Annotated in this window: 103 protein-coding genes, 13 tRNA genes, 9 rRNA genes, 1 other RNA gene, 2 pseudogenes and 3 other annotated features (2 of these 131 only partly in view); of the genes and pseudogenes, 4 read left to right on the forward strand and 124 right to left on the reverse strand. The window is 43.7% G+C overall.

Annotated elements, in window-relative coordinates; translation table 11 throughout:
* The 99 genes and pseudogenes from rpsC to metG all read right to left on the reverse strand — a co-directional run.
* A protein-coding gene (rpsC, locus tag FNL97_RS17140) for a 30S ribosomal protein S3 (protein WP_012748889.1) crosses the window boundary here: on the reverse strand, positions 1-429 show its 5' portion. Its footprint begins 228 nt before the window's first position; the window shows 429 of its 657 coding nt (coding positions 1-429); it begins with the start codon at positions 427-429; the stop codon falls past the left edge of the window.
* Between the two features lie 3 nt (positions 430-432).
* The gene (rplV, locus tag FNL97_RS17145) at positions 433-774 is read right to left on the reverse strand and encodes a 50S ribosomal protein L22 (protein ID WP_012748888.1); all 342 of its coding nucleotides are present in this window, start codon (positions 772-774) and stop codon (positions 433-435) included.
* A gap of 18 nt (positions 775-792) precedes the next feature.
* A complete protein-coding gene (gene rpsS, locus FNL97_RS17150; protein WP_003247570.1) occupies positions 793-1,071 on the reverse strand; it encodes a 30S ribosomal protein S19 in 279 nt (92 codons plus the stop codon).
* Positions 1,072-1,128: 57 nt separating this feature from the next.
* A complete protein-coding gene (rplB, locus tag FNL97_RS17155; protein ID WP_062677092.1) occupies positions 1,129-1,959 on the reverse strand; it encodes a 50S ribosomal protein L2 in 831 nt (276 codons plus the stop codon).
* A 26-nt stretch (positions 1,960-1,985) separates the two neighbouring features.
* On the reverse strand, positions 1,986-2,273 hold the full coding sequence (gene rplW / locus FNL97_RS17160; protein ID WP_062677091.1) for a 50S ribosomal protein L23: 288 nt from the start codon (positions 2,271-2,273) through the stop codon (positions 1,986-1,988).
* Positions 2,273-2,896 (reverse strand): 50S ribosomal protein L4, encoded by a 624-nt coding sequence (gene rplD / locus FNL97_RS17165; protein WP_143416238.1) that lies wholly within the window; start codon positions 2,894-2,896, stop codon positions 2,273-2,275. The genes rplW and rplD overlap by 1 nt, the downstream gene beginning before the upstream one ends.
* A gap of 29 nt (positions 2,897-2,925) precedes the next feature.
* Complete coding sequence (rplC, locus tag FNL97_RS17170) at positions 2,926-3,561, reverse strand: 50S ribosomal protein L3 (RefSeq protein ID WP_012748884.1); 636 nt, start codon at positions 3,559-3,561, stop codon at positions 2,926-2,928.
* Between the two features lie 20 nt (positions 3,562-3,581).
* Positions 3,582-3,890, reverse strand: coding sequence for a 30S ribosomal protein S10 (rpsJ, locus tag FNL97_RS17175; RefSeq protein ID WP_003247558.1), 309 nt, complete (start codon positions 3,888-3,890; stop codon positions 3,582-3,584).
* 296 nt (positions 3,891-4,186) lie between these two features.
* The gene (tuf, locus tag FNL97_RS17180; RefSeq protein WP_143416239.1) at positions 4,187-5,374 is read right to left on the reverse strand and encodes an elongation factor Tu; all 1,188 of its coding nucleotides are present in this window, start codon (positions 5,372-5,374) and stop codon (positions 4,187-4,189) included.
* 146 nt (positions 5,375-5,520) lie between these two features.
* Positions 5,521-7,599, reverse strand: coding sequence for an elongation factor G (fusA, locus tag FNL97_RS17185; protein WP_143416240.1), 2,079 nt, complete (start codon positions 7,597-7,599; stop codon positions 5,521-5,523).
* A gap of 150 nt (positions 7,600-7,749) precedes the next feature.
* Positions 7,750-8,220 carry a 30S ribosomal protein S7 gene (gene rpsG / locus FNL97_RS17190; RefSeq protein ID WP_012748881.1) on the reverse strand — a complete coding sequence of 157 codons (471 nt, stop codon included), beginning with the start codon at positions 8,218-8,220 and terminating at the stop codon, positions 7,750-7,752.
* 37 nt (positions 8,221-8,257) lie between these two features.
* A complete protein-coding gene (gene rpsL / locus FNL97_RS17195; protein WP_062677087.1) occupies positions 8,258-8,680 on the reverse strand; it encodes a 30S ribosomal protein S12 in 423 nt (140 codons plus the stop codon).
* Positions 8,681-8,784: 104 nt separating this feature from the next.
* Positions 8,785-9,033, reverse strand: a complete 249-nt coding sequence (locus FNL97_RS17200) for a 50S ribosomal protein L7ae-like protein (protein WP_062677086.1) — start codon at positions 9,031-9,033, stop codon at positions 8,785-8,787.
* Positions 9,034-9,165: 132 nt separating this feature from the next.
* Positions 9,166-12,765, reverse strand: a complete 3,600-nt coding sequence (rpoC, locus tag FNL97_RS17205; RefSeq protein ID WP_062677085.1) for a DNA-directed RNA polymerase subunit beta' — start codon at positions 12,763-12,765, stop codon at positions 9,166-9,168.
* 139 nt (positions 12,766-12,904) lie between these two features.
* On the reverse strand, positions 12,905-16,462 hold the full coding sequence (gene rpoB, locus FNL97_RS17210) for a DNA-directed RNA polymerase subunit beta (protein WP_062756067.1): 3,558 nt from the start codon (positions 16,460-16,462) through the stop codon (positions 12,905-12,907).
* Positions 16,463-16,683: 221 nt separating this feature from the next.
* Complete coding sequence (locus FNL97_RS17215; RefSeq protein WP_012748876.1) at positions 16,684-17,286, reverse strand: class I SAM-dependent methyltransferase; 603 nt, start codon at positions 17,284-17,286, stop codon at positions 16,684-16,686.
* A 102-nt stretch (positions 17,287-17,388) separates the two neighbouring features.
* A complete protein-coding gene (rplL, locus tag FNL97_RS17220) occupies positions 17,389-17,754 on the reverse strand; it encodes a 50S ribosomal protein L7/L12 (RefSeq protein WP_041269549.1) in 366 nt (121 codons plus the stop codon).
* Between the two features lie 53 nt (positions 17,755-17,807).
* Positions 17,808-18,308 carry a 50S ribosomal protein L10 gene (rplJ, locus tag FNL97_RS17225; RefSeq protein ID WP_012748874.1) on the reverse strand — a complete coding sequence of 167 codons (501 nt, stop codon included), beginning with the start codon at positions 18,306-18,308 and terminating at the stop codon, positions 17,808-17,810.
* A 44-nt stretch (positions 18,309-18,352) separates the two neighbouring features.
* Positions 18,353-18,506, reverse strand: a sequence feature (ribosomal protein L10 leader region).
* A gap of 47 nt (positions 18,507-18,553) precedes the next feature.
* The gene (rplA, locus tag FNL97_RS17230) at positions 18,554-19,255 is read right to left on the reverse strand and encodes a 50S ribosomal protein L1 (RefSeq protein WP_012748873.1); all 702 of its coding nucleotides are present in this window, start codon (positions 19,253-19,255) and stop codon (positions 18,554-18,556) included.
* Between the two features lie 108 nt (positions 19,256-19,363).
* The gene (gene rplK / locus FNL97_RS17235; RefSeq protein WP_012748872.1) at positions 19,364-19,789 is read right to left on the reverse strand and encodes a 50S ribosomal protein L11; all 426 of its coding nucleotides are present in this window, start codon (positions 19,787-19,789) and stop codon (positions 19,364-19,366) included.
* Between the two features lie 247 nt (positions 19,790-20,036).
* Entirely contained in the window at positions 20,037-20,570 is a 534-nt protein-coding gene (nusG, locus tag FNL97_RS17240; RefSeq protein ID WP_012748871.1) for a transcription termination/antitermination protein NusG, read from the reverse strand.
* A 128-nt stretch (positions 20,571-20,698) separates the two neighbouring features.
* Complete coding sequence (secE, locus tag FNL97_RS17245; protein WP_012748870.1) at positions 20,699-20,881, reverse strand: preprotein translocase subunit SecE; 183 nt, start codon at positions 20,879-20,881, stop codon at positions 20,699-20,701.
* A gap of 42 nt (positions 20,882-20,923) precedes the next feature.
* Complete coding sequence (gene rpmG / locus FNL97_RS17250; RefSeq protein WP_012748869.1) at positions 20,924-21,073, reverse strand: 50S ribosomal protein L33; 150 nt, start codon at positions 21,071-21,073, stop codon at positions 20,924-20,926.
* Between the two features lie 89 nt (positions 21,074-21,162).
* Positions 21,163-21,813: an RNA polymerase sporulation sigma factor SigH gene (gene sigH / locus FNL97_RS17255; RefSeq protein WP_062677080.1), complete on the reverse strand. Its 651-nt coding sequence runs from the start codon at positions 21,811-21,813 to the stop codon at positions 21,163-21,165.
* Positions 21,814-21,882: 69 nt separating this feature from the next.
* On the reverse strand, positions 21,883-22,395 hold the full coding sequence (locus tag FNL97_RS17260) for an NYN domain-containing protein (protein ID WP_062677079.1): 513 nt from the start codon (positions 22,393-22,395) through the stop codon (positions 21,883-21,885).
* 4 nt (positions 22,396-22,399) lie between these two features.
* Entirely contained in the window at positions 22,400-23,137 is a 738-nt protein-coding gene (rlmB, locus tag FNL97_RS17265; RefSeq protein WP_143416241.1) for a 23S rRNA (guanosine(2251)-2'-O)-methyltransferase RlmB, read from the reverse strand.
* Between the two features lie 2 nt (positions 23,138-23,139).
* The gene (locus FNL97_RS17270) at positions 23,140-23,559 is read right to left on the reverse strand and encodes a Mini-ribonuclease 3 (RefSeq protein ID WP_012748865.1); all 420 of its coding nucleotides are present in this window, start codon (positions 23,557-23,559) and stop codon (positions 23,140-23,142) included.
* A gap of 6 nt (positions 23,560-23,565) precedes the next feature.
* Positions 23,566-24,966: a cysteine--tRNA ligase gene (gene cysS / locus FNL97_RS17275; protein ID WP_012748864.1), complete on the reverse strand. Its 1,401-nt coding sequence runs from the start codon at positions 24,964-24,966 to the stop codon at positions 23,566-23,568.
* Positions 24,944-25,615, reverse strand: coding sequence for a serine O-acetyltransferase (gene cysE / locus FNL97_RS17280; RefSeq protein ID WP_143416242.1), 672 nt, complete (start codon positions 25,613-25,615; stop codon positions 24,944-24,946). Before cysE ends, cysS begins: the two co-directional genes overlap by 23 nt.
* Before the next feature lie 71 nt (positions 25,616-25,686).
* Positions 25,687-25,919, reverse strand: a binding site (T-box leader).
* A 39-nt stretch (positions 25,920-25,958) separates the two neighbouring features.
* Positions 25,959-27,419 (reverse strand): glutamate--tRNA ligase, encoded by a 1,461-nt coding sequence (gltX, locus tag FNL97_RS17285; RefSeq protein WP_062677078.1) that lies wholly within the window; start codon positions 27,417-27,419, stop codon positions 25,959-25,961.
* Positions 27,420-27,533: 114 nt separating this feature from the next.
* Positions 27,534-28,010 carry a 2-C-methyl-D-erythritol 2,4-cyclodiphosphate synthase gene (ispF, locus tag FNL97_RS17290; RefSeq protein ID WP_062677077.1) on the reverse strand — a complete coding sequence of 159 codons (477 nt, stop codon included), beginning with the start codon at positions 28,008-28,010 and terminating at the stop codon, positions 27,534-27,536.
* A 16-nt stretch (positions 28,011-28,026) separates the two neighbouring features.
* Positions 28,027-28,713 (reverse strand): 2-C-methyl-D-erythritol 4-phosphate cytidylyltransferase, encoded by a 687-nt coding sequence (gene ispD / locus FNL97_RS17295; protein ID WP_012748860.1) that lies wholly within the window; start codon positions 28,711-28,713, stop codon positions 28,027-28,029.
* Between the two features lie 23 nt (positions 28,714-28,736).
* The gene (locus FNL97_RS17300) at positions 28,737-29,831 is read right to left on the reverse strand and encodes a PIN/TRAM domain-containing protein (RefSeq protein WP_012748859.1); all 1,095 of its coding nucleotides are present in this window, start codon (positions 29,829-29,831) and stop codon (positions 28,737-28,739) included.
* Between the two features lie 111 nt (positions 29,832-29,942).
* Positions 29,943-31,316: a DNA repair protein RadA gene (gene radA / locus FNL97_RS17305; RefSeq protein ID WP_012748858.1), complete on the reverse strand. Its 1,374-nt coding sequence runs from the start codon at positions 31,314-31,316 to the stop codon at positions 29,943-29,945.
* A gap of 86 nt (positions 31,317-31,402) precedes the next feature.
* Complete coding sequence (clpC, locus tag FNL97_RS17310) at positions 31,403-33,838, reverse strand: ATP-dependent protease ATP-binding subunit ClpC (RefSeq protein WP_143416243.1); 2,436 nt, start codon at positions 33,836-33,838, stop codon at positions 31,403-31,405.
* Positions 33,838-34,926, reverse strand: a complete 1,089-nt coding sequence (mcsB, locus tag FNL97_RS17315) for a protein-arginine kinase McsB (RefSeq protein ID WP_143416244.1) — start codon at positions 34,924-34,926, stop codon at positions 33,838-33,840. The genes clpC and mcsB overlap by 1 nt, the downstream gene beginning before the upstream one ends.
* A gap of 4 nt (positions 34,927-34,930) precedes the next feature.
* Complete coding sequence (mcsA, locus tag FNL97_RS17320) at positions 34,931-35,479, reverse strand: protein-arginine kinase activator protein McsA (protein WP_012748855.1); 549 nt, start codon at positions 35,477-35,479, stop codon at positions 34,931-34,933.
* Positions 35,480-35,492: 13 nt separating this feature from the next.
* Entirely contained in the window at positions 35,493-35,954 is a 462-nt protein-coding gene (locus FNL97_RS17325; RefSeq protein ID WP_143416245.1) for a CtsR family transcriptional regulator, read from the reverse strand.
* 226 nt (positions 35,955-36,180) lie between these two features.
* Positions 36,181-36,297, reverse strand: a 5S ribosomal RNA gene (gene rrf / locus FNL97_RS17330).
* 253 nt (positions 36,298-36,550) lie between these two features.
* Positions 36,551-39,485 (reverse strand): 23S ribosomal RNA (locus FNL97_RS17335).
* Between the two features lie 632 nt (positions 39,486-40,117).
* Positions 40,118-41,675: ribosomal RNA gene (locus FNL97_RS17340) — 16S ribosomal RNA — on the reverse strand.
* A 358-nt stretch (positions 41,676-42,033) separates the two neighbouring features.
* Positions 42,034-42,106 (reverse strand) — tRNA-Ala (locus FNL97_RS17345).
* Positions 42,107-42,118: 12 nt separating this feature from the next.
* A tRNA-Pro gene (locus tag FNL97_RS17350) sits at positions 42,119-42,192 on the reverse strand.
* Positions 42,193-42,195: 3 nt separating this feature from the next.
* Positions 42,196-42,272: transfer RNA gene (locus tag FNL97_RS17355), tRNA-Arg, on the reverse strand.
* Positions 42,273-42,275: 3 nt separating this feature from the next.
* Positions 42,276-42,361, reverse strand: a tRNA-Leu gene (locus tag FNL97_RS17360).
* A gap of 6 nt (positions 42,362-42,367) precedes the next feature.
* A tRNA-Gly gene (locus FNL97_RS17365) sits at positions 42,368-42,442 on the reverse strand.
* A gap of 23 nt (positions 42,443-42,465) precedes the next feature.
* Positions 42,466-42,550: transfer RNA gene (locus tag FNL97_RS17370), tRNA-Leu, on the reverse strand.
* Between the two features lie 10 nt (positions 42,551-42,560).
* Positions 42,561-42,633, reverse strand: a tRNA-Lys gene (locus FNL97_RS17375).
* Between the two features lie 181 nt (positions 42,634-42,814).
* A tRNA-Val gene (locus FNL97_RS17380) sits at positions 42,815-42,890 on the reverse strand.
* Between the two features lie 9 nt (positions 42,891-42,899).
* Positions 42,900-43,016, reverse strand: a 5S ribosomal RNA gene (gene rrf / locus FNL97_RS17385).
* Positions 43,017-43,255: 239 nt separating this feature from the next.
* A 23S ribosomal RNA gene (locus FNL97_RS17390) occupies positions 43,256-46,191 on the reverse strand.
* An 898-nt stretch (positions 46,192-47,089) separates the two neighbouring features.
* A 16S ribosomal RNA gene (locus FNL97_RS17395) occupies positions 47,090-48,645 on the reverse strand.
* The 16S, 23S and 5S rRNA genes sit together here with 8 tRNA genes alongside, the layout of an rRNA operon.
* A 529-nt stretch (positions 48,646-49,174) precedes the next feature.
* Positions 49,175-50,659, reverse strand: a complete 1,485-nt coding sequence (gene lysS / locus FNL97_RS17400) for a lysine--tRNA ligase (protein WP_143416246.1) — start codon at positions 50,657-50,659, stop codon at positions 49,175-49,177.
* 89 nt (positions 50,660-50,748) lie between these two features.
* Positions 50,749-51,750, reverse strand: coding sequence for a tRNA dihydrouridine synthase DusB (gene dusB / locus FNL97_RS17405; RefSeq protein WP_062677399.1), 1,002 nt, complete (start codon positions 51,748-51,750; stop codon positions 50,749-50,751).
* Between the two features lie 17 nt (positions 51,751-51,767).
* Positions 51,768-51,989 carry a helix-turn-helix domain-containing protein gene (locus FNL97_RS17410; protein ID WP_143416247.1) on the reverse strand — a complete coding sequence of 74 codons (222 nt, stop codon included), beginning with the start codon at positions 51,987-51,989 and terminating at the stop codon, positions 51,768-51,770.
* Positions 51,941-52,468, reverse strand: a complete 528-nt coding sequence (folK, locus tag FNL97_RS17415) for a 2-amino-4-hydroxy-6-hydroxymethyldihydropteridine diphosphokinase (protein WP_012748850.1) — start codon at positions 52,466-52,468, stop codon at positions 51,941-51,943. Before folK ends, FNL97_RS17410 begins: the two co-directional genes overlap by 49 nt.
* A complete protein-coding gene (folB, locus tag FNL97_RS17420; protein ID WP_143416248.1) occupies positions 52,469-52,849 on the reverse strand; it encodes a dihydroneopterin aldolase in 381 nt (126 codons plus the stop codon).
* Entirely contained in the window at positions 52,821-53,675 is an 855-nt protein-coding gene (folP, locus tag FNL97_RS17425; RefSeq protein ID WP_143416362.1) for a dihydropteroate synthase, read from the reverse strand. Before folP ends, folB begins: the two co-directional genes overlap by 29 nt.
* Before the next feature lie 183 nt (positions 53,676-53,858).
* Positions 53,859-53,963, reverse strand: a pseudogene (locus tag FNL97_RS18950) (4-amino-4-deoxychorismate lyase); the annotation flags it as partial.
* Positions 53,964-53,967: 4 nt separating this feature from the next.
* On the reverse strand, positions 53,968-54,546 hold the full coding sequence (pabA, locus tag FNL97_RS17435; protein WP_143416249.1) for an aminodeoxychorismate/anthranilate synthase component II: 579 nt from the start codon (positions 54,544-54,546) through the stop codon (positions 53,968-53,970).
* Between the two features lie 10 nt (positions 54,547-54,556).
* Positions 54,557-55,063 (reverse strand): annotated as a pseudogene (locus tag FNL97_RS17440) (anthranilate synthase component I family protein); the annotation flags it as partial.
* Positions 55,045-55,239, reverse strand: coding sequence for a hypothetical protein (locus FNL97_RS18635; protein ID WP_286173421.1), 195 nt, complete (start codon positions 55,237-55,239; stop codon positions 55,045-55,047). The gene FNL97_RS18635 and the pseudogene FNL97_RS17440, both read right to left, overlap by 19 nt.
* Before the next feature lie 112 nt (positions 55,240-55,351).
* Positions 55,352-56,278: a cysteine synthase A gene (gene cysK / locus FNL97_RS17445; RefSeq protein ID WP_012748844.1), complete on the reverse strand. Its 927-nt coding sequence runs from the start codon at positions 56,276-56,278 to the stop codon at positions 55,352-55,354.
* 77 nt (positions 56,279-56,355) lie between these two features.
* Complete coding sequence (hslO, locus tag FNL97_RS17450; RefSeq protein WP_012748843.1) at positions 56,356-57,243, reverse strand: Hsp33 family molecular chaperone HslO; 888 nt, start codon at positions 57,241-57,243, stop codon at positions 56,356-56,358.
* A gap of 14 nt (positions 57,244-57,257) precedes the next feature.
* Entirely contained in the window at positions 57,258-58,034 is a 777-nt protein-coding gene (locus FNL97_RS17455) for a type III pantothenate kinase (protein ID WP_012748842.1), read from the reverse strand.
* A 97-nt stretch (positions 58,035-58,131) separates the two neighbouring features.
* Complete coding sequence (gene ftsH, locus FNL97_RS17460; protein WP_143416250.1) at positions 58,132-60,039, reverse strand: ATP-dependent zinc metalloprotease FtsH; 1,908 nt, start codon at positions 60,037-60,039, stop codon at positions 58,132-58,134.
* Positions 60,040-60,133: 94 nt separating this feature from the next.
* A complete protein-coding gene (gene hpt, locus FNL97_RS18640; protein ID WP_012748840.1) occupies positions 60,134-60,679 on the reverse strand; it encodes a hypoxanthine phosphoribosyltransferase in 546 nt (181 codons plus the stop codon).
* 21 nt (positions 60,680-60,700) lie between these two features.
* Positions 60,701-62,089 (reverse strand): tRNA lysidine(34) synthetase TilS, encoded by a 1,389-nt coding sequence (tilS, locus tag FNL97_RS17465; protein WP_286173422.1) that lies wholly within the window; start codon positions 62,087-62,089, stop codon positions 60,701-60,703.
* Between the two features lie 122 nt (positions 62,090-62,211).
* Entirely contained in the window at positions 62,212-63,189 is a 978-nt protein-coding gene (prkT, locus tag FNL97_RS17470) for a serine/threonine protein kinase PrkT (RefSeq protein ID WP_143416251.1), read from the reverse strand.
* Positions 63,158-63,892 (reverse strand): VWA domain-containing protein, encoded by a 735-nt coding sequence (locus FNL97_RS17475; protein WP_143416252.1) that lies wholly within the window; start codon positions 63,890-63,892, stop codon positions 63,158-63,160. The genes prkT and FNL97_RS17475 overlap by 32 nt, the downstream gene beginning before the upstream one ends.
* 63 nt (positions 63,893-63,955) lie before the next feature.
* A complete protein-coding gene (gene spoIIE, locus FNL97_RS17480; RefSeq protein ID WP_143416253.1) occupies positions 63,956-66,436 on the reverse strand; it encodes a stage II sporulation protein E in 2,481 nt (826 codons plus the stop codon).
* Between the two features lie 407 nt (positions 66,437-66,843).
* Positions 66,844-66,915 (reverse strand) — tRNA-Glu (locus FNL97_RS17485).
* A 5-nt stretch (positions 66,916-66,920) separates the two neighbouring features.
* A tRNA-Met gene (locus FNL97_RS17490) sits at positions 66,921-66,997 on the reverse strand.
* 233 nt (positions 66,998-67,230) lie between these two features.
* The gene (locus FNL97_RS17495; RefSeq protein WP_012748835.1) at positions 67,231-67,629 is read right to left on the reverse strand and encodes a S1 domain-containing RNA-binding protein; all 399 of its coding nucleotides are present in this window, start codon (positions 67,627-67,629) and stop codon (positions 67,231-67,233) included.
* 118 nt (positions 67,630-67,747) lie between these two features.
* A complete protein-coding gene (locus FNL97_RS17500) occupies positions 67,748-68,119 on the reverse strand; it encodes an FtsB family cell division protein (protein WP_012748834.1) in 372 nt (123 codons plus the stop codon).
* Positions 68,120-68,138: 19 nt separating this feature from the next.
* Positions 68,139-68,747, reverse strand: coding sequence for a spore cortex biosynthesis protein YabQ (yabQ, locus tag FNL97_RS17505; RefSeq protein WP_012748833.1), 609 nt, complete (start codon positions 68,745-68,747; stop codon positions 68,139-68,141).
* On the reverse strand, positions 68,744-69,049 hold the full coding sequence (yabP, locus tag FNL97_RS17510) for a sporulation protein YabP (RefSeq protein WP_003247459.1): 306 nt from the start codon (positions 69,047-69,049) through the stop codon (positions 68,744-68,746). The genes yabQ and yabP overlap by 4 nt, the downstream gene beginning before the upstream one ends.
* Before the next feature lie 128 nt (positions 69,050-69,177).
* Entirely contained in the window at positions 69,178-69,450 is a 273-nt protein-coding gene (locus tag FNL97_RS17515) for an RNA-binding S4 domain-containing protein (protein ID WP_143416254.1), read from the reverse strand.
* 15 nt (positions 69,451-69,465) lie between these two features.
* Positions 69,466-70,929, reverse strand: coding sequence for a bifunctional methyltransferase/pyrophosphohydrolase YabN (gene yabN / locus FNL97_RS17520; RefSeq protein WP_062677409.1), 1,464 nt, complete (start codon positions 70,927-70,929; stop codon positions 69,466-69,468).
* Positions 70,926-72,518, reverse strand: a complete 1,593-nt coding sequence (locus FNL97_RS17525; RefSeq protein ID WP_062677410.1) for a putative polysaccharide biosynthesis protein — start codon at positions 72,516-72,518, stop codon at positions 70,926-70,928. The genes yabN and FNL97_RS17525 overlap by 4 nt, the downstream gene beginning before the upstream one ends.
* 162 nt (positions 72,519-72,680) lie before the next feature.
* Complete coding sequence (gene spoVT, locus FNL97_RS17530; RefSeq protein ID WP_012748829.1) at positions 72,681-73,217, reverse strand: stage V sporulation protein T; 537 nt, start codon at positions 73,215-73,217, stop codon at positions 72,681-72,683.
* A 187-nt stretch (positions 73,218-73,404) separates the two neighbouring features.
* Positions 73,405-76,938, reverse strand: coding sequence for a transcription-repair coupling factor (mfd, locus tag FNL97_RS17535; protein ID WP_062677411.1), 3,534 nt, complete (start codon positions 76,936-76,938; stop codon positions 73,405-73,407).
* A 193-nt stretch (positions 76,939-77,131) separates the two neighbouring features.
* Positions 77,132-77,362 (reverse strand): anti-sigma-F factor Fin, encoded by a 231-nt coding sequence (fin, locus tag FNL97_RS17540; protein WP_012748827.1) that lies wholly within the window; start codon positions 77,360-77,362, stop codon positions 77,132-77,134.
* A gap of 64 nt (positions 77,363-77,426) precedes the next feature.
* Complete coding sequence (gene pth, locus FNL97_RS17545; RefSeq protein ID WP_012748826.1) at positions 77,427-77,987, reverse strand: aminoacyl-tRNA hydrolase; 561 nt, start codon at positions 77,985-77,987, stop codon at positions 77,427-77,429.
* 65 nt (positions 77,988-78,052) lie between these two features.
* Positions 78,053-78,685, reverse strand: coding sequence for a 50S ribosomal protein L25/general stress protein Ctc (locus tag FNL97_RS17550; RefSeq protein WP_143416255.1), 633 nt, complete (start codon positions 78,683-78,685; stop codon positions 78,053-78,055).
* A gap of 93 nt (positions 78,686-78,778) precedes the next feature.
* Positions 78,779-79,726, reverse strand: a complete 948-nt coding sequence (locus FNL97_RS17555) for a ribose-phosphate diphosphokinase (protein ID WP_062677413.1) — start codon at positions 79,724-79,726, stop codon at positions 78,779-78,781.
* A 13-nt stretch (positions 79,727-79,739) separates the two neighbouring features.
* The gene (glmU, locus tag FNL97_RS17560; RefSeq protein WP_062677414.1) at positions 79,740-81,119 is read right to left on the reverse strand and encodes a bifunctional UDP-N-acetylglucosamine diphosphorylase/glucosamine-1-phosphate N-acetyltransferase GlmU; all 1,380 of its coding nucleotides are present in this window, start codon (positions 81,117-81,119) and stop codon (positions 79,740-79,742) included.
* A 127-nt stretch (positions 81,120-81,246) separates the two neighbouring features.
* Positions 81,247-81,537: a septation regulator SpoVG gene (gene spoVG / locus FNL97_RS17565; protein WP_003247437.1), complete on the reverse strand. Its 291-nt coding sequence runs from the start codon at positions 81,535-81,537 to the stop codon at positions 81,247-81,249.
* 156 nt (positions 81,538-81,693) lie between these two features.
* Positions 81,694-82,068, reverse strand: coding sequence for a RidA family protein (locus tag FNL97_RS17570; protein WP_062677415.1), 375 nt, complete (start codon positions 82,066-82,068; stop codon positions 81,694-81,696).
* 26 nt (positions 82,069-82,094) lie between these two features.
* Complete coding sequence (gene purR, locus FNL97_RS17575) at positions 82,095-82,919, reverse strand: pur operon repressor (protein ID WP_012748821.1); 825 nt, start codon at positions 82,917-82,919, stop codon at positions 82,095-82,097.
* Between the two features lie 54 nt (positions 82,920-82,973).
* Entirely contained in the window at positions 82,974-83,843 is an 870-nt protein-coding gene (ispE, locus tag FNL97_RS17580; protein WP_012748820.1) for a 4-(cytidine 5'-diphospho)-2-C-methyl-D-erythritol kinase, read from the reverse strand.
* A gap of 195 nt (positions 83,844-84,038) precedes the next feature.
* Complete coding sequence (locus tag FNL97_RS17585) at positions 84,039-84,218, reverse strand: small, acid-soluble spore protein, alpha/beta type (protein ID WP_041269542.1); 180 nt, start codon at positions 84,216-84,218, stop codon at positions 84,039-84,041.
* A 104-nt stretch (positions 84,219-84,322) separates the two neighbouring features.
* A complete protein-coding gene (veg, locus tag FNL97_RS17590) occupies positions 84,323-84,580 on the reverse strand; it encodes a biofilm formation stimulator Veg (protein WP_012748818.1) in 258 nt (85 codons plus the stop codon).
* Positions 84,581-84,787: 207 nt separating this feature from the next.
* The gene (yabG, locus tag FNL97_RS17595; RefSeq protein ID WP_097353950.1) at positions 84,788-85,672 is read right to left on the reverse strand and encodes a sporulation peptidase YabG; all 885 of its coding nucleotides are present in this window, start codon (positions 85,670-85,672) and stop codon (positions 84,788-84,790) included.
* Between the two features lie 116 nt (positions 85,673-85,788).
* A complete protein-coding gene (gene rsmA / locus FNL97_RS17600) occupies positions 85,789-86,664 on the reverse strand; it encodes a 16S rRNA (adenine(1518)-N(6)/adenine(1519)-N(6))-dimethyltransferase RsmA (RefSeq protein WP_089097451.1) in 876 nt (291 codons plus the stop codon).
* Complete coding sequence (gene rnmV / locus FNL97_RS17605) at positions 86,657-87,220, reverse strand: ribonuclease M5 (RefSeq protein ID WP_062677425.1); 564 nt, start codon at positions 87,218-87,220, stop codon at positions 86,657-86,659. Before rnmV ends, rsmA begins: the two co-directional genes overlap by 8 nt.
* A 240-nt stretch (positions 87,221-87,460) precedes the next feature.
* A complete protein-coding gene (locus FNL97_RS17610; protein WP_172713589.1) occupies positions 87,461-88,681 on the reverse strand; it encodes a G5 and 3D domain-containing protein in 1,221 nt (406 codons plus the stop codon).
* A gap of 200 nt (positions 88,682-88,881) precedes the next feature.
* Entirely contained in the window at positions 88,882-89,652 is a 771-nt protein-coding gene (locus FNL97_RS17615) for a TatD family hydrolase (RefSeq protein WP_012748813.1), read from the reverse strand.
* A 141-nt stretch (positions 89,653-89,793) separates the two neighbouring features.
* Complete coding sequence (gene metG / locus FNL97_RS17620; protein ID WP_143416257.1) at positions 89,794-91,740, reverse strand: methionine--tRNA ligase; 1,947 nt, start codon at positions 91,738-91,740, stop codon at positions 89,794-89,796.
* 343 nt (positions 91,741-92,083) lie between these two features.
* On the opposite strand from metG, the gene abrB reads away from it, so the two are divergent.
* Positions 92,084-92,383 carry a transition state genes transcriptional regulator AbrB gene (gene abrB / locus FNL97_RS17625; RefSeq protein WP_012748811.1) on the forward strand — a complete coding sequence of 100 codons (300 nt, stop codon included), beginning with the start codon at positions 92,084-92,086 and terminating at the stop codon, positions 92,381-92,383.
* A gap of 38 nt (positions 92,384-92,421) precedes the next feature.
* Here the strand turns inward: abrB and rsmI are convergent, their stop codons facing one another.
* The 21 genes from rsmI to tadA all read right to left on the reverse strand — a co-directional run bounded on the left by rsmI (position 92,422) and on the right by tadA (position 109,565).
* Positions 92,422-93,294 (reverse strand): 16S rRNA (cytidine(1402)-2'-O)-methyltransferase, encoded by an 873-nt coding sequence (gene rsmI, locus FNL97_RS17630; protein WP_143416258.1) that lies wholly within the window; start codon positions 93,292-93,294, stop codon positions 92,422-92,424.
* Between the two features lie 13 nt (positions 93,295-93,307).
* Positions 93,308-94,057 (reverse strand): tRNA1(Val) (adenine(37)-N6)-methyltransferase, encoded by a 750-nt coding sequence (locus tag FNL97_RS17635; protein ID WP_012748809.1) that lies wholly within the window; start codon positions 94,055-94,057, stop codon positions 93,308-93,310.
* A 63-nt stretch (positions 94,058-94,120) separates the two neighbouring features.
* Positions 94,121-94,486 carry a DNA replication initiation control protein YabA gene (gene yabA / locus FNL97_RS17640; RefSeq protein WP_012748808.1) on the reverse strand — a complete coding sequence of 122 codons (366 nt, stop codon included), beginning with the start codon at positions 94,484-94,486 and terminating at the stop codon, positions 94,121-94,123.
* Positions 94,487-94,501: 15 nt separating this feature from the next.
* Complete coding sequence (locus FNL97_RS17645; RefSeq protein ID WP_012748807.1) at positions 94,502-95,329, reverse strand: PSP1 domain-containing protein; 828 nt, start codon at positions 95,327-95,329, stop codon at positions 94,502-94,504.
* On the reverse strand, positions 95,322-96,329 hold the full coding sequence (holB, locus tag FNL97_RS17650) for a DNA polymerase III subunit delta' (protein ID WP_041269541.1): 1,008 nt from the start codon (positions 96,327-96,329) through the stop codon (positions 95,322-95,324). Before holB ends, FNL97_RS17645 begins: the two co-directional genes overlap by 8 nt.
* 78 nt (positions 96,330-96,407) lie before the next feature.
* Entirely contained in the window at positions 96,408-97,040 is a 633-nt protein-coding gene (gene tmk / locus FNL97_RS17655) for a dTMP kinase (RefSeq protein WP_062677421.1), read from the reverse strand.
* 13 nt (positions 97,041-97,053) lie between these two features.
* A complete protein-coding gene (locus FNL97_RS17660) occupies positions 97,054-98,490 on the reverse strand; it encodes an aminotransferase class I/II-fold pyridoxal phosphate-dependent enzyme (RefSeq protein ID WP_012748804.1) in 1,437 nt (478 codons plus the stop codon).
* A 211-nt stretch (positions 98,491-98,701) separates the two neighbouring features.
* A complete protein-coding gene (locus FNL97_RS17665; RefSeq protein ID WP_012748803.1) occupies positions 98,702-98,908 on the reverse strand; it encodes a sigma factor G inhibitor Gin in 207 nt (68 codons plus the stop codon).
* Positions 98,909-99,191: 283 nt separating this feature from the next.
* Positions 99,192-99,308, reverse strand: a 5S ribosomal RNA gene (gene rrf, locus FNL97_RS17670).
* A gap of 26 nt (positions 99,309-99,334) precedes the next feature.
* Entirely contained in the window at positions 99,335-99,478 is a 144-nt protein-coding gene (locus FNL97_RS18100; protein ID WP_172713590.1) for a hypothetical protein, read from the reverse strand.
* 97 nt (positions 99,479-99,575) lie between these two features.
* Positions 99,576-102,509 (reverse strand): 23S ribosomal RNA (locus FNL97_RS17675).
* Between the two features lie 508 nt (positions 102,510-103,017).
* A tRNA-Ala gene (locus FNL97_RS17680) sits at positions 103,018-103,093 on the reverse strand.
* Positions 103,094-103,106: 13 nt separating this feature from the next.
* Positions 103,107-103,180, reverse strand: a tRNA-Ile gene (locus tag FNL97_RS17685).
* 264 nt (positions 103,181-103,444) lie between these two features.
* Positions 103,445-105,000: ribosomal RNA gene (locus FNL97_RS17690) — 16S ribosomal RNA — on the reverse strand.
* A 412-nt stretch (positions 105,001-105,412) separates the two neighbouring features.
* Positions 105,413-105,679 (reverse strand): pro-sigmaK processing inhibitor BofA family protein, encoded by a 267-nt coding sequence (locus tag FNL97_RS17695; RefSeq protein ID WP_012748802.1) that lies wholly within the window; start codon positions 105,677-105,679, stop codon positions 105,413-105,415.
* 77 nt (positions 105,680-105,756) lie between these two features.
* Entirely contained in the window at positions 105,757-105,981 is a 225-nt protein-coding gene (locus tag FNL97_RS17700) for a YaaL family protein (protein ID WP_012748801.1), read from the reverse strand.
* A 23-nt stretch (positions 105,982-106,004) separates the two neighbouring features.
* Positions 106,005-106,601 (reverse strand): recombination mediator RecR, encoded by a 597-nt coding sequence (recR, locus tag FNL97_RS17705; RefSeq protein ID WP_143416259.1) that lies wholly within the window; start codon positions 106,599-106,601, stop codon positions 106,005-106,007.
* Positions 106,602-106,611: 10 nt separating this feature from the next.
* Positions 106,612-106,935 carry a YbaB/EbfC family nucleoid-associated protein gene (locus FNL97_RS17710; protein WP_003247376.1) on the reverse strand — a complete coding sequence of 108 codons (324 nt, stop codon included), beginning with the start codon at positions 106,933-106,935 and terminating at the stop codon, positions 106,612-106,614.
* Between the two features lie 25 nt (positions 106,936-106,960).
* Positions 106,961-108,646 (reverse strand): DNA polymerase III subunit gamma/tau, encoded by a 1,686-nt coding sequence (gene dnaX / locus FNL97_RS17715; RefSeq protein ID WP_081189751.1) that lies wholly within the window; start codon positions 108,644-108,646, stop codon positions 106,961-106,963.
* 118 nt (positions 108,647-108,764) lie between these two features.
* Positions 108,765-109,029, reverse strand: an RNA gene (gene ffs, locus FNL97_RS17720) — signal recognition particle sRNA large type.
* Between the two features lie 53 nt (positions 109,030-109,082).
* Positions 109,083-109,565, reverse strand: coding sequence for a tRNA adenosine(34) deaminase TadA (gene tadA / locus FNL97_RS17725; protein ID WP_211278825.1), 483 nt, complete (start codon positions 109,563-109,565; stop codon positions 109,083-109,085).
* Between the two features lie 85 nt (positions 109,566-109,650).
* Between tadA and FNL97_RS17730 the strand changes: the two genes are divergently transcribed.
* The 3 genes from FNL97_RS17730 (at position 109,651) to FNL97_RS17740 (ending at position 112,344) form a co-directional block, all read left to right on the forward strand.
* Positions 109,651-110,937, forward strand: a complete 1,287-nt coding sequence (locus FNL97_RS17730) for a glycoside hydrolase family 18 protein (RefSeq protein ID WP_062677741.1) — start codon at positions 109,651-109,653, stop codon at positions 110,935-110,937.
* Between the two features lie 103 nt (positions 110,938-111,040).
* Positions 111,041-111,679 (forward strand): deoxynucleoside kinase, encoded by a 639-nt coding sequence (locus tag FNL97_RS17735; protein ID WP_143416260.1) that lies wholly within the window; start codon positions 111,041-111,043, stop codon positions 111,677-111,679.
* On the forward strand, positions 111,676-112,344 hold the full coding sequence (locus tag FNL97_RS17740) for a deoxynucleoside kinase (protein WP_097353955.1): 669 nt from the start codon (positions 111,676-111,678) through the stop codon (positions 112,342-112,344). The genes FNL97_RS17735 and FNL97_RS17740 overlap by 4 nt, the downstream gene beginning before the upstream one ends.
* Positions 112,345-112,462: 118 nt before the next feature.
* On the opposite strand, the gene FNL97_RS17745 is transcribed toward FNL97_RS17740, so the two are convergent.
* From FNL97_RS17745 to pdxS, 4 genes are all read right to left on the reverse strand, one after another.
* Positions 112,463-112,555, reverse strand: a tRNA-Ser gene (locus FNL97_RS17745).
* Positions 112,556-112,644: 89 nt separating this feature from the next.
* Positions 112,645-113,919, reverse strand: a complete 1,275-nt coding sequence (gene serS / locus FNL97_RS17750; protein ID WP_062677744.1) for a serine--tRNA ligase — start codon at positions 113,917-113,919, stop codon at positions 112,645-112,647.
* Between the two features lie 52 nt (positions 113,920-113,971).
* Positions 113,972-114,188 (reverse strand) — a binding site (T-box leader).
* 69 nt (positions 114,189-114,257) lie between these two features.
* Positions 114,258-114,836: a pyridoxal 5'-phosphate synthase glutaminase subunit PdxT gene (gene pdxT, locus FNL97_RS17755; protein WP_012748791.1), complete on the reverse strand. Its 579-nt coding sequence runs from the start codon at positions 114,834-114,836 to the stop codon at positions 114,258-114,260.
* 17 nt (positions 114,837-114,853) lie between these two features.
* Positions 114,854-115,343, reverse strand: partial view of a pyridoxal 5'-phosphate synthase lyase subunit PdxS gene (gene pdxS, locus FNL97_RS17760; RefSeq protein ID WP_062756475.1) — the 3' portion only. 395 nt of this gene lie beyond the right edge of the window; 490 of the gene's 885 nt are visible here — the last part of the coding sequence; its start codon lies beyond the right edge, outside the window — the gene reads right to left on this strand; its stop codon occupies positions 114,854-114,856.

Genomic DNA, 115,343 nt, shown 5'->3' on the forward strand with positions numbered 1-115,343 from the left:
TGCGCGCATTGCACGTTGAATCGCTTGTTTTTGCGCACGACGGAACGAAACGCGGTTTTCAAGTTGGCGAGCAATGTTTTCGGCAACTAGTTTCGCATCTAAATCTGGCTTTTTGATTTCAACAATGTTAATGTGAACACGTTTGCCAGTTAATTGCGTTAATGCCTTGCGAAGCGCCTCTACTTCTGAACCACCTTTTCCGATCACCATGCCTGGTTTCGCTGTGTGAATCGTAATGTTAACGCGGTTTGCTGCACGTTCAATTTCAATGCGAGATACTGCAGCGTCTTGTAAACGTTTATTAATATACTCACGGATTTTTAGATCCTCATGTAAAAGGTCCGCATAATCTTTTTCAGCGTACCATCTAGAGTCCCAGTCACGAATAATGCCGATGCGGAGACCGACCGGATTCACCTTTTGACCCACTGATTATCCCTCCTTCTTTTCTGAAACAACGATGGTGATATGGCTTGTGCGTTTATTAATTGCGCTAGCACGACCCATTGCGCGCGGACGGAAACGTTTCAATGTTGGTCCTTCGTCAACGTATGCTTCCGTAATCACTAATTTGTTGACATCCATATCGTAGTTATGTTCAGCGTTTGCTACTGCAGATTTTAAAACTTTTTCAATAATCGGAGAAGCAGCTTTTGGTGTGTGGCGAAGAATTGCGACTGCCTCACCAACTTCTTTTCCTCGAATTAAGTCAATCACTAAACGTGCCTTACGAGGAGCAATACGGACTGTTCGTGCAACAGCTTTAGCTTGCATGTGTTGAACCTCCTCTCATTAACGTTTTGTTTTCTTATCGTCGCCAGCGTGTCCTCTGAACGTACGTGTTGGTGCGAACTCACCAAGTTTATGTCCTACCATATCTTCTGTGATATAAACCGGTACGTGTTTGCGTCCATCGTATACGGCGATCGTGTGACCAACAAATTGTGGGAAAATAGTGGAACGACGAGACCATGTTTTAATCACTTGTTTTTGTCCTGTTTCATTTAATTTTTCGATTTTTTTCATTAAATGCTCATCACAGAATGGACCTTTTTTTAAGCTGCGACCCATAAATGAACCTCCCTTCGTGATTGCTCTACGGTTCTTAAGAACCGTAGTTCAACCCCGTTATTTTTTACGACGACGTATAATGAATTTATCCGATTTGTTTTTCTTTTTTCGTGTTTTAAAGCCAAGTGTTGGTTTACCCCAAGGAGTCATTGGAGATTTGCGTCCGATTGGTGCTTTACCTTCACCACCACCGTGTGGGTGATCAACAGGGTTCATAACCGAACCGCGAACTGTCGGGCGAATACCTAACCAACGAGCGCGACCTGCCTTACCGATCTTCACAAGCTCATGCTGCTCATTGCCTACTTCCCCAACTGTTGCACGGCAAGCACCTAAAATCATGCGGACCTCGCCAGATGCAAGACGAACAATAACGTATTTTCCTTCTTTACCAAGCACTTGCGCAGATGTACCAGCAGCGCGGACCAATTGTCCACCTTTTCCTGGTTTTAGTTCGATATTGTGCACAAACGTACCAACTGGAATATTTTCAAGCGGCAATGCGTTACCCACTTTAATATCTGCATCTGGTCCGGACATAATTTCCATGCCTACTTTTAGGTTTTTCGGCGCAATGATATAACGTTTTTCACCATCTGCATAGTGAATTAACGCAATGTTTGCAGAACGGTTTGGATCATACTCGATTGTAGCAACGCGGCCTGGAATTCCATCTTTATCACGTTTAAAGTCAATAATACGATATTGACGTTTATGACCGCCACCTTGATGACGTACCGTAATTTTTCCTTGGTTGTTGCGGCCAGCTTTTTTCTTTAATGGCGCAAGCAACGATTTTTCCGGCTGATCTGTTGTGATTTCTGAGAAGTCAAGAACTGTCATACCACGACGACCATTTGACGTCGGTTTATATTTTTTAATCGCCATGTTTGTTTCCCTCCTTCGCTTTTAAACTATACTTCGAACAATTGGATATCCTTGCTGTCTGGCGTTAACGTTACAATCGCTTTGCGGCGACGGTTTGTATAACCGCTGTAACGACCAACGCGTTTGAATTTTCCTTTATAGTTCATGATGTTTACTTTTTCTACTTTAACACCAAAAATTTTTTCTACTGCTTCTTTCACTTCTGTTTTATTCGCTTTTACATCTACTTCAAACGTATATTTTTTTTGAGCCGTTAAATTCATCGTGTTTTCCGTGATGATGGGGCGCTTAATAATATCACGAGGATCTTTCATTATGCAAGCACCTCCTCTACTTTCTCCACGGCCGCTTTCGTGATTACAAGTTTATCATGATTTAATACATCAAGAACGTTAATGCCGTTCGCTGTAACCACGGTAACGCCAGGAATATTGCGTACGGATAATGTGAGATTTTCGTTCACATCATCAGTTACAATTAACGCTTTGCGATCAACAGAAAGGTTATTTAAGATTTTCACCATTTCTTTTGTTTTTGGAGCTTCTAATGTTAAGTTATCTAAAACAACAATGTTGTTTTCAAGAACTTTAGAAGATAACGCTGACTTAATTGCTAAGCGACGAACTTTTTTCGGCAACTTATAGCTGTAGCTACGCGGAACAGGACCAAATACCGTACCACCACCACGCCATTGTGGAGCGCGAATAGAACCTTGACGAGCACGTCCTGTACCTTTTTGACGCCATGGTTTGCGGCCGCCGCCACTTACTTCAGCGCGATTTTTTGTTTTGTGCGTTCCTTGACGCAAAGAAGCACGTTGCATAATAACCGCTTCAAATAACACATGTTTATTTGGCTCAATGCCAAATACGGAATCGTTCAGTTCGATTTCTCCGATTGTTTCTCCGCTCTGGTTATACAATGCTACTTTTGGCATTGGATAGTTCCTCCTTTCCTAGCAAAGTATTATTTTGCTTTTGCTTTCACTGCGCTTTTAACGATGACTAATCCTTTTCTTGGACCAGGTACGTTTCCTTTAATAAGAAGAAGGTTGCGTTCTGGATCCACTTTGACAATTTTTAAGTTTTGGATTGTTACACGTTGGCCACCCATGCGACCTGGCAATTCTTTTGATTTAAATACACGGTTTGGAGCAATCGCACCCATTGAACCAGGACGACGATGATAGCGAGAACCGTGTGCCATTGGCCCGCGAGATTGTCCATGACGTTTGATTGCGCCTTGGAATCCTTTCCCTTTTGAAATTCCAGTAACATCAACAATATCGCCTTCAGCGAAAATATCTACTTTGACTTCCTGACCAACTTCATATTCATCAATATTTGCGCCGCGAATTTCACGGATGAAGCGCTTAGGTGCAGTATTCGCTTTCGCAGCATGACCGATTTGCGGTTTATTGGCGCGTTTTTCGCTTATATCTTCAAAACCTAATTGAATCGCTTCGTAACCGTCTTTTTCAATTGTTTTCTTTTGCAATACCACGTTTGGAGTCGCTTCGATGACGGTTACAGGAATTAAGTCGCCGTTTTCCGCGAATACTTGCGTCATACCAATTTTTCTCCCTAAGATTCCCTTGGTCATTCGTCACACCTCCTGCTAAATTAAAGTTTAATTTCAATATCAACACCAGACGGTAAGTCAAGACGCATTAATGAATCTACCGTTTGTGGAGTAGGATTTACGATATCGATCAAACGTTTATGTGTACGCATTTCGAATTGTTCACGAGAGTCTTTATACTTGTGAACAGCACGCAAAATCGTATAAACAGTTCTTTCCGTTGGCAACGGAATCGGACCGGACACTTTTGCCCCGGAACGTTTCGCTGTTTCTACGATTTTCTCAGCAGATTGATCAAGAATTCGATGATCGTAAGCTTTTAAACGGATACGAATTTTTTCCTTTGCCATTGTTTTCCCTCCTTCTTCGCCTATTTTGAAAATAGACATTCTCCATGGAAATTTCCTGCACACTCGCCATGGCAAAGCGACCGGGTGTGTCAGCAACCTTCCACTTCATCGCAGTCAAAGACCAACATTTGATATTATACAGATATGTAAACGAGATTGCAAGCAATTTCTTTGTTTTTTCTACACACTTATTATATTATACATAGCTAATGAGCATTTTCAACTTGTCAAAAAATTGCGCAAACAAAATAAAAGCAGGTTTGCAAACGCAAACCTGCTTTTTAGTAGGGCTGTTATTATTCAATAATTTCAGATACAGAACCAGCGCCTACTGTACGTCCGCCTTCACGGATCGAGAATTTTGTACCTTCTTCGATCGCGATTGGCGCGATTAATTCTACTGTCATTTCAACGTTGTCGCCAGGCATAACCATTTCAACGCCTTCTGGAAGCGTGATGATGCCTGTTACGTCTGTTGTACGGAAGTAGAATTGTGGACGGTAGTTAGAGAAGAATGGAGTATGACGTCCACCTTCTTCTTTCGTTAAAACGTAAACTTGTGCTTTAAATTTTGTGTGTGGTGTGATAGAGCCTGGTTTTGCCAATACTTGACCGCGTTCTACTTCATCACGAGATACCCCGCGAAGAAGTGCACCGATGTTGTCACCAGCTTCTGCTTGGTCAAGAAGTTTCCGGAACATTTCTACACCAGTAACCGTTGTAGATTTTGGCTCGTCAGAAAGACCAACGATTTCTACAGCGTCACCAACTTTTAACGTACCGCGTTCAACACGGCCAGTTGCAACTGTACCACGACCAGTGATCGAGAATACGTCTTCGATTGGCATCATAAATGGTTTGTCAATTTCACGTTGTGGAGTTGGAATGTATTCATCAACTGCATTCATAAGTTCAATAATTTTTTCTTCCCATTGTGGATCGCCTTCAAGTGCTTTTAACGCAGAACCTTTGATAACAGGTACTTCATCGCCAGGGAAGTCATATTCAGATAATAGATCGCGAACTTCCATTTCAACTAGTTCTAACAATTCTTCGTCGTCTACCATATCGCATTTGTTCAAGAATACAACGATGTATGGTACACCTACTTGGCGAGAAAGAAGAATGTGTTCGCGAGTTTGTGGCATTGGACCGTCAGCTGCAGACACAACAAGAATTGCGCCGTCCATTTGCGCTGCGCCTGTGATCATGTTTTTCACGTAGTCAGCGTGACCAGGGCAGTCAACGTGAGCGTAGTGGCGTTTATCAGTTTCATACTCAACGTGTGCAGTAGAGATTGTGATACCGCGTTCGCGTTCTTCTGGAGCAGCATCGATTTGATCGTATGCTTTAGCTTGTGCTTTACCTTGTTTTGCAAGAACTGTTGTAATTGCAGCAGTTAACGTAGTTTTACCATGGTCAACGTGGCCGATAGTACCAATATTGACGTGTGGTTTCGTACGTTCGAATTTCTCTTTAGCCATTATAGTATCCTCCTTAAAATTAGAATAATTAATTTTTAAATTAAAAATTAAATTTATAATTATAGAATGCCCGGGAGCAAACACTTGTCATATTTGCTCCCAAGTCTTACATAAGTATTTATAGCGAAACTGCAGACAGAAATCAATTATTCACCCTTATTTTTTTTGATGATTTCATCTGCAATGTTTTTCGGAACTTCTTCATAATGGTCAAATACCATCGTGAATGTTCCACGTCCTTGTGTGTTAGAGCGTAGCGAAGTAGCGTATCCAAACATTTCCGCTAGTGGAACCATCGCGCGAACGACTTGCGCGTTGCCGCGAGCTTCCATACCTTCTACGCGTCCACGGCGGGAAGTGATATCACCCATAATATCGCCAAGATATTCTTCTGGAATAATTACTTCGACTTTCATGATTGGCTCAAGCAACACAGGGTCACATTTAGTCGCAGCGTTTTTCAATGCTAAAGAAGCTGCGATTTTGAACGCCATTTCGCTGGAGTCGACATCATGGTAAGAACCATCAAATAGTTTCGCTTTGATGTCGACCACTGGATATCCGGCAAGAACCCCGTTTTGCATTGCTTCTTCAAGACCTGCTTGGACTGCCGGTATATATTCTTTCGGAACAACCCCACCGACAATCGCGTTTTCGAATTCGAACCCTTTTCCGCGTTCGTTTGGCGAGAATTCAATCCAAACGTGACCGTATTGACCGCGACCACCAGATTGACGGATGAATTTCCCTTCCACTTGCGCCGATTTGCGGAATGTTTCGCGGTATGCAACTTGTGGAGCGCCAACATTCGCTTCCACTTTAAATTCACGGCGCATACGGTCAACGATGATGTCAAGATGGAGCTCACCCATACCAGCAATGATCGTTTGGCCAGTTTCCGGATCTGTCCAAGCACGGAATGTTGGGTCTTCTTCTTGTAACTTTTGCAATGCTTGGCTCATTTTATCTTGGTCTGCTTTTGATTTTGGCTCAATGGCTACGTTAATAACTGGTTCAGGGAATTCCATTGATTCTAATACAACAAGGTTCTTTTCATCACATAGAGTATCGCCTGTTGTTGTATCTTTTAAACCTACAGCTGCCGCGATGTCACCGGCATATACTTTCGAAATTTCCTGACGGTGGTTCGCATGCATTTGTAGGATACGACCGATACGTTCGCGTTTGCGTTTTGTCGAGTTCATGACATATGAACCAGAATCAAGCGTACCAGAGTACACGCGGAAGAACGTTAATTTACCAACGTAAGGGTCAGTCATGATTTTGAACGCTAATGCTGCGAACGGAGCGTCATCGTCTGCTTCACGAACTACTTCTTCTTCTGTATCCGGAACGACCCCTTTAATTGGAGGGATGTCCACAGGAGAAGGCAGATAGTCTACAACTCCGTCAAGCAATAACTGAACCCCTTTGTTTTTAAATGCGGAGCCGCAGAATACAGGGAAGAATTCCACGCTAATCGTCGCTTTACGAATCGCAGCTTTCAATTCTTCTTTTGTAATTTCTTCCCCTTCTAAATATTTCATCATAAGCTCTTCATCTAATTCCGCAACTGCTTCAATGAGCTTGTTGCGATATTCTTCCGCCATATCGCGGTAATCTTCTGGAATTTCAATGCGCTCAATATTTTTGCCAAGCTCATCATGATAATGGTACGCGCACATTTCCACAAGGTCAATAATGCCGGAGAATTGGTCCTCCGCGCCGATTGGCAATTGCACAGGATGCGCGTTTGCTTGCAAGCGGTCATGAAGCGTTTTTACGGAATACAAAAAGTCCGCGCCAATTTTATCCATTTTGTTAACGAATACGATACGTGGAACCCCGTATGTAGTCGCTTGGCGCCATACTGTTTCTGTTTGCGGTTCTACACCAGATTGCGCGTCAAGAACAGTGATCGCACCGTCAAGTACACGAAGAGAACGTTCAACTTCTACCGTAAAGTCTACGTGCCCTGGTGTATCGATGATATTGATGCGATGCCCTTTCCATTGTGCTGTTGTCGCAGCAGATGTAATCGTAATCCCGCGCTCTTGTTCTTGTTCCATCCAGTCCATTTGGGAAGCACCTTCATGAGTTTCCCCAATTTTATGAATACGGCCAGTATAGAACAAGATGCGCTCTGTTGTTGTCGTCTTACCAGCGTCAATATGCGCCATAATCCCAATGTTTCGAGTGTTTTCTAAGGAGAACTCTCTTGCCATGGTGGTTATTTTCTCCTTCCTTCAAATAAGTATCATGTGATATTCGCTAATACAAAATCATAATAATATAGGAATATAGGTGAATTGGCGGCAAGTTTCCCGGCCACCATCACCTATTCTCCCTTGTAGATTATCAATAAAGAACCGTAATTACCAACGATAATGTGCAAACGCTTTGTTTGCTTCTGCCATTTTGTGTGTATCTTCGCGTTTTTTCACAGCTGCGCCAGTGTTGTTTGCAGCGTCCATAATTTCATTCGCAAGACGCTCTTCCATCGTTCTTTCACCGCGGAGACGAGCATACTGCACTAACCAGCGAAGACCTAATGTAACGCGACGATCTGGGCGAACCTCAACAGGAACTTGATAGTTTGCACCACCAACACGACGTGCACGAACTTCAAGCACAGGCATTACGTTTTTCAACGCTTGCTCAAATACTTCCATTGGATCTTTACCCGTACGCTCGCGAATAATATCAAATGCCGTATAAAGAATTTTTTGCGCTTTTCCTTTTTTACCGTCAATCATAATTTTATTGATAAGACGGGTCACTAGTTTTGAATTGTAAATTGGATCTGGTAGTACGTCTCGTTTTGGAACTGGACCTCTACGTGGCATATTTTTTCCTCCTTTCAACAAAAAATCCTATTTCATATTATTTTTTCGATTCTTTTGGTTTTTTCGCGCCGTATTTTGAACGACCTTGCATACGGTTCGCTACACCTGCTGTATCTAGGGCACCACGAATAATGTGATAACGCACCCCTGGCAAGTCTTTTACACGTCCGCCGCGAATTAACACGACACTGTGTTCTTGCAAGTTATGACCGATACCAGGGATATAAGCCGTTACCTCAATACCGTTCGTTAAACGAACACGCGCGTATTTACGAAGCGCAGAGTTTGGCTTTTTCGGAGTCATCGTGCCAACACGTGTACAAACACCGCGTTTTTGCGGAGAAGGCACGTTTGTTTGTATTTTTTTGAAGCTGTTGTACCCTTTATTTAATGCAGGCGATTTTGATTTTACCACTTTTTTCTCGCGACCTTTGCGAACTAGTTGGTTAATTGTAGGCATATTAAATTTCCTCCCTTCACATACAAACTCAAGCCCACATATCCAGGCGGTTCATTATTTATGCAAAAACAAAGTTTTTGTAGTAAAAACCACAAAAACGGTTTTTAACGAATGATCGCTACAGCAGCTGCTCCTACTTGAATTTTGCATGCTTTCCCAAGTTTCTTCATGGAATCCACTTTCGCAACTGGAACGTTCGCTTCTTTTGCCGCTTCCATCACTTTATCGATAATGGATGGATCAGCATCTTCCGCAACGATAACTTCCAGCGCCTTTCCTTCTTTCAGAGCTCTTACTGTTTGCTTTGTTCCTACAACAATTTTTCCAGCCTGCAATACTTTTTCATAAGACATGTAACATATCCTCCAAAGTACCAGGTTTTCGGAACACCTTTATTAGACTATCATTTTCATAAGACATTGTCAACTATATTTTTAAACAATTTGTTACCAGCAAAGGAATCGTCCTTTGCTGGTAACAACCAATTATTTAGAAGTAACCGCGTCCTCATTTGCTTCTTTCTTAATTACCGGTTTTACTTTACGATAGCGCGCCATTCCAGTTCCTGCTGGAACAAGCTTGCCGATAATAACATTTTCTTTTAAGCCGAGCAACTCATCCCGTTTTCCTTTGATCGCCGCATCGGTTAAAACGCGTGTCGTTTCTTGGAACGATGCCGCTGATAAGAACGAATCAGTTTCTAGCGATGCTTTTGTAATACCAAGCAATACTGGGCGAGCCGTTGCTGGACGTTTTCCTTCAAGAAGCGCTTTTTCGTTCACGTCCGTAAATTGATGCACATCTAATAACGTTCCAGGCAGGACGTCTGTATCCCCCGCATCAATGACGCGCACTTTACGAAGCATTTGACGAACCATTACTTCGATATGTTTATCGCTAATTTCTACCCCTTGCATTCTATATACCTTTTGTACTTCACGCAATAAATATTCTTGAACGGACGTAACGTCCCTTACTTTTAATAATTGTTTTGGATCAATGGATCCTTCGGTAAGTTCTTGACCACGCTCTACTTGTTGCCCTTCCTCTACTTTTAATCTTGCGTTATAAGGAGCAATGTAAGAGCGTGTCTCGACCTCGCCTTTTACGACAATTTCATATTGACGATCACGCGTTTGGTTAATCGAAGTGACGATTCCGTCAATTTCTGAAATAACCGCTTGCCCTTTCGGATTACGTGCTTCAAACAGCTCTTGAACACGCGGCAAACCTTGGGTAATATCGTCGCCGGCAACACCGCCTGTGTGGAACGTACGCATCGTTAACTGCGTACCAGGTTCACCGATCGATTGTGCAGCGATAATACCGACCGCTTCGCCAACTTCCACATCCGCACCTGTCGCCAAGTTACGACCGTAACATTTTTTACATACACCGTGTCTTGTATTACATGTAAAGGCAGAGCGGATCCATACTTCTTTAATGCCTGCTTTAATAATCGCGTTCGCAATATCTTCGGTGATCATTTCGTCTTTGCGAACGAGTATTTCGCCTGTTTCCGGATGTTTCACCGTTTTTTGCGCATAGCGACCGACAAGACGCTCTTCTAGTTTGACAATGACTTCTGCACCGTCCGTTAATGCTCTTGCAAGAATACCACGGTCCGTACCGCAATCCTCTTCACGAACAATGACATCTTGCGCCACATCGACAAGACGTCTTGTGAGATAACCGGAGTCTGCTGTTTTTAGTGCGGTATCAGCAAGCCCTTTACGCGCTCCGTGTGTAGAAATAAAGTATTCCAATACCGTTAATCCTTCACGGAACGAAGATTTGATCGGCAATTCGATGATGCGTCCCGCTGGGTTTGCCATGAGACCGCGCATTCCGGCAAGCTGCGTAAAGTTTGATGCGTTACCGCGAGCTCCAGAATCGCTCATCATAAAGATTGGGTTGCGTTTATCGAGCGATTTCATCAGTCTGTCTTGAATTTTGTCTTTCGCTTCGCTCCAAATCGAAATGACACGTTCATAGCGCTCTTCGTCAGTAATTAAACCGCGTCGGAATTGTTTTAAGACCGTGTCGACTTTTGCTTGTGCTTCTTCAAGAATTTCTTGTTTTTCCGGTAATACGACAATGTCGGCAACCCCAATCGTAATGCCGGCTTTTGTTGAATATTGGAACCCTAAATCTTTCATGCGGTCAAGCATCTTCGATGTTTCTGTAATTTTGAACCGCTTAAATACCTCAGCGATAATTTGTCCGAGCACTTTTTTCTTAAACGGTGGAACAAGTTCGCGCTTGCGAATTTCTTCTTTTACATTTGCACCTTTATCGAGGAAGTATTTATCCGGTGTCCGCCCTTCGATATTTTCAGTTGTCGGCTCGTTAATATAAGGGAATGAGTTTGGTAAAATTTCGTTGAAAATAAGTTTTCCAACTGTTGTAATAAGCAGTTTGTTATTTTGCTCTTCCGTAAACGTTTCATTTTTCAATGAACCGGCATGAACGGCGATTCGTGAATGTAAATGGACATAACCATTATGATACGCAAGCAACGCTTCATCCGTATCTTTAAATACCATTCCTTCACCGATTGCTCCTTCACGTTCCATCGTTAAATAATAGTTACCTAAAACCATGTCTTGCGAAGGAGTAACAACTGGTTTTCCGTCTTTCGGGTTCAAAATATTTTGCGCGGCCAGCATGAGCAATCGCGCTTCTGCCTGAGCTTCCGCGGATAGCGGAACGTGCACGGCCATTTGGTCTCCGTCAAAGTCAGCGTTATATGCTGTACATACAAGCGGATGCAAGCGAATCGCGCGACCTTCAACAAGCGTTGGCTCGAACGCTTGAATACCTAATCGGTGAAGAGTTGGGGCACGGTTAAGTAATACCGGATGCTCTTTAATCACATCTTCTAACACATCCCATACTTCCGGATGGACGCGCTCAATTTTCCGTTTTGCACTTTTAATGTTGTGCGCTAATCCACGTTCGACAAGCTCTTTCATCACAAACGGTTTAAAGAGCTCAAGCGCCATTTCTTTCGGCAAGCCGCATTGATACATTTTCAAGTTCGGACCGACGACAATAACCGAACGGCCTGAATAGTCTACACGCTTACCAAGCAAGTTTTGACGGAAACGACCTTGTTTCCCTTTTAACATATGAGAGAGCGATTTTAGCGGACGGTTCCCAGGTCCTGTTACCGGACGTCCCCGTCGACCGTTATCGATTAACGCATCGACCGCTTCTTGAAGCATCCGTTTTTCGTTTTGCACAATAATGTTTGGTGCACCAAGATCTAATAAACGTTTTAAGCGGTTGTTTCGGTTAATGACACGGCGATATAAATCATTGAGGTCTGATGTCGCAAAGCGTCCACCGTCTAATTGCACCATCGGCCGCAATTCAGGAGGAATAACAGGAAGCACATCAAGCACCATCCAAGCAGGATCGTTGCCTGAATTCCGGAACGCCTCTAACACTTCCAATCGCTTAATAATGCGGGCGCGTCGCTGCCCCTGTGCTGTTTTTAACTCCTCTTTTAACGTTGCCACTTCTTTTTCTAAGTCGATATCTTGAAGAAGTTTTTTAATTGCCTCTGCACCCATGGAGGCTTGGAACGATTGCCCGTATTTTTCACGATACGCACGATATTCTTTTTCGGAAAGCAATTGTTTTTTCTCCAGTGGCGTATCACCTGGATCAGTCACAACGTATGAAGCGAAATAAATCACTTCCTCTAACGCACGTGGCGACATGTCCAAAACGAGTCCCATACGGCTTGGGATTCCTTTGAAATACCAAATATGTGAAACAGGAGCTGCTAGTTCAATATGACCCATCCGTTCACGACGGACTTTCGAGCGAGTCACTTCGACACCGCAACGGTCGCAGACAACACCTTTATAACGTACGCGCTTATATTTTCCACAATGACATTCCCAATCTTTTGTTGGTCCGAAAATACGCTCACAAAATAATCCGTCTTTTTCTGGTTTCAATGTACGATAGTTAATCGTTTCTGGTTTTTTTACTTCACCGTACGACCAAGAACGGATTTTCTCCGGTGAAGCGAGCCCGATTTTCATGTATTCAAATTTATTTACATCTAGCAAGGGGTATACCTCCCTCTTTATCACTCGGTTTTGCCTCGATTGCTTTTATGAAATAAAGGTTAGTAGTGAACGTTCTTTTGTGAGTCATAACATCTTGAAAGTGATGGAGGATCAACTCCCCCATCACCGTTCAATAAGCTTATTCTTTTGTGACGACATCTTTTTCGTTCTCTGTCGACTTCACTTCTGGAACAATGGCATCCGCACTATGATCATCATCTTCATCAAAGTTTTCCATGTTAATTTCTTTTTCGTCGCTAGTCAAAATGGTTACATCCATACCTAAGCTTTGCAGCTCTTTAATCAACACTTTAAACGATTCCGGCACACCTGGTTCTGGTATGTTCTCACCTTTGACGATTGCTTCATATGTTTTCACACGACCGACGACATCGTCCGATTTGACTGTAAGTATTTCTTGCAATGTATATGCAGCGCCATAAGCTTCGAGCGCCCACACTTCCATTTCGCCGAAGCGCTGCCCGCCAAATTGCGCTTTACCGCCAAGTGGTTGCTGCGTAACGAGCGAGTACGGTCCCGTTGAACGGGCATGAAGCTTATCGTCAACCATGTGAGCAAGCTTAATCATGTACATAATACCGACAGATACGCGGTTATCAAACGGCTCACCCGTTCTGCCATCGTATAAAACCGTTTTTGCGTCACGCGGCATTCCTGCTTCTTCTAAAATGTTCCATACGTCTTCTTCCATAGCCCCATCAAATACTGGCGATGCAATATGGAGGCCGAGCTTCTTCGCTGCCATACCGAGATGCAATTCGAACACTTGCCCGATATTCATACGCGACGGAACGCCTAAAGGGTTTAACATAATATCAATTGGAGTACCGTCTGGTAAGAACGGCATATCTTCTTCCGGTAAAATTCGCGAAATAACCCCTTTGTTTCCATGGCGTCCTGCCATTTTATCGCCTTCGGAAATTTTCCGTTTTTGCACGATATAAACACGGACAAGCTGGTTAACACCTGGCGGAAGCTCATCTCCGTCCTCGCGGTTAAAGACCTTCACATCAAGGACAATACCGCCGCCACCATGTGGAACTCGAAGAGACGTATCACGCACCTCGCGCGCTTTCTCACCGAAAATAGCATGTAACAGCCGTTCTTCTGCTGTAAGCTCCGTCATTCCTTTCGGTGTTACTTTACCAACGAGCAAATCACCGTCTTTTACTTCCGCGCCAATGCGGACAATTCCACGTTCGTCCAAGTTCCGTAGCGCGTCTTCACCAACGTTTGGAATATCGCGCGTGATTTCTTCCGGACCAAGTTTTGTATCACGGGATTCTGCTTCATACTCCTCGATATGGATGGACGTATATACGTCTTCTTTGACAAGACGTTCGCTCATGATAATCGCGTCTTCATAGTTGTATCCATCCCATGTCATAAAGGCAACCAGTACGTTGCGGCCGAGTGCAAGCTCACCTTTATCCATGGATGGACCATCTGCTAAAATTTCGCCTTTTTCAACGATATCGCCTTTTTTCACAATCGGGCGTTGATTGTAACAAGTCCCTTGGTTCGAACGAACGAATTTCAAAAGACGATATTTATCAAGATCACCTTTTACTTCTTTTCCGTCCACTTCAATGAGGCGGCGAACCCAAATTTCCTTTGCCTCCACTCGTTCGACAATGCCGCGATGTTTACAAATAACAGCGGCACCGGAGTCTTTTGCGGACACATATTCCATTCCTGTACCGACAATTGGCGCTTCTGGCTCTAACAATGGAACTGCTTGACGCTGCATGTTCGCTCCCATAAGCGCACGGTTCGAGTCGTCGTTTTCCAAAAATGGAATGCAGGCTGTCGCTGCTGATACAACTTGTTTTGGCGATACGTCCATATAGTCGACGCGGTCGCGTTTTACGACAATGTTTTCCCCGCGGAAACGAGCAACTACATTTTCTTCTAAGAACGTTCCATCTTCCGCTAGAGGGACGTTCGCTTGTGCTATAACATAGTTATCTTCTTCATCGGCTGTTAAATAATCAATTTGATCGGTAACTCTTCCTGTCTCCGGATCGACACGTCGATATGGCGTTTCGATAAAACCAAATTTATTTACTTTTGCATACGTAGATAGTGAGTTGATCAACCCAATGTTTGGACCTTCAGGTGTTTCAATCGGGCACATTCGTCCATAGTGTGAATAGTGAACGTCACGCACCTCGAAACCTGCGCGTTCACGAGTTAAACCACCCGGTCCTAACGCAGAAAGGCGGCGTTTATGCGTCAATTCAGCAAGCGGGTTCGTTTGGTCCATAAATTGTGAAAGCTGTGAGCTTCCGAAAAACTCTTTAATCGCTGCAATGACAGGACGAATGTTAATCAGCTGTTGCGGAGTGATCGTGTTTGTATCTTGAATGGACATGCGCTCACGAACCACTCGCTCCATGCGTGACAAGCCAATCCGGAATTGGTTTTGCAATAATTCGCCGACAGAACGAAGACGGCGATTTCCTAAATGGTCAATATCATCCGTGTCACCGACTCCGTGTAATAAGTTAAAGAAATAGCTAATCGAAGCAATAATATCCGCAGGAGTAATATGTTTCACATCTTCGGCAATATAGCCGTTGCTGATGACATTAATAACTTTTTCTCCATCCGCGTCGTTTGGTGAATAAATTTTAATAGACTGTAACGCAAATTCTTCATCTACTACGCCACCGACAGGTTTATAAACTTGTAATCCAACGCCGTTTTCAAGGTACGGTAAAATTCGATTTAACGTTCTTCGATCAATAAGCGTTCCTTTTTCCGCAATGATTTCACCAGTTTCCGGATTTACCAATGTTTCGGCAAGACGTTGGTTAAACAGACGGTTTTTAATATGAAGTTTTTTGTTAATTTTATAACGTCCAACGCTTGCTAAGTCATAACGTTTTGGATCAAAAAAGCGGGAGATTAACAAATTTTTCGCGTTTTCAATCGTCGGTGGTTCACCTGGACGCAAACGCTCGTAAATTTCAATGAGCGCTTTTTCAGTGCTATCCGTATTATCTTTTTCAAGCGTGTTGCGAAGATATTCATTATCACCGATTAAATCGATAATTTCCTGATCGGAACCAAACCCGAGCGCACGAAGAAGCACCGTAACTGGTAGTTTACGAGTGCGATCAATACGGACATATACAACATCTTTTGCGTCTGTTTCGTATTCTAACCACGCACCGCGGTTCGGAATAACCGTTGCCGAATAACCGCGTTTTCCGTTTTTATCAACCTTTTCACTATAATAAACGCTTGGAGAGCGGACAAGCTGTGACACAATAACACGTTCCGCCCCGTTAATGATAAACGTTCCTGTTTCTGTCATTAACGGAAAATCGCCCATAAAGACATCTTGTTCTTTTACTTCACCAGTCTCTTTATTAATTAAACGTACTTTTACGCGAAGTGGTGCGGCATATGTAACATCGCGTTCTTTTGCCTCTTCAACAGTATATTTTGGCTCCCCTAAACTATAATCAATAAACTCAAGAGAAAGATTACCGGAAAAGTCTTCAATCGGGGAAATTTCTTTAAACATTTCCCGCAATCCTTCATCAAGAAACCATTTATAAGAGGAAGTCTGAATCTCAATAAGATTTGGCAATTCTAGCACTTCACTAATACGCGCGTAACTTCTTCGTTGGCGGTGTCGTCCATATTGAACTAGTCGGCCTGTCAACTGATTCACCCCTCAAAATTTAAACATTAATCAAAATGGAAGGTAAACCTTCAGCTATAATGGAGAAAAAAAGAAAATGGTTTCTATTATAGAAAACCATATTTTTACCTGTTTATTGATTTTATCATTCTTCCCATTATGGATAAAATTATACGTCATATCCTTGCGATGAAATGTACATATTTAGCATTTTATAATACTACCACAACCATAGAATACTGTCAACATTTTTTTGACTTTATGATATAATATCCTTTTTTCTTTGTCACAACTTCTACATACGAGAATATTTCCTGCAGTTTTTTTAATGCAGAAGGAGCCCCTTGTTTTTTCTGAATCACAACCCATAATTCTCCGTTAGGATAAAGATGGGCAGCACTTTGTTCAAAAATGGCATGAACAACACGTTTCCCAGCGCGAATCGGTGGATTTGTCAAAATCGCAGCAAACTTTTTATCTCCTACTTGCGCAAATAAATCACTTTCATAAATGGAAGCGTTGGTAATATGGTTAGCATGTTTATTTTCATTTGCCAGCTCAAGAGCACGTTTGTTTATATCAATCATGTCTACATGTCGGTTTGGAAATGCCTTGGCAATAGATAAACCGATCGGACCGTATCCGCAACCTACATCTAAAAAATCACCATCTACTTTCGGTTCTTCAAACGTTTCAATAAGCAAGCGTGTCCCAAAATCAACTTCTCGTTTCGAAAATACACCACTATCTGTCGTAAACGTCAGTTCATTGCCCCGCAATGTAAATGCCCACGTATGGGGATTGCTTTCCGACGATGGAGTGGAAGAGTAATAATGTTCGCTCAATGACATCACCCTTCTATTTACTGATTTATTTTCATCATACCCATTTTCTTATAAATAAAAAAGCCCGCTGGTTTCAGCGAGCTTTTTCTGCGCGAATGACAATTATTTCACTTCTACGCTAGCGCCAACTTCTTCAAGTTTCGCTTTGATTTCTTCTGCTTCTTCTTTAGAAACGCCTTCTTTAATTGGTTTTGGAGTGTTATCAACTAAGTCTTTTGCTTCTTTCAAGCCAAGGCCAGTGATTTCACGAACAACTTTGATAACTTTAATTTTTTGCGCACCAGCGTCAGCAAGAATAACATCAAATTCAGTTTTTTCAGCAGCAGCATCGCCGCCAGCAGCACCGCCAGCAACTACTACAGGAGCAGCAGCAGTGACGCCGAACTCTTCTTCAATTGCTTTTACTAATTCGTTTAATTCTAATACAGTCATATTTTTAACCGCTTCAATGATTTGTTCTTTTGTCATCATCAGTTCCTCCTTAATATCATTATGGTTTTATAGCATAAACGAAAGAGAAATTATGCGCTTTGTTCCTCTTTTTTGTCCGCAACTGCTTTTGCAACAAGCGCAAAGTTGCGAATTGGAGCTTGAAGAACGCTAAGCAACATAGAAAGCAAGCCTTCGCGGGAAGGAAGTTTTGCAAGCGCGTTGATTTCTTCAAGTGTTGCAATGTTGCCTTCAATGACACCTGCTTTAATTTCAAGCGCTTCATGGTCTTTAGCAAATTCGCTTAAAATTTTCGCAGGCGCTACAACATCTTCTTTGCTAAATGCAATCGCATTTGGCCCAGTAAATACATCATTTAATCCTTCTAAGCCAACTTCCGCTAACGCACGGCGAGTTAATGTGTTTTTATACACTTTGAACTCAACGCCTGCTTCGCGAAGTCGCTTGCGAAGTTCTGTAACTTCCGCTACGTTTAAGCCGCGGTAGTCTACGATAACCGTAGATTTGCTGGCGCGGAATTTTTCAGCTATCTCTGCTACAATTTGTTTTTTGAGTTCGATCGCACTGCTCATTTTTACACCTCCTGTGGAAGATAAAATGAAAACACCACTTATACCGCATCAACAAAAAACCTCCATGCCACGTAGACATGGAGGTATCGTAAAACGCGCAAAATGACCTTGAACGCGTTTTTCTATCGTACAAATACCTCGGTAGGATATTAAGCTCCTAAGAGCACCTACTGTCTACGGTACAAATGATATTCATTTTTTCAGACAAAAAACATTTTACTAAAAGGATTGAAAGAAGTCAATATTTATTGCGCTACCGCTACTGTAGACGGGTCTACTTTGATGCCAGGGCCCATCGTTGAAGTAATCGTTACGTTTTTCACGTAAGTACCTTTTGCAGCGGCTGGTTTTGCTTTTAAAATCGCCTCGTAAATCGTAGTGAAGTTTTCTGCCAGTTTCTCGTTATCAAATGACACTTTACCAATCGGTACATGAATGTTGCCGGCTTTGTCAACGCGGTATTCTACTTTACCAGCTTTAATTTCTTGCACCGCTTTCGCAACATCAAATGTAACAGTGCCTGTTTTCGGGTTTGGCATTAACCCTTTCGGACCTAAAATACGTCCTAATTTACCAACTTCACCCATCATATCTGGAGTAGCGACAACAACGTCAAAATCGAACCAACCTTGTTGAATTTTGTTGATATACTCTGTATCGCCAACGTAATCAGCGCCAGCTGCTTCCGCTTCTTTTGCTTTTTCGCCTTTCGCGAATACTAATACGCGTTGTACTTTTCCTGTACCATGAGGCAATACAACCGCACCGCGAATTTGTTGATCGGCTTTTTTCGGATCAACACCTAAACGGAACGCAACTTCTACTGTAGCGTCGAATTTCGCAATGTTTGTTTTCTTCACAAGTTCAATTGCTTCTGCAATCGGATACGCTTTGAAGCGATCCACAAGCTTTGCTGCTTCTAAATATTTTTTCCCTCTTTTTGGCATGTAAAATTCCTCCTTATTGTGGTTTTAGCGGAATGACCTCCCACGAATAAAGGTTGCGAAAAGGATTTCTCCTTATAGTCGCAACCTCCTCAGCCAACTTTATGCACATTAGTCTTCGATAACAATACCCATGCTGCGGGCTGTACCTTCAACCATGCGCATCGCAGCTTCGATGCTCGCTGCGTTTAAATCCGGCATTTTCATTTCGGCAATCTCGCGCACTTTATCGCGTTTGATTGTCGCTACTTTATTACGGTTTGGTTCACCAGAACCAGATTCAATGCCGGCCGCTTTTTTCAATAATACTGCAGCTGGCGGAGTTTTCGTAATAAATGTAAATGAACGGTCTTCAAAAACCGTAATTTCAACCGGAATAATTAAACCCGCTTGGTCAGCTGTGCGAGCATTGAACTCTTTACAAAATGCCATAATATTAACACCGGCTTGACCTAACGCTGGACCAACTGGTGGTGCCGGATTTGCTTTACCTGCAGGAATTTGTAGTTTCACGACTTTTATAACTTTTTTTGCCACGAGACACACCTCCTTAAGTCCGTGATGTGGTATTAGGGATTGTCCCTCCCACTCATAAGGCTAACTATAGCCCTTTTCCGTATTCTCTCGTTTCGGTTGAGAGGATCTGCGTGTTAGAAAAACGCTCCCTTATACAAACTTGTATAAGTTCATTGCCAAATGCAAACCAATTGTTTGCCTCGATTCACGAGACATACTGACTTTAAAATATTATCACTTTTCTATTTCGATTGCAAGTTGTTTTCCATTATATTTTTTCAATTTGTGAAAACTCAAATTCCACTGGTGTTTCGCGACCAAACATATTGACAAGCACTTTTACTTTTCTCTTATCTAGATCGATCTCTTCAATTTTACCGGTAAAGTTAGCAAAAGGACCTTCTTTCACCCTTACCGTTTCATTTAATTCATAGTCTACATCGATCTCCGTCAACGGCATACCCATTCGTTTTAAAATCATTTCGACTTCCTCTTCAAGAAGTGGCGTTGGTTTTGAACCTGCCCCGCTTGATCCAACAAACCCTGTTACTCCTGGCGTGTTGCGTACTACATACCAGGAATCATCGGTCATCACCATCTCCACTAACACATACCCTGGAAATACTTTTTTCTTTGTTGCCTTCTTCTTTCCGTTTTTTGTATCTGTTTCCGTTTCTTCAGGAACGACGATGCGAAAAATTTTATCTTGCATACCCATTGATTCCACGCGCTTTTCCAAGTTGGCTTTTACTTTATTTTCATAGCCTGAATACGTATGAATGACATACCAATTTTTCTCCATCGATGAGGACTTGACTGTCCTTTCCCTCCCTAAATCGGTTTGGTTTCCTTTTTTAAGCAAAACAAAAACCCGTTACCGGGCTATACGTTCGCTTTATTATCTTTCATTATATCATATGGGCAAAAGACTTATTCAAAAACAAGACGAATTAATTTAGAAATACCTAGATCAACAATAGCGAAAAAGACCGTAAAAAACACAACGGTGGCCAATACAATAGCCGTATAATTGACAAGTTCTTTTCGGCTTGGCCAGCTTACTTTTTTCATTTCCCGTGCTACTTCTTTAAAAAAATTCATTATTCGTTGCATGATTAGTAACCTCCAACAAACGTACGAGCTGCCCACATTGCTTTATTTCGTTTCGCGGTGGGTCGTATGCATATTGCAAGTTTTGCAAAATTTGCTCGTTTCAAAGCGTTCTTGACAACGGTTGACGTTTTTCATTGTAACATAATTTCGACTATTGCATTGACTGCAAGCTAAAATAATTTTTTTCCTCATGAATGTCCCACCGTTCTAAAGGATGTCCATAAAAATTTACCATACACGTATTCCTATGTCAATGACTTCAGGAAAATAAAAGTCTTCTCCTAAAGACTAATTTCACGATATTCCAAATATTTTTCCAGTTTTCTTTTTACGCGCTGAAGGGCGTTATCAATCGATTTGACATGGCGATTTAGCTCTTCAGAAATTTCTTGATATGAGCGACCATCTAAATATAAAGCAAGCACTTTCCGCTCTAAATCGCTGAGCAGTTCGGTCATTTTCACCTCGATATCATCGACTTCCTCGCGATTGACGATCAGTTCTTCTGGATCCATCGCTTTCGTTCCAGAAATGACATCCATCAGCGTCCGGTCTGATTCATCATCATAAATAGGTCTATCCAAAGATACATAAGAATTAAGCGGAATATGTTTTTGTCTTGTCGCTGTTTTAATTGCAGTGATCATCTGCCTTGTAATACAAAGTTCTGCAAACGCTTTAAAAGAGGAAAGCTTGTCCCCTTTAAAATCGCGAACCGCCTTATATAAACCAATCATTCCTTCTTGAATGATATCTTCCCGATCGGCGCCGACTAAAAAATAAGAGCGCGCTTTGGCACGTACAAAATTTTGATACTTATGAATCAAAAAATCTAGCGCATCTCCATCCCCTTGATGTACAAGTTCAACTAATTGCTCATCTTCCAAATGTTTATAGTTTTTATATGTTTTTTCTTTGAAGCAATCGCACACGCTGATCCCCCCGACCGCATAAATCGCTAGAATTTATTATACAGTACAAATTTTTACAGCGTCAACCGCTCATTTTTGCCCTCTTCGCCATCTTTCGAAAATTTCAGCAATTTCATCTGTCAATGGAACTTTAGACATAGGAGTTTGTTCTTGTATATTTTGTATTTTTTTTGAAATAGCCTTTTCGATAGACTCCATTTCGACTAAAAGTTCACGTGCCGACTTACGCAACGCCCCTTGACTAAAAATCGTCCATTGCTCCGTATAATCCGACGTGGCGACATACACCTTTGTTTGCACATTAATTAAGCTTTTTGCTAACCTTTCAATCCGCTCATCCGCTGTCTCATTTTCTTTTGTAAAAATAACTTCAACTTGATGATCTTTATATTTTTTCTCATTCCCTTGTATGAGGTGCGCATCGAAAACAATAATGACTTGATCACCGGTAAATCCTTGGTACTCGGCCATTTTGGAAATCAATAAATCCCTTGCCGCAGCAAGGTCATCCTCCTCTTTCAGCTTGCGAAGCTCCGGCCAAGCACCGATCATGTTATAGCCATCGACAATCAGAATATTCATCGATTTATTCTCCTTGCGGATAACGTTTGCGGTACACCTCATACATGAGAAGACTTGCAGCGACAGAAGCGTTCAATGACGTAACATGCCCTCTCATCGGCAGGCGAATGAGAAAATCGCATTTTTCTAAAATGAGCCTTCCGATTCCTTTTCCTTCACTGCCAATGACAAGAGCCAGCGGCATCGTTCCGTCAAGGGAGCGATAGTCATCTTTTGCTTTGGCATCTGTTCCAACAATCCATACACCGCGCTCTTTTAATTCATCAATTGTTCTTGCTAAATTCGTCACTCGTGCAACAGGAATATATTCGATCGCACCTGTCGAAGCTTTTGCGACCGTTGCCGTCAATCCGACAGAGCGGCGTTTCGGGATAATGATTCCGTGGGCGCCTACAGCATCAGCCGTTCGCATAATCGAACCTAAGTTATGTGGATCTTCCAATTCATCAAGAATGAGAAAAAATGGCGGTTCGTTTTTTTCGGATGCTCGCGCAAATAAATCATCCACCTCGTAATAACGGTATGCTGCAACTTGAGCGACAACTCCTTGGTGCGCCCCTTCCACCATTTGATCAAGCTTTTTTTTCGGAACATATTGCACAAGCACACCATTTTGCTTAGCAAGCTGAATAATCGGTTGGATAGAGTTGCGCTGCACACCTTCTGCTATCCAAATCTTGTTAATTTCCCTTTCTGATTTCAATGCCTCGATAACAGGATTTTTTCCAATAATAAAATCCATTGCTACAACTCCCTTTCCTCACCTTCAATAATCGCAAAAGAACAGCGAATAATCTCCTCAACTCGTTTTTCATTATTTCCTAAAAAATGATAGCCAATAAGCGCTTCAAATGCTGTACTATATCGGTACGTCTGCACATCCGTGTTTTTGGGAATCGTACCAGATTTGGCGTTTCTCCCCCGGCGAACGACCGACTGCTCTTCTTCTGTTAATAATTCATTTTCTAATAATGTTAACAACACTTTTGCTTGTGCTTTCGCTGATACATATTGAATCGCTTGTTTATGAAGCTGATGCGGCTTCACATTTCCGTTTGAAAGAAGGTGATGCCGTACATAAAGTTCGTATACGGCATCCCCAATGTAAGCAAGCGCTAATCCGTTTAGTTGTTTTACATCTTTGATCGGCTGTAAAAGACTCATCGCATCTTATCCTCTTTTCCATCTCGTACCTTGCGGCGTATCTTCTAAAATAATGTTTTTCGCCTTTAATTCATCACGAATTTGATCCGCTAAAGCAAAATTCCGATTTTTTCTCGCTTCGTTCCGCTTTTGAATAAGCGCTTCGATTTCCTCGTCCAATAATTCCTCTTCTTGCAACGTAATGCCCAGTACATCTAACAGCTGTTCAAATTCACGCAAAAATGCATGAATGACGCGTTCGGACGTATTTTTTTCCAGCAAATATAAGTTCGCTTGTTTCGATAGCTCAAATAACACGGCAATCCCATTGGCTGTGTTAAAATCATCGTCCATCTCCCGAATAAATGCCTCATGTTGCTCTTGAATGCGCGCAAGCCATTGATCATCATCATCGGTTAAGTTCGTGCTGCTTTGCAATCGATGTTTTAAATTAAAATAGGACGTTTTTAACCGTTCCAATCCTTTTTTCGCGCTTTCTAATAATTCTTCACTATAGTTAATCGGATGTCGGTAATGAACAGAAAGCATAAAGAACCGTAATACTTGCGGATCGATTTGCTGGATAATATCGTGAACGAGCACAAAATTACCTAGCGATTTTGACATTTTTTCGTTATTAATATTTAAATATCCGTTATGAAGCCAATATTTCGCAAACGGTTTTCCTGTTAACGCTTCTGATTGTGCAATTTCGTTTTCATGATGAGGAAACGTCAAATCTTGACCACCGGCATGAATATCAATCGTATCCCCTAAATATTTACGCGCCATTGCCGAGCACTCGATATGCCATCCCGGACGCCCTTTTCCCCACGGGCTATCCCAGCAAATTTCGCCTTCTTTTGCCGCTTTCCATAACGCAAAATCAAGCGGATCTTCTTTCTTTTCCCCTACTTCAATGCGCGCTCCCGCTTTTAGTTCATCAATAGATTGATGCGAGAGTTTTCCATATTCTTTAAATTTCCTTGTACGATAGTACACATCCCCGTCTACTTCGTATGCATAACCTCTATCGATTAATGTTTGAATAAATTCAATAATCGTATCTATATTTTCCGTTACGCGTGGATGAACATCCGCTTTTTTGCATCCAAGCGCTGTAATATCTTCAAAATACGCTTGAATAAAACGCTCCGCGATTGTCGGCACATCTTCTCCTAATTCGCGCGCCGCCTTAATTAACTTGTCATCCACATCCGTAAAATTGGAGACGTATTTCACTTCATAACCGCGAAACTCTAGGTAACGGCGAATCGTATCAAACACAATCGCGGCGCGGGCGTTCCCAATATGAATATAGTTATATACGGTTGGACCGCATACATACATTTTTACTTTATTCGGTTCTAGCGGTTCAAACAGTTCCTTTTTTCTTGTTAACGTGTTATAAAGTCGAATGCTGCTCATCTTCGACCTTCCTTTCCTTCTTTAAGATTTCAATTTCTTCACGCAATCTTGCAATTTCTGCTTCTAACTCTTTAATGCGATCGGCAACCGGATCTGGCAAGTCCGTATGATTTAAGTCTTTTTTCACTTTCACACCATTGCGGACAACCACTCGTCCCGGAATGCCAACAACCGTGGAATTCGGTGGAACGTCTTTCAACACAACAGAACCTGCTCCGATTTTTGAGTTTTCTCCAATCGTAATGGAACCGAGCACTTTCGCACCTGCTGCAATTAAGCAGTTGTCTTTAATCGTTGGATGGCGCTTTCCTTTTTCTTTCCCTGTTCCTCCTAATGTTACACCTTGATACACAGTTACATTATCTCCAATTTCACATGTTTCGCCAATCACCACACCCATGCCATGATCGATGAAAAAGCGGCGGCCGATTTTCGCTCCCGGGTGAATTTCAATGCCTGTAAAAAAGCGGCTAATTTGCGAAATAAGGCGGGCAAGAAAGTAAAATTTACGCTTATATAATGCATGAGCAATACGGTGCGCCCAAATCGCGTGAAGACCAGAGTATGTTAAAATAACTTCTAAATAGCTTCTTGCTGCTGGATCTTGCTCAAAAATCACCTCAATATCTTCCTTAAGTGTTTTAAACATATGAACCTCCCTCCACTTTCATCAAATTTGCGGAAAGTACATCTATGAAAAAAGCGTCTCTGTGCCAATGACACAGAGACGCTTCTAGGCGCGGTTCCACTCTGTTTAGCTAAACGATTCGTTTAGCTCACTCCAATCTGATAACGGAGAAACTCCGCTCCTATCTACTACAGAACGTCTCTGCTCTGGTTCGAAAGGAGGCTCCGAGGGGCATTTCAAAAACATCGGTCATGAATCACTTCCAGCCAAGGTGATTCTCTCTGGAATGCCAATGTTTTCTACTTCTCCTCGTCAACGCTTTTTCTATATTTTATTTTTACTATATGAAAAACGGATAAAAAGGTTAATGAATTACTTTTTCTAATCGGCTTATAACTTTTTCCTTTCCTAATAATTGAATCGCAAATGGCAGTTCCGGGCCGTGTGTTTGCCCTGTTACCGCAACGCGAATCGGCATAAACAATTTTTTCCCTTTTTGTCCTGTCGCTTTTTGCACCGATTTAATTGCCGCTTTAATATTTTCTGCCGTAAACGGCTCAAGCTGTTTCACTTCTTCTAAAAATGTTTTTAACACATCAGGGACTTGTTCGCCAGCTAACACTTCTTTCGCTTCTTCATTATACTCAATGTCTTCTTTAAAGAACAACTCCGATAGCTCTACAATTTCCGCTCCATAACTCATTTGTTCTTGGTATAATGCAATTAAATCACGCGCCCATTGACGTTGTTCTTCACTCATTTGTTCTGGCAGGCGGCCGGCTTTAATCAAGTGCGGCAATGAAATTTCCACTAATCGGTCTAAGTCTAGTTTTTTAATATATTGGTTATTCATCCATGTCAACTTTTTCGTATCGAACATCGATGGTGATTTGGACAATCGGGAAACATCAAAAATACGAATGAGTTCCTCTTTCGAGAAAATTTCTTCTTCCCCTTCTGGTGACCATCCTAATAGTGCAAAGAAGTTAAACAACGCTTCTGGCAAATAGCCAAGCTCTTTATATTGAGAAACAAATTGAATAATCGATTCATCACGTTTTGAAAGTTTTTTGCGATTCTCATTTACAATTAACGTTAAATGAGCAAATTTCGGCGGCTCCCACCCGAAATAGTCGTAAATCATTAACTGTTTCGGCGTGTTCGATAAATGTTCTTCACCGCGGAACACGTGGGTAATTTTCATTAAGTGGTCATCAATAACAACAGCAAAATTGTATGTTGGGATGCCGTTTGCTTTCATAATGACCCAATCGCCAATATCTTTTGATTCAAACGTCACTTTTCCACGTACGATATCTTCAAATTCATATACTTTTCCTTCAGGTACTTTTACACGAATCGTATACGGCTTTCCTTCTGCTTCCAATTGTGCGACTTGTTCTTTCGTTAAATGGCGGCACTTTCCGCTATATTGCGGCGCTGCAATTCCTGCTGCTCGTTGCGCTTCCCGCTCTTTTTCCAGCTCTTCTGGCGTGCAGAAACATTTATACGCATATCCTTTTTCTAAAAGTTCATTCACGTATTTACGATATATATCGAGACGTTCCGTTTGGCGATATGGACCGTATCCGCCGTCTTTATCCACCGACTCGTCATAATCAATGCCTAACCATTTTAGGTTTTCTAACTGCGACTGTTCGCCACCTTCTACGTTTCGTTCGATATCCGTATCCTCAATACGTACAATAAATTTTCCATTATGATGACGAGCAAATAAATAGTTAAATAACGCCGTTCTTGCACCACCAATATGTAAATGACCGGTTGGGCTCGGTGCGTATCGCACTCTCACTTCTTGTGACATCGTCAATAACCCTCCAATATCTAATCAAACTTGTACCACTATTGTACATTTTATATGAGCAAAGTTCAAAATGGATTGTTTGAGGCTATACAAGTAAGCAATATGATGTTTATTTTATTTTTTTTGCAATAATACGACCGCTTGAGCAGCAATTCCTTCTTCTCGGCCAGTAAAACCTAACTTTTCCGTCGTTGTTGCTTTGACATTGACTTGTGACAGTTCTCCTTCTAACAAATTCGCAATGTTTTCTTTCATTTGCTCAATATGTGGCGCCATCTTTGGCTTTTGTGCGATAATCGTGCAATCGAGATTAGCAAGTTCGTATCCTTGCTGCTTGACTAATTCCCATACTTGTTTTAATAATAGCGCAGAATCAGCGTCCTTATAGCAGTCATCGGTATCTGGAAAATGCTTGCCAATATCACCTGCAGCAATTGCTCCTAAACATGCATCTGCGACCGCATGCAACAATACATCGGCATCGGAATGGCCGAGCAACCCTTTTTCGTATGGAATGCGAACGCCTCCAATGATGAGGGGACGGCCCTCGACAAGCTGATGAACATCAAATCCTTGACCAATGCGAAACATGTAGTTACCCCTCTCGTTATGAAATTACCCAACTTGATAAAATCGCTTCAGCAAATAATAAATCATCCGGTGTCGTTAATTTAATATTGCGGTAATCGCCTTCGACAATTTTTACTTTCCCGCCAATTCGCTCTACAAGACTTGCATCATCTGTGCCAATATAACCATCTTTTTGTGCCTGCTCATGTGCCCTTAAAACGAGAGAAACATGAAAAGCTTGTGGAGTTTGTACAGCCCACAAGCTAGAGCGTTCCACCGTTTCCTCAACAAACTGATCGCGCGCCTTTTTGATAGTGTCTTTAACGCGCACAGCCGGAATTGCCGCACCGTGTTCCTTCGCTTCTTTTACTAATTCATGAATGTGCTCTATAGTAACGAACGGACGCGCACCATCATGAATAAGCACAATATCCCCATTTTTCACCGCTTTCAGTCCATTGTACACGCTGTGTTGTCGCTCTTTTCCACCGCTTACGATCGCAGTGATTTTTTTAATATGGAAACGAGAAAATAATTGTTCAAACTGTGTTCTTTCCGCTTCATTAATCACAACAATAATACCACGGCACCATTCATCGTTTTCAAACACTTTTAATGTGCGCACAATTAGCGGTTCGTTTTGAAGTTCAATCAATTGTTTATTAACTCCTGCCTTCATTCGCTTTCCTTGCCCGGCTGCAGGAATGACTACCTCATACATCATCGCTGTTTCCCCTACTCATTCGTTTATAACGCTTTTTGCAATAGCTTTAGCTTCGCGAAAATCATTCTCCCTGCTGATGTTTGTAACACGCTTGTCACCAATACGTCAACCCGTTTGCCTATATAATCTTTTCCGTCTTCCACGACAATCATTGTTCCATCATCTAAGTACGCCACACCTTGATTGTGCTCCTTGCCATCTTTGATCACATGAACGTTTAATTCTTCCCCAGGGAGAACAACCGGTTTCACCGCATTCGCTAAATCATTAATATTAAGGACACGCACATTTTGCAGCTCACATACTTTATTTAAATTGAAATCATTCGTGACGACAACACCTGATGTTAATTTTGCCAACTTCACCAGCTTACTGTCTACCTCTTGAATATCGTCAAAATCACCTTCATAAATTTCCACTTTCATGTCCAATTCCTTTTGAATGCGGTTTAAAATGTCAAGTCCACGTCGGCCACGATTGCGTTTTAACACATCGGATGAATCGGCGATATGTTGCAATTCTTCAAGCACAAAACGAGGAATGACAATCGTTCCTTCTAAAAAACCTGTTTGGCAAATATCCGCAATTCGGCCATCAATAATTACACTTGTGTCTAAAATTTTTACAGGACTGTCTTTTGATAAGCCGGTCTCTTCTTCTGTCCCCTTTTTCTTTGCCATTCGATTGGAAAGAGAAAATAAATTCATTAATTCATGCCGTTTTTTAAATCCGACTTGAAATCCTAAATAACCAAGCAGGATCGTCAAAAATATTGGCAGCACCGTATTGACGACTTGAAACTGAAACGATTGCAGCGGCATGACGACTAAAAACGCAATAATAAGGCCGAAAATAAGCCCTAAACTGCCAAATAAAAGATCAGCAACAGGCACTTTAACGAGCGATTCCTCGACCCAGCGAATCATATCTACAATATAATCTACTAGCCAAAAAGTCATCATAAAGAAAATAAGTGCTCCTAATACCGCTAATGTATATGAATTATTTAATAATGAAATGTCGCTTATATTCATAAGGCGCAACAAATTTGGCAAGAAAACAACACCTAATGTTCCTCCAACAACAAGAAAAAACAACTGAACGATACGTTTTACCATTTCTTTATTTTCACCTCCCTATTTAACATTATAAACAGTTTCCAATGTTTGAAACCAATCTTTAACATAGTTTTTAATATTTTTTAAATATTTGACATGTACTTGTAAATTTTACTGCAACGTATGTTCAAGTGCCTCGGCAACGTGGGACACACCGATCACGGTTATATGTTTTGGCGGATTCCATCCTGCTAAATTGTTTTTAGGAATAATGATGCGAGAAAACCCTAATTTTACTGCTTCTTGCACCCGTTGTTCAATACGGGAAACACGGCGTACTTCCCCAGTTAAACCGACCTCGCCGATAATCACATCGGACGGGTTGGTTGGCTGATCGCGGAAACTTGAGGCAATGCTTACGGCAATCGCCAAATCAATCGCTGGCTCGTCTAATTTTACTCCCCCTGCCACTTTCAAGTAAGCGTCCTGATTTTGTAAAAGCAGGCCGACCCTTTTTTCCAATACGGCCATTAATAAAGAAACACGGTTATGGTCGATTCCTGTTGCCATCCGCCGCGGGTTGCCAAAACTCGTTGGAGATACTAATGCTTGAATTTCGACTAATACAGGACGAGTTCCTTCCATTGCCGCGACAACGGTTGAACCTGCCACCCCTCGGGAACGTTCTTCTAAAAACACTTCTGAAGGGTTTTCGACCTCGATAAGTCCTGAATCTCTCATTTCAAAAATACCAATTTCATTTGTGGAGCCGAAACGGTTTTTCACCGCCCGTAAAATACGATACGTATGGTGACGTTCTCCTTCGAAATAAAGAACTGTATCCACCATATGCTCTAAAATTCTTGGACCGGCAATCGCTCCCTCTTTCGTTACATGGCCGACAATAAAAATGGCAATTCCTTTTGTTTTGGCAATTTTCATCAGTTCCGCTGTACATTCACGGACTTGCGATACACTTCCTGGTGCGGACGTAATATCTGCACGGTAAATCGTTTGAATCGAATCAATCACAACACAAGCGGGGCGAACATTTTCGATTGCTTCTGCAATATATTCCAAATCTGTCTCCGCTAATACATACAATTGGTCGGAAGCAATGTGAAGGCGGTCAGCGCGCAATTTCGTTTGTTTTACGGATTCTTCGCCGGATATATATAATACTTTATGTTGCATAGCAGCAAGTTGCGCAGAAACTTGCAAAAGAAGCGTTGATTTTCCAATGCCTGGATCCCCACCGATTAAAACGAGCGAACCTTTCACAATTCCCCCACCTAATACGCGGTTAAATTCAGAAATATTCGTTTGTATGCGCGGCTCTTGCGTTGTGGTCACGGTAGTAATTGGAACTGGTTTTGAGATGATATCATCCGTGGAATGCACAAACACTCCTCTTGTCATTGGCTTTGTCCGCTCAATTTCCTCGACCATCGAATTCCATGTACTGCATCCTGGACATCTTCCAAGCCATTTCGCTGATTCATAACCGCATTCTTGACAAACAAACTTTGTTTTCTTTTTCCCCATCGCTAGAAAACCCTTTCTTTTTCATCGTTGAAACAAAAAGGTATGGGCAGTGAGCCGCCACATACCTTCCATCAAGAAAACGCCGATTACATCACCGCTTGCTCTGATAAAACGACGAACTCTCCGTCTTTTACGTCTACAACGACTTTTTGCCCTTTGCCAATCGTTCCTTTTAACAGCTCTTCCGACAAACGATCTTCTACATGTTTTTGTAGCGCGCGGCGCAATGGACGAGCACCGTATTCTGGGTCATATCCTTCGGAAACAATTTTTTCAATGGCCGCATCCGTTAACTCTAAATCGATATCTTGTTCTTTTAAGCGTTTTACAAGCTGTTCTGCCATTAGTTTTACAATTTCTTTTAAATGTTGTTTTTCAAGTGAATGGAAGACAATAATTTCATCAATTCGGTTTAAAAACTCCGGACGAAATGCTTTCTTTAACTCGTCCATGACTTTTCCTTTCATGTCTTTATACTTCTGATCTTCATCTTGGATATTAAAGCCGACGTATTTATTCCGCTTTAACGCATCCGCACCGACGTTCGATGTCATAATGATAATCGTATTGCGGAAATCAACCGTTCTTCCTTTCGAATCAGTTAAACGCCCGTCTTCCAACACTTGCAGCAAAATGTTAAATACGTCCGGATGCGCTTTTTCCATCTCATCTAACAACACGACCGAATACGGTTTGCGGCGCACTTTTTCCGTTAGTTGACCGCCTTCCTCGTATCCGACATAGCCAGGAGGCGAACCGATTAAACGAGATGTCGAGTGCTTCTCCATATATTCCGACATATCGATGCGAATAAGTGCGTCTTCATCACCGAACATCGCTTCTGCAAGCGCTCTTGCTAATTCTGTTTTTCCAACACCAGTTGGACCGAGGAAAATGAACGAGCCAATCGGGCGTTTCGGATCTTTTAATCCAGCGCGCGCACGCCGAACTGCTTTGGCAACTGCTTTTACTGCTTCATCTTGACCAACGACGCGGGAATGTAAAATTTCTTCTAGTTTCAATAATCGTTCTGTTTCTGTTTGTGCAAGTTTTGACACCGGAATTCCTGTCCAGCTTGATACAACCATCGCAATGTCTTCCACTGTTACTTCAGAGTTTTCCTGCCCCTGTTTTTCTTTCCACGCGCGTTTCGTTTCTTCTAATTCTTCACGTAAACGTTGTTCCATATCACGCAAGGAAGCAGCTTTTTCAAATTCTTGGCTTTGTACAGCAGCATCTTTTTCTTTGCGTACTTCCTCAAGTTTTTGCTCAAGCTCCTTTAATTGTGGAGGAGCAGTAAACGAACGAAGGCGAACTTTCGAACAAGCCTCATCGATTAAATCGATTGCTTTATCTGGAAGGAAACGGTCAGTAATATAGCGGTCAGATAATTTTACTGCCTGAATAATTGCTTCATCCGAAATAGATACACGGTGATGCGCTTCATAGCGATCGCGCAATCCTTTTAAAATTTGAATCGATTCTTCTACCGTCGGTTCATCGACGTAAATTGGTTGGAAACGACGTTCTAATGCCGCGTCTTTTTCAATATATTTCCGATACTCATCCAATGTAGTCGCACCAATGCATTGCAACTCCCCACGGGCAAGCGCTGGCTTCAAGATGTTCGATGCGTCAATCGCACCTTCTGCACCACCTGCGCCAATAAGCGTATGGAGCTCATCAATGAAGAGAATGATATTTCCTGCTTGACGAATCTCATCCATCACTTTTTTCAGACGATCTTCAAATTCACCGCGGTATTTTGTACCAGCTACTACCGTTCCCATATCTAACGTCATTACTCGCTTATCGCGGAGTGTTTCTGGAACCTCATTATTTACGATTTGTTGCGCAAGACCTTCAGCAATGGCTGTTTTCCCAACCCCAGGTTCTCCGATTAACACCGGGTTATTTTTTGTACGACGGCTTAACACTTCAATAACGCGCTGAATTTCCTTGCTTCTGCCAATAACAGGGTCTAATCTTCCTTCACGAGCAATCGCCGTTAAATCGCGAGCTAAGCTGTCTAATGTTGGTGTACTTACGTGTGAAGCACCGCCTCCTGAATGACCGGAAACAGACTCATTGCTTCCAAGCAGTTGCAACACTTGTTGGCGCGCTTTATTAAGACTTACTCCCAAATTGTTAAGTACGCGGGCCGCAACTCCTTCACCTTCACGAATAAGACCTAGTAAAATATGTTCTGTTCCTACATAGGAATGGCCAAGCTTTCTCGCTTCATCCATCGATAGTTCAATTACTTTTTTCGCACGCGGCGTATAATGGATCGTATGGGAAACTTCATGGCCGCGACCGATTAACGATTCTACCTCTTTTTGAATTTTTTCCGGCCCAAGCCCTAAAGCCATTAATGCTTTTGCTGCAATTCCTTCCCCCTCGCGAATTAAACCTAATAAAATATGTTCCGTTCCAATGTTATTATGGCCAAGGCGTATTGCTTCCTCTTGAGCTAGCGCCAATACTTTTTGCGCCCGCTCCGTAAATCTTCCAAACATCATTATTCATCACCCTCCATCGCTTTTCTTTCTTCCATTTTTAGACGTTCGCGGATTAGTGCCGCCCGTCGAACATCCCGTTCTTCCGGTCTTAGCACACCGCCTGCATACTGTTGTAAAAATCCAGGTTGAGTTAAAATCATCAGCTCATTTAAAATATTGCGCGAAATATTTTTAATATATCCTAAGTCAATTCCTAAACGTACATCAGACAAACATTGCGCTGCTTCTTTCGAGTCAATAACACGGCTATTTGCTAATATCCCATAAGAACGGAATACTCTGTCTTCTAATTGTATGTTTAAAGTTTTGACTAATGTCTCCCTCGCCATTCTTTCCTGGGCAATTAATTGTTGAACAACGCTTTTCAAATCTTCCACAATATCCTCTTCCGACTTTCCTAATGTAATTTGATTTGAAATTTGGAAAATGTTACCTAACGCCTCACTGCCTTCTCCATATGTTCCGCGTACTACTAATCCTAGTTGGTTGATTGCTGGAATAATGCGGTTTATTTGCTGTGTTAAAACGAGAGCCGGGAGATGCATCATAACAGAAGCGCGCATCCCTGTTCCAACGTTTGTCGGACAGCTTGTTAAATATCCGAGTTTTTCATCAAACGCATAATTGACATGTTCCTCAATCCAATCATCAAGCTCATTAGCCACTTTTAACGCTTCTGTTAATTGAAGACCAGGAAATAAACATTGAATACGAATGTGATCCTCTTCATTAATCATAATGCTTATTTCTTCATTTTCTGAAAGCAAGCACGCCCCAAAAGGAGAATCTTCTGCCAAATGCGGGCTAATTAAATGCTTTTCTACCAATACCCTTTTTTCAATCGGTTGAAGCTCTGACATTTTTAACAATTCAAAACGACCGACAGACGGGTAAAAACGATGAGCAAATGTTTGCTCAAACAATGAAACAATTTGCTGTGCTTCCTCATTGTTAAATACTGTTGGAAACTGAAAATCAACAATGTTTCTTGCTAAACGGATACGGCTGCTTAACACGATATCAGAATCAGGCCCCTCTTGACTCATCCAAGAACTGACCGCCGTATTAAAAAACTTCTCAAACGACATATAACTACATCTCCCCCCCTCGACGTTGATGCAACTGATATTCAAGAGAGCGAATTTGATCACGAACCTCTGCCGCCTTTTCAAATTCTTCTCTCGCCACAAGTTCTTGCAGTTTTTGTTTTAACATAGCAATTTGCTTGCGCAGATGGAGTGTTCCACCTTTTCGTTTCGGTATTTTTCCAGCATGGGTTGTATTTCCGCTATGGAGTCTTTTTAATATTGGTGGTAAATATCTAGCAAATGTGCGGTAACAGTTTGAACAGCCGAAACGACCTGTTTTTGTAAACTGATGATAAGTCATTGCACACTTCTCACATTGTAAAATATCGGTGCTTTGGAACGGGCTTGACGTCATTTCTTTCATTGGAGATGAAAAATTAAGCAGGCCAGCTAATAAATTATTAAAGGAAAAGTCATCATTTCCGTAAAACATAAACATATCACTATTCTCTTGAGCGCATTGTTCGCAAAGATGAAATTCGGTTTTTTCGCCGTTTATAATTTTCGTAAAATGCACTGTTGCCGGTCTTTGATTGCATTCCTGACATATCAACTTTATCCCCTCCCTAGTTATATTTTAGCGATATCAACATCGCTCTTAGCATGCGTGCTCTCAATTCATCACGCTGGGGCAAATCGATGTATAATACAGAACGGTCCATTACGCTTAGCATAATCTTTGCTTCTCGTTCGGTAATTACTTTTTCCTCGACAAGACGATCAATAATATCTTCCGCATTTGATTGACTAATCCGATGCTGGATTAATTCTAACAGTTGATCAATTAACTGTGCTTTACTTTTTGTTTTCACTTTCATAATGCGGATGTAACCACCGCCACCGCGCTTACTCTCAACAATATATCCTCGCTCTAGCGTAAATCTTGTATTAATAACATAATTAATTTGTGAGGGAACACATTGAAATTTATCAGCAATTTCACTTCTTTTGATTTCCACAATGTCTTTACCGCTCATATTTAATACCTGTTTTAAATATTGCTCAATAATATCAGAAATGTTTGGCACTCTACCTCCTCCTTACAAACCAAGTTGACTTTGACTATATTTGACCTTACTTCTACTATATAGTTTATTATAAAAAAATGCAAGGGTCACTCACAAAAATGGCTAGTCATATGATTTCCTTTTTTTTTCGAAAATGAAACATGATTTTAGGTAATAAAAGGAAAGGGTAAGCAAATATAGAAAAAAAGAAGCATGCCTTTCATTAAGGCATGCTTCTTTTTACATTGCCTAGCAACGACCTACTCTTGCAGGGGCGCTGGCCCCAACTACCATCGGCGCTGGAGAGCTTAACTTCCGTGTTCGGGATGGGAACGGGTGTTTCCTCTCCGCTATTGTCACTAGGCAATTATCTCAATTGGACATTTATTATTATATTCCAATCATCACGTTTGTCAAGAGGGATTTCGTTCCCTCAAAACTAGATAACCGTCTGTTTGGAAGAAGCCGTTTTGCATAGGCGGCTTCCGCTTTTCCGTTGTCTAGCTCCGGTGCCTAGCTCTCTTGCGCCAAATAACCTTCTCCCTTGAGGTGCAAGCACCTCTACGGGCGAAGAACATTTTCCTTTTGGCGCTAAGCGCTCGCCTCCACTTTTCGCTTTGGTTAAGTCCTCGATCGATTAGTATCCGTCAGCTCCACGTGTCGCCACGCTTCCACCTCGGACCTATCGACCTCGTCATCTTCGAGGGATCTTACTCGCTTGACGCGATGGGAAATCTCATCTTGAGGGGGGCTTCACGCTTAGATGCTTTCAGCGCTTATCCCTTCCGCACATAGCTACCCAGCGGTGCCCCTGGCGGGACAACTGGTACACCAGCGGTGCGTCCATCCCGGTCCTCTCGTACTAAGGACAGCTCCTCTCAAATTTCCTGCGCCCGCGACGGATAGGGACCGAACTGTCTCACGACGTTCTGAACCCAGCTCGCGTACCGCTTTAATGGGCGAACAGCCCAACCCTTGGGACCGACTACAGCCCCAGGATGCGATGAGCCGACATCGAGGTGCCAAACCTCCCCGTCGATGTGGACTCTTGGGGGAGATCAGCCTGTTATCCCCGGGGTAGCTTTTATCCGTTGAGCGATGGCCCTTCCATACGGAACCACCGGATCACTAAGCCCGACTTTCGTCCCTGCTCGACCTGTCCGTCTCGCAGTCAAGCTCCCTTGTGCCTTTGCACTCTACGAATGATTTCCAACCATTCTGAGGGAACCTTTGGGCGCCTCCGTTACCTTTTGGGAGGCGACCGCCCCAGTCAAACTGCCCACCTGACACTGTCTCCCACCCCGATCAGGGGTGCGGGTTAGAATTTCAATACCGCCAGGGTGGTATCCCACCGGCGCCTCCACCGAAGCTGGCGCTCCGGCTTCTCAGGCTCCCACCTATCCTGTACAAGCGATACCAAAATTCCATATCAGGCTGCAGTAAAGCTCCACGGGGTCTTTCCGTCCTGTCGCGGGTAACCTGCATCTTCACAGGTAGTATGATTTCACCGGGTCTCTCGTTGAGACAGCGCCCAAGTCGTTACACCTTTCGTGCGGGTCGGAACTTACCCGACAAGGAATTTCGCTACCTTAGGACCGTTATAGTTACGGCCGCCGTTTACTGGGGCTTCGGTTCGCACCTTCAGCCTTGCGGCTTAAGCGCTCCCCTTAACCTTCCAGCACCGGGCAGGTGTCAGCCCCTATACTTCGCCTTTCGGCTTCGCAGAGACCTGTGTTTTTGATAAACAGTCGCTTGGGCCTTTTCACTGCGGCTCTCTCGGGCTCATCACCCAAGAGAGCACCCCTTCTCCCGAAGTTACGGGGTCATTTTGCCGAGTTCCTTAACGAGAGTTCTCCCGCGCACCTTAGGATTCTCTCCTCGCCTACCTGTGTCGGTTTGCGGTACGGGCACCTCTCACCTCGCTAGAGGCTTTTCTTGGCAGTGTAGGATCGGGGACTTCGGGACCGATGGTCCCTTCGCCATCACGGCTCAGCCTTTGCGCCAGACGGATTTGCCTATCTGGCAGCCTAACCGCTTGGACAGGCTATTCCAGCAGCCTGCTCGCCCTACCTTCCTGCGTCCCCCCATTGCTCAAACGGTGAGGAGGTGGTACAGGAATCTCAACCTGTTGCCCATCACCTACGCCTTTCGGCCTCGGCTTAGGTCCCGACTAACCCTGAGCGGACGAACCTTCCTCAGGAAACCTTAGGCTTTCGGTGCAGAGGATTCTCACCTCTGTTTTCGCTACTCACACCGGCATTCTCACTTCTAAGCGCTCCACGAGTCCTTCCGGTCTCGCTTCGGCGCGCTTAGAACGCTCCCCTACCGATGACGGGCGGTCATCCCACAGCTTCGGTGGCACGTTTAGCCCCGGTACATTTTCGGCGCAGAGTCACTCGACCAGTGAGCTATTACGCACTCTTTAAATGATGGCTGCTTCTAAGCCAACATCCTGGTTGTCTGGGCAACTCCACATCCTTTTCCACTTAACGTGCACTTTGGGACCTTAGCTGGTGGTCTGGGCTGTTTCCCTCTCGACCACGGATCTTATCACTCGTAGTCTGACTCCCAAGGATAAGTCGTTGGCATTCGGAGTTTGACTGAGTTCGGTAACCCGATGAGGGCCCCTAGCTCAATCAGTGCTCTACCTCCAAGACTCTTCCCTTGAGGCTAGCCCTAAAGCTATTTCGGGGAGAACCAGCTATCTCCAGGTTCGATTGGCATTTCACCCCTACCCACACCTCATCCCCGCACTTTTCAACGTGCGTGGGTTCGGGCCTCCAGTAGGTGTTACCCTACCTTCACCCTGGACATGGGTAGATCACCTGGTTTCGGGTCTACGACGACGTACTTAACGCCCTATTCAGACTCGCTTTCGCTGCGGCTCCGTCTCTTCGACTTAACCTCGCACGTCATCGTAACTCGCCGGTTCATTCTACAAAAGGCACGCCATCACCCATAAACGGGCTCTGACTACTTGTAGGCACACGGTTTCAGGTTCTCTTTCACTCCCCTTCCGGGGTGCTTTTCACCTTTCCCTCACGGTACTGGTTCACTATCGGTCACTAGGGAGTATTTAGCCTTGGGAGATGGTCCTCCCTGCTTCCGACGGGATTCCCCGTGTCCCGCCGTACTCAGGATCCACTCGGGAGGGAACGAAGTTTCGACTACAGGGCTGTCACCTTCTCTGGCGGGCCTTTCCAGACCGCTTCGTCTACCCCGTTCCTTTGTAACTCCCATGTGAGTGGTCCTACAACCCCAAGAGGCAAGCCTCTTGGTTTGGGCTGTTCCCGTTTCGCTCGCCGCTACTCAGGGAATCGCGGTTGCTTTCTTCTCCTCCGGGTACTTAGATGTTTCAGTTCCCCGGGTGTGCCCTCCATACCCTATGGATTCAGGTATGGATACTGCCCCATTACGGGCAGTGGGTTTCCCCATTCGGACATCTCCGGATCAACGCTTGCTTACAGCTCCCCGAAGCGTTTCGGCGTTTGCTCCGTCCTTCATCGGCTCCTAGTGCCAAGGCATCCACCGTGCGCCCTTTCTAACTTAACCATGCGAAAACAGCTTCACGCTTGCCGCCTTCGCTTCTCGGCTTCTTCCACTGTCTAGCTTCGGCGCCTAGCTCTCTTGTGCCAAATAACCTTCCCCCTCGAAGTGCAAGCACTTCTGCAGGTGAAGAACATTTGGCTTCGAGAGCTAATCGCGGCGCCTCCGCTTTTCTTTTCGGTTATCTAGTTTTCAAGGAACGAAGCTACTACTTTGAGTTCGCTTCTCTGCAGCTTTGTGCCGAGGAACCTAACTCCCTCGAACCTGCTTGTAGACGCAGGCACAAGACTGCTTCTGACACAAAGCCTCTGTTTTGAAAGAACATTAAACATGTTCCCTCAAAACTGAACAAGGCTACTGCCTTGAATCTGCTTCTCTGCTGCCTTGCGTTGAGGAATCCAACTTCCCCGAATCTGCTAGAAGACGCAGACGCAAAGCAATTGAAGGAGTGAAATGCTCCCTCAAAACTGAACAAGGCTACTGCCTTGCATCTGCTTCTCTGCTGCCTTGTGTCGAGGAATCCTGCTTCCTCGAATTCACTAGCAGACGCAGACACAAAACGTTTGAAGGAATGGGTAATGTTCCTTCAAAACTGAACAAAACTCCGCGCCCACTATATTCACGTTTATCATCCTTAGAAAGGAGGTGATCCAGCCGCACCTTCCGGTACGGCTACCTTGTTACGACTTCACCCCAATCACTTGCCCCACCTTCGGCGGCTGGCTCCCTTACGGGTTACCTCACCGACTTCGGGTGTTGCAAGCTCTCGTGGTGTGACGGGCGGTGTGTACAAGGCCCGGGAACGTATTCACCGCGGCATGCTGATCCGCGATTACTAGCGATTCCGGCTTCATGCAGGCGAGTTGCAGCCTGCAATCCGAACTGAGAGCGGCTTTTTGGGATTCGCTCCCCCTCGCGGGTTCGCAGCCCTTTGTACCGCCCATTGTAGCACGTGTGTAGCCCAGGTCATAAGGGGCATGATGATTTGACGTCATCCCCACCTTCCTCCGACTTTTAGCCGGCAGTCCCCCTAGAGTGCCCAACTGAATGCTGGCAACTAGGGGCGAGGGTTGCGCTCGTTGCGGGACTTAACCCAACATCTCACGACACGAGCTGACGACAACCATGCACCACCTGTCACCCTGTCCTCCCGAAAGGGAGGAACGCCCTGTCTCCAGGGTTGTCAGGGGATGTCAAGACCTGGTAAGGTTCTTCGCGTTGCTTCGAATTAAACCACATGCTCCACCGCTTGTGCGGGCCCCCGTCAATTCCTTTGAGTTTCAGCCTTGCGGCCGTACTCCCCAGGCGGAGTGCTTAACGCGTTAGCTACAGCACTAAAGGGAAAACCCCTCTAACACTTAGCACTCATCGTTTACGGCGTGGACTACCAGGGTATCTAATCCTGTTTGCTCCCCACGCTTTCGCGCCTCAGCGTCAGTTACAGACCAGAGAGCCGCCTTCGCCACTGGTGTTCCTCCACATCTCTACGCATTTCACCGCTACACGTGGAATTCCGCTCTCCTCTTCTGCACTCAAGTCCCCCAGTTTCCAATGACCCTCCACGGTTGAGCCGTGGGCTTTCACATCAGACTTAAGGGACCGCCTGCGCGCGCTTTACGCCCAATAATTCCGGACAACGCTCGCCCCCTACGTATTACCGCGGCTGCTGGCACGTAGTTAGCCGGGGCTTTCTCGTTAGGTACCGTCACCGTACCGCCCTATTCGAACGGTACTTCTTCTTCCCTAACAACAGAGCTTTACGATCCGAAGACCTTCTTCGCTCACGCGGCGTCGCTCCGTCAGACTTTCGTCCATTGCGGAAGATTCCCTACTGCTGCCTCCCGTAGGAGTCTGGGCCGTGTCTCAGTCCCAGTGTGGCCGGTCACCCTCTCAGGCCGGCTACGCATCGTCGCCTTGGTGAGCCGTTACCTCACCAACTAGCTAATGCGCCGCGGGCCCATCCGTAAGTGGTAGCAAAAGCCACCTTTCAACCAAAGACCATGCGGTCTTTGGTGTTATCCGGTATTAGCCCCGGTTTCCCGGAGTTATCCCGGTCTTACGGGCAGGTTACCCACGTGTTACTCACCCGTCCGCCGCTAACCGAACAGAAGCAAGCTTCCGTTCGGTCCGCTCGACTTGCATGTATTAGGCACGCCGCCAGCGTTCGTCCTGAGCCAGGATCAAACTCTCCAAAAAGAAAGTTGATTGGCTTATTTAATTCGCCACTGACACCGAAGGTGTCAAGTCGCCTTCGCTTTTCTTATTGTCCAGCTTCAGCGCCTAGCTCTCTTGTGCCAAATAACCTTCCCCCTCGAAGTGCAAGCACTTCAGCGGGTGAAGAACATTTGGCTTCGAGAGCTGATCGCGGCGCTTCAGCATTTCTTATTGTCCAGCTTCGGCTCCTAGCCCCTCGGGCCGCTTCGGTCTCGCTGTGGCGGCAACAGCCTCCTCGCGAGCCCTCCAGCGCCTGCCGGGGCTAATCAGTCGCCTTCGCTTTTCGTTGTGGACGCTTCGTTTTGTTCAGTTTTCAAAGAACATTAAATTTTTAAATAAGTGGAGCCTATCGGGATCGAACCGATGACCTCCTGCGTGCAAAGCAGGCGCTCTCCCAGCTGAGCTAAGGCCCCATATTTTCTAAATCGGGAAGACAGGATTCGAACCTGCGACCCCATGGTCCCAAACCATGTGCTCTACCAAGCTGAGCTACTTCCCGTAATGGCGCGCTCGAGAGGATTCGAACCCCTAACCTTCTGATCCGTAGTCAGATGCTCTATCCAATTGAGCTACGAGCGCATATGCCGAGGGCCGGACTCGAACCGGCACGGTAGTTACCTACCCCAGGATTTTAAGTCCTGTGCGTCTGCCAATTCCGCCACCCCGGCGATTAATGGAGCGGAAGACGGGACTCGAACCCGCGACCCCCACCTTGGCAAGGTGGTGTTCTACCACTGAACTACTTCCGCATCTTCAATATAGAGTTATAGAGTGCGGGTGAAGGGACTTGAACCCCCACGCCCGTAAAGGGCACTAGACCCTGAATCTAGCGCGTCTGCCAATTCCGCCACACCCGCGATCAAAGAGTGAGCCATGGAGGATTCGAACCTCCGACCCTCTGATTAAAAGTCAGATGCTCTACCTACTGAGCTAATGGCTCATGTAATAAATGAAAACACTCCTTGTTTTTTTGTTGTCCCTTCCTCTTCTAGCTAATTCAATGATGCTGAATGCGTCGGGACAACTCGGAGCATATTCATGGAAGCTTAGGCTCGTTGCTCCCCTACTGAGCTAACGGCTCATCATTTAAGAAAAACCATTTATTCTGTTGTAATAAGTAATGGTGGAGGATGACGGGTTCGAACCGCCGACCCCTTGCTTGTAAGGCAAGTGCTCTCCCAGCTGAGCTAATCCTCCGTATAAACTGCCTAGCGACGACCTACTCTTGCAGGGGCGCTGGCCCCAACTACCATCGGCGCTGGAGAGCTTAACTTCCGTGTTCGGGATGGGAACGGGTGTTTCCTCTCCGCTATTGTCACTAGGCAATTATCTCAATTGGAAATTTATTATTATATTCCAATCATCACGTTTGTCAAGAGGGATTTCGTTCCCTCAAAACTAGATAACCGTCCGTTTGGAAGAAGCCGTCTTGCATAGGCGGCCTATGCTTTTCCGTTGTCTAGCTCCTAGCGCCAAATAACCTTCTCCCTTGAGGTGCAAGCACCTCTACGGGCGAAGAACATTTTCCTTTTGGCGCTAAGCGCGGCACCTCCACTTTTCGCTTGGTTAAGTCCTCGATCGATTAGTATCCGTCAGCTCCACGTGTCGCCACGCTTCCACCTCGGACCTATCGACCTCGTCATCTTCGAGGGATCTTACTCGCTTGACGCGATGGGAAATCTCATCTTGAGGGGGGCTTCACGCTTAGATGCTTTCAGCGCTTATCCCTTCCGCACATAGCTACCCAGCGGTGCCCCTGGCGGGACAACTGGTACACCAGCGGTGCGTCCATCCCGGTCCTCTCGTACTAAGGACAGCTCCTCTCAAATTTCCTGCGCCCGCGACGGATAGGGACCGAACTGTCTCACGACGTTCTGAACCCAGCTCGCGTACCGCTTTAATGGGCGAACAGCCCAACCCTTGGGACCGACTACAGCCCCAGGATGCGATGAGCCGACATCGAGGTGCCAAACCTCCCCGTCGATGTGGACTCTTGGGGGAGATCAGCCTGTTATCCCCGGGGTAGCTTTTATCCGTTGAGCGATGGCCCTTCCATACGGAACCACCGGATCACTAAGCCCGACTTTCGTCCCTGCTCGACCTGTCCGTCTCGCAGTCAAGCTCCCTTGTGCCTTTGCACTCTACGAATGATTTCCAACCATTCTGAGGGAACCTTTGGGCGCCTCCGTTACCTTTTGGGAGGCGACCGCCCCAGTCAAACTGCCCACCTGACACTGTCTCCCACCCCGGTAAGGGGTGCGGGTTAGAATTTCAATACCGCCAGGGTGGTATCCCACCGGCGCCTCCACCGAAGCTGGCGCTCCGGCTTCTCAGGCTCCCACCTATCCTGTACAAGCGATACCAAAATTCCATATCAGGCTGCAGTAAAGCTCCACGGGGTCTTTCCGTCCTGTCGCGGGTAACCTGCATCTTCACAGGTAGTATGATTTCACCGGGTCTCTCGTTGAGACAGTGCCCAAGTCGTTACACCTTTCGTGCGGGTCGGAACTTACCCGACAAGGAATTTCGCTACCTTAGGACCGTTATAGTTACGGCCGCCGTTTACTGGGGCTTCGGTTCGCACCTTCAGCCTTGCGGCTTAAGCGCTCCCCTTAACCTTCCAGCACCGGGCAGGTGTCAGCCCCTATACTTCGCCTTTCGGCTTCGCAGAGACCTGTGTTTTTGATAAACAGTCGCTTGGGCCTTTTCACTGCGGCTCTCTCGGGCTCATCACCCAAGAGAGCACCCCTTCTCCCGAAGTTACGGGGTCATTTTGCCGAGTTCCTTAACGAGAGTTCTCCCGCGCACCTTAGGATTCTCTCCTCGCCTACCTGTGTCGGTTTGCGGTACGGGCACCTCTCACCTCGCTAGAGGCTTTTCTTGGCAGTGTAGGATCGGGGACTTCGGGACCGATGGTCCCTTCGCCATCACGGCTCAGCCTTTGCGCCAGACGGATTTGCCTATCTGGCAGCCTAACCGCTTGGACAGGCTATTCCAGCAGCCTGCTCGCCCTACCTTCCTGCGTCCCCCCATTGCTCAAACGGTGAGGAGGTGGTACAGGAATCTCAACCTGTTGCCCATCACCTACGCCTTTCGGCCTCGGCTTAGGTCCCGACTAACCCTGAGCGGACGAACCTTCCTCAGGAAACCTTAGGCTTTCGGTGCAGAGGATTCTCACCTCTGTTTTCGCTACTCACACCGGCATTCTCACTTCTAAGCGCTCCACGAGTCCTTCCGGTCCCGCTTCGGCGCGCTTAGAACGCTCCCCTACCGATGACGGGCGGTCATCCCACAGCTTCGGTGGCACGTTTAGCCCCGGTACATTTTCGGCGCAGAGTCACTCGACCAGTGAGCTATTACGCACTCTTTAAATGATGGCTGCTTCTAAGCCAACATCCTGGTTGTCTGGGCAACTCCACATCCTTTTCCACTTAACGTGCACTTTGGGACCTTAGCTGGTGGTCTGGGCTGTTTCCCTCTCGACCACGGATCTTATCACTCGTAGTCTGACTCCCAAGGATAAGTCGTTGGCATTCGGAGTTTGACTGAGTTCGGTAACCCGATGAGGGCCCCTAGCTCAATCAGTGCTCTACCTCCAAGACTCTTCCCTTGAGGCTAGCCCTAAAGCTATTTCGGGGAGAACCAGCTATCTCCAGGTTCGATTGGCATTTCACCCCTACCCACACCTCATCCCCGCACTTTTCAACGTGCGTGGGTTCGGGCCTCCAGTAGGTGTTACCCTACCTTCACCCTGGACATGGGTAGATCACCTGGTTTCGGGTCTACGACGACGTACTAAACGCCCTATTCAGACTCGCTTTCGCTGCGGCTCCGTCTCTTCGACTTAACCTCGCACGTCATCGTAACTCGCCGGTTCATTCTACAAAAGGCACGCCATCACCCATGAACGGGCTCTGACTACTTGTAGGCACACGGTTTCAGGTTCTCTTTCACTCCCCTTCCGGGGTGCTTTTCACCTTTCCCTCACGGTACTGGTTCACTATCGGTCACTAGGGAGTATTTAGCCTTGGGAGATGGTCCTCCCTGCTTCCGACGGGATTCCCCGTGTCCCGCCGTACTCAGGATCCACTCGGGAGGGAACGAAGTTTCGACTACAGGGCTGTCACCTTCTCTGGCGGGCCTTTCCAGACCGCTTCGTCTACCCCGTTCCTTTGTAACTCCCATCATGAGTGGTCCTACAACCCCAAGAGGCAAGCCTCTTGGTTTGGGCTGTTCCCGTTTCGCTCGCCGCTACTCAGGGAATCGCGGTTGCTTTCTTCTCCTCCGGGTACTTAGATGTTTCAGTTCCCCGGGTGTGCCCTCCATACCCTATGGATTCAGGTATGGATACTGCCCCATTACGGGCAGTAGGTTTCCCCATTCGGACATCTCCGGATCAACGCTTGCTTACAGCTCCCCGAAGCGTTTCGGCGTTTGCCCCGTCCTTCATCGGCTCCTAGTGCCAAGGCATCCACCGTGCGCCCTTTCTAACTTAACCATGCGAAAACAGCTTCACGCTTGCCGCCTTCGCTTCTCGGCTTCTTCCACTGTCTAGCTTCGGCGCCTAGCCCCTCACGGTCGCTTCGGTCCTGCCGTGGCGGCAATAGCCTCCTCGCAGACCCTCCAGAGCCTATCGGGGCTAATCGCGGCGCCTCCGCTTTTCTTTTCGGTTATCTAGTTTTCAAGGAACCAACTCATTTCCTGCATCTGCTCATAGACGCAGGCGCAAGGCAACTACTTGAGTATGCTTCCTTGCAGCCTTGTGTCGAGGAATCCTGCTTCCTCGAATTCACTAGCAGACGCAGACACAAAACGACTGAAGGAGTGAAATACTCCCTCAAAACTGAACAAGGCTACTGCCTTGAATCAACTTCTCTGCTGCCTTGCGCCGAGGAATCCAGCTTCCTTGAATCCGCTGGTAGACGCAGGCGCAAAACGGATTGATTGAAGAGAACATAAACATGTTCCCTCAAAACTGAACAAGGCTACTGCCTTGAATCTGCTTCTCTGCTGCCTTGCGTCGAGGAATCCAACTTCCCCGAATCTGCTAGAAGACGCAGACGCAAAGCAATTGAAGGAGTGAAATGCTCCCTCAAAACTGAACAAGGCTACTGCCTTGAATCAACTTCTCTGCTGCCTTGCGCCGAGGAATCTAGCTTCTCTGAATCCACTCGTAGACGCAGACGCAAAACGGATTGATTGAAGAGAACATAAACATGTTCCCTCAAAACTGAACAAAACGTAAGCGTCCTTCGCTTTTCGTACTGTCTAGCTCCAGCGCCTAGCTCTCTTGTGCCAAATAACCTTCCCCCTCGAAGTGCAAGCACTTCAACGGGTGAAGAACATTTGGCTTCGAGAGCTGATCGCGGCGCTTCCGCTTTTCGTATCATCCTTAGAAAGGAGGTGATCCAGCCGCACCTTCCGGTACGGCTACCTTGTTACGACTTCACCCCAATCACTTGCCCCACCTTCGGCGGCTGGCTCCCTTACGGGTTACCTCACCGACTTCGGGTGTTGCAAGCTCTCGTGGTGTGACGGGCGGTGTGTACAAGGCCCGGGAACGTATTCACCGCGGCATGCTGATCCGCGATTACTAGCGATTCCGGCTTCATGCAGGCGAGTTGCAGCCTGCAATCCGAACTGAGAGCGGCTTTTTGGGATTCGCTCCCCCTCGCGGGTTCGCAGCCCTTTGTACCGCCCATTGTAGCACGTGTGTAGCCCAGGTCATAAGGGGCATGATGATTTGACGTCATCCCCACCTTCCTCCGACTTTTAGCCGGCAGTCCCCCTAGAGTGCCCAACTGAATGCTGGCAACTAGGGGCGAGGGTTGCGCTCGTTGCGGGACTTAACCCAACATCTCACGACACGAGCTGACGACAACCATGCACCACCTGTCACCCTGTCCCCCCGAAGGGGGAACGCCCTGTCTCCAGGGTTGTCAGGGGATGTCAAGACCTGGTAAGGTTCTTCGCGTTGCTTCGAATTAAACCACATGCTCCACCGCTTGTGCGGGCCCCCGTCAATTCCTTTGAGTTTCAGCCTTGCGGCCGTACTCCCCAGGCGGAGTGCTTAACGCGTTAGCTACAGCACTAAAGGGAAAACCCCTCTAACACTTAGCACTCATCGTTTACGGCGTGGACTACCAGGGTATCTAATCCTGTTTGCTCCCCACGCTTTCGCGCCTCAGCGTCAGTTACAGACCAGAGAGCCGCCTTCGCCACTGGTGTTCCTCCACATCTCTACGCATTTCACCGCTACACGTGGAATTCCGCTCTCCTCTTCTGCACTCAAGTCCCCCAGTTTCCAATGACCCTCCACGGTTGAGCCGTGGGCTTTCACATCAGACTTAAGGGACCGCCTGCGCGCGCTTTACGCCCAATAATTCCGGACAACGCTCGCCCCCTACGTATTACCGCGGCTGCTGGCACGTAGTTAGCCGGGGCTTTCTCGTTAGGTACCGTCACCGTACCGCCCTATTCGAACGGTACTTCTTCTTCCCTAACAACAGAGCTTTACGATCCGAAGACCTTCTTCGCTCACGCGGCGTCGCTCCGTCAGACTTTCGTCCATTGCGGAAGATTCCCTACTGCTGCCTCCCGTAGGAGTCTGGGCCGTGTCTCAGTCCCAGTGTGGCCGGTCACCCTCTCAGGCCGGCTACGCATCGTCGCCTTGGTGAGCCGTTACCTCACCAACTAGCTAATGCGCCGCGGGCCCATCCGTAAGTGGTAGCAAAAGCCACCTTTCAACCAAAGACCATGCGGTCTTCGGTGTTATCCGGTATTAGCCCCGGTTTCCCGGAGTTATCCCGGTCTTACGGGCAGGTTACCCACGTGTTACTCACCCGTCCGCCGCTAACCGAACAGAAGCAAGCTTCCGTTCGGCCCGCTCGACTTGCATGTATTAGGCACGCCGCCAGCGTTCGTCCTGAGCCAGGATCAAACTCTCCAAAAAGAAAGTTGATTGGCTTATTTAATTCGTCACTGACACCGAAGGTGTCAAGCGCTTCAGCTTTTCACATTGTCCAGCTTCAGCGCCTAGCTCTCTCGTGCCAAATAACCTTCCCCCTCGAAGTGCAAGCACTTCAGCGGGTGAAGAACATTTGGCTTCGAGAGCTGATCGCGGCGCTTCAGCATTTCTTATTGTCCAGCTTCGGCTCGCAGCGCCTTGTGGAAAATAACCTTCCTCCGTCGACATGCAAGCATGTCTCATCGGAAGAACATTTTCCCTTCGGCGCTAGGCGCTCGCCTTCGCTTTTCTATGTGGACGCTTCGTTTTGTTCAGTTTTCAAGGAACATTTCTTTTTTAAAGCGACCTTATCAATATACCACTTTAAAATCCCATTGTCAATGACTTTTTGTTCTATTTTTTGTTTTTTAAAAGCGACGTCTTTTAATATATCAATTACGTATATAAAAGTCAACTACTTTTTTAAAAATCTTATGTCCCCTATGATTCTTTTGATCATAGGGGACATGATATCTTATTTATTACGCATTTGCGGGAATAACAATACGTCACGAATAGACGGTGAATTTGTTAATAGCATAACAAGTCGATCAACGCCAATACCTAAACCGCCTGTTGGTGGCATTCCATATTCAAGCGCTTCAATGAAGTCCTCGTCCATCTCGTGCGCTTCGTCATTTCCTTGCTCTCGCTCTTTCAGCTGTGCCTCAAAGCGCTCACGTTGGTCAATCGGATCATTTAACTCAGTAAATGCATTCGCGTGTTCACGACCAACGATAAACAATTCAAAGCGATCTGTGAAGCGCGGATCGTCTGGATTTTTCTTCGCTAACGGCGAGATTTCTACCGGGTGTCCGTAAATAAACGTCGGTTGAATGAGCTTGTCCTCTACTTTTTGCTCAAAAAACTCATTAACAATATGACCAAACGTCATGTGCGGCGCTATTTCAACACCATGCTCTTTTGCCAATTCTCTAGCCTCTTCATCGCTCATTTGTTTCCAAAAATCGACACCTACGTATTCCTTAATCGCATCTACCATATGAAGTCGTTTCCACTCAGGAGTTAAATCAACCGTATGCTCTCCATATTGGATTTTTGTCGTTCCTAATACCTCTTGCGCGATATGAGCAATTAAATTTTCTGTCAATTTCATAATATCGCGGAAATCTGCATATGCTTCATATAGCTCAAGCATCGTAAATTCCGGATTATGTCGAGTAGAAATCCCTTCATTACGGAACACGCGCCCAATTTCATATACCTTTTCTAATCCGCCGACAATTAAACGTTTCAAATGAAGCTCGATCGCAATCCGCATATATAATGGCATATCCAACGCATTATGGTGAGTGATAAATGGACGAGCTGCTGCTCCTCCGGCAATGGAATGCATCATCGGTGTTTCTACTTCTAAATAGCCGTGGCTGTCCAAGTAGCGGCGCATCGCTTGAATAATTCGGCTGCGAGTGATAAACGTATTTTTGCTCTCCGGATTCATAATTAAATCTAAGTACCGTTGACGATAGCGTTGTTCAACATCTTTTAGTCCATGGTATTTCTCTGGAAGTGGACGCAATGCTTTCGTTAAAAACTCATAAGAAGATACTTTAATGGACAGCTCTCCTACTTTTGTTTTAAATACTGTTCCATAAACACCGATAATATCTCCTAAGTCAGAAGTTTTGAAAAGCTCGTATTGCTCCTCACCAACTGTATCTTCACGAACGTAAATTTGAATTTGCCCCGTAACATCTTGAATATGGGCAAATCCAGCTTTCCCTTTGCCGCGTTTTGTCATAATACGTCCAGCGACGGAAACTTTTATTTGTTTCTCTTCCAGCTCTTCTTTTGATAAACCTCCATATAAATCAAATAACTCTTTTGCTTTATGTGTGCGCTCAAACCGTTTTCCAAACGGATCAATTCCCATTTCTCTCAATTTATTTAATTTTTCCCTACGGACTAGTAATTGATCGTTTAATTCTTCATGACTCATATGGCCTTCACTCCATTTAAAAAAGTTTTTATGAAAAATACTGCCAGCAACGGCTGGCAGTGAATAACCGCAATCTTTTATTGATCCATTTACACAGCCTGTGCATTCGCCTGTTCTTTGCTTTCTACTTCTTCGGCAAAGTTAAGTAAAAGGGTGGCAAGCTGTTCACGAGTGTCACATTCATTAATGGCATTGCGAATTTTTGCGTTACCGCGCACCCCTTTTAAATACCATGCCGCATGTTTCCGCATTTCTTTTACTGCAATATGCTCGCCTTTTAATGCAATGAGGCGATCTAAATGTAAAAGACATACTTCTATTTTTTCTCTTACCGTTGGTTCCGGGATTAATTCCCCTGTTTCTAAATAACGGACTGTGCGGTAAATCATCCATGGGTTTCCAAGTGCAGCGCGTCCGATCATCACGCCGTCCACGCCTGTTTCTTCAAGCATCCGCTTTGCATCTTGCGGTGTTTTTACATCCCCATTTCCAATGACAGGAATATTCACTGCTTCTTTTACTTGTTTAATGATATTCCAATCTGCTTTTCCTTCGTACATCTGTACTCTCGTTCTTCCGTGAACCGCTACTGCCTTACCGCCAGCGCGTTCTACAGCTTGCGCGTTTTCTACTGCGTAAATATGATTTTCGTCCCAACCGATTCGCATTTTTACTGTCACAGGTTTTTCCACTGCATCTACAATGGCGGCAACTACATCATAAATCTTATTTGGATCTAAAAGCCATTTCGCACCCGCATCGCATTTCGTGACTTTTGGAACAGGACATCCCATATTAATATCGATGATATCCGCATTCGTATGTTTATCGACAAATTTTGCGGCTTCTACAAGCGTTTCCTTTTCTCCGCCAAAAATTTGCAAACTTAATGGTTTTTCCCGTTCATCAATATATAACATGCCTAGCGTTTTTTCGTTATTGTACACGATCCCTTTATCACTTACCATTTCCGCGCAAACAAGCCCTGCCCCAAACTCTTTTACCGTGAGGCGGAATGCCGAATTGCACACACCGGCCATTGGAGCAAGAACAACACGATTTTTAATTTCTACATCTCCGATTTTAAACATCGGTTTACCCTCCTTTCTTATTCCCTAGACTCTGAACGTGGCGGTGCAAGCTCTTCTACAGATATATTTAACCGTTCGGCAATTTTCTCTATTAATTGTTCCGACGGTAAGCGATTTCCACGCTCAACTTCTCCTAAAATGGACACAGATACCCCCAGATCTTTTGCCAATTTTTCCTGTGTATATCCTTTCAGCTTTCGAAAAGCGCGAATACGTCTTCCCCATTTTTCTGCTTCCATACACGAACTCCTTCTTTGTCAGGTAGTCGATCTATGAGGCACGCTAAACGTTCAGAAATATTTGGAAAATGGATATCGTGATTTAATTCCAATAACGGAATCATAACAAACGCCCGCTCTGTCATACGCGGATGAGGAATGATAAGTTGTTCTGTTTCAATATTTTCATGATTATATAATAAAATGTCAAGGTCTAACGTTCGTGGTCCCCACCGTATTTCCCTTTTTCTCCCAAGTTTTTGTTCGATATTTTGCGTGACGTCTAGCAATGCAAAAGGAGAAAGAGTTGTATAAATTTTTATAACCATATTTAAAAACTTATCTTGATTCACATAACCGACCGGTTCCGTCTCATAAATAGATGAAGCAGCAGTGACGGAAATTTGTTCATGTCTATCCAACATTTTGACAGCTTCCCGCAGGTAATATAGGCGATCACCGATATTAGAGCCAAGAGCAATATACGCATAATTTTCCATCTAACGACCCCTTACAATTTCTACTGCTACAAATTCATAATGACCTTGAATGGGTGGATTTGGTTTTGTCACTTTAATCGTACAACGAGCAACGGTTGGAAAAGAAGATAAAATTTGCTCCGCAATCGCCTCTGCTACTGCTTCGATTAACGCAAATCTCCTTTTCTCGACAACATTTCGGCAAATATCATACACTTCCGCATAATTAATGGTATCATCTAACCGATCGCTTTTTCCAGCCTTTTGTAAATCCGTTTCGAGAATGACATCTACAATAAAGCGCTGTCCAAGCACATTTTCTTCGGGAAGGACGCCGTGATATCCATAAAACTCCATCCGATGAAGATAAATTTTATCGATCGTTCTCCACTCCTTTTCCAAGCATTGCATCCATCATTTTCGACATTCGCGCAATCGGCAATACATCATGAACACGGACGATGTGAGCTCCCTTTACGATTCCGAGGCATACGGTCGCTCCTGTTCCTTCGACTCGTTCATTAACCGGTAAATCAAGAACATGGCCGATGAATCGTTTCCGTGATGTTCCCAATAGCAGCGGGTATCCCAGTTTGGCAAATTCATCTAAACGCCGCATGACTTCTAAGTTATGTTCCAATGTTTTCGCAAATCCAATACCTGGATCTAAAATAATGTTTTCGTCTCTCACCCCTGCGCGTTTTGCGATTGCAACACTTTCCATTAAATCAGAAATCATGTCGGAAATTAAATCACGATATTGAAGATCATGACGGTTGTGCATTAAAATAATCGGAACATCGTAAAAAGCGGCAACTTCTGCCATCTTTGCATCCGCTTTTGCTCCCCATACATCGTTAATAATATGTGCTCCCGCTTCGATCGCTTGCTTTGCAACTTCAGCTTTATACGTATCAATGGAAATAGGAACATCGATTTCTTGAGCGACTGCTTTCACCACAGGAATGACACGCCGTAATTCTTCTTCAAGCGATACCTTTTCTGCACCAGGGCGGGTCGATTCCCCCCCAATATCAATAATATCTGCCCCATCGGCAACAAGACGTTTTGCATGCTCTACGGCACGATCGATATCATAAAACCGTCCGCCGTCAGAAAAAGAGTCTGGCGTTACATTGACAATGCCCATGATCATGGTCTTTTTCCGTAAATCTAACTCGTAATCCCCGCAGCGAAGTACAAAAGAAGCTGCATTTGTTGTACCCATCATTCATTCAATCCTTTCTGCCAACTCATGTCTTGTCCATAAAAATGGTGTGAAGCGCTTGTAATACCTTTGCAAAAATGAAGTAACAATCCCATCAGCACCTGGATAAGTACGACCATTCATTTGATAAATAGGGACGATTTCCTGAATGGAATTGGTCACAAATATTTCATCCGCTTGTGTACGAAACGTTTCAAATACACCAAGACCATACAAAAAACCGTGGTCAAACGGCGAAATACGCGCTTCGTCTTTATGAACGACATCTCCATTGATATATACATACATACTGTTATCGAACCCTTTTATATGTTTGAATAAAGTTTTCCAACAGCTTCATCCCGTGACTCGTCATAATTGATTCCGGATGAAACTGAACCCCTTCAACCGGCAATGTTTTATGGCGAATCGCCATAATTTCGTTTTCTTCTGTCCAAGCGGAAATTTCAAAACAATCTGGCAATGTTTCTTTTTCAACAATAAGAGAATGATAACGAGTGGCCGTAAACGGGCTAGGAACATTGGCGAAAATGGTTGTTCCATCATGGAAAATTGGCGACGTTTTACCGTGCATTAAACGGTCAGCACGAATGACTTTTCCCCCAAATACTTGAGCAATCGCTTGATGCCCAAGGCAAACTCCAAAAATCGGAATTTTCCCTGCAAAGTATTCGATGGCTTCCATGCTGATGCCCGCCTCATTAGGAGTGCAAGGACCAGGCGAAATCATAAGAAAATCAGGGCTTAGTGTCTCTATCTCCTTAATCGTAATCTCATCATTTCGTTTTACGATTAATTCTTCCCCTAACACACCTAGATATTGCACTAAGTTGTATGTAAAAGAATCGTAATTATCAACCATTAAAATCATCGATCTCACCTCATGCTCTCAATAGTTTCTCTGCTTCGCTCAGCTCTTTTGCTTTCCAAAGGGCTGCCGCCTTTTTCAAACATTCCTGATATTCATGTTCAGGGTGGGAATCCATAACAATTCCAGCTCCCGCTTGCACATGAGCTATTCCGTCTTTAGCAATCATCGTGCGAATCGCAATATTGAATTCCATATCCCCATCGAAGCTAATCCACCCGATGGAACCAGTATATACACCACGACGTACCAGCTCCAGCTCTTCGATAATTTCCATTGTCCGTACTTTTGGAGCACCAGTAATCGTACCGCCAGGAAACATTGCTTGTATAATATCAAATACATCTTTTCCTTGCTGCAATTTTCCCGACACATGGGACACAATATGCATAACGTGGGAATAACGTTCGATTGTCATCCATTCGTCTACTTTTACTGTACCATATTGGCATACACGTCCTAAATCGTTGCGCTCTAAATCGACGAGCATCGCATGTTCTGCTATTTCCTTTTCGTTTTTTCTTTTGTTTGGATGATACCCGCAGGAGTTAAACCAATAATACTATATCGTCCGCCCTGACCGCTTTCTAGCAGAGCATGATACGGCTCACCAGCGGCAAGCATCTTATATTGCCGAAACCAATCATGTTTCGAATAAGGAATCGTTCGCCTCTTTCTATTTCTCCATTTCCGCACAGCGATATCACTCCCTTTATTAGCCATGCATATTCTTATTGTACAATGAGTCGCGGAACATATCATTACAAAAAAATTTCGACAGGGGTCCTCCCCTGTCGAAATAGGATGCTTACTCCTCAAATTGATAAAGCGGTGTACTTAAGTAACGTTCTCCATTACTTGGAATAATTGCCAGCACTTTTTTTCCTTTTCCAAGCTCTTTGGCGACCTTCAATGCAGCATGAATAGCGGCACCAGAAGAAATTCCGCCAAGTATTCCTTCTTCGCGAGCAGCGCGGCGAGCAGCGGCGAACGCTTCTTCTGTTGTAACGGTAATGACTCCATCATAAATGCTTGTATCTAAAATGTCCGGCACAAATCCGGCGCCGATTCCTTGAATTTTATGAGGACCTGGTTTTCCGCCCGATAATACTGGTGAATCAGCAGGTTCTACGGCATAAATTTTAATGTTTGGATATGTTTCGCGAAGCACTTGTCCTGCCCCTGTAATCGTTCCGCCAGTACCGACGCCGGCAATAAACGCATCTAATTGGTCACCCATTTGCTCAACAATTTCTTTTCCAGTCGTTAACCGATGGATTTCTGGGTTTGCCTCATTCTTAAATTGTTGTGGCATAAAATAGCCATGCTCTCTTACTAGCTCTTCCGCCTTCGCAATCGCGCCGCGCATTCCTTCGCTTCCTGGTGTCAACACTAATTCAGCGCCATATGCGCGCAACAAATTGCGACGTTCTAAACTCATCGTATCTGGCATGACTAAAACCGCTTTATACCCTTTTGCCGCGGCAACCATCGCCAATCCAATTCCGGTGTTTCCGCTTGTCGGCTCTACAATCGTGTCACCAGGTTTTAATTTTCCGGCTTTTTCCGCCGCTTCGATCATCGCTAAGGCAATACGGTCTTTGACGCTGCTGCCAGGGTTCATAAATTCCAGTTTTAAATATACATCGGCGCTATCTTCATCAACAATGCGGTTTAATTTCACTGCAGGCGTATCGCCAATAAGCTCTGTAATGGAGTTTACTGTTCTTGCCATCTTTCCACCCCTAATCCCGATTAATTTTATCGAATTTGTTTAAAATGTATCAGTTATTGATGGAATTGTCAATCATTTTAATTTTTTGCTTCTGCAAGTTGTTTTAATTGTTCGAGCTCTTCTTTTGTAAAATGATACGTTTCATTACAAAAATGACATGATGCTTCGGCATACCCTTCTTTTTCCATAATGTCTTGAATTTCTTGTGGACCTAAACTAATAATCGCATCGGCAATTCTCTCCCGCGAACAGCGACATACAAACGAAACAGGAAGTGTTTCAAGTACTTTGACATTTCCCTTTCCAAGCAGTTCCTCTAAAATTTCTTCCGGTGTTAGCCCGCTTTCAACCATTTTCGAAACTGGAGGAATCGTTTGTAAACGCTGTTCGATTTGTTCAATCGTCTTCTCTTCCGTTCCCGGCATCAGCTGGATGATAAAGCCTCCTGCCGCCAATATCGTGTTGTCTGGATTCACAAGTACACCAACCCCGACAGAAGACGGAACTTGTTCCGAAGAAGCAAAATAGTACGTGAAATCTTCACCAAGTTCCCCGGAAATAATCGGCACTTGTCCTGTAAAGAAATCACGCAATCCTAAGTCTTTTACAACCGTTAACATGCCATTTTTGCCTACCGCCTTTGCCACGTCTAATTTCCCATGTTCGTTTAAATCAAAGTGAACGTGTGGATTTGTGACGTATCCACGCACCTCTCCCTTGGCGTTGCTGTCGACCAAAATGGTGCCGATTGGACCGCCGCCATCAATTTTAATCGTTAATTTATCGTCTCCTTTTAACATGGCTCCCATCATGACCCCCGCCGTAATAGCCCGGCCAAGCGCTGCGGAAGCAGTCGGCCATGTTTGATGGCGGCGCTGTGCCTCGCTAACGGTATCTGTTGTTCGTGCGGCATACGCTCTTACTTGTCCATCATAAGCTAAGGCTTTCACTAAGTAGTCTGACATACACACTCAACCTTTCATTGTTTTTTATCAACGTTTTTCTCGTATAAAATTTTTAATCCTGTCAGCGTCAAAAACGGATCAACAATATCAATCACACTAGATTCGCTGGCAATTAAGGACGCTAACCCTCCTGTTGCAATCACTTTTGGAGGAACAGAGCTTTTTGCTTTCATCCGCGAAACAATGCCCTCCACTTGCCCCACGTATCCATATAAAATTCCAGCTTGCATCGCACTAACAGTATTTTTCCCAATAATGTCATCCGGACGGGCAATTTCGATACGAGGCAATTTCGCAGCTCGCGCGAAAAGCGCTTCCGTGGAAATCATAATCCCTGGAGCAATAGCGCCCCCCATATATTGTTTATGTTCATTAATATAACAATACGTCGTTGCCGTACCAAAGTCGACAATAATGAGAGGGCTGCCATACAAGTGAATGCCGGCAACCGCGTTCACAATTCGGTCTGCCCCTACTTCTCGCGGATTATCGTATTTAATATTCAGTCCTGTTTTAATCCCTGGCCCGACGATAATCGGCTTAATATGAAAGTATTTTAAACACATTCGCTCAAGCGCAAACATAATCGGCGGCACCACGGAAGAGATAATAATACCATCAATGTCGGAAAACTGAAGCCCGACATGGTTCAATAACGCCTTGATCGTCATGGCGTATTCATCTTCCGTTTTGCCCCGGCTCGTTTCGATGCGCCAATGATGCTTTAATTCATCGCCATCATATACTCCTAACACCGTATTGGTATTGCCAACGTCTAACACAAAAATCATCGTTTCATCACCACTTCTCATAAATTGTTACTTTCTACATCATATCATATCTTGTTTTTACTCGGATAAAAAAAGATGTCCCTTAAAAAGAGACATCTTACTCATCTTTCTTTTGAATATTTATTTTGACGTCATTGTTATCCTCATTATTTTTATTGTCATTGCCATTATTTGCATCACGGTTTGGCAATGTTCCATGTTCGAATAAATGTTTAATTTGTTCTGCATCTAACGTTTCTACTTCTAGCAATGTAGTAGCGATTAACTCCAGTTTATCACGATGTTGTGTTAAAATGTTTTTCGCCTTCTCATAACATTCTTTAATAATCCGTTGAATTTCTAAATCAATTTCATATGCAATTTTATCGCTGTAGTTTTGCTCATTGTGCAAGTCACGCCCTAAAAACACTTGCCCGCTCGGCTGCCCAAATTGCAATGGACCAAGCTTCTCACTCATTCCAAACTCGGTGACCATGCGGCGAGCAATGTTCGTCGCACGTTGGAAGTCATTATGCGCCCCTGTGCTCACTTCGTTAAACACAATTTCTTCCGCAACGCGCCCGCCTAATAAACCGGTAATTTTATCTAACAAGTCTTGCTTTGTCATAAAATAGCGGTCTTCTTTCGGAAGCATAACCGCGTAACCACCGGCTTGGCCACGTGGAACGATCGTCACTTTATGCACCATTTCCGCATTATCAAGCACCATACCAATGACGGTATGACCCGCTTCATGGTATGCAACAATGCGTCGCTCTTTTTCTGAGATGACGCGGCTTTTCTTTGCCGGTCCGGCGATGACACGGTCTGTCGCCTCATCGATGTCGCTCATATCAATTTTCTTTTTATTCCGTCGCGCCGCAACAAGGGCCGCCTCGTTCAACAAGTTTTCTAAATCAGCACCAGAGAAGCCTGGTGTACGCATTGCAATCGCTTTTAAATCAACGGATTCATCAAGCGGCTTATTGCGAGCGTGTACGCGCAATACCGCTTCACGCCCTTTTACGTCCGGACGGTCTACCGTAATTTGCCGGTCAAAACGACCTGGACGTAACAATGCTGGGTCTAAAATATCCGGGCGGTTTGTCGCTGCGATGATAATAATTCCTTCGTTTCCATTGAATCCATCCATCTCGACAAGCAATTGGTTGAGCGTTTGTTCACGCTCATCATGTCCGCCGCCAAGACCTGCTCCGCGTTGACGGCCAACCGCATCAATTTCGTCAATAAAAATGATACATGGCGCGTTCTTTTTCGCGGTTTCGAACAAATCGCGCACACGTGACGCACCGACACCGACGAACATTTCTACGAAGTCGGAACCGCTGATGGAGAAAAACGGTACGCCAGCTTCTCCTGCAACCGCGCGCGCAAGCAACGTTTTCCCTGTCCCCGGAGGCCCAACAAGAAGAACTCCTTTCGGAATACGGGCGCCAAGCTCCACAAACTTCCGCGGATCTTTTAAAAATTCCACAATTTCCACAAGCTCTTGTTTTTCTTCATCCGCACCAGCAACATCGCGGAAACGAACTTTTTTCTTGTCGTCCGTATATAAGCGCGCCCGGCTTTTTCCAAAGTTCATTACCCGGCTGCCGCCGCCTTGCACTTGGTTCAACAAGAAGAAAAACAAGATAAAAATGATGACAAACGGGATGATTGAAGTGAAAAAGGTGACCCATCCGCTCGTTTCATCCGCAGGCATTACTTCCACTCTTGTTCTTTTCGCTGCAGCGTCAATACGGTTCAGCACCGTATCGCTGTTCATGACATAAGTGGAAAAGTATTGATCCTCACTGTACGTTTTGAGCTGTCCCCTTATCTCATACACACCGCGCTCCGGTTTCATGGAAAACGATTTAACATCGCCATTTTCTAAATGTGTAATAAAGGCATCGTATGTCATCGGTTCCGTCCGTTGATTGCTTCCGTTAAAGAAGCTGACTACACCGATCACAACGAGAAAAATCAATAAGTAAAATATGGTATTTCGGAAGATCCGATTCATCTCTTGCCTCCTCCCATATGAAACACACTATACTCAATAGTATCATAGAAAATTGTATAAATACAAACAATTCGCTAGCGGCTGAAAAAGCAAACTACTTATTGTACACTTCCGGTTTCAGCACTCCGATAAAAGGAAGATTACGGTATTTCTCACAATAGTCTAAGCCATAGCCGACAACAAATTCGTCAGGAACGATAAAACCGGCATAATCTGCTTGAATATCCGCCTTGCGTCCGGAAGGTTTATCTAATAAGGTAACAATTTTAATCGAGTTCGCTTTCCGATAACGGAATAAGTCGACTAAATAACTTAATGTTAAACCACTATCAATAATATCCTCGATAATTAAAATGTCACGCCCTTCCACAGAAGTATTTAAATCCTTTAAAATTTTCACTTCGCCGGATGATACCGTCGCGTTTCCATAACTGGACACATCCATAAAATCCATTTCTAAATATGTATCGATATGCTTTAACAAATCTGCCATAAACGGCATGGCCCCTTTTAGTACTCCGACGGCTAACGGAAAACGCCCTTCATATTCTTCTGTCAACAGCTTGCCTAGCTCCTTTACCTTTTCTTGAATTTGCTCCTCCGTAATAAGTATTTTTTGGATATCGTCTTTCATCCCCATCTTTCTTTTCCTCCTAGATGTTCATTGCTCTTTATAGTGTAATACAATGTAGCTTGCTTTTGTAACATTTGTTGCTTCAAAATTTGATTTTTTTAACTTCGGAACCCATAAAATATTTCCTTGCGCGTCTTCTACAATTGGCCAGCGATCCCTTTCATATAAAGGAATTTTCGCTTCAATGAAAATTTCCTTAACCTTCTTTGTCCCTTTTGTCCCTTTCAACGTCATCCGGTCACCAGCGCGGCGTGTTCGTACTCGTAACGGAAGACGAACCGCTTCCGGATCAATAATAAATACATCGTTTCCCTTCTGTTCTTTCGGATAGTGTTCCCAAAATTCACTAATGATTACATGATTGTTTGGGAGGGGCAATACAGCTGGAATATCCAGCTCGAATGCATAGCTTATATCTTCTTTTTCCTCTCGAAATGTAAACAAGCAACGGTCATAAGAACGAATGACTTTTAAGCCATGCGGAAAGTCTAATCTTCCTGAAGGATGGTCGCGGTTTAAAAACGTAAATATATTATGGATATGTACAGACGAAAGGGAAGAAGGGATGTCTTTATAAAGATAGTTCAATATTAGTTGAATCCCTCTTCTTTGTAAAGGTTTTGGCATCGCCTGAAATGGTTCAATTTTTAATGCAACCGTATCATGTTGTTTTTCCATTACTTTATTCATCGCATCTTTCGCTAATTCCTCTAAAAATAACTCATCTTCCATTACCATTTCACTATACGATTGGAACCGCTCATGAAGACGCGGATTTTCCTTTTTTAAAAATGGAATAACATGGTGGCGAAACCGATTTCTTGTATAATCATCTTTATCATTACTAGCATCATGACGAGGCGTAATTTGATGTTGTCGACAATACGCATCAATATCTGCACGGCTGATCGCCAAAAACGGGCGAATAATATATCCTCCGTAAAATGGGCGCTTTGCCGGAATACCGGCATAGCCTTTGCTAGTACTGCCGCGCACAAGCCGCATTAAAATCGTTTCAACTTGGTCATCGCCATGATGGCCTAAAGCTAAATAATGCGCTTTATATTTTTTCATCAGTTCACCGAAAAAACGGTAACGGCATTGACGCGCCGCCTCTTGAACACTTAATTTGGACTCGCGCTGGAATGCCGGAACATCCATTTGCACCGCCTCACATATAATACCGCGCGCCGCGCAAAAATGTTTCACAAAATTCATATCTTCCTCTGACTGTTTACCGCGAAACATATGATCTACATGTGCGGCGATCAACGTGATATTCCATTCTTGTCGAATCGACCAAAAAAAATGCAACAGCGCTAGTGAATCCGGTCCTCCCGATACGCCAACAATGACCATCGAATTCGGAGTGAGCAGCTCATGTTTTTTTATAAACTCGTACACTTCCGCAATCATTCGGAAAAACCCTCTTTATAATAACGTAATTCTAAAATTCATCGTACCATTATTACAATATTTTCTCAAAAATCTCGCCCAATTATTTTATCAAAAATAAACATCATAGCGATAAAAATTTGTCAAGGAAGTACTTGATGGTATACATATATTGCGTATGCGCATAAAAGTACGGCAACGATCAACGCTGTTTCCAACACTCCCTTTGTTTTGCTGCGTTTTCTTTTTTTATTTCGGCGTGTTTTTTGCATCGTTCTCTGGAAAGTACGCTGGTTGGAATGAGAATGATAAGAACGCTGAAGAGCGGTCAAAAAGTCTTGTTTCATTTCGGAAGCTCTTTTATATTTCCCATCAATCGCTTTCATCAACACCGTCTGATATGTCCGCAACGTATCATCTGCCTGAATGATGGAGATTAGCTGACGGCGTCCATCTCCTTTCCGCTCAAATTTGATTGGATAACAAGCTTGGATCATGATCATTGCCACAGCAAATAAATCATATGAAGGCTCTGCTTTTCGTGACCCCACTCCCCAATAACCGCGATCGTAAAATTCGGTAAACTCTTTAACAGCTCTTCCTTGCAACGTTGTTCCTCCCACATCAAGAAGACGGACCGTCGGCGGCGGACCTGCAACTAACAAGTTTTCGGGCTTCAAATCGCCAAATACCCATCCTTCTTGGTGAAGCTGGTCAAGGGCAGATAAAAGCTGTAACAAAAGAACGACTACCCACTCTTTTCCACGTTTGCGAATAAACGTAAAAAAATTTTCTCCTTTGATATATTCCATCACATAAAAAGGAATCGTTTTATTCATCAAAGGATTTACCCAGTCATCAACATCTAGTAAAGAAGGTCCAAGGGCAACTCCCTGGACCTTGGAAAATCGACGTAATACATTGACCTCTGATGCGATCGCCGCGCTATTATCGCTTAACTTTAAAGCAACAAGCCCCTTCGTGCTTTCCGCCAAATAAACGACCCCGTTAGCTCCATTTCCAAGCGGTTTTACCAGCTTGTACGAATGGCGGTGCCACTTTCCTGTCACGACCGTCCCTAGCGGAAGATTACATAGATTCTTCAAAGTATGATTCATCATCACGAATCAAACCCCTTAACGACCGCTTTTTCTCAAAATATGTTAATGCTTCGCGCAAGGCCGGTCCTGTCGGTGTCAATCCTCCCGATGTTAATTTTGGAAAAACAGTGGAAAGCTCCTCTATTTTCGGCGTCCAGTCAACAATTTTTTCTACATTTCCTCGTTTCCCCGGAAATACAAACACAGCGAAACGATTATCACCGATACGTGCATTAAGGCTAAGGGACAAATCAAGCAGTGCCTCTTTCACCGTTGGCAATTTCGTTTTCATACTCCCGCTCGTATCTATTAATATTAAAACTTCTAATTCCACTGTTTCTCCAAGTTCATCGACGACTTCCATCACCTCTCCTCGTTTTTCCGGAGGCAAATCTTCAAGCGACACGTTCGATCCTAATATTTGCTTCAATTCTCTATTCACGACACCTTGAAGCGTTTGTGTCATTGCCTTTCTCGTTACCATTTGCACCGTTTGAGACAGCTGTTTGGCATAGACAACTTGGCTGATTCCACCTCCCGATAAAGCGATCCCTTCAATTTCACGCAATCCACTTTCATCAATCGTATCTTGGTCAAGAACACCGATCACATTCACCGTAATCCCTTGTTCTTTTGCTAAAGAAGCCATCGCAATCGGGTCTTCTCCATGATTGGAACAGCCATCTGTAATAAGCAAAATTTGCCGCAACGTTCCTTTGCGCATCTGATCTTCCCCTCCTCAGCTAATGTATTACAAGCATCGCCGGAGGATGGGGATTTTATACCATTATTGCGCTTTTTTTGTATACATATAAGCTGGAATCGTCGCCCATTTTGGCGTGTTATGCTTGATTTTCGCAACGACTACCGTCATGTCGTCTTCAATTCTTCCAGAACGGCTTCGGATCACTTCTTCCATAATTAAGTCTGCCACTTCTTGCGGGTCGTTCGTTTTCAATTCTTTAATTTTCCGCTTCATCCATAAATCGTAATTTTCTACGTGCGGCGGTCCTTCAAACACCCCATCGCTCATCATAATAAGCAAGTCGCCCGCTTTTAATTGTTCACTGACAATCTCAAAGTCCGCTTCTTTAATAATTCCGATTGGCAAGTTGCTTGCCTCAATTTTCATGACTTTATCCCCGCGTTTGACAAAGCTTGGCGTGGAACCGACTTTTAAAAACTTCGTGACAGCGTTTTGCAAATCAATAATGGCTAAATCTAATGTAGAAAACATATCTTCTGTCGTCCGTAATGATAAAATGGAATTAACGGATTTAATGGCAATAGATTCATCAATTCCTGTTTGTAAAATTTCTTGTAAAAGACGCAACGTTTCATTGCTTTCGTTATGTGCACGCTCTCCATTTCCCATTCCATCGCTGATCGCAATCGCATATTTTCCTGTTCCGAGTTCAATCATGGAATAGCTATCACCGGAAACAAGACCGCCGCCTTTTGCCGCAAACGCTACGCCTGTTTCTACGACGAACGCTTTTGTTGAGCCGAATGCTACTCGGCAATAACCGTTCGGGTAAGCGGCGCATTCTTCGCGCTTTACCACAATCGTTTCTCCTAAAATATCGGATAGCATCGGCGCAATTAATTTTTCACATTCGCCGCGGCCTTCACAATATGGAATGCTCATTTCAATATCGATATTTCCTTTTTCTAAGCTATAAATATCAACGTGTCCGATTTCAATCCCGAATTCTTGCAAGGCGTGAAAGATTTGTTCCTCCTGCAAATAATGATTTTCACGCTCCCGCTGAATTTCCTTAGCGAAATCTTCCATCACTTGCGAGACACCCAACAGCTGTTCGGCAACCAACTTTCTGCTTTCATTCATTTGTTTGCGCAGTTTACGATTCGCTTGATAAAACGTCACGTCTTTTTCAATCATGTCGACTACTTTGCTTGCTTTTACGCAATGGTTGTCCCATTCTCGCAATAGTTTATGGTTATGTTCCAAAATTCCCGCATCTGCTTCTAGCATAATTTGCTTCATATATTCATATGTTGTATCAAAGTTGTATGACCAACATTGTTCTTTTTTAAAGCAAGTTTGGCACGTTTTTTCCGTAATATCGCTTAAAAAGTAATCAATTTCCCGTTCGCTATAATCTTCATCAGAAGAAATTAGACTCTTCGTTGAAAAGCTATTGGCCAGCGCTTGAAATACGTGAGAAAATTGGGAAACGCGCTGTGCAGTCACATCGCGAATTTTGCGGACATACTGCTGCTGTTCATTGGCATATTCTGCTGTACCAGGAATGTGTTTTGCGATTTTTTCCGTCAATGAGCGAGACGTAAATGCAAATAGAATAATCGCCAAGAACGACTCCATCACTGTTGGAATAATTTCTGCCTTACCGCTCCCATATAAGCCAATCAGCAAGGTAGCGATGAGCAATCCGAAAGACACGCCGGCTTTCTTTCCTTCTTTTAATAAGCCTCCTAAAAGACCAGCAAACGCTAACAAACTCATTTCGTATAAATTACCGACGTTCGCTAAACTTAAAATAAGCCCTGTTACTACTCCTACTGTAGAGCCAATCGTCGCTCCTGCCACAAACGCAAAAATTAACACAAGATAGCGGGACATTACATGTTCAAGTGAAAGTCCATAGAACGTCCAACCGATCATCCCCGTTAACATCGACGCAATTAAAATAATGAGCGAAATAATTTCTTCGGCTCTTAACGCTTGTTTATATTTGCGAATCATTAACAACGGGATGCTTTGAATAAAAATAAGTGTCAATACAAATGCGAGCCCTGCTTCGACAAACGCCATCATTGCATCATATAGCGTCCTATTTCCCAACAAATAATAGAAAATGGCTAATTTTGTAGAAAATGATAGACAAAATACAACAAAAGGCACCATTTTTAACGACTCACTAAAAAACTTCCTTATAAATGCATTCACAACCAGGAAACCGAATATTCCGACAAATACAAATAACGTTGCCTCAAACGATAGAGTAAGTGAACCTGCAAGCAATGCAATAAATGCTAGTGCTGCTTTATCGCGGCGCAACATATAAACAGCGGCAAAAAACGGTAAAGCAAATGGAGTTAGCTTGGATAGAATAAGAGCTCGTCCAAGCAGAAAACCGATAATAAGAAGAAGAAACCCCTTATGAATAAATAAATGTCCGACTCGCAATTTCACATGGCGCACCCACCGCGACAACACAGCCTGTGTCTCATGAATAGGCACTTCTGAAATTTGATTCATAAACCTTCTTTCTACTCTTTCCACTCCGATCCCACTCCTTTGTTTTTCTGTTGCTCCTATTATACATTTCCAATAGTCAAAAATTTGTCAAAAAAAGAAAAGCAACCAAAAAAACCGTTCGACGTATTTCTTGCTAACATGCCATAAGTTCACATTGAACTACCCCTACTTACCGGCTAATGACGGTGGAAGGGGGGATTCTTGTTTCCTTTGGCTGTTGTTGCTCAAAGGTCCCAAGAATCCCCTCCGTTCATTTATGACAGAAGAAGAACGTTCTTCAACTATTAAGATTACTAAAAAACAAAAAATGCCGATTCATCCCCTATCTATGCGCTGCTTAGAGGCGGGGCCTTCTCGGCAAAAAAGATAAATTCCCAAAAAACATAAAAAACGAGGGCGCCTCTCTTTCGAGAAACACCCTCGTTTTTTAGTGACCCGTACGGGATTCGAACCCGTGTTACCGCCGTGAAAGGGCGGTGTCTTAACCACTTGACCAACGGGCCTCATATGGTAGCGGCGGAGGGAATCGAACCCCCGACCTCACGGGTATGAACCGTACGCTCTAGCCAGCTGAGCTACGCCGCCACGCAACAACATTTCTTATAATAATGATAAAACATGTGATTGTCAATAGCTTTTCTACAGGAAATATATTAGAAAAATTTGTTGTGAAACAATATAAAAAATTCCACATACACGAACGGCAAAATACATCTGCCTTCTCGCTAAAAAATAAGAAAAAGCATCCATCACCGTGGATGCTTTTTAGCTGTTATTCACTATTATGATATGATCATCCTTATACATTCAGCAGCAAGTTACCCACGTCTCGCGCCACGACCTCCCCGCTTTGATTCCATATGGCGTCTAAGAGATGCTAGACGATCTTCACTTTCTTTAAGAAAGCGGCTGATTTTTTGTTCAAAGCTTTCTGTTGCGGCTCGATCATTGGCCTTATAGCGTGGACGCTGCGAAGGTTGCGTATCTTTTGCTTTTTTAATGGATAAACCAATTTTTCCATCTTTCTCTACGTTAATGACCTTGACATTAACGATATCTCCAACTTTAAGATGATCGTTAATATCCTTTACGTAATTATCCGCTACCTCACTAATATGAACTAGTCCAGTTACACCTTCTGGCAGCTCCACAAACGCTCCGAATTTCGTAATCCCCGTTACTTTGCCTCGTAACTTGCTGCCTACTTCAATTGACATAAAAAAAGTGCTCCTCCTTAAAAAACTTTCAAAATTATTTCCTTTATTATAACGAATGTAAAAAACAAGTGTCAATAAGATGAGTGCCTGAATTTATCGAACATCACAGGACAAAAGATTATTTTTCGGGGACGACAAAAATAATCTCCCCATCCTTCGATAAATAATATTTTTTTCTTGCTAACTCAGCGATATATTCATCATCATGCAATTTTTTAATTTCCTCTTTCAGGTGTTTTTGCTGTTTCTCGAGCTTGTCTAGCTGCTGCTCAAGCTGCTTTTTATCTGCTAATTTCGCTTCAATGTCCTTTGATTGAGAGTGGAGGGTGTAAAGAAATATCGAAGATAACGCTGCTAATACAACGCTAAAAAACGTAAAACGAACGACGGCGATTCGTCGTCTTCTCGACGCTTTCTCCCTCTTTTCTTCCTGAACTGATATGTATGAAGATTGTAACTTTGTTACATTTGTTTTATGCGGTACGCTCACTGTTTTCACACCTCCACCCTTACTTTCGCCGTTTTATGAAACTATCTTTCATATTCTTCACTTGGCGAATAATTCCTGCTAAATAGCTGAAAATTTTTTCTAGCGGCTGTTTCCAATGTTTTGGAATTCCTCTCCAAATCATAAAACCAATCCAGCGAACCGGAGCAAATAATATCTTTACACATTGATACAAAATATGAAGGAAAGAGGAAAACAATTTCCATACAAAAAACGAAAGTGCCAATAATATTTGAAAAAGCAATTGAATCGGGCGAACGATGGAATAATAGCACAACTGAACAAAAAAGCGGTATAACCGCACCGCAAACCAAATCGTCCATTCAAGCACTTTTAAATATATCATACGGAACAAACTTTGATAAGCAGCATACCCACATAAAATCGCTAGAAAAATATAAAAGCGCAGCTCGCCTTCATTGACGAGCAGTAAAACGTAAAAAATAATCAAACCTTGAACAATCCAAAATAAAATATCATTAATAAAAACGATCCAATGGGCGCGGTCCTGTCGTTTTAAAAAGCGGTTATACGTATCGAGCGCGGCGCCAAGCCAGCTGCCCATTCCGATCATCGCCAGCATTGTCGCCAGCTGCGTCGTTAAACTCATTTGAACAACTTGCTAAAGAATCCTTTAGCCTTCTCCTGATGGTCATCTAAATAAACAAGGTCAAAAATTCTCCCTTTAATTGAAACGACCCCTTTATCCACGTCTAAGTTTTTCATTTGCAAATTTTGTCCGCGAATCGATAAAAACCCCATCACCGTTTCAAGCAAAAATTCCTCATTATCAAAACTTTCCACTTGCTTGACTCCCGTAATATCAAGGAGTCTTCTCCCCCGCATAATGACGTCATGCTCTTGGACAGGACCTTTATTCGTATTGCCTCCAAAATCATAATGTTGGCTCATGTTCATCCCCCGCATTCATATTGAAATCGAGTCAAATGAGAGTCTATTTCCTATCCGTGTTTGTACCATATGTATGAATGCAGGGGAAATTTTAGAACAAGCCTATCCGTATAAATTGAAGCTATCCATTACTCTTTCGTCGTGGCATCGAGCTGTTCTTCTCGAATCACTTCATACAAACTAGCTGCTTCCTCTTTTTTTGTCGTTTCCTTCAAATCAGTCACTTTCACCGTTAGCTTCTTCTGTCCAAATTGAATCGTTAGTTCATCGCCAACTTTCACTGTAGAGCTTGCTTTTGCAACGGCGCCGTTAATCATAATACGCCCTTGATCCGCTACTTCTTTCGCTAACGTGCGGCGTTTAATAAGACGGGAAACTTTTAAAAATTTATCTAAACGCATATACGTCTCTCCCCTTTACCATCCTTTTTCTTTTGCCTCTTCCCAAAAACGGTCTAACTCTGCAAGCGACAACGATGTAAGCGCTACGCCGTGCTTTTGCGCCTGCTCTTCTATATAGGAAAAGCGCTGATAAAATTTTTTGTTTGTTGAGTGCAACGCTTCCTCTGGGTTGATGTCGTAATAACGGGCAATATTGATAAGCGCAAATAAAATATCGCCAAATTCGCTAATGAGACGAGAACGGGTATTTCGTTCCGCCAACGTCTCTCGCTTAAATTCGGCAATTTCTTCTTCTACTTTTTCCCACATCGGTTTGACATCATCCCAATCGAACCCTACTTTTGCCGCCTTTTTTTGGAATTCATACGCTTTTAAAATATTTGGCAAGCTTTTCGGAACGTCATCAAGCAAGGAATTAGAGCGGTCTTTCTTTTCTTTTTCTTTAATTCGTTGCCAATTTTCTACAACCTGTTCTGCATTTTCAACGATAATGTCACCAAATACATGTGGATGGCGACGAATCATTTTTTCTGTAATCCCGCGAATGACGTCATCAATGGAAAACATTCCTTCATCTTCACCAATTTGCGCATGAAGCATGACTTGCAAGAGCACATCGCCAAGTTCCTCAATCATATGTTCATCATCATTTTCATCGATCGCTTCAAACAGTTCATATGTTTCTTCAAGCAAATATCGTTTGAGCGATTCATGTGTTTGCTTGCGATCCCACGGGCAGCCGTTCGGCCCTCTTAATGTCGCAATGACGCGCCGCAACGTTTCAAAACGGTGATAAAGCAATTTCTCCTCGCGAACAGGCGGGACATATACGCTCGTTAAATTGTTCAATGTCGCAGAGCGGTCCAGCTCGTATAATGGAATTTTGGTTACTTTCTCTTCCTTGCTTCCCGCCGCTGTTACGATATAGACAGGATAATCATCAGGAAGCTGCTCCATTAATGTCAATTTCACCTCAGAGGCAATAAACGAATCATATACTTGGCAAAAAATCGTATGCTTTGTTAATTGCCATTCATCTCCTTGAAACGATGTGGCGTCAATGAGCTGAAACCCTTCGATCGGATCAATTTTTAACGTTGTAAACAAAGCATCTAAAAAGCTTTGACCTCCCTCGATGACGACGCGGCATTCCTTTCGCCGCTCCGCTTCTAATAAAAGCTGCACGGTCTTTTCTGCCACAAGCGGATGGCCAGGAACGGCATAAAATATATCACGTTCTTTTACTTGTTCCAATAAAATGGCTGTTATTTCCTCATATACGTCTTCAAATTGTTCATGTTTTTCGTAAATGGAGTCAAAGGATGTAAACGAAACTCCCTCGTCCTCTAACGCAGCGACCACCGGATGTTCCTTTGTGCGGAAAAAAAGCGGAGAAGCCGTCTTTAACTTTCGATATACACCTAACGGCAGCTGCTCAATATCACCAGCGCCTAAACCGAAAATATAAATCGTATTCATCGTCCATCACCTGTTTCTAATAATAAACGTAGTTTGTTTCCAAATGGGAAAAATGATAATTCTTGTTGTGAGAATACATTTCCTTTTATGACCATTATAATATACGTAGCGCCTCCAAGCAGCACTCCGACTAGCGCTTCACCAGTTGCGAACAAGCGGCTGTCGATCCACCTTTCCGCAAGCATTGTGTACAACTGCAAAACAACGACCATCGCTATCGCTGATTTCATAACAGGATATAAATACGTTTTCTTTGGAAAGCGAATATGTAACTTTCGTTGCAACATGACATATAAAAAGCATGCCATTGCGGCATAAGACAACGTCGTAGCAGCAGCCGCACCGGTTGTTCCAAATAAAGGTATTAATAGCCAATTGCATGCAGTTTTTCCTGCTACCGCTACACATACTCCCGCTACTGCAATCCATTCATACCCCATTCCTTGCAATAACGCCGAAAGCGTAAGCGCTAATGTCGTAAAGAAAATCGAGGCAGCCAAAATTGCCAGCGGAAGTGAACCAAGATCATTTTCAAATAACATCACGTTCACAGGACGTATCAGACACATCAATCCTAATGCAGCTCCTAATCCGATGACAGTGGCGATGCGTAATGACAAATCCGTCTTTTCATAAATAAATGGTTCGTCATTGCGTTTTCTCGCTCCGGAAATGAGCGGAACAAGCGTCAGCGAAAAGGAAGTCGCAACCACGGTGCCAAGCTGGATCAAAGGTTGCCCACGATCGTAAATTCCCTTCCATATTTTCGCTTGTTCGAGACTTTCCTTGCCACGTTCAACAAGCAATGATAATAGGGAAAAAGAGTCCACCAGTTGAATGAGCGTTAATAACATGTTTGTAACACAAATAATAAACCCTTCGATGAACAAATAAGAAACAATGCGCTTTGTATCCGCGCTTTTCACTGCTATATGTATTTTCCCTCTATTTTTTCTCCTCATCCAATACGCTGTCAATAAAAGAAGTGCGGTCAATCCCCCGGCGAATGCACCAAACATTGCGGCTGCTCCAGCTTCATATGCGTTGCGTCCGCTTTTGATAAACCAATACGACAAGAAAATAATCGTTGTTACACGTACAAACTGTTCTCCAACTTGAGAAACAGCGGTTGGAATCATATTGTGATTACCTTGAAAATAACCGCGCAACAAAGCGATAAACGGAAATAGTAAAAACGAAAAAGAAAGGAGGCGAACAAGCGGAGCAAGTTCCCCATCTCCCATCCATATCGCGATTTGTTTCGCTCCTATATAGAGAATAGAAAAAATAAGCAAGCCGAGCGAACATAAAAACAAAAGCGAAACTTGCAAAACAGAAATAACACCTTTTTCGTCATGTTCTGCTGCACGCTCTGCCACTAACTTTGAAATGACAATAGGATAGCCATATAACGCTAACGACATGACAATGCCGTAAATCGGATAAACTTGTTGATAAATATAAAAACCGACATCACCAACAATATTTTGATACGGAATGCGATAAAAAGCGCTCAATATCTTCGTCACAAAGGCGGCAATGGCTAAGACGGCCGCCCCCCTCCATATTCTCTCTTCCGGCGATCTCATCGCGTTTCTCCTTCCGCATGTTGGATTCTCCCCACAAGTCTTATCGATGGTTTCTAGTAATTGCAGTATTCCACACGTCAAACTTATAACGTTTGCTATTATAACGCAAAAGAAAAAGGCAGCATAGCAGGCTGCCTTTTTATTCATGTTTTTTATTGTCTACTATTGCTCCATTTGTCGAGCCAAGAAGCTAGCAGCTGTTTCGACTGCTTTATGTTCTACTTCACCAAGCACTTTATCTTTTGATAAAATGACAACGGCGCCAATCGGATCTCCGTTTGCTACAATCGGTCCAATTGTATACGATTTTAACATTTCAGAAACTCCGTCAACGAGTTCGGTCTCTCCTTCTTCTGTGTGAAGGACAGAATTTCGTTCTTCCATCGCTTTTTCCACTAATGGACCGACATTTTTGTTCAAATATTCTTTTTTCGAAACACCCGCTACTGCAATAAAAACATCTCGGTCGCAAATCAACACAGGCTGTCCTAAACTGTCAAACAACGCCTCTGCATATTCTTTTGCAAAATCACCTAATTCACTAATTGGCGAATATTTTTTTAAAATAACTTCTCCGTCACGGTCAACAAATATTTCAAGCGGGTCCCCTTCTCGGATACGCAACGTTCTTCGAATTTCTTTCGGAATGACAACCCTTCCTAAATCATCAATTCGGCGAACAATACCAGTTGCTTTCATCTACAGATGCCCTCACTTTCACCTAGGATTTGAAGAATACACGGATGAATCCTTGTTATGGAGAATTCACCATTGCTGTGATTAGTATCCTTCATAATCCCAGTTATATACATGATGAAAGTGATTTTTTCAATTTTAGATAAAATTACCCATCATTCATTATCGACCATCTTTTAGAAGCATAAACTTATGCAATAATCGATTTTTCACCTTTTACGCCCGAAAGCTCTTTTAACGTTTCATATAAAATCATTAACCATTCTTGTGGCTTCAATTCTTTAATGTATAAAACAATTTTTAATTTGGAACCTTCCATTCCAAAACCGAATAAGCGACCGTATTGCCCGCCGATTTTCGATAAACGCTGAATTTCCACATCTTTTGATGCGTTCTCATCAAATAAAATTTCAATTTGCTGTTTCTGTTGTTTAATCGATTCTACTCCTATTTGTTTCGCATATACTTTAATTTCCGCAATTTGGAATAAATAAGCGACTTCATCCGGATATTCACCAAAGCGGTCAAGCATTTCATCCCGCAATGCTTCCACGTCTTCCATCGTTTCCACCGCTTTAAAACGCTTGTACATATCAATTTTTTGTAACCCGTCAGAAATATACGTATCTGGAATATAAGCGTCGACTTCTAAATCAATCGTTACTTCAGGTTTTGCTTCTTCCTGTTTGATTCCTTTTCGTTTTTCGATTGCTTCTTTTAACATTTGTGAATATAAATCAAAGCCGACAGAATCAATGAATCCATGTTGTTGCGCGCCTAATATATTCCCAGCGCCGCGAATCGATAAGTCACGCATCGCAATTTTAAACCCTGAGCCAAGCTCGGTAAATTCTTTGATTGCTTGTAAACGTTTCTCAGCATCCTCATTGAGCACTTTATCTTTCCGATACGTAAAATACGCATAAGCAACGCGATTAGAACGTCCGACGCGACCGCGCAGCTGATACAATTGCGATAATCCCATGCGATCTGCATCATAGACAATTAATGTGTTCACATTTGGAATGTCAACACCTGTCTCAATAATCGTCGTTGTGACAAGCACGTCATACTGGCCTTCTAAAAACGCCAACATCGTGGACTCCAACTCATTTTCTGTCATTCGCCCGTGCGCATAAGTAACACGCGCTTCCGGTACGAGCTGTGAAATTTCTTCCGCTTTGGCATCAATATCTTCAATACGATTGTATAAGAAAAAGACTTGGCCATCTCTTGCCAGCTCTCGTTCAATAGCCTCTCGTATAAGTTCAGGGGTATATTCCATCACATACGTTTGCACCGGGAAACGATTTTCCGGCGGCGTTTCAATAATGGACAGATCGCGCACTCCGATCATGGACATATGCAGCGTTCTTGGAATTGGTGTTGCCGTTAATGTCAACACATCGATATTTGCCTTTAGCTGCTTGATTTTTTCCTTATGCGTGACGCCAAACCGCTGCTCTTCGTCAATAATGAGAAGCCCTAAATCTTTAAACTGCACATCTTTCGATAATAGGCGGTGCGTGCCGATGACCATATCAATCGTTCCGTCTTTCAGCCCTTTGATCGTTTCCGCCTGCTGCTTTCTCGTCCGAAATCGATTTAAAAGCCCAACATTAATCGGAAATCCTTGAAACCGCTCACGAACGGTTTCGTAATGCTGCTGTGCTAAAATCGTCGTCGGTACAAGAAACGCGACTTGTTTCCCGTCCATAATCGCTTTAAACGCTGCCCGCAGCGCAACTTCCGTCTTTCCGTAGCCAACGTCGCCGCAAAGAAGACGGTCCATCGGCTTGTCGCTCTCCATGTCGCGTTTAATTTCCTCAATCGAACGCAGCTGATCTTCTGTCTCCTGATACGGAAACGCTGCTTCAAATTCCCGCTGCATTTCTGTATCCGGGGAAAACGCGTATCCTTTGCTTGCTTCGCGTTCCGCATATAACTTAATTAAATCTTCAGCAATATCTTGGACGGACGACTCGACTTTCTTTTTGACTTTTTTCCATTCGGACCCGCCTAACTTATAAATTTTCGGCTCTTTTCCTTCTGAACCAACGTATTTTTGTACTTGATCAATTTGATCCACAGGCACATATAACGTATCGCTGCCCTGATATTGAATATGGATATAATCTTTATGGACACCGTTAATCTCTAATGTTTCGATTCCCAAATATTTACCGATACCGTGGTTGACATGAACCACGTAATCGCCCACTTGCAGCTCCGAATAACTTTTAATCCGCTCCGCATTCGATAATTTTTGACGGCGAATTGGTCTTTTCGCCCGCTTTTTAAACAATTCTTCTTCTGTAATCACAGCCAGCTTTTGCATTGGCAGCTCAAATCCTGTATTTAAATCTCCCTCGAGCATTTGATATTTGCCGTGCATCAGCATTGCTTCATCGCTTAGCGGGGCGACATCGATTTCGTAATCTTCAAACACCGATTGCAGTTTTTTCATCCGTTCCGCATTCGGTGCTAAAAATACAACAGCATAATTTGCTTTTTTCCATCTCTCTAGCTCAGACTTAAGCAAAGACATTTGTCCGTGGAAGTTTTGCATTTGCTTACACGAAATATTGACAATGTTTTCTGGATGTGTATGCGGAACATGACGTAGAAAAATGGATAAATAAATCCGCTGTTTTGGATGTTTTTGTAATAATTCAGAAAAAGAGTGAGAAATTGGAACATCATGGATGATTTTTCCCTCGCTAAGTAAGCTTGTATACCATTCTGCTTCTTCTTTATCTAAACTTTCTGCCATCTCTTGTAATCTGCTCATTTCATCCATCAACAATATTCCATTTTCCGGCATGTAATCTAGCAAACTAGCAGGCTCGTTATAAAAGAGCGCCGTATATTTATATTGTTGTTCAATTTCCTGCCCTTGTTTTAACTGCTCAAGCTCTGACGACACATGTTCTAGCAATAATTGTTTGGCTTTCTCATCTTTTAATTTGTTGAGGCTTTCCGCTAATCCTGCTTCAATTCGTTCGATTCCCCGCTCCAGCATCTCCCCGTAAACAATCATTTCATCAGCAGGTCCAATGGTTACTTGTTGGACTTCATCGCGGGAACGCTGATCATCCGCGGTAAACGTACGAATCGATTCGATTTCTGTATCAAATAGCTCAATCCGATATGGAAATTCTGCCGTTAATGGATAAATATCAATAATACCGCCGCGAACACTAAACTCCCCAGGGGTTGACACAGTTGCAACACGCTTGTATCCCATTTGTACGAACCGTTGCTTATAATGTTCAACATCTATATGATGATGAACCTCCAATGTCAACATATGATCTCTCCATAATGACACAGGAGGAAGTAGACGTCGTAATCCGGCAACAGGACAAATGACAACACCTTTGTTATGTTTCAGCCAATAATTCATCACTTCTAAGCGCTGAGCCTTTAATTCTGGACTGGCTATCGCCATTTCTGCGGCAATTACTTCGTTTACTGGATAAAGAAATACCTCTTCCGCCCCAAGCAGTTGAACAAGGTCATCATATATTTTTTGTGCTTGAAACAAATTGTGTGCAATCACTAAGAGCGGCCTTTCTGTTTCTCTATATAACGACGAAATGAAAACAGACCGGGCAGAGCCGGATAACCCGACAACAAGCTGTTCTTTCAACCTAGCTTTCACGCCTTCGATAATGGAACGGACATCTTGATTCTCAACAAAATAGCGATGCAACGAAAGCACCCCTATTCTCCCTCCTCTCAACAAAATAAAAACGTAAACCGTTTTTTTTTATTTCCCGCTATTATATCTATTATATCCGTCTATTTTGCGCGCAAATGCGGACATTTTCAATAAAGTGATCGTAATGGACAAAGTTTTTTCAAGTGTAGGAAAGATAAAAAAATACAAAAATGCTTTGGTTGCCCAAAGCTTGCTAATGTATAAATTTCTCATATTGATGTAGTTCCGGATTTCTCGTCAGCGCCTCTTGACAATCCTCACAAATCGTTTTTACGTGAATATCACCATTCGGTTGATACGAAATCATCTCCAATCGTTCTTCCTCTGTCAAATGGTGAAATCCTAATTGTTCGCTATATATGGAGACTCTATCAATCGTCCCTATTTTTGTTCCGCAATGCCGGCAATAATAATGTAATGCCATTGCAACAAACCTCCTAATGGGCGTATTCCATATCTTCATTTTGCACCAATTAGGAGGAAAATATTCATGCGTTAAATTCATTCATCACTTGCAGAAATGGCGTCACCACTGCTTTTTCACATGCATCCGCCGCGCGTAAAATCGCCTCCATTACCGCGTCGCTTTCTTCTTTAGTAAAGCGGCCCAACACATAATCGGTTATCTTTTGACCATTTGCCGGGCGCCCAATCCCGATGCGAACACGTTTAAATTCTTGCGTGCCTAGGTGATGAATTAATGATTTAATGCCGTTATGTCCACCGGAGCTTCCTTTCATGCGAAGGCGAATTTTCCCAGGGGGAAGGTCAAGGTCGTCGTATATGACAATGACATCATCGACATCAATATGATAGTAATCCATTAACGGCCGAACACATTCCCCTGATAAATTCATATATGTCAGCGGCTTACATAATGCCACTTTTTCTCCGAAAATGACGGTGGAGGCCATCATTCCATGAAATTTTGTTGTTTGAAAGGAAATATTCCAGCGCTTGGCAAGCTCATCAATTACCATAAATCCAGCGTTATGCCTCGTTTGTTCATATTCCTTTCCAGGATTTCCAAGCCCGACAAATAGCTTCAATACTCGGTCTCCTTTCTTTGCGAAGATACTACAAAAGACGTAACCGAAAACGGTTACGTCCGAATTTATGACTCTGGAGTCGTTTCTCTTCCCTCTTCTGCATCAGGGTGACCAGGTTCTTGCTGTTCACCGCTATGAATTTCTTCCTCCTGTTGTGGCGGCAAGATCGTCGCAATCACTTCAGAAGGATCATCGATAATTTCGTATTTTCCGCCCGTGTTAATATCTCCCACCGTAACCGTATCGCCTATTTGAAGGTGCGAAATGTCAATATCAATCGACGGTGGAATATTCGCCGGCAATACGCGGATCGTTAATTGATGCAGATTTTGTTGCAATACGCCGCCGTCTTTTTCTCCGGCAGCTTCGCCGATTAAGCGCACATCAACATCAATATCTACTTCTGTCGACATGTCTACTGCTTGAAAATCAGCGTGAAGAATATTGCCGCGCAGCGGATCTCTTTGGATCTCGCGCAACAGGACGGAATAATCTTTTTCGCCTATTTTCAGCGTCATTAAGCTATGGCGCCCACCTTCGCGGATCGTTTTTTCAAGTGCTACGCCACTAACAAAAATCATTTGATTGTCAATATTTTTCCCATATAATATTCCAGGAATATTTCCTTGTAAACGAATGCGTCGAAGTGTGGAATGTTTTTTATCTGGGCGTTCTTTTGCTTCTAGTACTACAGCCATGTTTCCTCACCTTCCTGAATTAGAATTTTAGAATCAATTAGAACCTAATTGATACTTTATCCTAAAACAAGAAGGTCTAAACATGCTTTTCCATTAATCAAATAACACACTGACAGATTTCATTTCATATACGCGTGTAATTGCCTCCGCAATAAGCGGTGCAACTGACAGCTCTACAATTTTATCAATTTTCTTCTCTTCTGGCAACGCAATTGTATTCGTTACAACAAGTTCTTTAATTTTTGAATTTTGAATGCGCTCAATTGCCGGCCCTGACAATACTGGGTGTGTACAGCATGCATATACTTCTTTCGCTCCGTTTTCGATCAGTGCGTTGGCAGCTAATGTAATCGTTCCGGCCGTATCAATGATATCATCAATTAAAATAGCAGTTTTCCCTTCAACTTGTCCAACGATATTCATGACTTCCGCCACATTTGGCTTTGGCCGGCGCTTATCAATGATGGCGATCGGCGCTTTTAAACGGTCAGCAAGTTTTCGTGTCCGCGTTACTCCTCCATGGTCTGGAGAAACGACAACAACATCATCAAGATTTTTATTTTTAAAATATTCAGCTAAAATCGGAACTCCCATTAAATGATCAATCGGAATATCGAAAAATCCTTGAATTTGCGGCGCGTGCAAATCAAGTGTAATGACGCGGGAAGCTCCTGCTGTTTCTAAAAGATTTGCCACTAATTTTGCTGTAATCGGCTCGCGGGAGCGTGCTTTTCGGTCTTGACGGGCATACCCGTAATACGGCATCACAATATTAATCGTTTTTGCGGAAGCGCGTTTTAACGCATCAATCATGATTAATAATTCCATTAAATGCTCATTGACCGGGACGCTTGTCGATTGAACAACGAAAACATCATCGCCGCGGATGCTTTCTTCAATGTTAATTTGGATTTCCCCATCGCTAAAACGGGAGACAGAGCATTTGCCCAATCCAATTCCCATAACTTCCGCAATTTCTTCCGCCAATTTCATGTTAGAATTTAACGCAAACAGTTTTAGTTTGTGGTGACACTCAGACATTGATAAACCTCCATTAAGAATTTTTCTTGATCGAAAGACGATCCACATAATTCTCTTTATTTACCTGCCGCGCGCGGGCAATCGATAACGCGTTTTCTGGAACATCATCCGTAATCGTAGAACCGGCGGCAACATAAGCCCCTTTTCCAACCGTCACAGGAGCAATTAAATTGGCATTACAGCCAATAAACGCCCCATCTTCAATTTTCGTTATATGTTTATTTTTCCCATCATAGTTTACCGTAATCGATCCACAGCCAAGATTAACGTTGACGCCGACTTCCGCATCGCCGATATAGCTTAAATGCGACGCTTTGCTTCCTTTTCCAAATGTTGATTTTTTCACTTCGACAAAATTTCCGATGCGGACCTCATCATCGATTTTCGACGATGGACGAATATGGGCAAACGGTCCAATCGTGACATCGTTCCCAATTTCGCTGTCATGGGCAACGGAATGACGAATCGTTGTGCCGTTTCCAATCCAACAATCTTTAATTTCCGAGTTTGGTCCAATCGTACAATCTTCACCGATTACCGTTTTTCCTTCAATGACCGTACCCGGATAAATCACAGTGTCACGGCCGATTCGCACCTCAGCCGATATATACGTATGAGCAGGATCAATAATTGTTACCCCGTTCATCATATGTTTGCGACAAATCCGCTCGCGCATAATTTTTTCTGCTTCAGCGAGGGCAACACGGTCGTTTACCCCGATCGTTTCTTCAAAAGATGGGGCTTTGTACGCGGAAATGATACTGCCATTTGATTTTAAAATTTCAATGACATCAGTTAAATAATATTCGCCTTGTGCGTTATTGTTTGATACATGTGTAAGCGCTTCAAACAAAGACTTGTTATCGAAACAATATGTCCCTGTGTTAATTTCCTTGATGGCACGTTCTTGTTCGCTTGCATCTTTATGTTCGACAATTTTCTCAACATTTCCATGAGCATCGCGAACAATGCGGCCATATCCGGCAGGGTTATCTGCAACTGCTGTCAAAATCGTTGCTTTTGCATTGGTCGCAAGATGATGATCAAGCAAAGCTTGCATCGTTTCAGCAGTAATTAATGGTGTATCTCCGCATACAACGAGCGTTACTCCATCTTTTTCCTGTAAATAAGGGGCTGCCTGCATAACCGCGTGCGCCGTTCCTAATTGCTCTTTCTGAAAGGCATATTCGCTTTGGTCGCCAAGCTGCGCCTTTACTTGTTCTGCTCCAAATCCAACAACCGTAATAAGCTTTTCTATTCCCAGCTGTAAAACTTGGTCCACCACATGCTGGACCATTGGCTTGCCGCAAACAGGGTGCAATACTTTATATTGCTTCGACTTCATCCTTGTCCCCTGTCCAGCCGCCAATATGACCGCATATCGTTTTACCATATATAGGCCTCCAATTACCTTTTTATCCATAATTGAATATATCTCAATTAGTAGTGTATTTCAAGGAAACATTCATTTTTCCAAAAAAAAGAGCCTGTTCATTTAGAACAGACTCTTTTCCATATTTTTATGAAGCACCAGCTTCTTCAAGTTCTTCTTCCAATTTACCTAAACGGTGATACTCAGCTAATATTGCCTCTTGAATTTTTCCACGTGTGGCTGAGTTAATCGGATGTGCAATGTCGCGAAATTCTCCATCTGGAGTGCGCTTGCTTGGCATTGCGACAAACAATCCGTTATTGCCATCGATGACGCGGATATCGTGGACAACGAATTCGTTATCCAATGTGATAGAGGCAATGGCTTTCATACGTCCTTCGGTATTTACGCGGCGTAATCTTACGTCAGTAACTTCCATTATGTTCACCACCTTTTCCCTATATCAGACTTGATTATTTTTATTCCACATGTTTTCACTTTTTCCTTCTTTTTTTGAAAATTTTTTATAATAAATTAGCTAGTACGCAACGTACAGCATCCTTGACTGTTTAGGGGAAAAGGCAGATGATGTAATTTATCGAATCAACGCGACTACTTCAATTTCGACAAGCGCGTCTTTCGGCAGTCTCGCCACTTCCACGCACGAGCGCGCCGGTTTATGGTTAGTGAAATATTCACTATATACTTCATTCATTGCCGCAAAGTCATCCATGTTTTTCAAAAACACCGTCGTTTTGACTACTGTATCAAGCGATGCGCCAGCCGCTTCCAAAACGGCTTTTAAGTTTTGAAATACTTGATGTGTTTGTGCTTTTATGTCGCCTTGTACCATCTCTCCTTCAGGAGTGAGCGGAATTTGCCCCGAGCTGTAAAACATGTTATTGACGATAATTCCTTGCGAATACGGACCGATCGCTTGCGGCGCTTTATTCGTTTCTACCTTTTTCATTTTGTTTGCTCTCCTTTCTCGTTTATCTATTCCATAAAATGGATATAATTTCCTGCTTTTACGGTAATTTGTTTTTCTTTAACATCGACAGAAGATAATTTTACGAGCGAAATATATTCATCAACAAGTCGCTCTTTCGTTTCTTCCGATTCGACAAGAACACCGATGCCGGAAAGTTTGGCGTTAAATTCATTTAATAAATTCACCATGCCGTTTACCGTTCCGCCGGCTTTCATAAAATCATCGATGATTAACACATTGGCTCCTTCGGCTAAACTCCGCTTGGCTAGCACCATCGTTTGAATGCGTTTAGAAGAACCGGAAACATAGTTAATGCTGACCATCGACCCTTCTGTCACTTTATTGTCATGGCGTACAATAACGACAGGAACATACAAAAAATGAGCTACCGCATAAGCAAGCGGGATTCCTTTTGTTGCAATCGTCATGACGACATCCACCGGCCGGTCGGCAAAAATGGACGCATATAGACGGCCGATTTTGTTCACAATACGAGGGTCGCCAAGAATATCGGTCATATACAAATATCCGCCAGGCAACAGCCGATCTGGGCGTGATAGTTGCTCACATAAATATGTAACAATCTCTTCCGCTTCCTGTTTCGACATTTTCGGAATATATTGCACTCCGCCCGCTGCGCCTGGCAATGTTTTGATCGTTCCGATTCCTTGCTGTTCAAACGTTTGTTTAATAATGGCTAAATCCTCACTAATCGATGACTTCGCCGATTCATAACGATCTGCAAAAAAAGTAAGCGGAATAAGCTGATGAGGCCGTTCGAGAAGATAATGGGTCATATCGACTAAACGGCCGCTGCGCCTTAACTTCATAGAGGCCTCCTAAAACCGAATGTTTTAAAGTAAATATACCAAAAATGTACGTATTTAATCAAGTGAATGGCGTTCGCCTAATATACGGACAGCAAACACTTGATCACAAAAACCGCGGAGTCCGTTATAAATTCGCTGCAATCTTGAATCGTGCTGGACTAACCCGAACACCGTCGGCCCGCTGCCGCTCATCAATACCGCGTCTGCTCCAAACCGCTTCATTTGCTCTTTAATATGCGCTACTTCTGGATATTTTTTTAATGTTACTTCCTCTAATACGTTTCCAACCAGTTTACAAATAGCCGCATAATCTTGGCGATAAATCGCCTCTACCATTCCGTCCACATCCGGATGTGGAATCTCATCAACCTTTAAATTTCGATACACTTCAGCAGTAGAAACACCGATCGATGGTTTGGCCAAAATAACCCAGCATGGCGGTGGAGCAGGAATCGGTGTAATTTTTTCGCCCCGTCCTGTTGCAATCGCGGTTCCACCGTAAACGCAAAATGATACGTCAGAACCGATTTTTGCTCCTAGTTCTGCTAACTCATCCAGTGTAAGGCCTAAATTCCAAAGCTTATTTAAACCGCGGAGCGTCGCGGCGGCGTCGCTGCTTCCTCCCGCCAGCCCAGCCGCTACTGGAATATTTTTTGTAATAGAGATCGCTATGCCTTGTTTAATCGCAAATGTATCTTTCAATAACTTTGCAGCCTGATACGCCAAGTTGCGGTGGTCATCGGGAACGAATCGGTTTTTTGAAATAATTTGTATGGTATCATCCATTTGTGGAATTAATTCGATCCGATCTGCCAAATCAATCGTTGTCATGACCATTTTCACTTCATGATACCCATCCGGCCGCTTATGTAACACGTCCAATGATAAGTTGATTTTTGCTGGTGCTTTGACTAACAACCTCAAACGTTCCACCTACTTTAACGACTTCAAACTTCTCATAAGATCCATTTACCATATTAGCATAAATGATGTGTGTTCCTGAACAAAAAGAAAAATATATTCATCTGTTGAGTTATGGCAAACGATACCAAACAAAAGCCGAAGCGATGCTGCTTCGGCTGTCGCGGTCGTTTTTGTTTTCCTTTACACAAGTCTACGCTATTTCATGTTCTCGGCTAGCTGTCGTTCCGCTTTTTCAATCGCTAATTTCACCATATTTCCAGCATCTTTCGCGCGGATCGCGCCCCATCCTTCTCTTTGAACGACATCATAAAAGCCTAATTCTTTCGCCAACTCTTCTTTAAAGCGTTGCGACATAATTCCACGACGTCGACCCAATGTCAACAGCCCCTTTCAACCACCGCGACAGTTTTAGTATGAAAAAAAACGCATATCTTTATGTTCACCTATTTATGACAAAACAAAAAGCAGCAAACAAATGTCTACTGCCTACCCGCTTGATCGTCATCTAAAAACGTCAATTGTACTGTTTCTGTTAACACATCAGCGTAACTAAACGATACCCGTTCAAACGCATTTTCTTTTTGGTCGAGTTCAATAACAAATACCGATGGATACGTTTCAGCTAAAATTCCGCATCGTTCAATCGTTTTTCTTCGCCCGCCGTTTGCGCGCAATGTCAAACGTCTGCCGATATTAGAATCCAACGCTTTTTTAATATCGGATAAAGTTTTTGCCATTCGCTATCCACCTCACTGTTTATAATTATAACAAAGTTTTCTTTCAAAGTCAAAAAAATTAAAATTATATCAGTGTTTTTTCGTTACTGTCAATGCATATTTTTCTACAAAATCCTTCTTTATTATGTATATTATGGTTTTTTATGTGAAAAAATATGTATAAATTGTAGAAAAAATAAAAAAACCGCCTTTTTGATGGCGGCTCTGTTAATCGCTCATTTCACCAATGGAACGAAAAGGCATTCCCGTGCGCAATACTCCTTTCGTTTCTACTCCTCCAAGTCCTTTTTCTCCAGTTAATGTATTGCGAAGTACATCCCAAACATCTACCGTTTCCATAAAAGGGGTAAAACTAATTCTCGAGACGACATAAACTGGGTCCAGCGCATGAATGTTTACGCGTGCGGGGGAGCTGGCAAAATTGGCCCCGGCGCGAATAAGCGATTCAAAATGGGATTGACACGCCCCCGCAAAAATAATCAGCTGGTCAAGATGAGGAACTTTTTTACGTGCTTCTTTTACTGTTTGTACAAAATGTTTTGAATGGCGATATGCCTTTAAATCCGTTACTTTTCCTTTTGAATTGGAATAAGAATCATGGCCGGTAATCACTAAAATATCAGGGCGGAATCGTTCAAGAAGCTCACCGACTTTTTCAGACATTTCGCTTTCATCACAATAAATTCCGTATACCGGCACTCCGATTCGTTCATATAAATCTAAACACTTCCGCAAATATAAAGGGTCACCGTCCAAATGAAGGACGCGCCCCGGAATTTGAAAAAAATCTTTTTCCGTTCGGTATCCTCCCGTCGCCCGGTATTCTGTTTTTTGCTTCATTACATGGTAATCTTGCCGGAATAGCTTATACGATTGTTCTATAAGCTCTATTTCCTTTTTCTTTCTTTCCTGCTGTTCCCGTTCACCAATAATGACTAAATCACTGCATGGGGCATCGGCGATCAGTCTGACATCTTCGCCATATAAAGTCGCTTCTTTTTCCCCATCTTTTTCTTTCACATCTATTACACGAAACAATAAATCACAGTTATACGACTTTCTTGCAACAATATCGCCGACCTTAACGTCCATCACCGTTCACTCCATTAAAACAAATTGTTTACTTAAGTAACATATGCACATCTCGACAATAGGTGATAGACATAGGTCTTTTCTTTCCCAAACCAACCAAAAAAGTGCTTACATACTTACAAAACGTGCCGCAGCGCATTGCTAAGCGCGGCAAACTCCTCCATTGTCAGCGTTTCTCCGCGGCGGCGCGGGTCAATGTCTGTCTCTGTTAAGACACGCTCTATTTGCTCTTTCATCGCTTTTCCGTTTGGCAAATTGTTTACTAAATTGTTTAAAATCGTTTTCCGGCGCTGCGCAAAGCTTGCCCGCACCACTTGAAAGAAAAACGCTTCGTCTTCCACTTTAACAGGCGGCTGCTTTCGCTTTATTAACCGAATAACAGCAGAATCCACGTTCGGCTGCGGGATAAACACCGTTCTTGGGACGGTCATGACCGTCTCCGCTTCTGTATAATATTGAATTGCAATCGACAACGAACCGTAATCTTTCGTTCCCGGCTTTGCGGCTAGACGGTCCGCCACTTCTTTTTGCAACATAACAACCATGCCGCGAATCGGCAAGCGATCTGTCAATAGCTTCATAATGATCGGTGTTGTGACGTAGTACGGCAAATTTGCCACTACCATAATATCGGTCATGCCGGTAAATTCTTCGGAGATCACGCGGTGAATATCCGCTTTTAAAACATCTTGATGGATAATACGGATGTTTCCATACGGTGATAATGTATCCTCTAAAATCGGCAAAAGCCGCTGATCAATTTCAAACGCGACTACCTTTTTCGCACGGCGTGCCAGCTGCTCCGTTAAAGCACCGATTCCAGGACCGATTTCAATCGCTCCTGTTTCGTCCGAAAGCTCGGCAAAATCGACAATTTTCCGCAAAATATTGGTGTCAATTAAAAAATTTTGTCCTAAACTTTTTTTAAATGAAAACCCATACTTTTCCAGGATTTCCCGGGTTCGCCCCGGTGTGGCAATGTCTTTATTCATCATTTGCTTCCTCCTGCAATACTTGCTCTAATGCTGCATAAAATGTTTCTTTAGAGATTTGAAATACTTGCAATCGCTTATAAAGCTGCTTTCCGTTTGTATATCCTATTTTTAAAATTTCACCTAAATGTTGGCGCCGCTTTTTCGCTAATTCTCCACCGATTAAACCAGCAGCAACGAGTTCATCAAACGTAATCTCTTCCTTCCACTCTGTTGTTTCCTCGTACACGTTTTTCAACGCTTGACGGATATCTTCCACAGACGCATGTTCTACGCCAATTCCTTTCCCATTTTTCGCAATAGCCGCTTTTCTTGACAAAAAAGCATGTTTGCAGCCTGGAACACGCTCTGTAATCGTTTTGCGAATTTTTTCACCTGGAAAATCAGGGTCCGTAAAAATAATTACGCCACGTTTTTCTTTTGCTAATTTAATTCGTTCAATCGTTTCTTCACTAATTGCCGACCCGTTCGTTTCAATAGTATCTGCATCAACGGCGCGCTGAATCGCCACTGTATCGTCTTTTCCTTCCACAACAATAATTTCTTTAATCTTCATCACTATTGCGCAGAAATCGTTCACTCATTCCACACGGAATAAGTCTTTTTTCCTATTTCTGCGATGCCCCCTTTCCTGTAAAATAATTGTTGAAAGAGTTTTTTGCTGCTAAAAATGTTAATTTATTTTTTAAAATAACCGAAACTTTTTTCGATTTTTTTCGTCTAAATGAGTAGGAAAATATCTTTCTTCATTATAACGAAAAAGCAGAGGGCAAAAAACCCTCCGCATCCTTTTCCTTTATTGAAGAATTCTCACTTTCACACGCTTTCTACCCCAACGAAGTGCATCCGATTGCTTTGGAATAAACACGTCAATTTCATAACCATTAATACCTGATCCTGTATCAGCAGCTATAGCATATCCGTATCCTTCTACGTACACTTTTGATCCAAGCGGAATAACGTTTGGATCCACTGCGATTACTTTTACAGAAGGATTTGCACGCAAGTTAATTCCCATTCTCGTTGTTCCTGAACATCCTTGACAATAAGCAGTATAGGCGCTAGCAACAACATAAATTTCTCGCGCTGCATGCTTTTGGCCGCGCGATACGGTCTGAACAGAGCGGCTTTGCGTATGAGCAGGTCGGCTTTTAGCCACTTTCGTACCGATAGCAACAATCCGATTTTTACTTTCTTTTATCATCTTTGTCTCAATTAATTTCCGCGATACTTCTTTTCCATTTTCGAGCACTACTTCATACTTTTTCGAAACTCGCCCTTTTTCTCCAGGGCTAATAATACGTTGTTCTCCTTTTGGCAATTGTGCATCTTGTCTAGTGACGACTGCAAAGTCAACTGGTTCTTCCACTACATCGGTGACTTTTTCAACTTTAATCACTTTTACGACCATATTTTCTTTTAGTTTGTCCTGTAAAGATGGCTCTACACGGTCGAGTTCATCTAATTTTACATTTTGTTGTTTTAAAAAGTCAGCGACAGTAGTCGAAGTTGCCCACACTTGTTGCTGTTTACCGCCGACATTTAATTGAACTGGGAATGCCTTTTCTATGTTGACTTTCATTCCCTTTTTAATTTTTGTATTTGGTGCTGGGGCAATTTTGTCGTGCTTTTCGATTTTAATATGTTGTGAGTTTAATAGCTCGGCAACGTTCTTTGCAGTCGTCCATATTTCTTGTTTTTTTCCATCTACTGTCAAAGTGACTTTCTTGCTCGCTTCCCAAACGATGTTTAAATCATCTGTAATCGGCGTATCTAACGATGGATAGACGCGATCTTCTTTCCTTGGCTTAATATTTTGCTCCTGTAATACTTCTTTTACCGTTTTTGCATGAGTACGAATCTCTTGTTTTTTTCCGTTTGCCGTTAGTGTCACATCATCTTTGGCTATTTCGTACCCAGCAAATCCCGTTGTTGCTGACAAAGCTATAAAACTACTAGCAGTAACAGTGAATTTTTTCCTCAATGAACCGGAAATCTTCTTCATATTGGGTAACATTATGCAAAACGCCTCCTTCTCTCGCTAAATTCCCCTCTCCCTCTAACATGTACGCGTAAACACACTCTATTATGCAGAAAATTCGGTTAAAAGGGAAGGAAGACTTGTCGACAGTTTATACTATGTAATGTTCTAAATTTGTAGAACTTTTTTTACCTCGATCATATTAGACAAGTCTCCTTACCATTTGACAAATAATTTTAGCGATGGATGCCGAATAATCTTTTTGCATTCTCTGCCGTCGCTTTTGCTACTTCCTCAAAGGAAATACCTTTAATCTCGGCAATCGCCTCCGCTACATATTTGACGTAGCTTGGTTCGTTTCGTTTTCCGCGGAAAGGGTGAGGCGTTAAATACGGACAATCTGTTTCAATCAATAAATGCTCAAGCGGAATTTGCGCCGCTACTTCCTTCGGCTTTTTCGCATTTTTAAACGTTACCGGACCGCCAAGGGAAATAAAGAAGTTCATATCAATGCATTGCTTCGCTACTTCTACACTTCCGGTAAAACAATGCATAATTCCACCCACTTCGGCGGCATTTTCCTCTTTTAAAATTTGCAATACATCCGCTGTTGCTTCCCGATTATGGATAATGATTGGCAGTTTTACCTTTTTCGCTAAAGCGATTTGCCGCCGAAATACGTCATGTTGTATTTCCTTTGGTGATTTATCCCAATAATAATCTAAGCCCATTTCTCCTAACGCCACCACTTTTGGATGGGCAGTCAACTCTTCAATCATGTTTAAATCCTCATCTGTCATATCGATTGCATCAACGGGATGCCAACCGACGGAAGCATAAATAAAATCATATTGCTCCGCTAGCTCTATCGCCCGCGCAATCGTAGGGCGGTCAAAGCCGACGACGACAATATGAGAAACTCTTTCACTAAGAGCGCGATCAATCACTTCTTGTAAATCATCATTATATTGAACGGCATTTAAATGCGCATGTGTGTCAAAGAGCATAACAATAACCCCTTTTCTACCTTGGTGTTAAGTGTAACATAGAAATCCATTACATATATCACAAGTTGTTAACATTTACTTTACAAAATGACAACAAAGAGGTGTCGTGTACGATAGACACCACACCTCTTATGTTTGTCATTATTTTATTTTTGTCCCATTTGGAATCGTTTTATCAACGGTAACAAGAGAAAGCACCCCGTTTTCTTCCCCGGCGAGAATCATACCTTCGGATAGTTCACCGCGCAGTTTCACTGGTTTTAAATTGGCGACGCAAACCACTTTTTTGCCGATCAAATCCTCTGGTTTGTAAAATTGCGCAATTCCTGATACGACTTGACGTTGTTCATCGCCAAGATCAAGCTTGAGCTTCAGCAGTTTATCCGCATTTTTTACCGGCTCAGCGTGAAGTACTTCTGCAACTCGCAAATCAACTTTCATAAAATCATCAATCGTAATTTCTTGCACTTCTTGTTTTGGTTTTTCTTCCGTTTGTTTTGCCGGTGCACTGCCCTGCATATGGGCTTTAATATATTCCACTTCTTTTTCAATGTCTAGACGTGGAAATAGCGGTTCACCTTTTGTTACTTTCGTGCCTTCCTTGATGAGGCCGAACTCATATAAGCTGTCCCATTGTTTTAATTGTTCATCAACAATGCCAAGCTGCGCGAAAATTTTTTCCGGCGTGCGTGTTAAAAACGGCTGCAACAAAATCGCAACATGACGAAGTGATTCTGCCAAATGGGTCATTACAGACGCCAATTGTTCTTTTTTGCCTTCATCTTTGGCAAGCAGCCAAGGTTGCGTTTCGTCAATATATTTATTCGTTCGGTTAATCAGCTGCCATACGGACGCAAGCGCAATGGAAAATTCCATTTTCTCCATCGCTTCTTCATATTGTTTCACCGTTTCTTTTGCCTTTTCGACAAGATCGTTGTCGAATGCTGTTTTCGCTCCACGATATGGTGGAATCATGCCGTCAAAATATTTTTCAATCATCGCTACCGTGCGATTTAACAAGTTGCCTAAATCGTTTGCTAAGTCGTAGTTAATGCGTTCGACAAATCCTTCTGGAGTAAACACGCCATCGGAGCCAAACGGAACTTCGCGAAGCAAATAATAGCGAAGTGCATCCAATCCATAACGGTCGATTAATGTTACCGGATCAACGACATTTCCTTTTGATTTCGACATTTTTCCGTCTTTCATTAACAGCCAGCCATGGGCAAACACTTTTTTCGGAAGCGGCAAATCGAGCGCCATTAACATTATTGGCCAGTAAATCGTATGGAAGCGGACAATTTCTTTTCCGACTAAATGAACGTCTGCCGGCCAGTATTTTCGAAACTTCTCATCGTTATCCGTGTCATATCCTAATGCCGTAATATAGTTCGTGAGCGCGTCAATCCATACGTAAATGACGTGTTTCGGATCACCCGGAACTTTAATGCCCCAATCAAACGTCGTGCGTGATACCGCTAAATCCTCAAGCCCTGGTTTAATAAAGTTGTTAATCATTTCATTTTTGCGCGACTCCGGCTGGATGAACTCCGGATTTTCTTCATAGTATTGCAAAAGCCGATCCACATATTTGCTCATTCTAAAGAAATACGATTCTTCTTTTACTTTTTCTACCGGACGGCCGCAATCCGGGCAGTTTCCATCAACGAGCTGCCGCTCCGTATAAAATGATTCGCACGGTGTACAATACCATCCTTCGTATTCACCTAAATAAATATCACCTTGTTCGACAAGACGCGCAAAAATCTTTTCTACTACTTTTTTATGACGTTCTTGCGTCGTACGGATGAAGTCATCATAAGAAATATCAAGCTTTTTCCACAACTCTTGGATGCCTTCGACAATTTCGTCGACATATTGCTGCGGTGTTACTCCTTTTTCTTCCGCTTTTCGCTGAATTTTTTGTCCATGTTCGTCCGTACCAGTCAAATACATGACATCATAACCGCGAAGACGCTTATAGCGCGCCATCGCATCGCCTGCTACGGTCGTATATGCATGGCCAATATGTAATTTCCCGCTCGGATAGTAAATCGGGGTCGTAAGATAAAACGTCTTTTTCTCCATCTTCATACCTCCCTATTCTGAACAAAAGCCCCCGCCCAACGGACGAGAGCGATGTTACTTCTATTTTACATAATTTTTTTCATTCTACAAAAACATCTATTTCTCTTATTGAAAAAAAATATACATACAAAATAACGCCATATTTTATAAAAAATAGTCGAATAGTTATAGAAGAAAACAATCGTCTTTCTTAAAAATACATTTTTTTTTAATTTTACATATAAAAGGATTGACGTATAATGGAAATACTGATATGATTAGGATGTAGGAAATTTGTCGAATATTGACGAATAAATCCTAGCAAAATAAAAAACTATTTTATTATAGAGAGGGGGAGCGTTCCGTGAAATCAACAGGCATTGTCCGCAAAGTGGATGAATTAGGCCGTGTCGTAATTCCAATTGAATTACGCCGCACGTTAGATATTGCTGAAAAAGATGCGTTGGAAATCTACGTAGACGACGATCGCATCATTTTGAAAAAATATAAACCAAATATGACTTGTGTCGTCACTGGCGAAGTTTCCGATGACAACTTCAAATTAGCCGGCGGCAAAATCATTTTAAGCCGTGAAGGCGCGGAAATTCTTTTAAAAGAAATCCAAGAGCATCTACAACAATCATCTGACAATAATGATAAATAAAAGAGTTTCTCTAGCATTTTTAGAGAAACTCTCTTTTTTTATCGATGATGATATTGCTGATAAACGTCCCGTTTCGACATATTTCGATCTTTTGCGGTTTGTTTAATAGCTTCTTTTGACGTAAAATTTTTCTCCCGAATATAATATTCGACATGCTCCACCGGTGCTAGCGAATGCCACCATTCCTCTTTCTCTTCGATCGTTTCCTCCGCTCCTTCCACAATAATGCAAAATTCTCCGCGAATTTCATTCGTTTCTGCCCATTCGACCGCCTCCCGCAAAGTTCCACGAATGAACTCCTCAAATCGTTTGGTAAGCTCACGGCATATAGCGATACGGCGATCGCCAAACACTTCATACATCATCGCAAGCGTTTCTTTTAAGCGATGAGGTGCTTCATAAAAAATCATCGTTTCACGAACCGTTTTTAGTGATTCCAACTGTTCCTTTTTTTCTTTCTTTGTCCGTTCGAGAAAACCGAAAAAATAAAAGTGATCGGTCGGCAGCCCCGAGGCAACCAGTGAGGTTAACGCCGCGTTCGCTCCTGGAAGCGGAACAACTGAACACTGCTCTTTGAGCGCGGAAACGATCAGCTCATATCCTGGGTCGGAAATTCCCGGCATTCCTGCATCACTGACAAGCGCTACCGATTTTCCTTCTTTCAGTTGTTCGACAATTTGCGGCCCGCTTGTATATTTATTATGTTCATGATAACTAATGACCGGTGTATGAATCTCAAAATGGTTTAACAGTTTTTTCGTTTGCCGTGTATCTTCTGCGGCAATGATATCTACTTCTTTCAAAATACGTACCGCCCGAAATGTCATATCTTCAAGATTGCCAATCGGTGTCGGGACGATATATAGAGTTCCTTTATTATCGCCGGCAAAACTTTTTTGCTGCCAAAGCATCGCTTCTGCTCCTTTACGATGGGATAATTCCATATAATAGCTGCTTCACTTCATCTGTATATTCATTATTGTCATGATACACAATAAGCGGCGGCAATACTTTTAAATCCGGATTGCCATCTTTTATTCCTTCAATCAAAATCGTATTGGCCTCTTTTCCGATTTTCGGATAAACAAACCGCAGCCGTTTTGGCTCTAACCGATACTTGCGCATTAGTGTAATAATATCGAGCAGCCGTCCCGGCCGGTGCACAAATGCGGCTTTGCCGCCTTGCTTCAACAGCTGGCTGCTTACGCGAATCACATCTTCAAGCGTACAATAAATCTCATGGCGAGCAATGGCCAAATGAATATTTTTGTTCATTTCTTCCTTGCTGATCGTTGGAAAATAGGGAGGATTGCACGTGACGACATCATATTTACTGTATCCTAACTGCTTAGGCGCATCTTTAATATCCCCGTGAATAATTTCTATTTGTTTTTCCAAACCGTTATATTGTACGCTTCTTTTTGCCATATCACAAAGCCGCTCTTGAATTTCTATACCGATAATTTTTCCCTTTGTTCTCATGCTTAATAACAATGGAATAACTCCATTTCCGGTGCATAAATCGACAATTTGCCCTTTTTGAATCGGCATATAAACAAATTTCGCAAGCAGCACCGCATCAAGGGAAAAGGAAAACACAGACGGACTTTGAATAATGCGAATATCTTCATTTAAAAGATAGTCAAGCCTCTCATCATCATATAATTCCACCATCGTGTATTCCTCCTTATTTTCAAAAAAATAACCTCTCCTTATGTGGAAAGGCTATCGTTATGCTTACTTTTTATTTAAAAAGGATAAACAAAATAGGCAATCGCCTTCTTTTCGGACGCTTCCATAATGGACATGACAAATATGGAACCCTTCCTGATAAAGACGCGCTAAATTATCATATCCTTCGCCAATGTCAACTAATTTTCTTTCATGACCATGCTTATGATCTTTTTCTTTTTGCTTTTCCTCTGCCAATTCACTGGTCACTTGTTCGAGCCGACGGCGCAAATGATCATTTTCTATTTGCAAATGATGATTTTCCTCAAGCAGCTGAACTACATGTTCCTTTAATTGTACAAGCTGGCGGTACAAATGGCTCAGTTGTTCCTCCATGCTCGTTACTGACTGAAAAATCTCTTTCTTATCCACGTCAATCCACCCCAATTAGTCTGTGGCTTGGACTGGTAACGTTCCATCTTTCATCAACTCGTCGAGCGTATATTCCACGACCCGTCCATGTTCCGATAATTCCACTTGCAATACTCGTTCTAAAATATTTAATCCGATCACTTTTCCAAGACCATGCGGAGTTTCCACATACTCCCCTAAATCAGGGAGCTGCTCTTTCGCTGTTTCATATTCATCATTTTCGTATTTTAAGCAGCACATTAACCGGCCGCAAAGACCGGAAATTTTCGTCGGATTGAGCGATAAGTTTTGGTCTTTCGCCATTTTAATGGATACTGGTTCAAAATCTCCTAAAAATGTTGAGCAGCAAAGCATTCTTCCGCACGGACCGATCCCGCCAAGCATTTTTGCTTCATCGCGAACACCGATTTGTCTTAATTCAATGCGCGTGCGAAAAATGGCTGCCAAATCTTTGACAAGTTCACGGAAATCCACACGCCCGTCTGCAGTAAAATAAAAAATCACTTTATTGCGGTCAAACGTATATTCCACATCGACTAATTTCATTTCCAAGCCATGCTCTTCTACTTTTTTTAAGCAAATATCGTACGCTTCCCGTGCCGCTTTTTTGTTTTCCTCAACAATTAATTTATCTTTCGCGTCCGCGACGCGAATCACTTTTTTCAACGGCAAAACGATATCATTTTCGTCGACTTGTTTGTTGCTAATGACAACTTTTCCATATTCGATCCCTCGAATGGTTTCTACAATGACGAACTCCCCAGCAGAAATCGACAATTCTCCAGGATCGAAATAATAAATTTTTCCCGCTTTTTTAAAGCGAACACCGACGACATTATACAAACACTTTTCCCTCCTTTAGATCAAGGATAAGTTGTTCCATTAAAAGCTGTACGCTCATATTAGTTGTATTTAAACGCGCCTTCGCTTGTAAAATCATTTCCATGCTTTTTACGATCTGTCGTTGAGAACAAGAAAGCGCCCACTGCTGCAAATCATCGATTTTATCCCGATAAATGATTTTATCTTGCTGTCCTAATTGAATGTGCAACATATCTTTATATATATATAAAAGCAAATCTAATCCTAAATCGATTTGCTGCTTTTCTTGAAAATGCGGAATCCATTGATCATGGATGAAAAAAAGCGCCTGCAAATCATTTTTCTTTAACATTTCATATAATTGTAACACTATTTTTCTCGCCTGCGCAAACCAATCATCTCGACCTAACTCGAGTGCTTCTTCATGACTGTTTGTCACATGTGCGGCAAGGAGAGCAATATGAGGCGGGATTTGCTGCTCTGCTAAATAATTGGCAAGCAAAGCAGGTGGTATTGGCTTAAACGAAAACACTTGGCAACGGGAAATGATCGTTTCTAATAGGCGGTGATATTGTTCTGTAAGCAATATCGCTACCGTCCCTGGACGAGGTTCTTCTAAAAATTTTAACAAGCTATTCGCTGCATTCGTTGTCATTTTATCAGCGTGCTCGATAATATATAGTTTTCGGTCTGATTCCACCGCCATTTTTGCAAACTCTTGCTGCAACATTTCAATTTGTTCTTTTTTAATTGATTGCCCATCTGGTTCAATGACATGTACATCTGGATGATTCCCGGAATCGATTCTGCGGCAATTTCGGCATTCATTGCAAGGCTTTATTCCGGAACGATGTAAACAAAATAAGCTTTTTGCCAATAAAAGACTCATTGCTTTTTTTCCCGTTCCGCGTTGCCCCTCGAATAAATAAGCATGAGAAATTCGCCCTTTTTCAAGACTTTTTGTGAGCATTTTCACTACTACAGGCTGATATCGTTCCAGCTGCTCCCAGAAAATCGCCACTTTCATCACTTTCCTTTAATTTTTATTCTAACATGTCTTATCCTTTTCATCATGTTCTGTTTCATGGAAACATCACTGTTATCTTCCTTCTATTTGATCCATAACCGCCGCTATGGTCATTGCAAACACTTCATCGACCGGTTTGGAAGCATCAATGACAATGATACGATCAGAAAAACGTTCTGCTATCTTTAAATACCCTTCTCTTACTTTATAATGGAAAGATAAACTTTCCATATCAAGCCGATTAATTTCCCGTTGCTTATTTTTTTGGATTCTCTCTAATCCTATTTTAGGATCAATATCAAAATAAATCGTTAACGAAGGAAAAAAACCATCAATCGCAAACTGATTAATTTGTAATATTTCATCGATGCCTAACCCTCTTGCAAATCCTTGATAGGCTAACGAACTGTCGACAAACCGATCGCACAATACAATTTTGCCGGCTTTTATCGCAGGAATAATTTTTTCTAAAAGATGCTGCCTTCTCGCAGCGGCGTAAAGCAACGCTTCCGTACGACCATCCATTTCCGTATGTTTTGGGTTCAAAATAATGGAACGAATTTCCTCGGCAATACGAACTCCTCCTGGTTCTCTTGTCGATAAAACGTCAAACCCTTTTTCTCGCAAAAATGATTCCAGCTTTGTAATCATCGTCGTTTTTCCTGCTCCATCAGGTCCCTCGAAAGAAAAAAAACGGCCTTTCATACGCTAATCCCCCTTATTTTACTGGTACATACACTTCTATTTGATTAGAAGATAAAAACTTTCCTCCTTGAAACCGCGCATGGTATTTTAACTGTTTTATTTGTTCAATATGCTCTTTACTAATTGATTCTCCTATAAATAATAAAGGCACTCCAGGTGGATAAGGTGTGATCGTTTCCGCGGCAATAAATCCTTCCGCCTTTTCTAAGTTAACCACTTTTTTCGGCAATGTCTCTAGTTCCTTATAAGAAATCGGATTTGCAGATGCCAAGAAGGAAAAAGAACGGAACGAATTTAGCAACTCTTCGCTATAGCTTAATCCGCGAAACGCCCGTTTTAATTTTTCGATCACTTCCTCTAAATGATCGATAGCAGCAAGCGGATACACGAGCAAAACGTTAAACGGATCGGCAAGCTCCGCAAAAACGCCTTCTTGCTCCAGCCGTTGTTGAAGCTCATAACCGGACAACTTACTTCTCGTTTGAACGGTAATTTTCAATAAATCCGTCTTTATAAGCGGATGTTGCGAATGAACTACCGCAATCCCTTCTATCTCATCGAGGGCATCTTTCAACCGTTGAATTTGTTTTAAAATATTTTCTACATCTCCCTTTGTTAAACGAGCGAGGTAACTTCTCGCCAAATCAAGTGAAGCCATAATCGGATAAGATGGGCTGCTTGACTGAAACACTTGTAAAAAATATTTTAGTTTCTCTTTATCTATTAATGAACTATTTACATGTAAATACGACCCCATTGTCATGGCTGGCAATGTTTTATGCGCTGACTGGACAACAACATCCGCCCCGCACGCGATCGCTGTTTTCGGAAAAGGCTCTCCTATAATAAAATGGGCCCCATGCGCTTCATCGACAAGCACAGGAATACGATAGCGGTGTGCGATGTTTACAACTTCCGTAAGATCCACCGCCATTCCATAATAATTCGGATTAGTCAACACTAATGCTGCGGCATCTTGGTGAAGTTCAAGCGCCTTTTTTACCGTCTCATACGCAACATAAGAGGCGACACGGACGTCTTCATCCAATTCCGGAGGAAGAAAAATAGGGGCAGCTCCAACTAATTGAAGCGCATGCATAACCGATTTATGGCAATTTCGCTGCACAATTACCTTTTTCTTTTCCCCGCAAACAGCAAAGATCATCGCTAAATTTCCAGCCGTAGAACCGTTTACGAGAAAAAACGTTTCTTCTACATTATACAGCTTTGCTGCTAAAGATTGCGCCTCGGCAATAACCGATTCCGGTTGATGTAGATCATCAAGCCCGCTTAATTCAGTCGCATCTAGTTTTAGTAACTGCTTATAATCATTTTTCGCTTCTATAGGAAATACTGTACCATATTTGTGACCTGGTACATGAAATGAAAACGGATGAATGGCATCATGACGTTTTAAAGCGGTATATAAAGGAGTTTGCTGTTGATCCATAAATGCCCCTCTTTTCTTTTTCATGATAAGGAAATTTAGAACATTGTTTTTCTGACATAGACAACAAGATATATATTATCACTAATCTAATTGCCTTGAATAGAAATACATAAGAGATAACATCGATTTTCCGATACCACTCCAAATCAAAAAAGAAAAAAGCGTGATGAAAGTTGAACATATAAACAAAATAGGCCCTATCAATAGGACCCTATGAATATATTTTTGAAGATATAATTTTTCTTAACTGCTTTACATAAAAACGGTATTTCGGATCGGTCGTGTCCGTTTGCACGATCTCCCTTTCGCAATCAAGACAAAGAAACTGATCATAAATTTGAATTCCTTCTTGTTTTGGCTGCTCACAAACGATACATACTCTTTCGATAACATCTTTACCCGTAATCAGTGAACCCACCTTCTCCACCTCCCCCCCTTTATCTTTCCCACATTAATAAGTTTCTATAACTAATAGATGAAAATAAAATTTTATAGATGCTTAGGTAAAATAATAAATACCAAAAAATAAAATTTTATAACACCATGAGAACAAGATAGGAGAGTTGCGCATTTTTCTTCGTTTCAGTTTAATAGAAAAAATGGATACACACAGAGTGAGAGGTGAAGTGGAGATGTTTTAAGGTATATATAAAAACAGCTGATTAAGCTTCATGCTTAATCAGCTGTTTTCTGTAATAATTGCCTAGCAACGACCTACTCTTGCAGGGGCGCTGGCCCCAACTACCATCGGCGCTGGAGAGCTTAACTTCCGTGTTCGGGATGGGAACGGGTGTTTCCTCTCCGCTATTGTCACTAGGCAATTATCTCAATTGGACATTTATTATTATATTCCAATCATCACGTTTGTCAAGAGGGATTTCGTTCCCTCAAAACTAGATAACCGTCCGTTTGGAAGAAGCCGTTTTGCATAAGCGGCTAGCTTTTCGAAGTGAAACGGCCGCTTCTGCTGTCCAGCTCCGGACGCCATCGGCTCGCGACGCTTCGGTCCCGTTGCGGCGGCAACAGCCTCCTCACGGGCCCTCCAGCGCGTGTCGCCGATAGACGGGCGTCCTCCGCTTTTCCGCTTGGTTAAGTCCTCGATCGATTAGTATCCGTCAGCTCCACGTGTCGCCACGCTTCCACCTCGGACCTATCGACCTCGTCATCTTCGAGGGATCTTACTCGCTTGACGCGATGGGAAATCTCATCTTGAGGGGGGCTTCACGCTTAGATGCTTTCAGCGCTTATCCCTTCCGCACATAGCTACCCAGCGGTGCCCCTGGCGGGACAACTGGTACACCAGCGGTGCGTCCATCCCGGTCCTCTCGTACTAAGGACAGCTCCTCTCAAATTTCCTGCGCCCGCGACGGATAGGGACCGAACTGTCTCACGACGTTCTGAACCCAGCTCGCGTACCGCTTTAATGGGCGAACAGCCCAACCCTTGGGACCGACTACAGCCCCAGGATGCGATGAGCCGACATCGAGGTGCCAAACCTCCCCGTCGATGTGGACTCTTGGGGGAGATCAGCCTGTTATCCCCGGGGTAGCTTTTATCCGTTGAGCGATGGCCCTTCCATACGGAACCACCGGATCACTAAGCCCGACTTTCGTCCCTGCTCGACCTGTCCGTCTCGCAGTCAAGCTCCCTTGTGCCTTTGCACTCTACGAATGATTTCCAACCATTCTGAGGGAACCTTTGGGCGCCTCCGTTACCTTTTGGGAGGCGACCGCCCCAGTCAAACTGCCCACCTGACACTGTCTCCCACCCCGATAAGGGGTGCGGGTTAGAATTTCAATACCGCCAGGGTGGTATCCCACCGGCGCCTCCACCGAAGCTGGCGCTCCGGCTTCTCAGGCTCCCACCTATCCTGTACAAGCGATACCAAAATTCCATATCAGGCTGCAGTAAAGCTCCACGGGGTCTTTCCGTCCTGTCGCGGGTAACCTGCATCTTCACAGGTAGTATGATTTCACCGGGTCTCTCGTTGAGACAGTGCCCAAGTCGTTACACCTTTCGTGCGGGTCGGAACTTACCCGACAAGGAATTTCGCTACCTTAGGACCGTTATAGTTACGGCCGCCGTTTACTGGGGCTTCGGTTCGCACCTTCAGCCTTGCGGCTTAAGCGCTCCCCTTAACCTTCCAGCACCGGGCAGGTGTCAGCCCCTATACTTCGCCTTTCGGCTTCGCAGAGACCTGTGTTTTTGATAAACAGTCGCTTGGGCCTTTTCACTGCGGCTCTCTCGGGCTCATCACCCAAGAGAGCACCCCTTCTCCCGAAGTTACGGGGTCATTTTGCCGAGTTCCTTAACGAGAGTTCTCCCGCGCACCTTAGGATTCTCTCCTCGCCTACCTGTGTCGGTTTGCGGTACGGGCACCTCTCACCTCGCTAGAGGCTTTTCTTGGCAGTGTAGGATCGGGGACTTCGGGACCGATGGTCCCTTCGCCATCACGGCTCAGCCTTTGCGCCAGACGGATTTGCCTATCTGGCAGCCTAACCGCTTGGACAGGCTATTCCAGCAGCCTGCTCGCCCTACCTTCCTGCGTCCCCCATTGCTCAAACGGTGAGGAGGTGGTACAGGAATCTCAACCTGTTGCCCATCACCTACGCCTTTCGGCCTCGGCTTAGGTCCCGACTAACCCTGAGCGGACGAACCTTCCTCAGGAAACCTTAGGCTTTCGGTGCAGAGGATTCTCACCTCTGTTTTCGCTACTCACACCGGCATTCTCACTTCTAAGCGCTCCACGAGTCCTTCCGGTCCCGCTTCGGCGCGCTTAGAACGCTCCCCTACCGATGACCAACGGTCATCCCACAGCTTCGGTGGCACGTTTAGCCCCGGTACATTTTCGGCGCAGAGTCACTCGACCAGTGAGCTATTACGCACTCTTTAAATGATGGCTGCTTCTAAGCCAACATCCTGGTTGTCTGGGCAACTCCACATCCTTTTCCACTTAACGTGCACTTTGGGACCTTAGCTGGTGGTCTGGGCTGTTTCCCTCTCGACCACGGATCTTATCACTCGTAGTCTGACTCCCAAGGATAAGTCATTGGCATTCGGAGTTTGACTGAGTTCGGTAACCCGATGAGGGCCCCTAGCTCAATCAGTGCTCTACCTCCAAGACTCTTCCCTTGAGGCTAGCCCTAAAGCTATTTCGGGGAGAACCAGCTATCTCCAGGTTCGATTGGCATTTCACCCCTACCCACACCTCATCCCCGCACTTTTCAACGTGCGTGGGTTCGGGCCTCCAGTAGGTGTTACCCTACCTTCACCCTGGACATGGGTAGATCACCTGGTTTCGGGTCTACGACGACGTACTTAACGCCCTATTCAGACTCGCTTTCGCTGCGGCTCCGTCTCTTCGACTTAACCTCGCACGTCATCGTAACTCGCCGGTTCATTCTACAAAAGGCACGCCATCACCCATAAACGGGCTCTGACTACTTGTAGGCACACGGTTTCAGGTTCTCTTTCACTCCCCTTCCGGGGTGCTTTTCACCTTTCCCTCACGGTACTGGTTCACTATCGGTCACTAGGGAGTATTTAGCCTTGGGAGATGGTCCTCCCTGCTTCCGACGGGATTCCCCGTGTCCCGCCGTACTCAGGATCCACTCGGGAGGGAACGAAGTTTCGACTACAGGGCTGTCACCTTCTCTGGCAGGCCTTTCCAGACCGCTTCGTCTACCCCGTTCCTTTGTAACTCCCATGTGAGTGGTCCTACAACCCCAAGAGGCAAGCCTCTTGGTTTGGGCTGTTCCCGTTTCGCTCGCCGCTACTCAGGGAATCGCGGTTGCTTTCTTCTCCTCCGGGTACTTAGATGTTTCAGTTCCCCGGGTGTGCCCTCCATACCCTATGGATTCAGGTATGGATACTGCCCCATTACGGGCAGTGGGTTTCCCCATTCGGACATCTCCGGATCAACGCTTGCTTACAGCTCCCCGAAGCGTTTCGGCGTTTGCCCCGTCCTTCATCGGCTCCTAGTGCCAAGGCATCCACCGTGCGCCCTTTCTAACTTAACCATGCGAAAACAGCTTCATGCTTGCCGCCTTCGCTTCTCGGCTTCTTCCACTGTCTAGCTTCGGCGCCTAGCTCTCTTGTGCCAAATAACCTTCCCCCTTGAAGTGCAAGCACTTCTGTGGGTGAAGAACATTTGGCTTCGAGAGCTAACCGCGGCGCCTCCGCTTTTCCTTCCGGTTATCTAGTTTTCAAGGAACGAGACTACTTCTTGAGTCTGCTTCCCTGCAGTTTTGCGTCGAGGAATCCAGCTTCCCCGAATCTGCTAGAAGACGCAGACGCAAAGCACTTGAAGGAGTGAAATGCTCCCTCAAAACTGAACAAGGCTACTGCCTTGAATCAGCTTCTCTGCAGCTTTGTGCCGAGGAACCTAACTTCCTCGACCCTGCTTGTAGACGCAGGCACAAGACTGTTTCTTAGGTTTATTTTCAACTCTGCATCGAGGAATCCAGCTTCTCTGAATCCACTCGTAGACACAGACACAAGGCTACTTCTTTGAATTTTCAACTTAAATGGTGGAGCCTATCGGGATCGAACCGATGACCTCCTGCGTGCAAAGCAGGCGCTCTCCCAGCTGAGCTAAGGCCCCACATAGAAAGGGATGGGCCTAAGTGGACTTGAACCACCGACCTCACGCTTATCAGGCGTGCGCTCTAACCAGCTGAGCTATAGGCCCGTCATATTTAAATTTTAAATTAGAGAAGGAACATGAAGCTCCTTCAAAACTAAACAAAACGACAAGCGTCATTATAACTTATTTTAGGATTATTGTCAATAGGAAGTCGCCTTCGCGCTTCCGCTTTTCGTACTGTCTAGCTCCAGCGCCTAGCTCTCTTGTGCCAAATAACCTTCCCCCTCGAAGTGCAAGCACTTCAGCGGGTGAAGAACATTTGGCTTCGAGAGCTGATCGCGGCGCTTCAGCTTTTCGTATCATCCTTAGAAAGGAGGTGATCCAGCCGCACCTTCCGGTACGGCTACCTTGTTACGACTTCACCCCAATCACTTGCCCCACCTTCGGCGGCTGGCTCCCTTACGGGTTACCTCACCGACTTCGGGTGTTGCAAGCTCTCGTGGTGTGACGGGCGGTGTGTACAAGGCCCGGGAACGTATTCACCGCGGCATGCTGATCCGCGATTACTAGCGATTCCGGCTTCATGCAGGCGAGTTGCAGCCTGCAATCCGAACTGAGAGCGGCTTTTTGGGATTCGCTCCCCCTCGCGGGTTCGCAGCCCTTTGTACCGCCCATTGTAGCACGTGTGTAGCCCAGGTCATAAGGGGCATGATGATTTGACGTCATCCCCACCTTCCTCCGACTTTTAGCCGGCAGTCCCCCTAGAGTGCCCAACTGAATGCTGGCAACTAGGGGCGAGGGTTGCGCTCGTTGCGGGACTTAACCCAACATCTCACGACACGAGCTGACGACAACCATGCACCACCTGTCACCCTGTCCCCCGAAGGGGGAACGCCCTGTCTCCAGGGTTGTCAGGGGATGTCAAGACCTGGTAAGGTTCTTCGCGTTGCTTCGAATTAAACCACATGCTCCACCGCTTGTGCGGGCCCCCGTCAATTCCTTTGAGTTTCAGCCTTGCGGCCGTACTCCCCAGGCGGAGTGCTTAACGCGTTAGCTACAGCACTAAAGGGTTTAACCCCTCTAACACTTAGCACTCATCGTTTACGGCGTGGACTACCAGGGTATCTAATCCTGTTTGCTCCCCACGCTTTCGCGCCTCAGCGTCAGTTACAGACCAGAGAGCCGCTTTCGCCACTGGTGTTCCTCCACATCTCTACGCATTTCACCGCTACACGTGGAATTCCGCTCTCCTCTTCTGCACTCAAGTCCCCCAGTTTCCAATGACCCTCCACGGTTGAGCCGTGGGCTTTCACATCAGACTTAAGGGACCGCCTGCGCGCGCTTTACGCCCAATAATTCCGGACAACGCTCGCCCCCTACGTATTACCGCGGCTGCTGGCACGTAGTTAGCCGGGGCTTTCTCGTTAGGTACCGTCACCGTACCGCCCTATTCGAACGGTACTTCTTCTTCCCTAACAACAGAGCTTTACGATCCGAAGACCTTCTTCGCTCACGCGGCGTCGCTCCGTCAGACTTTCGTCCATTGCGGAAGATTCCCTACTGCTGCCTCCCGTAGGAGTCTGGGCCGTGTCTCAGTCCCAGTGTGGCCGGTCACCCTCTCAGGCCGGCTACGCATCGTCGCCTTGGTGAGCCGTTACCTCACCAACTAGCTAATGCGCCGCGGGCCCATCCGTAAGTGGTAGCAAAAGCCACCTTTCAACCAAAGACCATGCGGTCTTCGGTGTTATCCGGTATTAGCCCCGGTTTCCCGGAGTTATCCCGGTCTTACGGGCAGGTTACCCACGTGTTACTCACCCGTCCGCCGCTAACCGAACAGAAGCAAGCTTCCATTCGGTCCGCTCGACTTGCATGTATTAGGCACGCCGCCAGCGTTCGTCCTGAGCCAGGATCAAACTCTCCAAAAAGAAAGTTGATTGGCTTTTAATTCGGCACCGACACCGAAGGTGTCAAGTCGCTTCCGCTTTTCTTATTGTCCAGCTTCAGCGACTAGCTCTCTTGTGCCAAATAACCTTCCCCCTCGAAGTGCAAGCACTTCAGCGGGTGAAGAACATTTGGCTTCGAGAGCTGATCGCGTCGCTTCCGCTTTTCTTATTGACGCTTGCGTTTTGTTTAGTTTTCAAGGAACTTCGCACACTTTTTATATTATACATACTGCATTACATGTTGTCAACTTATTTATTCATTTTTTAACAACGACGTTTTTTAATATAATACATATAAAAATAAAAGTCAATATGTTTTTTCAAAAAATAAAAAAGGCGCTGATGGAAAACAACGCCTTTTCGTCATCTCGCTTACAAATGAAACATATCTTCCTTACATAACGATATACTTTTCGATGATAACTAAAGCTGCCGCTCCCGGTATCCCGAGAAATCCACATATGAATGCTGTTATGAAATTAATGGGGACATGAAATTGAAACGCTCCGCCAATTGCATTAATAACAAATAATACTAGTGCTCCAACGATTAGTTTAATCGCCCCATATCCTAAAAATTTTAATGCTTTTAATCGCGCTCCTGCTAATAATAAAACAATAATCATAGATGATAGCAAAATAAGTACAAATTTCGGTTCCATTTTCCACGCTCCTTTTTATTGCTTGTACTACAAACTTATGATGAAAGACGGAAAAAAGAACAAAAAAATAAAGGAAGCTATTTCACTCCCTTTAATGATACACGTCGATATTTTGCTTCACGGATTAAAAAAAAGTATTTGGCCTCTGTAACATTTAACGCCATTAGTACTTCTTCTGAAGGTTCTACACACTTTTCAATCAGCCGTTTCTGTTCATACCATTCGTCTCTCAGCGCTTGTAATTCTTCTACTAATTTTAAATCAAATTGCTTTTTTAGCCAGCCTTTCCGTCGCCATAACAAGTGACCCCCACCTCTTTCTCTTTCTATAACTCTCGACGTCCTTCCAAGGCTTTTGAAAGCGTCACTTCATCGGCATATTCCAAATCTCCGCCCACCGGTAAACCGTGGGCAATTCTCGTTACTTTTATTCCAGTTGGTTTTAGCAAACGCGATATATACATCGCGGTCGCTTCCCCTTCAATGTTCGGGTTTGTCGCCAAAATAACTTCTTGTACAGCTTCATCTTGCAATCTTTTTAATAACTCCGCAATTTTTATATCTTCTGGGCCGATGCCCTCCATTGGAGAAATGGCACCATGCAACACATGGTAAAGTCCATTGTATTCTTTCATTTTTTCCATAGCAATAACATCTTTTGGATCTTGCACAACACATATTGTTGTTCGATCTCGTCTTTCATCTTTGCAAATATTACAAGGATCTGTATCGGTAATATGCCCACAAACCGTACAATATCTAATATTACGTTTGACATCAACAAGCGCTTTCGCAAATTCCAACACAGTATCTTCCTTCATCGTCAGAACAAAAAACGCGAGACGAACAGCTGTTTTTGGTCCGATTCCGGGCAGCTTCATAAAACTATCGATTAGTTTAGATATTGGTTCTGGGTAATGCATAAAACTCCTCCTAGAATAATCCCGGAATATTCAATCCTTTTGTAAATTGTCCCATCATTTCGGCTGCTAACTCATCTGCTTTTTTCAAGGCATCATTTGTTGCTGCCAACACTAAGTCTTGAAGCATTTCAATGTCTTCTGGATCCACCACTTCTTCTTTGATTTTGACTTCCAAAATTTGTTTATGACCGTTCGCTATAACGGTCACCATACCGCCTCCTGCAGTGCCTTCTACCGTTTTTTCTGCTAATTGTTCTTGTGCTTTCTGCATTTCTTTTTGCATTTTTTGCATTTGTTTCATCATTTTTTGCATATTTCCCATTCCGCCACGCATCATTGTTTTTTCCTCCTTAATATGGTTATTCCTTAATTTCAATTAATTCCTCACCAAACAGCCGCTTTGCTTCCGCGATTAGTGGATCTTCTCCCTGTTCTTGTTCGCGCTTCGCTCCTTTTTCGCGAATGAATTCTTCTCTTATTTTGCTCCATTCTTCTTCAGGAACTGCCACCATTTCAAAACGTTTTTTCGTTAGCTCAAATAAAATCGCCTCTAAATTATCTTTCACATAATTCGTATTGTCAGCGGCCATTTTACAATGGATTTCATATTTAAACTTCAACACAAAAGCGTTTGGGCTTGCAGCAACTGGCTCGCTTTCCTGCAATAAAGCTGCATGGGATACTTTATGTTGCTTCCTTAATGTATCCAGCATCTCAGCCCAATGGCTTTTGATAAGCGATAAATCTTGATGGGTCGCTTGCTTTAAGATTTCATAAATACGGCCAACCGGCGTTTTATATCCTCCTGTTTTTAGCGTCTTTGTTTGTTTTTTCGTTTGCGCAGGGGCGGTTGTTGCGACAGATGCATGATGTTCTTTTAAACGGCGCAGCTCCGCTTCCAAATATTCCAGCTTTTTTGCGAGCGATTGAATTTCTTCAGAGGACGGTGATGGATAGGAAGCTTGTTGATGGCAAAGCTTCACCAGCGCAACCTCTAAAAAAATGCGCGGATGATTCGTCCATTTCATTTCTTGCTGGCTTTTATTTAACACTTCAATCGTTTCGTAGATGTCAGATAATGGAACTGACTGAGCTAAATGTTGAAACGTATCGTCAACAACTGTGCCTTTTATCGCCCCTTCTACATGGGGAGCCGTTTTATAAAGCAAAAGATCCCGATAATATAAAATTAAATCTTCAATAAGGCGATTAGGATCTTTTCCTTGATCCATCATTTCCTCAAGCAGCTGCAATGATGTTGCCGTATCTTTCTCATATATAGCCCGAACAAGAGAAGCCAATGTCGCGGAAGATACGGATCCGGTCATGGCAAGGACATCTTCAAGCAGCAATTCTCCATCACTAAATGAAATAGCTTGATCAAGCAAACTTAACGCATCACGCATTCCGCCGTCGGCCGCGCGAGCAATCGCAAACAAAGCCTCATCTGAAGCTTTTATCCCTTGCTGTTCAATAACTTGCCGCAACCTTGCGACAATAGAATGCAATGGAATTCGCCGAAAATCAAAGCGCTGACAACGGGAAATAATCGTAAGCGGAATTTTATGAGGCTCTGTTGTTGCTAATATAAAAATAACATGCTTTGGAGGTTCCTCTAACGTCTTTAATAACGCATTAAAAGCGCCAATTGAAAGCATATGTACTTCATCGATAATATATACCTTATAGCGAACAGATGTCGGCGCAAATTTCACTTTATCACGAATATCCCGAATTTCATCCACCCGGTTGTTCGAAGCCGCATCAATTTCCAATACGTCTGGAATGGCGCCATTCGTAATCCCGATGCATGCAGGACATTCGTTGCATGGTTCTGCCGTCGGTGCATGCTCACAATTTACCGCTTTTGCTAAAATTTTCGCAGCGCTCGTTTTTCCTGTACCACGCGGACCAGAAAACAAATATGCATGAGATATTTTATTTTGAAGCAGGGCACTTTGCAATGTTTTCGTCACGTGTTCTTGACCGACAACATCTGCAAACCGCTGCGGCCGAAAAACACGATATAAAGCTTGGTATGTCACGAAATGGCCCCCCTCTTTTTCTCATCTTATTTATTATATAATGTCTTCGCCTTTTTTCAAAATAAGAAATAAAAAAACTCACTCGCAAGGAGTGAGTTCTATGTTCTCTTTATGTAGGCCGTGCACCTTCTGTCGATTAGCTGCCCCAAGCGTTGCTCAAGCAGTTAGCTCAGCCCAGGCACCCCCGCGGCACATGGGAGAATCCGCTTACTGCTGCTTCCTTCCGGACCTGACAGGGTTCACGGAATCCCATTGCGCGGGACCCAGACGTCAACACCACTTACTTGAGACAGACCTTACGGCAGACTAACCTCGAGAAGGGATTCAGCCTCGCTAGAGCGGATTGCGAGTACAGGGCACCGCTACCTCCCCGCTTAGCACGGCAATATAAGTATATCGGTTTTTGAAACAAAATGCAATGACTGACCTCGATCATTTAGCTGGAACTTTGCCCAATATTTTTCTTTTTTTCGCGGAGCTTTCGAAAAAAGCTGCTTAACATTTGCCCGCATTCTTCTCCTAATATCCCGCTTGTCACTTCCGCTTGATGATTAAATCTTCCTTCTTGCAACAAATTCATCAATGTTCCTGCGCAGCCTCCTTTTGGGTCACTTGCGCCGAACACGACCCGCTTAATGCGGGCAAGTACAATGGCACCAGCGCACATCGCGCAAGGTTCTAATGTGACATACAATGTCGCGTCTTCTAAGCGCCATGATCCTACTTCCTTACACGCTTTATCAATCGCTAAAATTTCGGCGTGGGCAATGGCACGCTGTTCCGTCTCCCGCAAATTATGAGCGCGAGCAATAATACAGCCATCTTGGACAATGATCGCACCAATTGGAACTTCTCCTATTTGCTCTGCTTTTTTCGCTTCTTCTATAGCTAAACGCATATAGTATTCATCGTTTACCATTGCTAAACTCCTCGTAAAAACGGTCATTTCTGCTCTTTTTTCATCATAAAATAAGAAGAACGAAGACGCAACTAGGAGGTAAAGTATGCAAATTCACGTTGTACAAAGCGGGCAAACGTTAAGTGGAATTGCTCAAGCGTATAATACGACTCCTGAAGAAATTATTCGCGCAAACGAGCTCCCAAATCCAAACGATCTTGTTGTAGGTCAAGCGATTGTTATTCCAATTGTTGGAAGCTTTTATTGGGTTCAGCGCGGCGATAGTTTATGGTCCATCTCCCGGAAATTTTCCATTCCTGCGCAGCGTCTTGCGGAAATTAACCGCATTTCCTTAAATAGCCCGCTGCAAGTTGGACAACGTTTATACATTCCGCCAAAAGCAAAACGGAGAGCCGAGTTTAACGGATACATTGAGCCGCGAGGAACGACTGTCAGCCCAGCGCTGGAGGCAAGTGCTCGTCAAGCAGCCCCATATTTAACATACTTAGCTCCGTTTCAGTTCCAAATTCAGCGAAATGCAGCACTCAAAGAACCTCCATTGAATAATTTCCCATCTATCGCTCGCGCCAATCGCGTTACTTTAATCATGGTCGTTACCAATATCGAAAACGATCAATTTAGCGATGAACTAGGAGCGCTTATTTTAAACAACGAACAATTACAAAACCGTCTATTAGAAAACATTGTAACAACAGCAAAAAAATACGGATTTCGCGATATTCACTTTGATATGGAATATTTGCGTCCCGAAGACCGCGAAGCGTATAACGCGTTTTTGCGAAAAGCAAAACGGCGATTTGAACGTGAAGGGTGGCTTCTGTCTACCGCGTTGGCGCCAAAAACAAGCGCGACACAAAAAGGCCGCTGGTATGAAGCGCATGATTACCGCGCCCACGGACAAATTGTTGATTTTGTCGTCATTATGACATATGAATGGGGATATAGCGGTGGACCGCCAATGGCGGTTTCTCCAATTGGCCCTGTTCGGCAGGTGATCGAATATGCCATTTCCGAAATGCCCGCTTCTAAAATTATGATGGGACAAAACTTATACGGATACGATTGGACGCTTCCATACGTACCGGGTGGACCATATGCACGGGCGATTAGTCCGCAACAAGCGATCCGTCTTGCTGCTCAATACAATGTCGCCATTGAATATGACACCAAAGCGCAAGCTCCTCATTTCCGCTATCGGGACGAAAACGGAAAAGAACACGAAGTTTGGTTTGAAGATGCCCGTTCGATTCAAGCAAAATTTGACTTAGTAAAAGAACTCGGCCTACGGGGAATCAGCTATTGGAAACTAGGATTAGATTTTCCGCAAAATTGGTTGCTGCTAACAGATAACTTTACTGTTGTAAAAAGGTAAATAATACTTTTTTCAATCGCACTTGGTTGTTTTTCCAAGTGCGATTTTATTTATCTATGTGTTAAAATAAATTTTATCTGTCTAAGGAGAAGGGGGAGCACAGATGGGAATGGTTCCATTTATCGCGGTAGAAGGTCCCATTGGGGTTGGGAAAACTTCATTGGCAAAAGCGATTTCCGAACACTTCCGCTATCATTTAGTGAAAGAAATCGTCGATGAAAATCCATTTCTCGGGAAATTTTATGAAAATATCGAAGAATGGAGCTTCCAAACGGAAATGTTTTTCCTTTGCCATCGTTATAAGCAATTAGAAGAAATTGATCGTAACTTTCTTCAACAAAAAAAACCAGTTGTTGCTGATTACCATATTATGAAAAATGTAATTTTCGCCAAAAGAACGTTAAAAGAACATCATTATAAAAAATATATAAAAATTTATGATATTTTAACAGATGGTTTACCTCAACCTAATATGATCATTTACTTACATGCCAGCCTTGAAACGCTATTAACACGCATTCATCAACGCGGCCGCGACTTTGAGAAAAGAATGGATCCGGTCTACTTACAGCAGCTAGCCGCTGATTATGAAGAAGCGTTTGCTCTATTCGAACAAGCAAATACACATATTCCAGTTCTTCGGTTCAACGGGGACTTGCTCGATTTCGTTCAACGAAAAGAAGATTTGCACTACATACTCGAACAAGTAAAAACTGTCGTAAAAGGGGTTTCGCAACGATGAACTTACGTGAAAAATATCGTATTCCAGATAACGCGATCATTACGATTGCCGGAACAGTCGGTGTCGGTAAATCAACCATGACAAAAGCATTAGCCAAAGCGCTAAATTTTCGCACTTCCTTGGAAAAAGTAGATACAAATCCATATTTAGACAAGTTTTATGATAATTTTGAACGTTGGAGTTTTCATTTACAAATTTATTTTCTTGCGGAGCGATTTAAAGAACAAAAGCGGATGTTTGAATATGGCGGAGGATTTGTTCAAGATCGGTCTATTTACGAAGACGCGCATATTTTTGCAAAAATGCACTTTGAAAATGGAACAATGACGGCTGTGGATTACGAAACATATACAAGCTTATTTCAAGCGATGGTCATGACACCGTATTTCCCGCATCCTGATTTGCTTATTTATTTGGAAGGAAGTTTTGAGGAAGTGATGAAGCGCATTCGTGAGCGCGGGCGTCCAATGGAACAGAAAACACCTATATCATATTGGAAGGAAATGTATGAACGTTATGAGAAATGGATTAATGAATTTAACGCTTGCCCAGTTCTTCGCGTAAACATTAACGAATACGATATTGTCGAAGACGAGCAGTCCATCGAACCAATTATTAAAAAAGCTTCAACGATTATTCACGAGTATTATCGTATAAAAAAATAACCGCCACTATTAGGCGGTTATTTTTTGCTTTGGAAAAATAAAAATTCGTTACAAAATGTAACGAATCGTCTCGGATAACAATCTCCACTTATGCGCGTTGGTATTTTCAATTCCTTTATGGCGGAGGAGGAGGGATTCGAACCCCCGCGCGCCTTGCGGCGCCTCTCGGTTTTCAAGACCGACCCCTTCAGCCAGACTTGGGTACTCCTCCGTACTGACATCATTCAATATAACATCACTGAAGATAAAAGTCAACACCTTTTATGGCAGAGCGGGCGGGCAAATCCGCCCTGCTCTTATTTATCGAATAACTTCTAGATTTCCCATGTACGGACGCAGTACTTCTGGAATGACAACCGTTCCATCTTCCTGCTGATAGTTTTCTAAGATGGCGGCCACCGTGCGACCAATCGCCAACCCTGATCCATTGAGCGTATGCACATATTCCGGTTTCGCCTTTGGTTCGCGGCGGAAACGAATGTTAGCACGCCGTGCTTGGAATGCCTCAAAGTTGCTGCACGAAGAAATCTCACGATACGTTCCATAGCTTGGCAGCCATACTTCAATATCATATGTCTTCGCCGATGAGAACCCTAAATCACCGGTGCATAAACATACAACACGATAAGGAAGTCCAAGCAGCTGCAAAATTCTCTCTGCTTGATTTGTTAACTTTTCTAATTCGTCATATGAATCTTCCGGTTTCACAAATTTCACCAGCTCTACTTTATTAAATTGATGCTGGCGAATAAGCCCTCTTGTATCACGTCCAGCAGAACCAGCTTCGGCGCGGAAACATGCACTATAAGCAACATAGTAAATCGGCAAATCTTCCGCGGATAAAATTTCATCACGATGTAAATTTGTCACAGGCACCTCTGCTGTCGGAATTAAAAAGTAATCGTCTGTTTCGATACGGAATGCGTCTTCTTCAAATTTTGGCAATTGTCCTGTTCCCGTCATACTCGCCCGATTGACAAGGTACGGAGGCAATATCTCTTGATAGCCAAACTCCTCGATATGAACATCAAGCATAAAGTTAATTAACGCGCGCTCCAGGCGGGCGCCGAGTCCTTTATAAAAGACAAAGCGGCTTCCTGTTACTTTCGCGGCCCGTTCAAAATCAAGAATACCGAGCTGTTCGGCAATATCCCAGTGCGGTTTCGGTTCAAACGAAAACGAACGCGGTTCCCCCCATTTGCGGACTTCGACATTATCTTCTTCCGACTTTCCGACGGGCACCGATTCATGCGGGATATTTGGAATAGACAATAATAACGCATTTAGTTCCTCTTCCACTTGGCGGATTTCATCATCCATGGCTTTAATGCGATCCCCTACATCCCGCATCTCGGCAATGAGATGATCAGCATCTTTTTTCTCGCGTTTCAATACGGCGATTTGTTGGGATACTTCATTTCGTTTATTTTTTAGTTCTTCTGCTTTTGCGATTAATTCGCGGCGCTTTTTGTCTAGCTCTTCAAAGCGATCGATATTTGTTAAATCTTCGCCGCGCTTTAGAAGCTTTTCTTTTACTTCTTCAAAATGATTGCGCAAATATTTGACATCAAGCATCAACGATACCTCCTTTTTTATTATTATTATAAAATAAAAACTCCCGTCCCCAAAAAGGGACGAGAGTAATCCCGCGTTGCCACCCTAATTGAAGACGAGGCTGTCTTCCGCTTGAATCGATAACGGCGAAAAGCCGAAAATGCTTACTAGCTTGCGCGTTCGGCATTTTACTCCAGGATGGATTCACAAGTGTTTCCCATCGGTTTGCACCACCCACCGACTCTCTGAAGAGAAACGACCTTGCTACTAGTTCCTTTCATCGCTTTAGCGCTATGCGATTTTCATATGCCTGTTTGTACCAATAATGTACTATAAGTTTTTTTGAAACGCAACTCTTTTTATGCTTTCGCTTCTTTCACCATATTGAGAAAATATTGTGTCATACGATAGTCATCGGTCAATTCAGGATGGAACGAGCATCCTAGAAACTGCCCTTGTCTTGCCGCAACAATACGTCCTTCATATTTCGCCAAAACTTCGACGTCCTCTCCTACTTCCACAATATGTGGAGCGCGGATAAATACACCGATAAAATCATCGGCAACGCCAGCAATCGAAAGCTCGGCTTCAAAACTTTCACGTTGACGGCCAAAAGAATTGCGTTCCACCGTAATATCCATCAATCCTAGATGCGGCTCATCATAACCGACGATTCGTTTCGCTAACAAAATGAGGCCAGCGCACGTGCCGAACATCGGCTTTCCCGCTGCAGCAAACTGTTTTAACGGCTCGATGAATCCGTATTTATCCATCAAACGGCGCATCGTCGTACTTTCGCCGCCAGGAAGAATAAGGCCGTCAATTTCCTCTAATTGCTCTATTTTTTTTACGACCACTGCCTCAGCACCGCACGCTTCAATGGAACGAACATGTTCTTGTACGGCGCCTTGTAAGCCAAGCACTCCAATTTTCATCATAACGTCTACTCCTTTACTTACCAACCACGCTCTTGCATACGTTGTTCTGGCAATAGTGACGCGACATCAATACCGCGCATTGCGCTACCTAATCCTTTGGATAAATGAGCGATCAGCTCGTAATCTTCATAATGAGCTGTCGCCTCAACGATCGCCCGCGCATATTTTTCTGGATTTTCCGATTTAAAAATGCCAGAACCGACAAATACCCCATCTGCACCTAAATGCATCATCAATGCCGCGTCAGCTGGAGTCGCGATACCGCCTGCGGCAAAGTTGACGACAGGGAGGCGGCCTAACCGCTTAATTTCGCGCAATACTTCGACCGGAGCACCTAAATTCTTCGCTTCTGTCACAAGCTCGTCTTCACTCATGCTGACAACTTTGCGTATTTGCGCATTTACTTTGCGCATATGACGCACTGCCTCGACAATGTTTCCTGTTCCTGGTTCTCCTTTTGTGCGAAGCATCGATGCCCCTTCAGCAATGCGGCGCGCCGCTTCTCCT

This window comes from Geobacillus sp. E263 (genome assembly GCF_007197795.1).
Classification (GTDB): Bacteria; Bacillota; Bacilli; order Bacillales; family Anoxybacillaceae; genus Parageobacillus_B; species Parageobacillus_B toebii.

What these genes read in the sequence shown, in the direction of transcription:
- FNL97_RS17635 (WP_012748809.1), bottom strand. Translation starts at nt 94,057, where the DNA reads ATGGTGGAATTATATGATGATGAGAGGCTTGACTATCTTTTAAATGAA.
- ftsH (WP_143416250.1), bottom strand. Translation starts at nt 60,039, where the DNA reads ATGAATCGGATCTTCCGAAATACCATATTTTACTTATTGATTTTTCTC.
- spoVT (WP_012748829.1), bottom strand. Translation starts at nt 73,217, where the DNA reads ATGAAAGCAACTGGTATTGTTCGCCGAATTGATGATTTAGGAAGGGTT.
- FNL97_RS17260 (WP_062677079.1), bottom strand. Translation starts at nt 22,395, where the DNA reads ATGAATATTCTGATTGTCGATGGCTATAACATGATCGGTGCTTGGCCG.
- rplB (WP_062677092.1), bottom strand. Translation starts at nt 1,959, where the DNA reads ATGGCGATTAAAAAATATAAACCGACGTCAAATGGTCGTCGTGGTATG.
- FNL97_RS17610 (WP_172713589.1), bottom strand. Translation starts at nt 88,681, where the DNA reads ATGTTACCCAATATGAAGAAGATTTCCGGTTCATTGAGGAAAAAATTC.
- rlmB (WP_143416241.1), bottom strand. Translation starts at nt 23,137, where the DNA reads ATGGATTTTATTATTGGAAAAAATCCTGTTATCGAGGCATTGAAATCA.
- FNL97_RS18100 (WP_172713590.1), bottom strand. Translation starts at nt 99,478, where the DNA reads ATGGCGTCCGGAGCTGGACAGCAGAAGCGGCCGTTTCACTTCGAAAAG.
- FNL97_RS17550 (WP_143416255.1), bottom strand. Translation starts at nt 78,685, where the DNA reads ATGGCTGTAGTACTAGAAGCAAAAGAACGCCCAGATAAAAAACATTCC.
- tmk (WP_062677421.1), bottom strand. Translation starts at nt 97,040, where the DNA reads ATGAAAGGCCGTTTTTTTTCTTTCGAGGGACCTGATGGAGCAGGAAAA.
- rpsS (WP_003247570.1), bottom strand. Translation starts at nt 1,071, where the DNA reads ATGGGTCGCAGCTTAAAAAAAGGTCCATTCTGTGATGAGCATTTAATG.
- FNL97_RS17410 (WP_143416247.1), bottom strand. Translation starts at nt 51,989, where the DNA reads ATGGAAGCAGAAAAATGGGGAAGACGTATTCGCGCTTTTCGAAAGCTG.
- rsmA (WP_089097451.1), bottom strand. Translation starts at nt 86,664, where the DNA reads ATGAATAAAGACATTGCCACACCGGGGCGAACCCGGGAAATCCTGGAA.
- rpsL (WP_062677087.1), bottom strand. Translation starts at nt 8,680, where the DNA reads ATGCCTACAATTAACCAACTAGTTCGCAAAGGTCGCGAGAAAAAAGTG.
- pabA (WP_143416249.1), bottom strand. Translation starts at nt 54,546, where the DNA reads ATGATTTTAATGGTTGATAATTACGATTCTTTTACATACAACTTAGTG.
- prkT (WP_143416251.1), bottom strand. Translation starts at nt 63,189, where the DNA reads ATGATGAATCATACTTTGAAGAATCTATGTAATCTTCCGCTAGGGACG.
- tadA (WP_211278825.1), bottom strand. Translation starts at nt 109,565, where the DNA reads ATGGTAAACGATGAATACTATATGCGTTTAGCTATAGAAGAAGCGAAA.
- FNL97_RS17515 (WP_143416254.1), bottom strand. Translation starts at nt 69,450, where the DNA reads ATGCGTTTAGATAAATTTTTAAAAGTTTCCCGTCTTATTAAACGCCGC.
- hslO (WP_012748843.1), bottom strand. Translation starts at nt 57,243, where the DNA reads ATGTCAGACTACTTAGTGAAAGCCTTAGCTTATGATGGACAAGTAAGA.
- clpC (WP_143416243.1), bottom strand. Translation starts at nt 33,838, where the DNA reads ATGATGTTTGGAAGATTTACGGAGCGGGCGCAAAAAGTATTGGCGCTA.
- rpsJ (WP_003247558.1), bottom strand. Translation starts at nt 3,890, where the DNA reads ATGGCAAAGGAAAAAATTCGTATCCGTTTAAAAGCTTACGATCATCGA.
- rplC (WP_012748884.1), bottom strand. Translation starts at nt 3,561, where the DNA reads ATGACCAAGGGAATCTTAGGGAGAAAAATTGGTATGACGCAAGTATTC.
- yabN (WP_062677409.1), bottom strand. Translation starts at nt 70,929, where the DNA reads ATGAATACGATTTATATTTTCGGTTTAGGCGCTGGTGATATTGAGCAG.
- lysS (WP_143416246.1), bottom strand. Translation starts at nt 50,659, where the DNA reads ATGAGTCATGAAGAATTAAACGATCAATTACTAGTCCGTAGGGAAAAA.
- rpmG (WP_012748869.1), bottom strand. Translation starts at nt 21,073, where the DNA reads ATGAGGAAAAAAATTATTTTAGCTTGCAGTCAATGCAATAGTCGAAAT.
- tuf (WP_143416239.1), bottom strand. Translation starts at nt 5,374, where the DNA reads ATGGCTAAAGAGAAATTCGAACGTACGAAACCACACGTCAATATTGGT.
- FNL97_RS17740 (WP_097353955.1), top strand. Translation starts at nt 111,676, where the DNA reads ATGAACTTACGTGAAAAATATCGTATTCCAGATAACGCGATCATTACG.
- cysK (WP_012748844.1), bottom strand. Translation starts at nt 56,278, where the DNA reads ATGGCAAGAACAGTAAACTCCATTACAGAGCTTATTGGCGATACGCCT.
- radA (WP_012748858.1), bottom strand. Translation starts at nt 31,316, where the DNA reads ATGGGGAAAAAGAAAACAAAGTTTGTTTGTCAAGAATGCGGTTATGAA.
- hpt (WP_012748840.1), bottom strand. Translation starts at nt 60,679, where the DNA reads ATGGGGATGAAAGACGATATCCAAAAAATACTTATTACGGAGGAGCAA.
- pdxT (WP_012748791.1), bottom strand. Translation starts at nt 114,836, where the DNA reads ATGATGAAAATTGGAGTGCTTGGCTTACAAGGCGCCGTACAAGAACAT.
- cysE (WP_143416242.1), bottom strand. Translation starts at nt 25,615, where the DNA reads ATGTTTAAAACACTTAAGGAAGATATTGAGGTGATTTTTGAGCAAGAT.
- rplV (WP_012748888.1), bottom strand. Translation starts at nt 774, where the DNA reads ATGCAAGCTAAAGCTGTTGCACGAACAGTCCGTATTGCTCCTCGTAAG.
- yabQ (WP_012748833.1), bottom strand. Translation starts at nt 68,747, where the DNA reads ATGAGTTTAACGACGCAGCTGGCGACAATGCTGGCGATGATCGGAATG.
- FNL97_RS17615 (WP_012748813.1), bottom strand. Translation starts at nt 89,652, where the DNA reads ATGCTCTTTGACACACATGCGCATTTAAATGCCGTTCAATATAATGAT.
- secE (WP_012748870.1), bottom strand. Translation starts at nt 20,881, where the DNA reads ATGCAACGAATAATGAATTTTTTTAAAGAAGTAGCACGGGAAATGAAA.
- recR (WP_143416259.1), bottom strand. Translation starts at nt 106,601, where the DNA reads ATGCATTACCCAGAACCAATATCTAAACTAATCGATAGTTTTATGAAG.
- FNL97_RS17735 (WP_143416260.1), top strand. Translation starts at nt 111,041, where the DNA reads ATGGGAATGGTTCCATTTATCGCGGTAGAAGGTCCCATTGGGGTTGGG.
- folK (WP_012748850.1), bottom strand. Translation starts at nt 52,468, where the DNA reads ATGGAAAATTATGCGTATATTGCTCTTGGCTCTAATATCGGTGATCGC.
- gltX (WP_062677078.1), bottom strand. Translation starts at nt 27,419, where the DNA reads ATGTCACAAGAAGTGAGAGTGCGATACGCACCGAGCCCAACCGGTCAT.
- ispF (WP_062677077.1), bottom strand. Translation starts at nt 28,010, where the DNA reads ATGTTTCGCATTGGTCAAGGATTTGATGTTCATCAGCTTGTCGAGGGC.
- ispD (WP_012748860.1), bottom strand. Translation starts at nt 28,713, where the DNA reads ATGATGTATGAGGTAGTCATTCCTGCAGCCGGGCAAGGAAAGCGAATG.
- folP (WP_143416362.1), bottom strand. Translation starts at nt 53,675, where the DNA reads ATGGGTACAACAAATGCAGCTTCTTTTGTACTTCGCTGCGGGGATTAC.
- FNL97_RS17660 (WP_012748804.1), bottom strand. Translation starts at nt 98,490, where the DNA reads ATGGATCAACAGCAAACTCCTTTATATACCGCTTTAAAACGTCATGAT.
- FNL97_RS17525 (WP_062677410.1), bottom strand. Translation starts at nt 72,518, where the DNA reads ATGAGATCGCCGGAAGAGAGAATATGGAGGGGGGCGGCCGTCTTAGCC.
- fin (WP_012748827.1), bottom strand. Translation starts at nt 77,362, where the DNA reads ATGGCATTACATTATTATTGCCGGCATTGCGGAACAAAAATAGGGACG.
- rplJ (WP_012748874.1), bottom strand. Translation starts at nt 18,308, where the DNA reads ATGAGCAGTGCGATCGAACTCAAAAAACAAATTGTAGCAGAGATAGCT.
- FNL97_RS17300 (WP_012748859.1), bottom strand. Translation starts at nt 29,831, where the DNA reads ATGGTAAAACGTATCGTTCAGTTGTTTTTTCTTGTTGTTGGAGGAACA.
- FNL97_RS17730 (WP_062677741.1), top strand. Translation starts at nt 109,651, where the DNA reads ATGCAAATTCACGTTGTACAAAGCGGGCAAACGTTAAGTGGAATTGCT.
- spoVG (WP_003247437.1), bottom strand. Translation starts at nt 81,537, where the DNA reads ATGGAAGTTACTGACGTAAGATTACGCCGCGTAAATACCGAAGGACGT.
- nusG (WP_012748871.1), bottom strand. Translation starts at nt 20,570, where the DNA reads ATGGAGAAAAATTGGTATGTCATTCATACGTATTCAGGCTATGAAAAT.
- FNL97_RS17695 (WP_012748802.1), bottom strand. Translation starts at nt 105,679, where the DNA reads ATGGAACCGAAATTTGTACTTATTTTGCTATCATCTATGATTATTGTT.
- FNL97_RS17555 (WP_062677413.1), bottom strand. Translation starts at nt 79,726, where the DNA reads ATGTCTGAGTGTCACCACAAACTAAAACTGTTTGCGTTAAATTCTAAC.
- dusB (WP_062677399.1), bottom strand. Translation starts at nt 51,750, where the DNA reads ATGTTTAAAATCGGAGATGTAGAAATTAAAAATCGTGTTGTTCTTGCT.
- rplA (WP_012748873.1), bottom strand. Translation starts at nt 19,255, where the DNA reads ATGCCAAAAAGAGGGAAAAAATATTTAGAAGCAGCAAAGCTTGTGGAT.
- veg (WP_012748818.1), bottom strand. Translation starts at nt 84,580, where the DNA reads ATGGCAAAAACTTTATCCGATATTAAAAAAGCGTTGGATTCTAATATC.
- glmU (WP_062677414.1), bottom strand. Translation starts at nt 81,119, where the DNA reads ATGGTAAAACGATATGCGGTCATATTGGCGGCTGGACAGGGGACAAGG.
- fusA (WP_143416240.1), bottom strand. Translation starts at nt 7,599, where the DNA reads ATGGCAAGAGAGTTCTCCTTAGAAAACACTCGAAACATTGGGATTATG.
- rplW (WP_062677091.1), bottom strand. Translation starts at nt 2,273, where the DNA reads ATGAAAGATCCTCGTGATATTATTAAGCGCCCCATCATCACGGAAAAC.
- tilS (WP_286173422.1), bottom strand. Translation starts at nt 62,089, where the DNA reads ATGATTGCGGAAGTGTACGAGTTTATAAAAAAACATGAGCTGCTCACT.
- metG (WP_143416257.1), bottom strand. Translation starts at nt 91,740, where the DNA reads ATGGAGAAAAAGACGTTTTATCTTACGACCCCGATTTACTATCCGAGC.
- serS (WP_062677744.1), bottom strand. Translation starts at nt 113,919, where the DNA reads ATGCTTGATGTCAAATATTTGCGCAATCATTTTGAAGAAGTAAAAGAA.
- yabP (WP_003247459.1), bottom strand. Translation starts at nt 69,049, where the DNA reads ATGAGCCAACATTATGATTTTGGAGGCAATACGAATAAAGGTCCTGTC.
- cysS (WP_012748864.1), bottom strand. Translation starts at nt 24,966, where the DNA reads ATGAGCAGCATTCGACTTTATAACACGTTAACAAGAAAAAAGGAACTG.
- rplD (WP_143416238.1), bottom strand. Translation starts at nt 2,896, where the DNA reads ATGCCAAAAGTAGCATTGTATAACCAGAGCGGAGAAACAATCGGAGAA.
- rnmV (WP_062677425.1), bottom strand. Translation starts at nt 87,220, where the DNA reads ATGAAGATTAAAGAAATTATTGTTGTGGAAGGAAAAGACGATACAGTG.
- FNL97_RS17455 (WP_012748842.1), bottom strand. Translation starts at nt 58,034, where the DNA reads ATGATTTTTGTGTTAGACGTTGGCAATACCAATACGGTGTTAGGAGTA.
- mcsB (WP_143416244.1), bottom strand. Translation starts at nt 34,926, where the DNA reads ATGTCGTTTGAGAAGTTTTTTAATACGGCGGTCAGTTCTTGGATGAGT.
- FNL97_RS17475 (WP_143416252.1), bottom strand. Translation starts at nt 63,892, where the DNA reads ATGCGCAAAGGAACGTTGCGGCAAATTTTGCTTATTACAGATGGCTGT.
- purR (WP_012748821.1), bottom strand. Translation starts at nt 82,919, where the DNA reads ATGAAGTTAAGGCGCAGCGGCCGTTTAGTCGATATGACCCATTATCTT.
- FNL97_RS17270 (WP_012748865.1), bottom strand. Translation starts at nt 23,559, where the DNA reads ATGAGTCTTTTACAGCCGATCAAAGATGTAAAACAACTAAACGGATTA.
- rplL (WP_041269549.1), bottom strand. Translation starts at nt 17,754, where the DNA reads ATGACAAAAGAACAAATCATTGAAGCGGTTAAAAATATGACTGTATTA.
- yabG (WP_097353950.1), bottom strand. Translation starts at nt 85,672, where the DNA reads ATGGACGTTAAGGTCGGCGATATTGTTGCAAGAAAGTCGTATAACTGT.
- FNL97_RS17570 (WP_062677415.1), bottom strand. Translation starts at nt 82,068, where the DNA reads ATGAAAAAGGTAGAAACGAATAAAGCGCCGCAAGCGATCGGTCCGTAT.
- rsmI (WP_143416258.1), bottom strand. Translation starts at nt 93,294, where the DNA reads ATGCTTTGGCAGCAAAAAAGTTTTGCCGGCGATAATAAAGGAACTCTA.
- FNL97_RS17710 (WP_003247376.1), bottom strand. Translation starts at nt 106,935, where the DNA reads ATGCGTGGCGGAATGGGAAATATGCAAAAAATGATGAAACAAATGCAA.
- FNL97_RS17200 (WP_062677086.1), bottom strand. Translation starts at nt 9,033, where the DNA reads ATGTCTTATGAAAAAGTATTGCAGGCTGGAAAAATTGTTGTAGGAACA.
- rpsG (WP_012748881.1), bottom strand. Translation starts at nt 8,220, where the DNA reads ATGCCACGTAGAGGTCCAGTTCCAAAACGAGACGTACTACCAGATCCA.
- FNL97_RS17495 (WP_012748835.1), bottom strand. Translation starts at nt 67,629, where the DNA reads ATGTCAATTGAAGTAGGCAGCAAGTTACGAGGCAAAGTAACGGGGATT.